Below are 113,279 nucleotides of genomic sequence, written 5' to 3'. Positions count from 1 at the left end.
GCCTGGCTGCGGCCCCCGATGATCTTCGGCTACGTGGTGCTCGCCTTCTGGATCGTCGCCGCCATCGGTGTGCAGTGGATCGCGCCGTACGACCCGATCAAGCAGGTGGGCGAACGGCTGCTCACGCCCAGTGGGGCGCACTGGTTTGGCACGGATGCGCTCGGTCGTGACGTGTTCAGCCGCACCCTGTACGGTGCCCGCTATTCGCTTCCGATCGCCGCGGTCGCGATCGTGGTCTCCGTCACGATCGGCAGCGTGCTCGGCGCCGTCGCCGGCTACTTCGGCGGCTGGGTGGATGCGGTGATCATGCGCATCGCGGACATGACGATGGCATTCCCCGCGATCCTGCTCGCGATGGCGGTCGCCGCTTCGCTCGGCCCCGGCCTGAACAACGCGTTGATCGCGATCGTTATCGTCTGGTGGCCGATCTATGCACGGCTGATGCGCGGGCAGGTGCTGTCGATCAAGCAGCGGGAGCACGTCGAGTCGGCCGTGGCGATCGGTGCGAGCGGTCCGCGCATCCTGTTCCGGCACATCGTGCCGCAGTCGCTGACCCCGATCCTGGTGAACGCGACCATGGACCTCGGACAGGTCATCCTGCTGGTCGCGTCGCTGAGCTTCCTCGGTCTCGGCGCCCTTCCGCCCACTCCGGAGTGGGGTGCGATGATCACCGACGGCGCCAAGAACTTCTACCAGCCCTGGATTGCCGCGGCGCCGGGATTCGCGATGCTCACGATCGTGCTCGCGATCAACTTCATCGGCGACGGCCTGCGGGACGCCCTCGACGTGAAGGCCACCCGCCGCTGAGCGGAAGGGAAAGAAGCGGCGCCCGGACTGTGTCCGGGCGCCGCTTCGTTCGTCCGGCGGGGGTCAGCTCGCGATGCGGGAGCCGGGGATCGCGGCGAGCAGTTCCCGGGTGTACTGCTCCCGGGGCGAGTCGAAGATCTCGTCCGGGGTACCGCTCTCGACGATGACGCCGTTCTGCATGACGTGCACGAAGTCGCTGATCTGCCGCACGACGGCGAGGTCATGGCTGATGAACAGGTAGCTCAGGCCGAATTCGTGCTGAAGCCGCGTGAGCAGGTCGAGAATCTGCGCCTGCACGAGCACATCGAGGGCTGACACCGCTTCGTCGAGCACGATGAGTTCCGGCTGAAGCGCGAGCGCGCGTGCGATGGCGACGCGCTGGCGCTGGCCACCCGAGAGCTCATGCGGGTAGCGCGCCGCGATGTCTGCGGGGAGGGCGACTGCGTCGAGCAGTTCGAGCAGCCGGACTGCCCGGGATTCCTTCGTGCCCCACCCGTGGACGACGAGGGGTTCGACGATCGTCGCGCCGACGGTGAAGAGGGCGTCGAGTGAGGCGAACGGGTTCTGGAACACCGGCTGGACCCGGCGCCGGAAGTCGAAGAGTTCCTTCTTCGTGAATGCGCTCGTCTCGGCGCCTTCGAAGGTGATCGACCCGGAGGTGGGTGCGTCGAGCCCGAGCACGAGTCTCGTGGTCGTCGACTTGCCCGAGCCGGACTCGCCGACGATCGCGACGGTGCTGCCGCGAGGGATGCTGAAGGTCGACCCGGCGAGGGCGACGAACCGCTGCGGGCGCGACAGGAACCCGCTGCGCACGACGAACTCCTTGCGCACCGCGGAAAGCTCGATGATGTTGTCGACATGGCCCGTTCCCGCGGCCTGGTGCGTCGCGTACGGCGTCGCGTTCCGGGTCTCCCCGCGGCGCACGGCGAGGCTCGGAGCGGCGAGGAGCAGGCGCTTCGTGTACTCGTGCTGGGGATCCTCGAGGATCTGGCGTGCCGGGCCGTGCTCGACGATGCTGCCGCGGAACATGACGAGCACCTCGTCGGCACGCTCGGCCGCGAGGGCGAGGTCATGCGTGATCATGAAGAGCGCTGTACCCATCTCCTCGGTCAGCGCGGAGAGCTGGTCGAGGACCTGCCGCTGCACGGTGACGTCGAGCGCGCTTGTCGGTTCGTCCGCGATGAGCAGCTGCGGGCGGCAGGCCAGCCCGATCGCGATCAGCACCCGCTGCCTCATCCCGCCGCTGAATTCGTGCGGGAACTGCCGGAAACGGCGTTCGGGCTCGGGGATGCCGACCATGCTGAGCAGCTCGATCGCCCGGAGGCGCGCGGCGGAGGGCGTCGCACCGTGCGCCTCGAGGGCCTCGGTGATCTGGTGGCCGATCCGGTAGACCGGGTCGAGGTTCGACATCGGGTCCTGCGGCACGAGGCCGATGCCGGCCCCGCGTACCCCGGTCATCTGCGCCTCGGAGGCCTGGGCGAGGTCGATCCCGTTGAAGAGGATCTTCCCGGAGGTGATGGTCGCGTTCGGGGCGAGCAGGCGGTTGATCGCCGCTGACATCGTCGACTTACCGGAGCCCGATTCACCGACGACGGCGAGAGTGGACCGCGCGGACAGTTCGAGATTCGCGTCGGTGACGGCGGTGAACACCCCCTGGGCGGTTCGGAAGGAAATGGACAGGTTCTGGATCGAGAGCAGCGGCCGCCCGGTGGCGGTTTCCGGGGCTGCAGTCGCCGTGGCAGTTTTATCGGACATGCGTCCAACATAAACGCACCGCATTTCGGGGAGTCAATGGAGTGTTTCGTTCAGGTTTAATCTGGAAGAGAGGCCGGCGCGGGGTTCAGTGACTGAAACCGTCATTCACCGGAAACATCCTCGCCACGCGACCTCCCTAGATTTAGGCGCATCCGAATCCGCACCTAGTCGCGGAGCAGCATGCCGTAGCAAAGGGGTATTCATGAGTGGAAACAGCGCCCGCCGTCAGGCGATCAGGGACGTAAGGGCCTATGTTCCTCCGGCCCCGAGCTACACAGCGGCCGAGACGCCGGGAGAGATCTTCGGCGAAAACGTCTTCAGCAAGGTCGTCATGCAGAAGCGGCTGCCGAAATCTGTCTACAAATCCGTGATGGCTACGATCGAGCACGGTGCCAGGCTCGATCCCCTCGTCGCGGATGCCGTCGCATCCGCCATGAAGGACTGGGCGCTTGAAAAGGGTGCGACCCACTACGCCCACGTCTTCTACCCGCTCACCGGGTTGACCGCGGAAAAGCACGACAGCTTCTTCGAGCCCGTCGGCGACGGGACGGCGCTCGCCGAGTTCGCGGGCAAGACCCTCGTGCAGGGCGAGCCCGACGCATCGAGCTTCCCCAACGGCGGCCTGCGCAACACCTTCGAGGCCCGCGGATACACCGGTTGGGACGTGACGAGCCCGGCATACGTGCTCGAGAACCCGAACGGAAACACTCTCTGCATCCCGACGGTCTTCGTTTCGATGACCGGTGAAGCGCTCGACCACAAGACCCCGCTGCTGCGCTCGCAGCAGGCGATGGGCGAACACGCCGAACGCATCCTGCGCCTCTTCGGGCACGTCGATCCCGCCCGCGTCGTCTCGTTCTGCGGCCCGGAGCAGGAGTACTTCCTCGTCGACCGGCACTTCTTCCTCGCCCGCCCCGACCTGCTCAACTCCGGCCGTACCCTGTTCGGCGCCAAGCCGCCCAAGGGCCAGGAGTTCGACGACCACTACTTCGGCGCCATCCCCGAGCGGGTACTCGGCTTCATGATGGACACCGAGCGGGAGCTCTTCAAGCTCGGGATCCCCGCGAAAACCCGGCACAACGAGGTCGCCCCCGGCCAGTTCGAGATCGCGCCGATGTTCGAGCGCGGCAACATCGCCGCAGACCACCAGCAGCTGCTGATGACGACCTTCAAGTCCGTCGCCAAGAAGCACGGCATGGCCTGCCTGTTTCACGAGAAGCCCTTCCAGGGTGTCAACGGCTCGGGGAAGCACGTCAACTTCTCGCTCGGCAACAACGAGCTCGGCAGCCTGCTCGTCCCGGGGGACAACCCGCACGACAACGCCCAGTTCCTGGTGTTCTGTGCCGCCGTCATCCGCGCGGTGCACAAGTACGCCGGGCTTCTCCGTGCCTCCGTCGCCTCGGCGACCAACGACCACCGCCTCGGCGCCAACGAGGCCCCGCCGGCGATCATCTCGATCTTCCTCGGCGACCAGCTCGCCGACGTCTTCGAGCAGATCGCCCAGGGCCCGGCCACCTCGTCCAAGGACAAGGGTTCCATGGTGATCGGCGTCGACACGCTTCCCGTGCTGCCGACCGACCCGGGCGACCGCAACCGCACGAGCCCCTTCGCGTTCACCGGAAACCGGTTCGAGTTCCGCGCCCCCGGCTCGATGCAGACCGTCGCCGGTCCGATGGTCACGATCAACACGATCATGGCCGAGTCCCTCGACTACGCGGCGACCGAGCTCGAGGCCGCCGTCGCCAGCGGCGCCGACTTCGACACGGCCGTGCAGAGCCTGCTCACCCAGATCATCACCGACCACGGCGCCGTCGTGTTCAACGGCGACGGCTACTCGGACGCCTGGCCAATCGAGGCCGAGAAGCGCGGGCTCGCGAACCTGCGCACGACCCTCGACGCGCTCCCGGAACTCATCACGGAGTCGGCCATGGACCTGTTCGACAAGTACAAGGTCTTCAACCACCGCGAGATGCACAGCCGCTATGAGATCGGCCTCGAACAGTATGCGCTCACGATCGGCGTCGAGGCCCGCCTCACGCTCGAGATGGGGGCGACGGTCATCCTCCCCGCGGCCGTGCGCCACCAGACCGAGCTCGCGCTCAACATCGGCGCCCTCACGGCCGTCGGGGTCGAGCCCGATCACGCCGCACTCAGCGAGGTTTCCGCACCGATCGCCGCGCTCCGCTCCGCGCTCGCCGTGCTGCGCAATGCGCTGGCTGGTGAATCGGAAGAGACCGCACTCAGTGAGGCCGAGCACGCCCGCGACGCGCTGCTTCCGGCGATGTCAGCGGTGCGCGCGGCCGCGGACACCCTCGAAGAAATCGTCGCAGATGACCTGTGGCCGCTCCCGACCTACCAGGAGATGCTCTTCATCCTGTAGCGCGTCGTTCCGAATTCAGGGGTCGGGCCCGCACTTGCCCCAGCCGGGGCGGATGCGCGGCACTGGTCCGCGGGCCGGCCGTGGCTCGTGGGGCTTGACTCCTGAATTCGGAACACCCGATCAGATGAACAGTGTGGTGGTGGACTCGGCCGCCTCCCCGAGGAAGGTCGCGACACCGCCGAGCTCGACGCCGTCCATCAGGTCGGTCGGCGCGATTCCGAGCAGGTCCATAGTCATCGTGCACGCGATCAGGCGTGCTCCTCCGGCCTGCGCCGACTGGATGAGGTCGGGCAACGACGAGACCGAATTGTCCCGCATCACCTTCTTGATCAGCGCAGCTCCGGCGCCGAGCATGTTCATCTGTGACAGCGGCATACTGCCCGCACTCGAGGGCATCATGGTGGCGAACATCTTGTCCATCAGCTTGCGTTCCCGCTTGGGCGGGTCCGTGCGGCGCAGGGAGTTGAGCCCCCAGAAGGTGAAGAACATCGAGACCTCTTCGCCCATCGCGATCGCCCCGTTGGCGATGATGAAGGCGGCGAGCACCTTGTCGAGGTCGCCGGAGAACACCACGAACGAGGTCTTGTTCGTGGTGTTCCGGGGTGCCTGCTGTCCGGCGACGAGATCGGATGCCACCGGCCGGCTGGCCAGCGCGGCCCCGCCCTTCCGCATGGTCGCGACGTAGCCCGGGCCCTCCGGCGAGATGGCGATGAGCTCGTGCCCGTTCCGCCTGGCCCAGGCGGGAGCGTCACTGGCGAACCCGGGGTCGGACACGTGCACGACCACCTCGTCGCCGGCATCCAGCGTCTTCATCTTCTCGGAGAGCTTCATGATCGGACCGGGGCAGGCGAGACCGGAGCAGTCGAGATCGACCTGCACGCCGGTGCCGTTGGCGAGCACGGCGGCCTGGGCGGCGGCCTTGGTCGCTGCGGCCGTGAACTCGGCGGCTTCGGCGTATGCGGTCATCGGCAGCGGGGGCTCGTCGCTTTCGGGCTCGACCTCGTGCCACGACCGGAAGATGTCCGAACCGCCGGAGAGGGTGGCGACATCCGTGAAGCCGCGTTGCACGAGCGCCCGGTAGGCGAGGTAGCTGCGGAACCCGACCGCGCAGTACAGCCGCAGCGGACCGGTGCGGTCCCAGAGTTCGCATTCGAGGCGGATGCTGCCGAGCGGCACGTTCTCGGCGCCCGGCAGGTGCCAGATCGAGAATTCCTCCGGGGTGCGCACATCGATGAGCCGCGCCCCGGCGGTCGCTGCCGGGTAGTCCTGGGCGTACCAGAGGGTGAGGTCGCCGCGGAGCACGTTGCTCGCGACGAAGCCGGCCATGTTCACCGGGTCCTTCGCAGATCCGAACGGGGGGGCATAGGCGAGCTCGAACTCCTCGAGGTCGTAGACGGTCTGGCCGGCGCGGAGAGCGGTCGCGAGCACATCGAGGCGCTTGTCGACACCGTCGAAACCGGCGGCCTGCGCGCCGAGGATGCGCCCGGTGTCGGGGGCGAAGAGCACCTTGAGCTGCATCATCGCGGTGCCGGGGTAGTAGCCGGCGTGGCCGGAGGGGTGCACATGCACGGCCCGGTAGGGCACCTCGGCGGCGAGGAGCTGCCGCTCGGTCGCGCCCGTTCCGCCGGCGACCATGTCGAAGATCTTCACGATCGAGGTGCCCTGGGTCGAGCGGTATTCGGTGCTGCGGCCGCAGATGTTCTCGGCGGCGACGCGGGCTTCCCGGTTCGCCGGTCCGGCGAGCGGGGCGAGCCAGCGGCCCGGCAGCACGGTGTGCGGAGTTTCGACGGAGTCACCGGCCGCCCAGATGTGCGGGTCTGAGGTGCGCATGTGGGTATCGACCGTGATGCCGCCGCGGGCGCCGAGCTCGAGCCCGGCCTCCTTCGCGAGCGTGGTGTTCGGGCGTACCCCGGCGGAGAGGATCACCAAGTCGGCGGCCAGCACCGTCGAGTCGGTGAGTTCCACGTTCAGGCCGCCGTCGGGCCGGGCGGCGAAGGCGGCGGCCGCGGTCGACAGGTGCAGGGTGATACCGCGGCTGCGGAGGTGGTGCTCGACAGGCACGGACATCTCGTGGTCGAGGGGCGGCAGGATCTGGTCGCTCATCTCGACGACGTCGACGAGGGCGCCGCGGTGCTTGAGGTTTTCGGCCATCTCGAGGCCGATGTAGCCCGCGCCGATCACGACGGTGCGCACCGGGCCGCGGGCGCCCGTCGCGGCCAGGGCGATCGCGGCATCCAGTTGGGCCTTGATGGCGTCCATGTCGCCGATCCGGCGCAACACGTGCACGCCGGGCAGGTCGATCCCCGGCAGGGGAGGACGGAGCGGTTCGGCGCCGGTGCAGAGCGCCAGTTCGTCATAAGGTTCCTCGTAGCTGTGTCCACCGTCGACCTCGCGGACGGTCACCGTCTTCGCGGCGCGGTCGATCCGCAGCACCTCGTGTCCGACCCGGACATCGATGTCGAGGGACTCGCGCAGGCTCTCCGGTGTCTGCAGCAGCAGGCGGCTGCGATCCGCTATCACTTCGCCGACGTGGTACGGCAGTCCGCAATTCGCGAAGGAGACATGATGGCCTCGCTCCAGCACGACGATCTCTGCGAACTCGTCCAAACGGCGGGCGCGGGCGGCGACGGATGCGCCGGCTGCGACCCCGCCTACGACAACGATCTTCATGGGGAACCTTTCGTCGGCCAGGACGGCGATTCGGCCAACCCGGCATATACCCCCATGGGTAATTGGGGGGCTGAATCCGACACTACACCCGCGGGATACCGGGGATCGTGCAGACCTCGATACCCTAGGGGGTATAGTGGGTGCTTCAACCCACGAAGGAGCTGCCGATGTGCCACGCGAAGACCTGCAAGACCTGCGGAAAGACCACCTGGGCCGGCTGTGGCCAGCATGTCGACCAGGTCATGCGCGGCGTGCCGAAGTCACAGCGCTGCCCCGGGCACGAAAGCGAACAGCCGTCCGGCGGCTTCCTGTCCCGGCTCTTCGCGGGCCGCTAGCCTGCTCCGAATTCAGGAGTCGACCCTGCGCGTGCCAGGGCGCCGGCGTTTGCGCGGCACTGGTCCGCGGGTCGACGCCGGCTCCCGAAGCTCGACTCCTGAATTCGGCACACGCAGGACGGCATCGTGGCAGAGTCAGGAGGGTGAAGAACGAGTTGGTGGCCCAGTTGCGGGATCTACCGGATGACAGGCTTGATGCCGCAGGCTCCGGACCCGGCCTCGCGGCCTTCGAGCGGATGCGCGCGGTCGCCGACCCGGACATCCGCTGGATCGTCCGGAGGAACCTGACCAAGGCGCGCCTGCGCCGTCTGCTCGTGGAGTGAGAGGCGCCTGCGCCTCTCACGGCCTGCCGTCCCCGGCCATCCGATTGCCACGGAATAGAGGCTGGTTCTCGGCCCTGACCTGCCTATCCGTTGCCGCGCTTCGGCCACTAGGATCGAAAATAGGACTTCGGAGCGCGTCAGTCGTGCTGGGTTGTGAAGCGGGGGCGCTGCGGCGCCGAAATCGTGGGGAGATCGACATGCGAGCTCGTGCACGTTCGGCCGCGTGTGTTGTGGCTTTGACAGGGCTGGTTCTGCTCGCCGGCTGCGCGGGCCCAGCGCCGGCCGCGCCCGCCTCCGTCCCGGCGACGAACCTGACGACCGAGACTTCGACGCCCGCGACCGCGTCGCCCGGGCAGACCCGTCCGGCCGCTGTCTTCGGCGGCGATTGCGCCAAAGTTTTCACTGTGGACGAGGTGCGTGCGGCCGTTGGTGCGGACGTGACCAGTCGGGCGACGGCCAGAGCGAGCTCACTATCGGGAGACCCCTCGTTTGCCGCGGTACCCGCGCGTGGTGGTATCGATTGCCAGTGGTCTGAAAACGAGACCCTCACGGGCGCTTACGTCAGTGCCGTTGTGGTGGCTGCTGCGTCGGTGACAAACGTCCACGCGGATGAGGTCTATTGCTACGGAATGGACGTGGTTGACCCCGCGCAGTCCGGGTCCTGCCGCGTCAGCGCGACCGTTGGGGGCTACTGGCTCAGCGCCGTCGTCTACACGGCACTCGGAACCACCAACGAGGATACCCGTAAGGCCGTGGCAACGCTCCTCGGCACGTTCTCGGGTCGCGCGCTGGCCGCGGGCACCCCGGATGCGGCGGTAACTCCGAGTGGCGCCTGGAAGCGCGAGGATTGTGCCGCACTGTCGGACATCGCACACGTCACGGACGCTATTTCTAGTCCCGGACTCACGGTCTTGTCGGCCGACACATCGGGCGGCGAGGCCGCAGAGGGGCGTTACGCGGCCATATCGACCGCAGGCGTATTCGCGTGCGGCTGGTCTCAGTCGCCGACTCCGGCTGGCCAGATTGAATCTTTCAGCATCATTTTGCTTCCGGGCGGATCCTGGGCGCAGGAGGATGTCGCACGGAAGACCGGGGCCGAGATCGTGTCAATCCCCGGGGTTGAGCTTGTTATTCGGATTCCGAATGAGGGTGGCGGCTATACCTTCGACGTTTTCGACGGAGTCAACTGGCTGCAGCTGTCAACGAATACCTCGGTTGAGGCGGATCTCGACCAATTGATTCCCGGGATCCCAGCGCTCGTCAATGCCCTCAACGCCGCCTGAGTGGCGGCGTACTCGAGCGCACAAAGGGAGAGGAACGGCGAGTCAGGGAGTGCGGCGGAGAGACGAATCGCGTGGTTCAGCGCCCGTTCAGTCACGGTTGGGTGGTCCGGTGAGGACCTGATGGGCGCGGTGCCGGTTCGGTGGCCGCCAGAGTCGTTGCGGGTCGATCAGCCCCGGGGCCCGCACCTGGGGTGAGCCTTTCACCATGCGGATCTCCCACCCCGAGGTGTCGATGGTGTGGTGATGGAACCAGCACAGGAGGACCCCGTTGTCGACATTCGTCGGTCCGTCTTTCGCCCAGGGCTTCACGTGGTGCACTTCGGCCCAGTGCGCCGGGGCTTTGCAGCCGGGGATGATGCACCCGCCGTCGCGGGCGGTGATCGCCCGCCGCTGCGCCCGGTTGAAGTAGCGCCGTTCGGGGCCAAGCGTGAGGACCTGGTTGTTCTCGCCGAATAACACCCCCTGGAAGCCGCCGTCGCAGATGCGCTGGTGCACCGTCTTCAGCGACACCGGGGCCTCGACGCCGTCGATCCACCCGACCCCGACGCCGCTGGCGAGGTCGGCGGCGTTCACGTGTACCATCACCGTGGGAGCGGACCCGCCCATGCTGGGCGTGTTGTTGTCGCGGGCGGCGTGTTCGATCAACGCCCGGAGGATGTCGGCGCGTTTCTCCCCGCTGGTGCGGGTGTCCTGGCGGCGTTCCCGGAGCTCGGCTTCGATCACGTCCAGCTCCGGGCCGGTGTCGGCTCCGGTGCCTTCGGTTTCGGCGCCGGGGATCATCTGCCCGGAATCCATCAGGGCCTGTTGCTCCTCGGTGGGGAACGCGGGCCGCGCGTGGAAGCTGAGGAACGCGTCGAAGAGGGTGTTCATCATCCCGAACAGTTCCGGCGTCACCCCACCCTTCACCGGGTAGAGCCCGTTCTTGAGCTGTCCGAAGCCGATGTTCGACTTCGCCTCGAACACGTCCTCCTGCGGCAGCATGCCGTCGGGGTCCAGGGCCGCCTGCCATTGCAGCACCATGCCCCGGATCAGGTCCGTGGCCGCCGGGACCCCCGCGCCGGCGAGGATCTCGGTTTCCGGGGTGATCCATCCGGCCGCGGTGGCGACCAGGGCACGTTCGGCAACCTCTACCTCCGCCGGGACCGCCCGGTGGCTGACCAGCCCGAGCCCCGTCGTGATCAACTCCGCCGCCTCCACCCCGATATCCCCCGCGGTCAGGGCCGCCCCGACCACGGGGAACAGTGGCGGCAACACCGTCAGGCCCGCCCGGTGGGGAAGCACCGCATCGCCGAGCTTGGTGCGGCGCTTCACTTCCCGGGCCGAGACCCGGGTCACCCGGGTGAGTACGTCCCACGGGCCCCGGCAGCCCATCTTCCACGCCAGACCATCCCGGCCGAGCACCCGCGCCCGCCGATCTACGTCCGTGGCGGTGTTCACCCGGGCCGCATCCACCGTCCGCCCAATCGACTCCACTTCCTTCAACGCCGTGACCGCTTCCGCATCACTGAGCAACCCGACGGGGATCGCCGCCAGGGCCTCTGCGAGAGCCGCCTTGATCTCAGCGAGCCGGGCGACAGCATCCGCATGCACCGACGGAACCGACCCGGCCAGCCCTTCCGCGCCCTCGAAACCCTCGGCAACCGCAACGGGATGCGCCGTTTCGACACCAACGGTGGGCTGGTCTTCCGCGGCCCTGGAATCGGGTGTCCGCGGGGTGTGTGACTGGGGATCCGTAGCTCCTGCCATACCCCGATTCTACCCCGAATCGAACAAAAAAACGAGACTTGCTCACTTAATTTACAGCTCTGACTTTGTAAAATTCAGACCTAAATTCACTTGGAGCGGTCCGCCGGTGGCTAACTCAGGAAACTCGCCCGGAATCTCCAGATCGACCCGCGAACCAGTGCGGCCGATCCATCCCCGCTGGGCAATTCTCCTGAGTCGACCACCGCACCCGGCTTCGGTGAGAGTCCTAGAGATTCGGCAGCACGTGGAGAGTTAGAACAAAGACGATGAGTGCGAAGATTGCCGCGAGGGAAGTTAGTACGATCTGCGCGATCCACAGGCCGCGCGAGCGCGAGGGGAGCACGAGCAGGTAGGCGAGAAGCGTGATGAAGAATCCGACGGCAGTGAGAAGCACGAGCCACACCAGCCACGCGACGAAACCCGCGAGCGGAGCGGCCGGGCGGCTTCCCGCGTTGCCGTTTGCCACGTTGAAAGCCTCGGCACCGGCGAAGATTGAGATTGCCAACACCGCGACGACGATAACGGCCGGCACCGCGTGCACCCAATATCGGGATCGACGGGAGGGATATGCGACTGCCGGAGGCGGGTGGGTCATGAACCCTCAGGCTAGTGGACCAGCCAGCGATCCCCAAGCCATTACTTGACGCTTCAAGTAATCTGCTAGGGTATTGGTTGTCGGTTCAACTAAGCGGGTTGAACATGACGAGTGAGCCCGACGCGACTGCAGGAGACGAACATGACATTGACCACTGACCTGACCGGATCCCGGGCGGCCGCCGGCGACCTCCTCGCGGCGACGACGGGCATGGATGCCGTCACGCTGCGCGTCGGCGACCTCGCGTTGATGTCCTCCTACTACCGGGAGGCGCTGGCGCTCGACCCGATCAGTGCGCACGGGACGTCGGTCGTGCTCGGCCGCGGCACCACCCCGCTCGTGGTGCTCGAGCACACCCCCGGACTGCCGGTTCCGGCCCGCAACCAGGCCGGACTCTTCCACACCGCCATCCTGTTCGACACGAGCGCCGGCCTCGCCGCGACCGTGCTTCAGGCCGCCCGTGACCAGCGCTCGAGCTTCGTCGGGAGCGCCGACCACATCGTCAGCAACGCCTTCTACTTCACCGACCCCGAGGGCAATGGGATCGAGCTCTACGTCGACAGGGACCGGTCGGAGTGGGTCTACAAGAACGGGCAGGTCCAGATGGACACGCTTGCCCTCGATCCGAATGCTTTCCTGCAGCAGAACCTGCCCGCCGACGGGGGAGAGGCCGCCGTCGGTCCGGCCACGGTCGGCCATGTCCACCTCCAGGTCGGCGACCTCGAGATGGCCCGGCGCTTCTACGTCGACGCCCTCGGCTTCGAGACGACCCTCGACCTCCCCGGGGCGCTGTTCGTGAGCGCAGGCGGCTACCACCACCACATGGCGATGAACGTCTGGAACAGCGGCGGCGCAGGTCCGCGTGCCGCGACCCTCGGCCTCGCCGACGTGGCGATCACCGTGCCCGGCCGCGCCGATCTCGATGCCGTGGCGGAACGCCTCCGTCACCGTGCGATTTCCCTCGAAGACACAGGCAGCAGCATCCGCGTCGACGACCCCTGGAAGACCCGCGTCACCCTGACCGTAGGCGAGGCCTCGGTATGAGCCCCGCCATCGAAATCACGGCTCGCCGCGACGGTATCGACCCCGCGCTCCCGTCGACCCGCCCGCTCCTGCTGCTCCTGCACGGGTACGGTTCGCACGAGGGCGACCTGCCGAGCCTCGCCGCCTACCTGCCCGACGGCTTCGACTGGGTATCGCTGCGCGCGCCGCTCGGCCTCCCGACCGGCGGTTTCGCCTGGTTCCCGATCACCGTTCCCGGTCGGCCGAGCGCAGAGCCCGTCATCGAGGCAGCGGATGCCATACTCGCGTGGCTGGACGCCAACGTGCACCCGGGCACACCGGTCGTTCCCCTCGGTTTCTCCCAGGGTGGCCTCATGGCCACCCAGCTTCTCCGGCAGGCGCCTGGCCGGTTTCCCGCCGGCGTCGTGCTCTCCGGATTCACCCTCGATGCAACGCTCCCGGGTGACAAGGCGCTTGCGGCCGTCCGCACGCCCGTGTTCTTCGGCCACGGGGATGCCGACCGGGTCATCTCAGCGGAGACGACCGCACGGGCCAGCGCCTGGCTCCCCGGTCACACCGCCCTGACCGAAAAGGTCTACGCCGGGCTGCCGCACTCGATCTCGGCCGAAGAACTCGCGGACGTGTCGCGGTTCCTGACGGAGACCCTCGTCTGACGGCCTTCCCCGATGCACCGCTAAACTGCTCCTGACCGGCGGGGGAATCAGAGGGACATGCCACAGGGACCGACAGCTCAACGCATCCAGCGTCCACCACGGCGGCCGGCACCCGGCTGGCCGTTCTGGCTCGCGTTCGGTGTGCTCCTACCCCTCGCCCTGATCGGGCTGGTCATCTGGACGAGCATCGCCTCGGCGGGTGCGCACGTCGTCGACGACCAGCACAGGCTCCTTGGGCGCTCGGCGCTCGTGACCGGAACATTCCTGGAAGCCGAGAACGTCAGCGCACTGCCCGAGATGAACGGCTTCTACACGGCCGTCCTCCCCGACGATGCTCCTGGTGCACTCGCTGGGTCCGTGCAGAGGCTGGGAGGGCCGATGAACATCGGCTTCCCGCCCTCCAAGGAATTCCCGCAGTCGCAGGATTTCCTCGTCACCTACGACGGCGACCAGGTGGTCGTCGAACGGTTCGGAAACCCCGGCCGCGTCGGTGCGGTCACCGAATCATCAGTCCGGTCCGCGGAGAGCACTGCGGCCGTGTACACGGGGTTCCTCATCTTCGGCTGGATCTGGCTGGTCCTGGTGGTGACCGTGCTGCCGACCCTTGCCATCACCTTCAGCGTGCGCAGGCATCGGGCGCGAACTCCGGGGACCCGGCTTAGCTGACCAAGTCCGGGGTCGATGGCCTAACCGGAGACTCGCAGTCGTCCGGGAGAACTCACATGGGGCCGGCGACGCCGACGAGGTTTCCTGCGGGGTCCCGGAAATGCCCGACAGTGATTCCGCCGCCCTCGTTGCGCTGCGGTCCGAGAACGACGGTTCCGCCCAGCTCCTGGGCTGCCTGAAGCGCATCGCTCACGCTCTCGACGCCGACGTAGAAGATCGCGTGCGGGGTGAATCCTGTGCCCCCGCCGATTCCGCCGGCCGCCGGTCCCCAGCCGGGTTCCGGAGTGATGAAGGAATAGTCAGCGGATGCGGAAATCGCGGGAGCGACCGGGGCTCCTGCGGGTGCATCCCACCCGAAGAGCGCCGAATAGAATTTGCGCAACCGTGCCGGATCGGGGCCGATGAGCTCGAAATGCACCACGGGATTTCCCATGCCGCCATTCTGCACCCGAAGGTGTACAGCCGGTCTCGTTCTGTTCTAGTCGAGCCCTTGACCGGCCAGGCCGTTGAATGTATCGTCATTTTTGATACAAGTTTGTCTGGTGGGCGACGGCAGGGGTGGGCGTCAGATGGTTCTTCGCATGTGGTTCTTCTACACCCTTCTGCCGCTGGTGACGGCGACCATCGTGCCGCTCGGCATCCTGCTGCACGGCATCCGGGCGGATGTCCGTGACCAGAGCCCCCACGCGTTGGAGACTGCTGGACAGTCCGACTGGGAGCCTGCGGCTGCAACGCACGTCCGCCGCGCGAGGCTCGTGGCGGGGACAGTCGCCGGATTCTTCCTCGTCGATCTTCTGTGGGTCGGCCCATTCAGTGGATGGTTCGGGGGTGCACCGGACTATTCACCGAATTGGCTGCCTCGGATTCTTCCCGTGTCCATCGCCGCAGCGGCGATCCTCGTCCTCGTCCTGCTTCCCTCTCGCTCCGTTGGCGCGGGCCGGGTGCTTACCGCCGAGATGGACCTGCAACCACGCAATCTCGGATCCTTCGGCTCACCCTGGTGGCTCGTGGCCTGGCTGGTGTTCGCGGTCGCTCTCGTTCTGACGGTGGTCCTCGCCGGGCTCGTCTCCAGTCCCGATGACGAGGGCCGCTATTCCATCCTGATCATCAACCTCGGGTCGGCGAGTGCCCGAGGCGATTTCCTGGGATGGTTCTACGGGGTGCCGCTGCTCTGCGCACTCGGGGTACTGATGGTCCTCACCCTCCTGGCCCTGTGGTCGATTGTCCGCCCGACGGTGGCGAAGCGGGCTGCACGCGCCGTGGACATCCAGCTTCGACGGCTGCAGACCCGAACCGTGCTGAGCCTGAGCTCCGGTGCACTCCTCGTCACCCTCGGGCTCGCGTGGACATCCATTGGTTTCGCGGGACGGATGTATATCGGGACGACCTTCCCCGGTGTCGGCGATGTGAGAGTCGGGTCGCCCCTTGAGGCGATCGCGATGCCGCTCTGGGCGGCCGGCTTCGTCGTCGAGGGGCTCGGCCTCGCCCTGATCATGCTCCCCGTATTCACCCGGCGTATCCGGGTCTCCTCAGCCGTCGAAACGCCCAGCACCGCTCCCGCGAATGCGAATGCGATTGCGGGTGCGGGTGCAGGCACTGAGCGGTCCGAGCAGTGGCATTCCTGAGCTTTGAAGGTCCCGGGCTGCCCTCAGAGCAGATTCACCGACAAATGCGCAGCCGAATTCTTGCGGGTACCCTCGCAGGCGGGGAGCGGCTGCCTTCCGTTCGGCAGCTCGCCAGGGACCTGGGCGTCGCATCGGGAACGGTCGCCAAGGCCTACAAATTCCTCGAAGAGGACGGTCTCGTGGTCTCGCGCGCGGGTGCGGGCACGCGGGTCAGCGGTTCCGTTGCCACCCCGCCCGCGTCCGTCATGAAAGCTGCGAGGGAACTGGCGCGCGCGGCAGTCGCCAACGGCGTTCAACTCGACGAGGTGATCCTCACGCTTCGCGCGACCTGGCCGCAGGACTAGCGGACACGAGCGACGAGGCTCGCAGTCGAAAGGTGCTCTCAGCTGGCTGAACCACCGGCAACGGCGTAGGACCACAGCTCGCTGCTCACGCCGACCGGGCGTGCAGCGGGCTTCCCGTCCTGCGGGGCCTCGCTGCGGTGGCCGTGCGCGAAGGCGGGAGACGTGGACCAGGCCTGGAAGGACTCCTCATCGGCCCAGCGAGTGATGACCAGCCAGGTGTTGCGGTCGTCGGTGGGCTGCAGCAGCTCGAAGCCCTCGAAGCCCGGGGCGTCGTCGACGGCCCCTGCTCGGGCGGCGAACCGGCGAGCCAGCTCGTCGCCGTTGTCGGCGGGGACAGTAATCGCGTTGATCTTGATGATCGTCATCGGGCTTCCTTCTGTCGTGAACGCGGTGGTGACCGCGTCGTTGGCCCCATGCTGCCACCGCTGGCTGCATGAACCCTCGGTGGCTCGCGCGGGGCCTCACGAGGCGCGGGGTCCTAGATGATTGCGGCGCGCAGTTCCTCGGCCGCTGCCGCAGGGTCTGCGGCGCCGTAGATGGCGCCACCGGCAACCGCCACGGTCGCACCCGCGCGCTGCACACCCTTGATCGAAGTGAGATTGACCCCACCGGCGACCGAGAAGGGAACCTTTGAGGCCTCGCCGTCGTCCAGAAGGGTCTGGAAAGTGAAGCCGGGCTCGGCCTGCTCGTCCAGGCCAGCGTGCATCTCGACGAACACGGCGCCCATCGCGGTCACTTCACGGGCCCGGGTCACCTTGTCGGAGACGCCGATCAGGTCGACGACGATTCCCTTGCCGTGAGCGGTGGCGGCCTTGACGGCTCCGATGATCGTGCTGTCTCCGGCCGTCCCCAGAACGGTAACGTAGTCGGCCCCGGCGGTGAACGCGATGTCGGCCTCGAGCTCGCCGGCGTCCATCGTCTTCAGGTCGGCGAACACGAGCTTATCCGGGTGTGCCTTCTTGATCGCGGTGACGGCACGCAGGCCTTCGGCCTTGATGAGCGGCGTGCCGAGTTCGATGATGTCGACGTGCGGCGCGACCTGTGCGGCAAGAGTGAGGGCGGCGTCCAGTGTGATGACGTCCATGGCGACCTGCAGTTTCATTGCTGATTCCTTACTTCGGTTGTGCTGGTTTCACCCTGCTGGCCGCGGTCGCGGGCAGGGAAGCATGAGGGGGCCTATTCGAGGTTCGCGTGCCGGGGCCACAGCTCTTCCGCCGTGGCACCGGAGTCTTTCCAGAGGGCGTCGAAGAGGGCCTCGCCGACGAGAACCAGCGACTGCTCGAAGAGTCCGCCGGAGTACTGCGCCGAGATCAGCCCGGCATGGTCCTGCTTGGTCGCGGCCGGGATCACGATGACCACATCGGCGAGCTCGCCGAGAGGAGAGGTGCGGTCGGTGGTGATCGCGACGACGCCCGCTCCGACCCCTGCCGCGGTGGACGCGGCGCGGACGATGCCAGTCGTTGTGCCCGAACCGCTGGCGACCACGAGGACGTCCTTTTCGGTGATCGCCGGGGTGGTCGCGTCACCCACGACGTGCACGGCAAGGCCTAGGTGCATCAGGCGCATCGCCGTCATCCGCAGGGCCAGGCCCGATCGGCCCGCGCCGAGGACGAAGACGCGTTCCGCGGCGCGAACCCGGTCGGCCGCACGGTCCAGATCGTCCACCGATTCGCGTGCCAGCCGGTCCACGACGCCCTGGACTTCGCCCGAAATGCTGCGGAGGGAGTCTGCCGTGCGAGGGGATGTCGTGGAATAGGTCATTGCCCCATCGTGCGCGCCAGCCGCCGCAGACGAGGCCATCCGAACGAGCGGATGCGCCTACCCGTTCGGGTAGTGCCCTGCACTCTGAGTAGGGTGTGGGTATGGTAGAAGCGAGTATTTCCCCCTCGGTCGAGTTGCTCCTCGAACTCCAGCAGGTGCTCGAGAACCCACTGCTCGGCATTGCGGGAGCCTTTTCCGACCTGCTGCAGGGGCGCATCCCGCACGGCGCCCTGGTGATCTTCACCGAGGACTGCACGGGGCGCCCCCAGAAGAAGGTGGGCCAGGCGGAGGTCATCGACCACGTCACGATCGCGGAGCTCGATGTCCTCCGCGATGCCGTTGCCCTGCGGGGCGGATCGGTGTGGAACGAATCGGCGATGCTGGCCCGATCCGACCGGACCATGTCGGCCTGGATCGCATCGACGGGCGCCCTTCTGGTCCTGACCGACCCCGACCTGACCGGGGTGACCCCGACCGGTGTTCGGGAAACGCGGGACCTCGTCGCTGCACTCTGGGACCTGGTCGCGTCAGGCATCCGCACCCAGGTCGTCGCGGCCGCGCCGGACTACCTGCGCGATTCGCGGATGGCATCGCGAGACCGAGCCACGCTCATTGCGGAACTGACCGATGCCCACTCCACGACGCTTGAACTGCTCCTCGCGGTCCTGCGTTCACGGCAGACCGGTGACGCGGCCGCACGCCAGACGGCGATCGACCTGGCTGTTGCCGCCATGGTGCAGCTGCGCGCGGTGAGCGACCGCGACCGCTTGCTGTCCGAGGAACCGGTCGCCCGCGCGTTCGAACGGCTCAGAAACGACCTGAGGCCCCTGGCCCGCTTCGGGGACCTCGACGTGCAGTTCATCGAGCCGCCCGTGAACGGCCGCGCGTTACCGGGTGAGGTCGCCCATGCCGGACGCGCGATCGTGCGCGGCGCGGTGCTCGCCCTGGTCGATCAGCCCGGGGTCGCCCGGGTGCGGGTGCAGTGGGACTGCGACGGCCACAACCTGCTGATCAACATCCGTGACGACGGCCCGGGCGACCTCTCCGCTGAGACGCCGAGCGTGCGCCAGCTGGTCGCCCGGGTGGCGGCCCTGGACGGCGACTTCCATGTGGATGCGACGCCCGGCTGGGGCTCGGACATCTCCGTCTCCCTGCCCCTCGACCCGCCCTCGTCAGCCATCGCGCCCGCATCCGGATGGGGGCTGACGACACGCGAGCAGGGCGTGCTCGACCTCGTCGCCACGGGGGCGCGCAACCGCGCGATCGCGGATGCCCTGTCGATCAGCGAGAACACGGTGAAGTTCCATGTCGCGAACGTGCTCCGCAAGCTGGGAGCCGTGAACCGCGCCGAGCTGGCCTCACTCGTCCGCCAGACCGAGACCCCTTCGGCACTTGCCTAGCCCGCGCATCCTCACGTTCAGAATTTAACGGTTTTGACCGGCTTTTTGTGTGATGCTGTACAGACAGTGGTTTGGGAATCGGGGAAGGATTCGTCATGACTGCAGGTGGCTTGATGATTGTGCTCATAGCGGGTGGGGGACTGGGCCTGGCGGTTGTGATCCTCGCCGCCTTCTATCTCTTGTCGTCGCGAACGCGCTTGAACGCGGCGGCCCGCGATCTGAACGGGTCGAACCCGGAGCTCGCCCGAGCGTTCACTCAGTTTCAAGCGGACGTCGAAAAAGGGCAGCGCGGACTGTGAGCGAACCGACGCTGGTCCGCGCGCTGACTCCCGTCCGAGGATTCTGGATCGGCGTGGTTCTCACCGTTCTCGGGCTCGTCACGGTGAGGCTGCTGTACTCGACGCTCTACGGACCCCTGAACCTGGGCTGGCTATCGAGTGACCTGGTGCAGTTCGCGGGAGTGCTCTTCCAGGGCGTCGTGCTGCCGTTGGGAATGGCCCTGATGGTCGCGTCCCTGGCCGTGCGTGCTTTGGCGGACACATCAGTGGTCACCAGGAGCGATCGACACGAGGACCCGGAAGACACGCCGACCTGGCCGCTGCGGCTCACGGCTCGGACCGCCCTCGTGCTCGGGCTCGTGTTCGCGGCAATCGGTGTCATCTTCCAGATGAATGTCTCCACCTGGACCCAGACGATCCAGGGTGATTCGACCTTTCTGAGAGACTTCGTCGTCTACTTCGGTGGGCCGTTGAGCGACCTCGTGCTTCCGCTGGGCGTACTCCTGATCGCCGGCGCCTGGATTCTCCGGACGATCGAGGAACGCCAGGAGGCCGGCGCCCCGGCACGCGGCGGGGACCAGGCCCGGTGAGTCACGGCGCCCAATGCGCTGACCGGATCACGTCGTCGATGACCGGAACGGTCGAAAGAAGGTCCGCAATTCTTCCGCGTACTGCTCGGGTTGCTCGAACGGCGCGAAGTGACCGCCGCGGACGGGTTCGCTGAGGTACACGACATTGGCCATGCGGTCCATCCACTCGCGTGGCGGCCGCACGATGTCGCCGCCGAAGATGGAGAACCCGGAGGGCACCTCGACCCGGCGGGTCACCCGTGAGCGGGGGATGCCGGCGTTCGCGTGATACATCCGCATGGAGGAACCGATGGTGCCCGTCAGCCAGAAGATCATGACGTTGGTCAGGATCTCGTCCTTCGTGAAGGCCTCGCCATCGGCGGAGTCACTCCACGAGCGCATCTTCTCCACAATCCACGCGGCGAGGCCGACCGGTGAATCCGTCAGGCCGAAGGCCGCCGTTTGCGGTTTCGATCTGTGGATCGCCCCATACGCGCCCTCGTCCACGCCCCAGGCGGCAACGCTGTCGAACCAGGTGCGTTCCGCGGGGGAGAGGGTCGCGGGATCTCCGTCGAAAACAGGAAGCCCGGCATCCATTCGGTGCACGGCGACGACGTTGTCCGGGTGGTCGAGCGCGAGATAGCGGCTGACGTGACTGCCGATGTCCCCGCCGGCGGTTCCGAACCGACCGTAGCCGAGGGTCCGCATGAGTTCGGCCCAGAGCCCGGCCACCGCGGGGGAGTCGAGAGGCAGGCCTGCGGGCCGGTCCGAGAAGCCGAACCCGGGCATGTCGGGAACGACGACATCGAAGGCATCGGCCGGATCGGCCCCGTGTTCGCCCGGGTCAGTGAGCAGCGGGATCACCTGGGAATAGCGCCAGAACGAGTCGGGCCAGCCGTGGTTGAGGATCAGCGGCAGCACGTTCTGAGATTCACCGGCCGCACGGGCATGCACGAAGTGGATGCCGAGCCCGCCGATCGAGGCCGTGAACCGGGGGAGCCGCGCGAGCTGTGCCTCCTGCGCCCGCCAGTCGAACTCGTCGAGCCAGTAGGTGACAAGTTCCTGGAGCGATTCCAGATTCGCGCCGAGGGACCACCCGGCACCCTCCGGCTCATCGGGCCAGCGCGTGGCGCGCAAACGCACGCGGAGATCCTCGAGTTCTTCATCCGAGGCGCGGTAGGTGAAGGGTTGCGGCTGAGTCGACTCTTCCGTCATCTCGTCGACGATACCGGGATCCCGTCAGGTCATGTCGCCCGTCTCCGGGGTGGAGCCTTTCGGGCCGTACCGCAGCAGAATCGTGCCCGCCGGGGACGGAGTCCCCGCGGCGATCAGCTCGAGGGACGCGGGCGGCCCGTCCGGCGGGAAGAGGCGCTTGCCCGCACCGAGCACGATCGGGTACACCCAGAGGTTCAGCTGGTCGAACAGGCCGCCGGCGACAAGAGTGCGGGCGAAGTCGATGCTGCCGATCACGTGGATGTCCTCGTGCCGCTCGCGCAACACGGCCAGCTCCACCGCGAGGTCGCGACCGAGCAGATGCGAGTCGCGCCAAGAGAGCTCCGGCGTCCCCCGGGATGCGACGTACTTGGGGATCGCGTCGAATTTGCGCGCGATTTCGGACTCAGGCCCGTCGAGCTGGTGCGGCCAATACCCGGCGAAAATGTCATACGTGCGCCGCCCCAGAAGCAGGGCATCCATGGCCTGGATTCCCGCGATTATCTGGGCGCCATCGGCTTCGTCGATCAGGGGCGCCTGCCAGCCGCCGAACCTGAACCCGCCGTCGGTGTCCTCGTCGGGGCCCCCGGGGGCCTGGGAGACCCCGTCGAGCGTGGTGAACAAGTCAATATGGACTCGGCCGGTCATCCGGATCTCCCATCGTCGCGGCGTGCTGTCGCTTCAGAGAGCAATATGCTGGCCGATCGCCACCGTGTCAAGAACCCGCGGAGGGCTTGCCGCCACACGGTCAGCTCGGGCCTCTCGGTGCACGTTCCGGTGAGTTCCGTAACTCGGCGTTGCGTAACTCTGTCACTCCTGTTACGTTACTAAGCGGAACGTAATCGAGAGGCGGTTCTGATGTCGGATTTACTGGTGGCGCCGCGCCGACCAGGCGGTCGCGGCAGCGACGTGGGTCGCCCGCGCGATCCGGGCATGGATCGGTCGATTCTGGCCGCCACGATCGAATTACTCGCCGAGGTCGGCTACGCCCGCCTGACAGTTGCAGACGTCGCCCGGAGGGCCGGCGTGAGCAAGCCCGCCCTCTATCGGCGGTGGGCGCAGAAGTCCCAGCTCGTCGTCGAGGCGATGGTGACCCAGATGCGTCCGGCACGGAACAGCGAGACCGGCAGTGCGGCCGGCGACCTGCTGTTCCTGACCGAACAGCTGATCGATATCCTGACCCGGACGCCGCTGGGCCGGGTGCTGCCCGGCCTGGTGGCCGAGATGGCCACCGATCCCGAGCTTGCGACCAGCTATCGCGAGTTGATCATCAGGCCCAACCAGCTCGAGTGGCGTGCGGCCGTCCGACGCGGAATCACGTCGGGCGAGTTGTCCGCCGGCACCGACATTGACTTCGTTCTGAACGCGCTCGCCGGGCCCGTGTACTTCAGCCTCCTGATCACCGGCGCACCGATCGAAGCCGGCTACGCGCGGTCGGCTGTCGATCTGGTCCTGGCCCGCTTCGGAACGGCAGCCCGCGCATGACCAGGACCCTTGTTCGGTTGTTCGTCGTGTTCATCCTGATCGCACACGGATTGATCCACCTGCTCGGCGCTGCCAAGGGTCTGGACTGGGCCCCGGTCGCGACGCTGACCGAGCCGATCGAACCGGAACTCGGTGTGGTCTGGCTGGCCGCCGCGATTGCGCTCGTCACGACCGGAGCGCTGTTCGCGGCCCGCGCACGGATGTGGTGGGTCGCCGGAATCGCCGGCCTCCTGATCTCCCAGACCGTGATCCTGACGTCGTGGAGCGATGCCCGGGCGGGAACGCTGGCCAACCTCGCGCTCCTCGTGGCGCTGGGATACGAGCTCGCCGCACAGGGCCCGGAAAGCTACCGTGCCGAGTACCGGCGTCGGGTCGCGACCGCGCTGCGTGCATCCGTGCCCGGCGCAGGCTCGGTGGTGTCGGAGGCCGATCTGGCGCGACTCCCGGCGCCGGTCGCCGAGTACGTCCGCCGCTCCGGCGCTGTCGGCCAGCCCCGGGTCTCATTCCTGCGGGCAACCATCCACGGCCGGATTCGCGCCAGTGCGACGTCACGCTGGATGACGTACACCGGCGAGCAGGTCAACACCTACGGCCGCACGCCCAGTCGGTTGTTCTGGATGGACGCCACAATGTTCGGCCTGCCGGTCGACGTGCTGCACGTCTTCGTCGGCCGGTCCGCCACGATGCGCGTCAGGCTGTGCTCCCTACTGCGGATGGTGAACGCCGCGGGGCCCGAGATGGACCGCGCCGAGACCGTGACCTTGTTCAACGACCTGTGCATCCTGGCCCCTGCGGCACTCGTCGACGCCCCGATCGCCTGGCAGGAGGTCGACGACACCCATGTCCGGGGCGTGTTCACGAACGGTGCGCAGACGGTGAGTGCCGACCTGACCTTCCGCGACGGAGACCTCGTCGACTTCCGCTCGGACGACCGGATGAGCACTTCACCCGACGGCTCGACCTTCACGCCCCAACCGTGGTCGACGCCGGTGGGTGACTATCGCGTGTTCGGCACCCGCCGGCTCGCTGCCCACGGGGAAGGCCGCTGGCATGCCGCCGCTCCCCAGGGCGAGTTCGCCTACCTCGAATACAACCTCGACGCCATCACCTACAACGCCGGTGCGGCATCGACCGACTGACGGAACAGGGTCAGGCGGTCAACAGGAGTGGGCCATCCTCGGTGATGGCGATGGTGTGCTCGGTGTGTGCGGCTCGGCTGCCGTCGGCGGATCGGACGGTCCAGCCGTCGGGGTCCATGCGGATGCGCGACGTCGTCTTCGCCCACCAGGGTTCGAGTGCGAAGACGAGCCCGGGGCGGATGGTGAAACCGCGGCCGGGGCGGCCGTCGTTGCAGATGAAGAGGTCCCCGTGCATGGTCCGTCCGACGCCATGCCCGCCGAATTCGTGGTTGACGGGGTAGCCGTACTTGGCCGCGACGGCACCGATCGCCGCGGAAACGTCCCCCATGCGGTTGCCGGGGTGGGCCGCGGCGATCCCGGCGGCGAGGGCCTCCTGGGTCGAGCGAATCAGGGTCACGTCGTCGGGGTCGGGTCGCCCGACGATGACGGTGACGGCGGCATCCGCCACCCAGCCGTCCACCGAGACGGCGAAGTCGAGGCTCAGGACATCGCCATCGCGCAGCCGGTAGTCGTGGGGGAGCCCGTGTTGTGCGGCGTCGTTCACGGAGAGGCAGATGACGTTTCGAAACGGGCCGTTGCCGAAGGACGGCGCATAGTCCCAATAACACGAGACCGCTCCGCGTTCAGCGACGGCCTTCCGCGCGGCGAGTTCGAGGTCGAGCAGGTTCACCCCGACCGCCGCTTGAGCCGACAGCGCGGATAGAGTGTCTCGAACGAAGGCGCCCGCTGCGCGCATCTGCTCGATTTCGGAGGGGGTGTGTAGTTCGATCATGTCGGTATAATAATACCGCATTGCTCGTTGCTGGAGGAAGTTGATGATGATGATGGTTCGCCTGCCGCTCACCCCCGAGCAGATCGAGGCGGGTCGGCGCCTGGGCGCGACCCTGCGCAGCGCCCGCAGTACGCGCTCACTGAACGAGGTCGCCGCGCGGGCCGGCATCTCCCCTGAAACTCTGCGGAAGATCGAGACCGGCCGGTTGCCGAGCCCCGCATTCGGAGTAGTGGCGGCCCTGGCCGGTGCCCTCGACCTCTCCCTGGACGATCTCGCAGCGCAGTGGGCCGGCGTCGCGGTCCGGGCCGCTCGGAGCGCCTAGGTCAGTTCGACCGCACAGCAGGGGACCGCCGTCGACCCTGCCCTTGCCCTCCGGTCCTGCCCGGGGTCAAATCGACTACAACGGTGCGGGAAGGCCGCGACAACGACGTCAGGAGCTGCTTATGTCCGGAAAAGGCACACACGGCTCGTCCATCGGGACGACAACGCCGGCGGAGCATCCGGAGAAGATCCGCAACGTCGCCCTGGTCGGCCGCTCGGGGGCCGGTAAGACGATGCTCACTGAAGCGCTGCTCGCCGCCACGGGAGCCATCAACCGAATGGGATCGATCCTCGACGGCACCACGGTGAGCGATTCCGATCCATCGGAGATCCACCAGCAACGCTCCGTGACGCTCTCGGTCCTGCCCATCGTCGTCGACGACGTGAAGGTGAACCTGCTCGACACCCCCGGCTACGCCGATTTCGTCGGCGAACTGCGGGCCGGCCTCCGGGCAGCGGATGCCGCGCTGTTCGTCGTCTCCGCCGTCGACGGTGTCGATGTTGCCACCACCGCACTGTGGGCGGAATGCGAGCGGATCGGGATGCCGCGCGCCGTCGCGATCAGCCGGATCGATCATCCCCGGGCCCGCTACGAGGCGGTCCTGGCGGAGTGCCAGGACGCCTTCGGTTCCTCGGTCCTGCCGCTCTACCTGCCGATTCGTCGGGCCGGGACGATCACCGGATTGCTGGGGCTGCTCTCCGGCACGGTATCGGACTACACCGCGGGCGCCCCTCGCCCCGTCCGCCGGCCGGCGACCGAGGCCGAGCTCAGCGGCGCCGAGTCGGCGCGCGCCGTCCTGATCGAGGGCATCATCGCCGAAAGCGAAGACGAGACGCTGATGGACCGCTATCTCGGCGGCGACGAGATCGGCCTCGATACGCTCATCGCCGACCTCGAGATCGCCGTCGCCCGCGGGTCCTTCTTGCCGGTGCTCGCGACATCCGCTGAAACCGGCGTGGGCGTGACGGAGCTGCTCGAAGTCGTGACCGGCGCATTCCCGTCGCCGGTGGAACGCGGCCTGCCGTCGGTGACGGCACGGGACGGGCAGCCGGTCGGGCCGCTGGCGTGCGATCCCGCCGGGCCGCTCGTCGGCGAAGTGGTGCGCACGACCATTGACTCCTTCCTCGGCCGGGTGTGCCTGGTGCGGGTCTTCTCCGGCACGATCCGGGAGGACTCGACCGTGCACATCGGCGGGCACGCGAGCGCCGAGCGGGGCCGCACGGACCACGACAGTGAGGAGCGCGTGACGCACCTGCAGTTCCCGCTGGGGTCCGCCCTCCACCCGGCGCCGTATTGTGTTGCGGGCGACATCTGCGCGCTCACGCGGATGTCCAGCGCCGAGACCGGCGACACCGTGTCGTCGCGGGAGACGCCGATGCGGGTCACTCCCTGGGAGATGCCGGAGCCGCTGATGCCCGTCGCCGTGCAGGCGGCAACGCACGGTGATGAAGACGCACTGGCCAGGAACCTCGCGAAGGTGGCCGCCGTCGACCCGACCCTGCGAGTGGAGTGGAACGCCGAAACCCATCAACTGATCCTCTGGTGCATGGGGGAGGCGCACGCCGAGGTTGTGCTGGACCGGCTGCGCGGCCAGGGCGTGAAGGTGCAGACCGTCGGTGTCATCACGCCGCTGCGGGAGACGTTCGCCCGGGCCGTCTCCGCGCGCGGACGGTACGTCAAGCAGTCCGGCGGTCACGGCCAATATGCCATCTGCGACATCGAGGTCGAACCACTCGAACGCGGAGCGGGGTTCGAGTTCGTCGACAAGGTCGTCGGCGGAGTGGTCCCCGGCCAGTACATCGGGTCGGTCGAAAAGGGCGTCCGGGCGCAAATGCAGAAGGGCGTTTCCGCGGGGTTCCCGGTCGTCGACATCCGGGTGACAGTGGTCGGCGGCAAGGCGCACAGCGTCGACTCCTCGGATGCCGCGTTTCAGGCCGCCGGTGCGCTCGCGTTGCGCGAGGCGGCCGCCGCGAGCCGGATTCAGCTGCTGGAACCCGTCTCCGTGGTGACGATCACCGTGCCGGACGGCTCCGTGGGCACGGTGATGAACGACCTGTCCACCCGGCGGGGGCACCTGACCGGTGTCACGTCAGTCGGTGACGCACGGAGTGAGGTCACCGTCGAGATTCCGGACGCGGAGCTGCTGCGGTACGCGATCGAACTGCGCGCCCTCACCGCCGGGAGTGGCCGGTTCCGCCGCGCCTACCTGCGGCACGAACCGGCGCCGTCGAATGTGGTGACCGATTCCGTGACCCTGTGAGTCGGTCCGTTCTCGTTTAGTTCTGCTTCAGCTCTTCGGCGAGCATCACGATAATGCCGCTGGGACCACGGACATAGGTGAGCTTGTAGACATCCTGATAGGTCGCGACCCCGCGAAGCGGAAAGCATCCGTGTTTCGCGGCGATCGCGAGGGCGTCGTCGAGGTTGTCGACCGAGAAGGCGACGCGATGCATGCCGATCTCGTTGGGACGAGTCGGCTCCGACTCGATCGCTTCGGGGTGGATGTACTCGAAGAGCTCGAGGCGTCCGTGGCCGTCTGGCGTCTGGAGCATCGCGATCCTGGAATGGTTGCCATCCAGACCGACGGCCGTGTCGGTCCACTCGCCACTGACCTCGTCACGGCCGATAACCGTGAGGCCGAGGTCCGTGAAGAAGGAGATCGCCGCCTCGAGGTCGCGAACGGCGATGCCGACATTCTCAAGCTTGATGGACATGCGCTTCATGCTAGCCATGTACTGACGGATTCTTCCGCATCTGCTGGGCCGAGCGGTTTACAGAAGTGACCCGTAGACCAGGCGGATGTCGATGGCTCCGCCCAGGTCATCCTCTTCGAATTCGAGGCCGATCTTTTCCGCGACGCGTCTCGAGGCCCGGTTGTCGGGGTGGATGATCGCGACGAGGTGTGCTGCCTGCACGATGTCCCTGGCGAAGTCGAGGCACGCTGAGGCTGCCTCGGTTGCGTAACCACGGCCCTGAAGCTCCGCCCGCACGTGGTAGCCGACCTCGAGTTCGGGTCGCCCGTTGACGGCCTGCCAGGTGAGGCCACAGTCACCGACGAACTCACCCGCCGTCGTCTCGATGATCCACAGACCATAGCCATGCTCGAGATAGTTGCGCTTGTTCCAGTCGATCCACCCCTGGGCCTCCTCGCGGTTCTTGGGCCGCGGGTAGTACTCCATCACGTCCGCGTCAGCCAGCATCCCGGCCATGTCGTCGAGGTCAGCATCGGTCATGTTCCGAAAGACCAACCGGTCCGAGTGGGGGAATGACATGCTCCGACCTTACGAGGCAGCCGCCCCGGGGAGAAGGAATGCGTCTTGCAGAGATGCCGGGGCCCGACCTCCGCGCGAGCCCGCTCGTCTCACCGAGATACGCAAGGCCGCTGAGTCGAAACAAATACTTCCGTGCGGCGTCTAGTCCGCGGTGCCGAAGGCCGGCCGCACCACGGAGATCGCGAGCGCTTGGATCATCCCGGTCGCGGCCTGCACGAATTCGTAACGAAGATCCACGGGGCTACCGGGGAAGTTCCCGTCCAGTCGGAGGATGGCCACGGCAACCTCGTCGGCCTGGCTGGCCGAGAGCCAGGTCGAAGTGGTCGTGAATGCTGAGGCTGGACCGTTCAGCCAGGCGAGTATCTCGTTCCTCCCGCTGTAGCTGATGCCGTTGTCGAGCACGACGGCATCTGGATCGAAAACGTCAATGACGAGTGTCTTGTCCATGCCGTCCATGCGGTCGAAATACCGCGTCGCCGCGGGGAAAAGGTCTCTGGCTTTGTTCGATGTGTTGTCCATGTCTTGACTCTCGGCCTTCCCGTAAGGGGAGAGTCAAGTTCAGGAGAACAGCGGGTCAGCGGGCCGAGCGGATGACCGGCCAACCTATTTCTGTGACCGTCTCGTCCTGGGCGCTTGTGGATCGAACAAGGTAGGTCTCCCTGATCGGACCGGATGCACTGATTCCGTGCTCGGCGACGTAACGACCGAGTGCTCCGTAGACTTCGGCGATCGTGTCGTCGGTGCCGCGGTGCGCGGCCACGACGAGGTCGGCTGACGCCACGAACTCGGCCCGGGCCCGCCCCGGCACGTCGGGTTCGAGCGAGCGGGTCGGAACATACAGTGCGGCGCCGCCACGCTCGTTCAGGAACAAGTCGGTGTCCCACATTCCGCCCCGAGGACCGACCGGATCGATGCCGGTGTCGATCAGGCGATCCAGGTCGCGCATGGCGTCCCCGTACCAGGCGCTCAGGTCTGAGAGCTCTATCTCTTCGCGGATGACCACTGCCGGGAACGGCGGAAGGCTCCGATGCTCGACGACGAACGGATCCCGCGACGCCTGAAGCAGGCTGCGGAGGGAGGACACCGCTGACCTGGTTGTCTCCAACTGGTCTTCCATGTGTGTCAGGTGCCCGCCGATCAGGCGATCGCGATCGGCGACATCCGGCGCTGCAAGCACCTTCCGGATCAGGTCGACCGACATATCGAGGGAACGATAGGTGCGGATGACTTGCGCATCGGAAATCTGGCCGACACCGTACAGCCGGTAACCGTTCGCCGGATCAACTCGCGCCGGCGACAGGAGTCCCACCTGGTGATAGAAGCGCAGGGTTTTTGCACTCAACCGTGTCGCCCGGGAGAAATCTCCGATTGTCATCATTTCGCCCACACGACAATCTTCGACCTTCCCCCAGGGGAAAGGTCAAGCGCGATCCCGGCCTCGCTGCATCAGTCGCCCGGATCAGGCTCGATTCACCTGTTTGTGCATACGCTGTCGATACATCGGCCGAACTATGGTGGGGAAATGCGCGTACTGATCGTCGAGGACGAATTGTTTCTGGCCGAGGCCCTCCGCGATGGCCTGCGGCTGGAGGCGATCGCGGCGGATATCGCTGTGGATGGCGACCTCGCTCTCGAGCTGCTCTCGATAAATGACTACGACGTCGTGATCCTGGACCGCGATATACCGGGACCAGACGGGGATCACATTGCCCGTGTGCTCTCGAGCGCTCCCGGCGGTCCGCGCATTTTGATGTTGACGGCAGCTGGTCGGATCGACGACAAAGCCGCCGGTTTCGAGAGTGGCGCGGACGACTACCTCACGAAGCCGTTCGCGCTGCGCGAAGTGGTACTGCGACTGCGCGCCCTCGAGCGAAGGTCGTTACGCGCCACCCCACCTCTGCTTGAACTCGGCGGCCTCAGGATAGATCCGTTCCGCCGTGAGGTGTATCGCGACAACCGTTACGTGGCACTCACCCGCAAGCAATTCGCTGTACTGCAGGTGCTCGCCGAAGCCAAGGGAGGCGTGGTGAGTGCCGAACAACTGCTCGAGCGGGCATGGGACGAGAATGCGGACCCGTTCACAAACGCCGTCCGGATCACCATCTCCGGGCTGCGCAAACGTCTCGGTGCGCCGGCGCTGATCGAGACCGTGAACGGCGTCGGCTATCGCGTAGTCGAGGACAACGCGGGTGGCTGAACGTCGCGAGGTCCGGCCCAGACCCGCGGGACTTTCGGTGAGGATGCAGCTCACGCTCAGCTACGCCGCGCTTCTTCTTCTCGTCGGCCTGGCTCTGTTCGTTGTCGCGTTCCTGATTCTTCGCTTCATTCCGGAAGGCAATCTCATCGTCGTCGGCGGCGCCTTCGCCCCCGGTCGCGACGACCTCATTGAGGTGTTCGTGCGCTACTCGCTCCTGGCCCTTCTCGCGCTCGCGGCCGTCGGGCTGGGCGGAGGCTGGGTACTTGCCGGTCGGCTGTTGAGGCCGCTGATCCGGATCACTGACGCGGCACGCCGTGCCCGCGATGGCTCTCTGACTCACCGGATCGGGATGCCCGGACGTCACAACGAGCTTGCCGAGCTTGCGGACACTTTCGATGACATGCTGGAGCAGGTCCAGCGATCAGTCGAGGAGCAGCGCCGATTTGCCGCCAATGCATCCCACGAATTGCGTACCCCGCACGCGATCGTGAGGACGATGCTCGAAGTTGCGCGCGCCGACCCGCAGGGGCGGGACATCGAGGAACTCCTTCGGCGAATCGATGCGACCAACGAGCGGTCCATCGTCTTGATCGAGGCGATGCTCGACCTCGCAGAAGTGGATCACCGCGAGAGGCCGTCGACAGTGATCGATATCGACCGCCTGGTGGTCCACGCCGTCGCCGAGGCCGGACAGGTAGCCCGAGACGCGCAGGTCGCGATAGAAACCAACCTCGGTGCCGGCGCGATCGCGGGTGATTCCACGCTGCTTCGACAGCTGATCGGGAATCTCCTGCAGAACGCGCTCGCCTACAACCACCCACAGGGGAAGGTGTGGATCTCCACGACACACGGGTCTGGCGGGGTTCTGCTCACGGTTGCCAACACGGGCGAGGTACTCGCCCAAACCATCGTCGACACGCTCGTGGAGCCGTTCGTACGGGGCCACGGGCGCACACGACGGCCGGGGGGCGGTCAGGGCGGTTCAGGCCTGGGGCTTGCACTTGTCTCCTCGATCGCACGCGCCCACAGCGCCTCCGTGACGCTCACCGCCCGAAGTGAAGGCGGGCTGACGGTGCAGGTGCTGTTGCCAGGCCCAACGACTCAGCAACGGGCGTCCGACCTATCGCCCGCCTATCCATTTCTCCCTACGGAGCTGTAATAGGTCCTGGACTTTGCCTGAGCCATGACGTCGCAGTCGACGCGGTCGAGGAGACGCTCACGGAATGCTCGTCGGACTCGACTCCCTCGCTACGGTGGCGGTCGCCAACGTCAGCGGCTGGCCGGGAGTGATCCCCGAGTATTGGGAGCGTATGTCTTTTTCCAGACGTTGTGGCAACTTGGTCCTTGCTGAACTGGTGTCTCCACGTCTGAAGGAGACGCATCTATGAAGAGAGCCCTCGTTACCGTTGGCCTGCTGGTACTTAGCACGGTGACGGCCGGTGCCGTCATCGTCTCCGGCCTCCCGTTGGACAGTGCTGAGGCCAAGAACGGGCCACGGTCTACTGGGAGTCAATCGACCATGGGCGCGGGCGACGGCGTCATCGAGCACGCCGGATCGATCTCACCGTTCGCTGATGATCTGCCGGCGATCGCCAACCTCGAGCCCAAGCTGCGCTCGGCGATGCAAGACGCCGCCCGCGACGCCATCGCCGACGGCGTGGACTTCGTGCTCACCAACGGATGGCGTAGTGCTGCGTATCAGCAGCAGCTGTTCGACGAGGCCGTTCAGGAATACGGGAGTGCCGAGGCGGCCGGCGAGTTCGTGCTGACCCCGGATAAGTCCAAGCATGTCACGGGCGAAGCGGTCGATGTGGGGTACACGGATGCGGACAGCTGGCTCAGCCAGCATGGGGACAACTATGGGCTGTGTCAGATCTACATGAACGAGATGTGGCACTTCGAGCTGGCCACGAGTCCCGGGGGTCAGTGCCCGGCCCAGTTGCCCAACGCTCACGGTTAAGCTCCTCTACGGATGCGTCGTCGACGTGAAGAGGCTGTGCGGCCTTGGGGACGATGCCAGCAGTGATCGAGCCCAGGACGATAACGACTCCGGCAATCTGCAGCGGGAGGAGGGCCTCCCCGGCGATCACCCAACCGAGGAGGATTGCCATGACTGGGCTGAGCAGGCCGAGGAAAGCCGTGGTGCTCGTGGGAAGCCGTGCGATGCCGCGAAACCACAGGACGTAGGCGAGCGCGGTGCCGACCCCGGACAGATAGCCGTATCCCAGGATGTTCTGTGCTGTCAGCGGGGCAGTAGGGAGACCCTCGAACGCGAGCAGGATAACCAGCAGGGTGAGCCCACCCGTGATGAGCTGCCAGGCGGTTGTGGTCAGTGGGGGTGCCGGCTGCCCCCACTTCTTGGACAGCACGATGCCGGATGCCATGGACAGCGTGCCCGCGACGGCCGCCAGGATGCCGATCGCGTCGAGGCGCGCCTGGGCCTGAAGCACGATGAGGCACACGCCGAACACCCCAGTCGAGCCGGCCGCGACAACGCGTGCGGTCAGCCTTTCGTGGAGAACCCGTGTCGCGAGGAGGGCGACGATAAGAGGCTGAAGCCCGCCAATGACGGCCGCCACACCGCCGGGGAGCCGATAGGCGGCAATGAAGAGCAACGCAAAGAACGCGCCGATGTTGAGAATGCCGAGCACCCACGACTTCCACCACCAGTGGCCGCGCGGCAGCCGGCGGCACAGCAGCAGGAGCAGAACTCCGGCAGGAAGTGCGCGTGCGGTTGCCGCGAGCAATGGCCGGTCGACCGGCAGATACAGGGTGGTCGTCAGGTACGTGGTGCCCCACAACGCTGGAGCGACGGCCGTGGTCGCCAGCAGGAGGATTCGATTGCTAAGCACTTAGTCATAATACCTAAGTACTTAGCAATTGCTAGTGTGGACGCATGGCAGACCATGTGGATCGAATCCTCACGCAGTGGCACTCCGAGAAGCCCGATCTCGATGTCTCACCGATGGCGGTCATCGGCCGATTGAATCGCGCTGCAATCGCCGTCGAATCGCGTCTCGCCGACACCTTCGCTCGGCACGCCCTGGACTCTGCGTCATTCGATGTGCTTGCCACGTTGCTGCGAAGCGGCGCCCCCTATCGAATCACCCCGGTGGAACTCGCGCGTGACGCCATGATTTCGACGAGCGCGGTGGCCCAGCGGCTGAATAAGCTCGAAACGCGCGGCTTGGTCAGGCGCGCGGCCAATCCGAACGACGGCCGCGGCACACTCGTCACGCTCACCGATTCCGGACTAGAACTCATCGAGGCGGCATTGCCCGACCACCTTGAAACCGAGCACGCGATCATCGCGGCGCTCAGCGTCGATGAGCAGTCGAACCTCGCTGCACTCCTTCAGCGGATTCACGACGCAGCCAGTTCGAGCTAGGCGCCCCCACACTCTCACGGTCGCACCAGTTCGCCGTCTTCGCCGCGGGTCAGGGGTGCCTCACCGATAGTTGCAGCGCCCAATCGATGATGAGACGGATGCCGTCAGCAAAGCTCGGGTCGTGTGGACGGTTGAGGAAAGCATGGAAAGCCCCGGGAAGCACGTGGTAGTCCAGGGCGATCCCGGCGGCGACAAGTTCACGGGCGAACTGACCGCCGGACGCCCGCATTGAATCGCGATCTGCGTCGACCATGAGCGTCGGCGGAAAGAGGTGCAGGGGATGGCCACCGGGAAATGCGTCGGCTTCAGCGAGCGCGGTTCGATTGCCCGCGTAGTGGAGGTTGGTCAGGTTGAGAAGTGTCGGCGTATGGGCGAATCGGCGTTTGCCCTGAAGGCGGCTGCGTAATTGGGCCGATCGTTTCGGTAGCGCGGCGTGGAACAGTCCGTACGCGAAGAAGACCCCCGCGAGAGCGTCTGCTCCGTCGTCCGCCAGTCGAAGTACGGCGCCGGCGGATAGGCACGCGCCAGCGCTTGCGCCACCCAGAATCACCCCGGTGGGCGCGCTGCGCTGCACTTCCCGCACCACGGCAACGACGTCGTCAACCGGTACCGGATAGTGGACGGCCGGGCTCCGCCGAAACCCACTCGATGACAGACGAAGCCTCGAGACAGTCGCGAGACGATAGGCAACGGTGACGACCTGGAATCCCGCCGCGGCCAACATCAGGGCGACGTCATGCGACTCCGGCAGGTCGAGGCCACCTCTGAAGAATCCGCCCCCGTGAACCCATACGATCGGTGTGGATCGGACGGGAGCAGCGCCGACGGGCGGTGAATACCAGCGCACGGGAATGGGACCGTGAGGACCCTGGATCGTGGTTTCGATCGAATTGACCGCCGTCGAGATCCGGTCGGCGCGCTTCACGACCGCATCGATCGCCGATTCGCCACCATTCGAATGCTGACGGCGACAAGTGCCAGCAACGCGACCCCGCTGGTGGCGTAGAGGAGACCACTCAACGGTGTGTGGCTACCACCGCTGACACCGAAGGTGTCGGCAACGTCCATGCCGAGCGAGAACGAACCCCAGAAGTAGGCAGGTGCGCCGGCGGCGATCAACGCGAGCTGCCCCAGGATGACCGCACCCAGTCCGGCGTGCCCGGTGAATCCAAGGATGCTCAGCACCAGCGCCAGCCCGACGCCAAGATAGGCCCACACGATCAACCCGATCACTTCTGCAGCCACGATTATGCCGGCCTCGTTGAGCCCCGCAATGATTTCCGGGTATGTCAGCCACGGGACGGCGGCTGTCGGGTCCCATATCGTGATCGTCAGCACCATCACCGTCGCGTACAGCAGCACGATAACCGGTCCCACCAGCAACGAAAGTCGATTCCCCATTCGTGCACGATAGCGCGTGGCGGGACCTATCCGCCGAAAGAGTCGGGCCGGATTGTTTCGCTAGCGCTCTTTCAGCTCGTACATCACGGTGGCTCAGGCTCGAGGTGACCGGATCGCACCCGAGTCTGGCCGCTTCATTACTCGAAAGGTGACCCGGTCCGTCGACAGAAGCCACGTTGCGATGGCAAACACGGCCACCAGCAGGGCGACACCGACAACAATCGCAATCGTCGTGAACGCGACGTCAAGGCCAGTCGGGACAAGTGGGTTCATGCCTACGAAACTAGCAACGACAAGGAACCGTTGTCAGGGTCCCAGTACGGGACCGTCCAAATCGCCGGATTGCCGCCGCATGGCTTCGGCACACGTCAGCGAGCTGCGTCAAGAGCTAATCGTGGGCGGTGAGATAGGCCAGCACCGCGCGTACCCGGCGGTTGTCCTCACCGGCTGGCAGCCCCAGTTTCATGAACACATTGGTGACGTGCTTGGACACGGCGCTGGCGGAGAGGTAGAGCCGCTCGGCGATCTGCTGGTTCGATGATCCCTGGCTCATCAACTCCAGCACTTCGAGCTCGCGGACACTCAGCAGGTCCAGGGCTGTACGGCGGCCATGGATCAGACGAGCGGCGACTTCAGGATCAACAACAACGCCGCCTGCCGCGATGATCGACAGCGACCTCATGAAGTCCGCGACACGTGAAATACGGTCCTTCAGAAGGTAGCCGAGGCCTCCGGCATCGTGTGGTGACACCATGGACAATCCATCACCCCACCCGCTGAAGAGGTCCGTCGCGTGGGCGGTGGCCACGTATTGGGACAGCACCAGGATTCCCATGCCGGGATGGTCCCGGCGGATCGCGATCGCTGCGGCCAGGCCGTCATCACCCATACCGGGCGGCATTCTGACGTCAGTGATGACAACATCTGGGCACCTGCCTTCGCGCACGGCCGTTGCGATTGCGCTCATCAGCTCAGGCGCGCTGGCGGCCTGCACAATGACCTCGTGGCCCTGGCGCTCGAGCAAGGAGACCAATCCTTCACGCAGGAGTGCGGAGTCATCGGCAACGATCAGTTTCATGGGTTCGTTTCGTTGGTTGGAGTGAGAAGTAGCGGAATTCGGGCTGACAGGACGGTGGGCCCACCGTCGGGCGAGACGAGTTCCAGGGAACCGCCAAAGGCCGCCAGTCGTTCTCGCATGCCGACGAGTCCGCCTTCGTTGCGCAACCGGACGGCACCTGGCCCGTTGTCTACGACGGAAATGTGCAGGTCTGCATCGGCGGCCAGCAGGAGTGTTGCTGTCGCTCCCGGTGCGTGCTTGGCGACGTTCGTGAGCGCCTCGGAGCAGAAGAACCAGGCGGTCGCTGCCACCTCCTCGGGCATGTTCGGTAGTGGGTGCGGGCAGTGCACCGCCACGTCGACACTGCTGCGTTCGACCATGTCGGAGATCGCGGCCAGCAACCCGAGATCAGCGAGCACCTGCGGGTGGATACCCGAGACGGTAGAGCGCAGGGCGCGCATGGCCTCTTCCGCGTCGCGGTGCGCCCCCTCCAGTAGTGACGTCACTAGCGCTGTGTCGCTACCGGGAGTACTGGTGCCGTCAATCATCAGGGATGAGGCCTCGCCGAGTTTCATGCTGGCCGAAACCAAATACTGTTGGGCGCCGTCGTGCAGGTCGCGCTCGATGCGGCGCCGTTCGATCTCGAATGCCCCAACGATGACCCGACGGGAATCACGTACTTCCCGAAGCTCCCGTGCCCAATCAACAGGCTGCGCTGTGACGGCTACGAATTTCTTCCGCTCGAATGTCAGCAACGCCCACCACGTGATGGCCACCACCGCCGTTATTGCGAAGGCGGCAAACATGGTGAGCCCGGCTACGTGCGCCGTCACCGCGATGACCAACATGGATCCGATGATCAGAGCACCCGCTGCGCCCACTGCTGTTTGGCCAACGAACAGAAGATGACGGCGTCGCGTGAGGTCTTGCATAGGGACAACACTAGAAGGGGTGCACGCGATCGGCCCCGCCAGAGGGCCTCCCGCGCCAAAGGGTGGAGCTAGCTCCACCTTGTCCGGGAGGCTGGCGTCATGGCATCCGCCTTCCAACAATGGTCGACTAGGGACATGATCATCCCCGAGCCACCTCGCAACACGCTCTCCGCCCACAACATTTCGAAGTCCTATGGCGCCGTACGCGCATTGGCCGATGTGACCCTCGAAATTCCGCCGGGGCAGGCCGTTGCCATCATGGGGCCATCCGGTTCGGGTAAATCGACACTGTTGCATTGCTTGTCCGGGATCCTTGTTCCCGACGCCGGCGAGGTGTCGCTGGGTGGTGATTCGGTGTCGGCCTTGCGCGACAAGCAACGTTCGCTGTTGAGGCGGCGGCGGTTTGGCTTTGTCTTCCAGGACGGCCAACTGTTACCGGAACTTCCCGCCCGTGAGAACGTCGCTCTTCCTCTCCTGCTCACGGGTATTCCCCGGACCCAGGCCTTGCAGGCAGCGGATGTTTGGCTGGGCAAACTCGGACTAGCCGGCATGGAGAATCGTCGGCCGGGCGAGCTCTCCGGGGGTCAGGCCCAGCGGGTCGCGATCGCTCGGGCACTCATCCACAAACCCGAGGTGGTCTTTGCCGACGAACCGACCGGCGCACTGGACCAGGCCACCGGGCATGAAGTGATGCAACTTCTCACCGCGACCACTGCCCGTTCTGGCGCATCCCTGGTGGTCGTCACCCACGATGACGAGGTCGCCAGGTGGTGCGAGCGTCTCATCGAGATCCGCGACGCGATGGTTCACGACGACCAGCAGATCAGCAGGACCATCCGATGAGCGTTGCTGTGTCCCTCGCACCCCGTCTAGCCATCGAACGTATCCGCGCGACCAAGGGCGCTGGTGTTTTGGATGCGATGGCAGTCCTTGCCTTCACGGTTTCCTCGTGGCTGGCGCTGACCGTCGCCGGAGGCACCTGGATGTTCTTTCAACGCTGGCAGGCCGAGGGTGCGCTCCCCGACTCTCAGCAGACCGGGCTCGCTATTACGTACGTCGCCCTCGCTTGCTTCGCCTGCGCCCTGCTCGTCATCCCGATTCTCGGGCTGGGTGGCGGTGCCGCCCGTCTCGGGGCCCGAGGGCGTGTCCGCCGCCTCGCCTCGCTGCGCCTCATCGGGATGACGAGCGGTGAAGTGGTCCGCATGTCGGTCATTGAGACGCTCGTACAAGCGGTCGCCGGCGCGGTGCTGGGTTCAGCCGTATTCGTCGTTTCGTTGCCCCTCTGGCAGCTGCTGAGTTTTCAGATGCTGCCCATCGGTTTCGGAGAGCTGCTGCTGCCGTGGTGGCTCTGGCTTGCGGTCATCGGCGCGTTGCTCCTCCTGGCCGTGGCTTCCACAGTGCTGGGCCTGCGGCGCGTCACCATCTCCCCCCTCGGTATCGCACGCGACCACACACCTCGCCGCCTCAAAACGTGGCGACTCGTCGTGGTTGTGGCGCTGGTCGTCGCATTCCTTGTGTACGCACAGTTCACGAACATCGCCAGCTTTATCGGGCTGGTCACCACAGTAGTGTTCCTGGCCCTGGTCATCGGCTCGATCAACCTCGTCGGACCGTGGCTTATGCAACTGGTCGCCCGACCGGGCGCGCGAACCAGCAACGTCGCGCGGCTCCTGGCCGCCCGACGCATCCTCGACGATCCCCGTGGTGCCTGGCGCAACGTGGCATCGCTGGCGTTTCTCGGATTCATTGCCGGTTTCGTCGTCACCATGCCGGCCACAGGTGAAGGCGGCACCGACACTTTCTTCGTCCACGACATCCAGACAGGAGTCGCAATCACGCTGGCCGTCGGGCTGATCTTGGCGGCAACCGCCACCCTGATGACCCAGGCGTCCCAGGTATTCGACCGCGCCGCGGAATCCATCGCCCTCGACCGGATAGGTGTGCCCGCGACCGTTCATCTCTCAGTGCGTCGCCGTCTGGTTGTGGTCCCGCTCGCGGTGGCACTGGGTACATCGGTGCCCCTGGGGTTACTTCTCTCAACGGTCGCGGCCGTACAGCTCGACAGCTTCCCCGTCGTCGGTGTTTCCCTACTCGCCGGAACGGTGATCCTCGGGTTCCTCCTCTCCCTGGGAGCCGCCGAAGCATGCCGCCCGCTACAAGCCGGAATACTCGCGGAGCAACGCCGGCGCAACGACTGACAGCCACCACGCTGAGAGCGGCCAGGGCGGCATCCTACGCGGCGGATCCGGTCCGGGCTGGCTCGACGAAAGTCAGGATGACGCGGTCGGCGCCGGTCACGCGCGCGAGCTGGCCCGAATACCAGCGAGCTGGAGGACGGTGTAGTAGCTGGATGCCAAGATGAAACGAGCGTGCGTTGGGATGTCCTTCAAGGTGCCTGACGAAGGCCCTCGCGATTTTCCGAAAACTAAAGAAAAGAATCGGCTCGCGGCATCGCTTTGGCCTGGTGCGGACATGAACTGGATGAAGGCAGTTTCAGGTACCGGAGGCGCACATGACTCAAGACAACGACAACGACAACGACAACGAGGTCGAGACAGACGACGAACTGGTCGCACTGCTATCTCGTGCCGCCCGGCCGACGACGGAGACGACGACAGAGATCCGACATCAGCTTGCGGCGATGGCCCAAACGATCGTTGACTCCCGTGGGGTGCGCCCTCGCCGAAAGCTCGGCCTAGTTTCGATGATCGTTGCCCCCTTCTTGTTGCTCGGCGCGGCGGGTGCGGCGTATGCCGCGACAAACATCGATTGGTCGCAGATGTGGCACAACGCGCCTCAGTGGGCAGATTGGGCACAGGCCCCAGACGCGACAGTGACCTACAGTCTGCCCGGCGGGGGCACGTGCGAGATGCGCTTTGGCGTCGTTCCTGACAGCCCGTACCCGGGCGGGCCGGCGGGGGTTCCCGCTGATCCGAGGGCTGAGCAGACGGCTCGAGAGTTCCTGCAAACACCGAATTTGCTGACGCTCGTGGACGTCGCAGGCACTATCACCTCCATGCGGGTCAAGGACAAGAATTGGGCTCAAGCGGGCGACGGAACAGAGGTGCCATTCGGATACGGCACAGACAACTACAGCGCCGACGTCGAGTACAACATGGCCGTCAAGCAGGCCATTCAGGTCGGCATGGAGGAGCACTTCGAGTCTTTGGGCATCCCAGAGTCTGGGTTCGGCTATCAAAGTCAAGAGCAGTGCACCGGGGCCACACAGTGAGACGTCGGGGGCAGGACGACTATGAACAACAATTCCTCTCAGTCGCCGGCGAAATCGGGCCTGAGCTGTTGCGATACTTTCAACGGCGAGTCGGCGCCGATGCAGCTGATCTGGTCGCCGAGGTCATGGTGACCGTCTGGCGCAAACGGGCGCAACTCCCGGCCGATCACGAACAAGCGAGAATGTGGTGCTTCGGGATAACCCGCAATCTCCTTCGAAATTACGCCAGAGGCGAGCGACGACGCGGAGAGCTCGGAAGTGCGCTCCGAGCCACACTCGTCGGGACGGAAGTTGAACTCGATGCCGAGGAAGTCGTGGCGATTCGGGAACTCATCGATCAGCTCGAGCCTGATCTCGCGGAAGTTGTCACTCTCCTACATTGGGAAGGCTTCAACCTGGCCGAAATCGGACGGTTGCAGGGCGTTCCGGCCGCAACAGTGCGGGCAAGATACCGTCGGGCGCGACTCGCCCTGCTCGCTGCCTTGACGACTGATGCTGCGCCGAGTCTTGATCTTCGAACCTAGACGAGGCGCTCTCAGACTGATGCTTGAGCCGAAAGGGTCGACAGGTGCCCTTGGACGGTTGCGCTAGCTGTTGCGGAGTTCGTCGAGGAGGCGGAGTTCGTCTTCTCGGGTGAGACCTGCGCGTCGTTCTCGGTTGAGGCCGCGAATCCGTTCGTCCGCAAGTACATCGCTCAAGGTCTCGTGAAGGCTTCGTTCCGTACCCCCGGATTCGAGGAATCGTTCGCGACCGCGTTGGAAGAACGCATTCGCGCTGCGGGGGAGCCAGAGTGGCAACGAACGAGGCCCAGCCCAATAATTGACGTCGTGTGCGATCAGCCAGGCGTCGTCCGCCGAGATCAGTGCGCCGTCGTGGCCTGCGACCTGTTGTGCAGCAGCGAGAACGACTGCGAGCTCTCGTTTCGTGCCGACAGCGTTGTACGTGCCCGTGAGACCGCGGTGACCGGCAGCGATAATCCAGGCAGCGAGATCCCTGACGTCGATGAACTGCACGGCGCGGCCCTGTGTATCGGGTCCGAGAACAGGCTCGTGCCAGGCCAGGGCCAGGCGAGCCACCCAGTAGCTGAACCTGTCACTGGTGTCGCCCGGCCCCGCAATGAGACCGGGTCTGGCGATGAGAAGACGGTCGCCGACGGCCTGGGCCGTGGCCCGTTCGGCGGCGACCTTGGCATGGGCGTACGCGGCCATGTCGGTTGGCTCGACGAGAGCGGCGTCTTCATCGGCATCCGCTTCGCTATTGCTTGCGTACACGGAGACGGAAGACACCAATGTCCAATGCGGGGTGGTGTCGGCTAGAGCCGCCAGAGCCCCGCTGACGAGGTCGGCTTCAGAGCTGAGCTCGATGATGTCGTCCCAATTGCGATTCGTGACTGCAGCGTAAGCGTCTGACGCTCGCCGGTCAGAGCGAACAAGGGTTGCGCCCGCGGCCACCGACCCCGACTCGCCGCGCGCCAGACAGGTCACGTCGTCGCCCGCCTCAAGCAACTGCCGGGCGATCTCGCGGCCGAGCCAGGCCGTCCCACCGAGTATGAGTGTCTGCGTCACGCTCAACAGCTAAGTGCATCAGAGCGGCGAGGAACGGTCGGTTCGCCCTCAGCGCACGGCGTGCTGAAACCGAAGGTGGCCGTAGATCAACCTTTCGATGGCAAACGGAGCTCGGTTGAGCTTCCTTCGGGGAACGCCGAACTTCATTCAGGCAGAAGAGGATGCGTCGAGTCAGAATTCGGCACTCGCCCGAAGTCGGAATGTTCAGCCTCAGGAAAGCACAGCAGGTTTGTGGCCTTTGTTGCCGCCATTGCGACCGAGAAGACCGACGGCACGCCCGCGTTCGATCGAGAAGGCGGCATCGCGCGCTGCGGCGTGTTCCCCGTAGCGCGCGGTCAAATCGTGGATTGAGGTGACGGCTCAACCCTCACGATTCGCTCTCATCCCGAGGGCAATGAGTCCGCCCGCTGCAGCGATCGCCACGACGCCGAGAATCGCGAGCACGACCAGCAGGCTGTCTCGAGCGAGGAGTCCGGCGTAGAGGCTGGCGAAAGAGACCAGAGCGGTGAAGATTGCTAAGACGAAGTAGATGACTTTCTTGGACATGTCCCCACCTGCGAACTTGAGAGTGCTGGGATGAGGGCGGGAAATCTGCCCTCAGCCAGGATATTAGGTCGCGCATTCCGACGTCTCTCGGACTGTTTCGCTAGTGCTCTATCACCTCGTGCATTGCGGCGGCTCAGGCCCGAGGTGACCGGATCGCGCCCGTGTGTGGCCGCTTCGAGGCTCGAAAGGTGACCCGGTCCGTCGACAGGAGCCACGTTGCGATGGCAAACACGGCCACCAGTAGGGCGACACCGACAATGATCGCAATCGTGGTGAACGCGACGTCAAGGCCAGTCGGGACGAGTGGGTTCATGCCTACGAAACTAGCAACGCCAAGGACCAGTTGTCACAGGCGCTTTCGCATCTGCTGCGTCGAGACGACGTAATCAGCGGAAGAGTAGAGATTGACCGCGGCACGATTGCCTCCGAAGACGTTCGCCGGATGGCGCAGAATGTGCGCTGGAGAGAGCGGACAACCGCCTGAATACCATTGTGACTGTGCTCGATCAGCTCGTGGCTCAGAAAAGTGTTGCCACTGGCGGTTTCGGGCTGAAGTTTCCTGAAAAAGAACTGACTTCTGATCAGGAATTTATTGGTGTGCCCCCAGGCAGATTCGAACTGCCGCCCCTGCCTCCGGAGGGCAGTGCTCTATCCCCTGAGCTATGGGGGCCCGGGAAAACACTAGGCTACCAGCATCCGGGAGGGCGGTGTTCCACTGGGAGTGCCGCGGCCATCCAGCGCGGGTGTTCCGCCGGCTCGCCGGTGCCGTGCGGCGTCGAGATTGCCCATTCAGGCTGAGATAGTGCGGCGCATCGGGACATGTCGGCGGAAACGGGCTAACTCGGCACATGGAGCGTGCTGGTTGCGGTGGGTCGGGGGGCGCGTACCGGGCCGACGGCCGAGCAACGGATGCCTGGACCCGGCCCGCCGGGCCGCGCCTGGCATCCGCCGGCCGGCCTGACGAATTCGACGGAGATTCTGGCTGAAACGGCCCGAAAACAGCCGCTAACGTATTTAAATCCCAAAAACTCCGTCGAATTCGTCAGGGGCGGGGCGAGCTACTTCAGGTGACCGAGGGCGGCCGAGACGAGGGCCTCGGCGTCGCCGGGCTCTGCGAAGTCGGACGAGCTGAAGGTGAGCCAGTACTTGTCCGTGAAGACCTGCGCCTCACCGATACCGGCGTTCGCGCTGAAGAAACCCTGCACCGCCGGGGGAGTGCCGTAGGTCGGCACGATCTTCGAAGATGCGACGGCCTTGTCCTGTTGCTGCGTCATGAGCACGGTGTTGGGTTGGGTGAGCGTGAACTCGATCTTGTCGCCGCTCGACTGGTTCAACAGGCCGCAGGTGAGCCCCTGGAAGGACGCGGCCGTCTTCGCCGAGGAGGAGGTCGGCTTATAGGAGGGATCCGTGCCGAAGTTCGGGTTGAACGCGTAGACGTCATCCAGAGTGAGCAGGTCCGTGCAGGCCAGAGCGACGGCGGTGCCCGCCGGAGTCGGCGTGGGCGTCGGCGTTGCCGTCGCGGAAGCCGCTTCGCTCGCTGACGAGGATGAACCGCCGGGCGCGGACGACGTCGCCGAACCGGAGGCGGAGGGCGCTGCATCCGCAGCACAGCCGGACAGGCCGATGAGGCTCAGCGCGCCAACGCAGAGGAAAGCTCCGGCGCGCAGGCGCCGGGCGGACGGGGAGGCAGGCGAACCGAAGAGAGTCACGGGTCGACCCTACCAAGCAAGGTCCGGGAAACCGGGCCGGTAAGCTTGGTTTCCGTGACCCCCGCCGAGCTTTCCGAATCCCTGTTCGCCCTGATCCAGCAGTTGGGTGAGCGCCGACGCGCGGAAGGCATCGACACCAGCGGCCTGGACGTCGTCCTCGCCAACGCCGGCGACGTCACCCTCGAACGCCCCCGCAACCGCGACCACGGCGACTGGGCCTCGAGCATCGCGATGAAGATCGCCAAGCCGCTCGGGTACAAGCCGCGCGAGGTCGCCACAGAGCTCGCGACCGGGCTCGAGGCGCTCCCCGACGTCGCCTCCGTCGAAATCGCCGGCCCCGGCTTCATCAACATCCGCCTCGAAGCGGCATCCGCCGGTGCGCTCGCGAAGACCATCGTCGAGGCCGGCCCGGCATACGGCACCGGCCACCTCTACGACGGCATCAAGATCAACCTCGAGTTCGTCTCCGCCAACCCCACCGGCCCCATCCACATGGGCGGCGTGCGCTGGGCCGCCGTGGGCGACAGCCTCGCCCGTGTGCTGCAGGCCGAGGGCGCGGATATCACGCGCGAGTACTACTTCAACGACCACGGCTCGCAGATCGACCGTTTCGCCCGCAGCGTCCTGGCCGCCTACCTCGGCGAGCACACGCCGGAGGACGGCTACGGCGGAGCGTACATCGCCGATATCGCCGACCAGGTCGTCGCGAAGTACGACGACGCCGTGCCCATCACGGACCTGCCCCGCGAGGAGCAGCAGGAAGTCTTCCGCTCGATCGGCGTCGACCTGATGTTCACCGAGATCAAGGACAAGCTGCACGGCTTCGGCGTCGACTTCGACGTCTACTTCCACGAGGATTCCCTGCACGAGTCCGGCGCGGTCAACCGGGCCATCGAGCGCCTGCGCGGCCTCGGCCACATCTTCGAAGCGGATGGCGCCATCTGGCTCCGGACAACGACCTTCGGTGACGACCGTGACCGGGTCATCATCCGCTCGAACGGTGAACCGGCCTACATCTCCGGCGACCTCGGCTACTACCTCGACAAGCGCGAGCGCGGCTTCGACCAGAACCTGATCATGCTCGGCGCAGACCACCACGGCTATGTCGGCCGGATGATGGCCATGGTCGAGGCCTTCGGTGACGTTCCCGGCGTCAACCTGCAGATCCTGATCGGCCAGATGGTCAACCTGCTCAAGGACGGCGAGCCGCTGCGGATGTCCAAGCGCGCCGGCACGATCGTGACCCTCGACGACCTCGTCGACGCCGTTGGCGTCGACGCCGGCCGCTACTCCCTGGTGCGTTCCTCGAGCGACACCTCACTCGACATCGATCTCGACCTGCTCGGCAAGCACAGCAACGAGAACCCGGTCTTCTACGTGCAGTACGCCCACGCGCGCACCTGCTCCGTCGCCCGCAACGCGGCGGCGGCCGGTGTCGAGCGCACCGACTTCGCGCCGGAGCTGCTCGTGCACGACAGCGAGTCCGCCCTGCTCGGAGTGCTGCAGGAATACCCGCGCATGGTCTCCCTCGCCGCCGAACTGCGGGAGCCGCACCGCATCGCCCGGTACATCGAAGAGGTCGCCGGCTACTACCACCGCTGGTACGACAACTGCCGCGTGATCCCGCTCGGCGACGAACCGGTCACGGAACTGCACCGCACGCGCCTCTGGCTCAACGACGCGACCGGCCAGGTCATCCGCAACGGCCTCGGCCTCCTCGGCGTGTCTGCTCCCGAACGGATGTGACCGTGGATCGGGACGGGGCACTGGATCGGGACACCGCAACGGGCAGGGGAGCCGCAACGCGTCGGCGCCGCGGCCTGAGCGGGTTCATCGTCGCGACGATCGTGGTGCTCGCCCTCGTCGCCGCCTTCTTCATCGCCGACGCCGGCGTGCGCAACTACGCCGAGAACCGGGCGAAGGCCGAGATCGCCGCGCACCTGCCCGATTCGGTCACGGGAGACGTGTCCGTCTCGATCGGCGGCCTGTCCGTGATCGCGCAGTACCTGATGGGACGCTTCGACCGGGTCACCCTGGTCGCTCCCGCCCTCACGGCCAACGGCGTGCCGGCATCCGTGCACCTCGTCGCGACCGACGTGCCCGTCGACCAGACCAAACAGGTCGGCGACGTGCGCGGAACGGTCGACCTCGACCAGGCCGCGCTCAACACCCTGCTCGCCGCAGCGCTGCCGACGGGGGCGCCCGCCGCCGACCTCGTGCTCGGTGACGGAACCGTTCAGTACGCGGGCAGCGTGAGCGTCTTCGGCCTGAACATCGGCTACCAGGCCACCGCCACCCCGACCGCGGCGGCCGATTCGCTACTCTTCACCCCGAGCAGCGCACAGATCACCACCGGGGCCGGCAGCATCGACGCGACCGCGATCCTCCCGCTCGTGCTCGGCCAGCAGCCGGTCCGGGTGTGCGTGGCCGGGTACCTCCCCGAGGGCGTCAACCTCGCCGGCGTCGAGGTCACTCCGGGGCGGGCGCGCATTACGCTGGAGTCGAGCACCCTGATGCTCACCGCGCAGTCGCTGACCACCCTCGGCACCTGCTCCGCCGGCTGATTCGGCGCGCGCACCCCTTGCTCGCTAGAATCGGTGCAGGTTCGCTGTCATACCGGCGGAATCTTCACTGGCTTCAGGGACCAATCCGGGTTCGCTCGCCACTCAGTGAGACACCCACTCGACTTTCCCGTGAGGTTTTCACCCGTGGCCACCAACCCGCTCGCCCCCGACTGGCTCATCCTGCCCGGAGACGCCAACGCGCTCTCCGCCGGCCTCTGGCCAGCGACCATGCACCGCGCTCCCGCCGGCGACCTCGTCATCGGCGGCGTCTCCGCCCCTGACCTCGCCGCCCGGTTCGGCACCCCGCTCTACGTCATCGACGAAGCGGATGCCCGTGCCCGCGCGTCCGCCCTCCGGTCCGCCTTCGAGGCGGAATTCTCCCGCATCGGCACCACGGTCAAGGTCTATTACGCGGGCAAGGCCTTCCTGTCGAGCGAGGTCGCCCGCTGGATGCTCGCCGAGGGCCTCAACATCGACGTCTGCAGCGGCGGGGAACTCGCCGTCGCCCTCGCGGCCGGCGCGCCCGGCGCCCGCCTCGGCTTCCACGGCAACAACAAGTCGCTCGCCGAGATCGACGAGGCCTGCGCCGTCGGCGTCGGCACCATCGTGATCGACTCGACCATCGAGATCTCCCGCGTCGCGGCGGCAGCGGCCCGGCACGGCATCGTGCAGAACGTGCGGCTCCGGGTGAACAGCGGCGTGCACGCGCACACCCACGAGTTCCTGGCCACCGCGCACGAGGACCAGAAATTCGGCATCACCCTCGAGGACGCCCCGCGCCTCGTCGCCCTGATCCGGGCGGAGCCGACCCTGCGCTTCATCGGCCTGCACTGCCACATCGGCTCGCAGATCTTCGGGGCGGACGGTTTCGCCGAATCCGCGTCCCGGCTGCTCGCCGTGCACGCCGCGCTCCTCGCCGGCGGACCGGTTCCCGAGCTCAACCTCGGCGGCGGCTTCGGCATCGCATACACCGACGCGGACACCCCCACCCCGATCCACGAACTCGCCGCCCGCCTGGCCGACATCGTCGCGGCAGAGTGCGCCGCGCGCGGCATCCCGGTGCCCATCGTCGCCTTCGAGCCCGGCCGCTCGATCATCGGCCCGGCGGGCACCACCCTGTATGAGGTGGGCACCACCAAGGCGGTCGACCTGTCCGGCGCGACCCGGCTCTACGTGAGCGTCGACGGCGGCATGAGCGACAACGCCCGGCCCGCCCTCTACGGAGCGGACTACTCGGTGCGGCTCGCGGGCCGCTCGAGCGCGGCGGACCCCGTGCTCGTGCGCGTCGCGGGCAAGCACTGCGAGAGCGGCGACATCGTCGTCGACGCCGACTACCTGCCCGGCGACGTGGGCCCCGGCGACCTCGTCGCGGTCGCCGCGACCGGCGCATACTGCTTCTCGCTCGCGAGCAACTACAACTACCTCGGCCGCCCTCCCGTCGTCGCCGTGCGGGACGGCGCCGCCCGGCTGCTCGTCCGCGGCGAGACCATCGCAGACCTGCTCTCCCGCGACACCGGGATCACTGCGGCCGTCGCGGCCCCCACCGGCACCGATCAACCGAAGGAAGCCATCCGATGATCGAATACCGCAACCTGCGCGTCGCCCTGCTGGGCGGCGGCAACGTCGGCGCCCAGGTCGCCCGGCTACTGCTCGAGCAGAGCGAGGAATTCGCCAACCGGGTCGGCGCCGGCCTCGAACTCGTCGGCATCCTCGTGCGCGACGTCAACGCCGAACGCACCGTCGACCTGCCGCACGAACTCTTCACGACCGACGCCGAATCCCTCATCCTCGGCGCGGACGTCGTCATCGAACTGCTCGGCGGCATCGAACCGGCCCGCAGCTACATCCTGATGGCGATGAACTCCGGGGCGGATGTCGTCACCGCGAACAAGGCGCTCCTCGCGACCCACGGGCCCGAACTCTTCGCCGTCGCAGACCAGGTCGGCGCCCAGCTCAACTACGAGGCCGCCGTCGCCGGCGCGATCCCGATCCTCCGCCCGCTGCGCGACAGCCTCGGCGGCGACCAGATCAACCGCATCCTCGGCATCGTCAACGGCACCACGAACTTCATCCTCGACCGGATGGACACCGCGGGCGACACCCTCGAGGAAGCCCTCGCCACCGCGACCGACCTCGGCTACGCCGAAGCAGACCCGACCGCGGACATCGGCGGCTACGACGCGGCACAGAAGGCGGCCATTCTCGCGAGCCTCGCCTTCCACACCCACGTGCCGCTCGCATCCGTCTACCGCGAAGGCATCACCGAGGTCACGCCCGCGCAGATCGAGTCGGCCCGCAAGGCCGGCTACGTCGTGAAGCTCCTCGCCATCTGCGAACGCATCACGGATGCCGCGACCGGCCAGGCGGGCGTCTCCGCCCGGGTCTACCCCGCGATGGTGCCGCGCGACCACCCGCTCGCGGCCGTGCACGGCGCGAACAACGCCGTCTTCGTCGAGGCGGAATCCGCCGGCAGCCTGATGTTCTACGGGGCGGGCGCCGGGGGAGTCGAAACGGCGTCCGCCGTGCTCGGCGACCTGGTCTCCCTCGCCCGCCGCCACATCGCCGGCGGCCCGGGAGTTGCGGCCTCGATCCACGCCGACCTGCCCGTCTTCGACATCGGCAGCATCACGACCCGCTACGCGGTCACCCTCGAGGTCACCGACGAGCCGGGTGTGCTCGCGACCCTCGCCGGGGTTTTCAGCGATCACGGCGTCTCCCTGGCCCTCGTCGAGCAGTCGATGACCCCCGCGCGGCCACTCACGTCCAGTCACGCCGCCGTCCCGTCCACGGCTACCCTTGTGATCGGAACCCACGAGGCAACGGAAGCGGCACTCGCCGCCACCGTGACGGACCTCGCCGCCAATAGATTTGTCACCACCGTCGCATCCGTTTTGAGAGTTGAAGGAGCCTGATGTCCAGCGAACGAGAGTCCACGCAGGCCGTGAAGACCCAGTCCCGTCAGTGGCGGGGTGTGCTGCGTGAATACGCCGACCGCCTGAACATCACCGACGCCACGCCGATCATCACGCTCGGCGAGGGCGGTACGCCGCTGATTCCCGCCCCCGCGCTGTCGAAGCGCACCGGCGCGAAGGTCTGGATCAAGTACGAGGGCATGAACCCGACCGGCTCCTTCAAGGACCGCGGCATGACCATGGCGATCTCGAAGGCCGTCGAAGACGGCGCCAAGGCCGTCATCTGCGCCTCGACCGGCAACACCTCGGCCTCGGCCGCCGCATACGCGACCCACGCCGGTATCCTCGCGGTCGTGCTCGTGCCGGAAGGCAAGATCGCGCTCGGCAAGCTCAGCCAGGCGATCGCGCACAACGCGCAGCTCCTGCAGGTGCAGGGCAACTTCGACGACTGCCTCGACATCGCCCGCGACCTCTCGGCGAACTACCCGGTGCACCTCGTCAACTCGGTCAACCCCGACCGCATCGAGGGCCAGAAGACGGCGGCCTTCGAGGTCGTCGAGGTGCTCGAAGACGCGCCGGACATCCACATCGTCCCCGTCGGCAACGCCGGAAACTACACCGCGTACACCCGCGGCTACACCGAAGAACTCGAACGCGGCGCGACCACGAAGCTGCCGCGCATGTTCGGCTTCCAGGCCGCAGGCAGCGCCCCGATCGTGCTCGGCCACCGCGTCGACCACCCCGAGACCATCGCGAGCGCCATCCGCATCGGCAACCCGGCATCCTGGGACCTCGCCCTCGCCGCGCAGAAGCTCACGAACGGCTACTTCGGCGCGATCAGCGACGCCAAGATCCTCGAGGCCTACCGCATCCTCTCCGCAGAGGTCGGCATCTTCGTCGAGCCCGCCTCCGCGATCAGCGTCGCCGGCCTGCTCGAGCGTGCAGAGGCCGGACTCATCCCGGCCGGCGCGACGGTCGTGCTCACGGTCACCGGCCACGGCCTGAAGGACCCGCAGTGGGCGCTCCGCACCGCGGACGGCGCCGAGATCACGCCGACGGTCGTGCCCGTGGACACCGCCGAAATCGCGAGCGTCCTCGGTCTGGTCAAGAAGTGACCCTGGCCGAAGCCGTGTCAGGTCCCTCCGTTCTCGCCGGTCGGTCGGTGACCGTCCAGGTTCCCGCCACGACGGCGAACCTCGGCCCCGGCTTCGACACCCTCGGCCTCGCCCTCGCCTACTACGACCGCCTCGACGTGAGCGTGCGCGAGGAACCCGGCGTGTTCGTCGACGTCCAGGGCGTCGGTGCCGGCGTGGTGCCGACAGACGAGACCAACCTCGTCGTGCAGGCCATCGCGCACACCTTCGCCGCCTACGGGCAGCGGATGCCGGGCCTCGCGCTCGTCGCCCACAACAAGATCCCGCACGGCCGCGGCATGGGATCCTCGGGGGCGGCGATCGTCTCCGGGATCATGGCAGCCAAGGGCCTGCTAGAGGGCATCGTCGACATCGACTCCGAAGCCCTGCTCACTCTCGCCACCGAGATGGAAGGGCACCCGGACAACGTCGCGCCCGCCCTCTTCGGCGGCCTCACGATCGCGTGGACCACACCGGAGGGCCCCCGGCACAAGAAGCTGATGGTGCACCGCGGCGTCAAGCCGCTCGTGTTCGTACCCGAACAGGCCATGTCCACGGCCCTCGCCCGCAGCCTGCAGCCCGAAACCGTGCCGCACTCGGACGCCGTCTTCAACCTGTCCCGCTCTGCGCTGCTCATCGCCGCGCTCATCCAGAGCCCGGAGCTGCTGCTCGCCGCGACAGAGGACAAGCTGCACCAGAGCTATCGCGCCGCCGCGATGCCGGAGACCAACCGGCTGATCACCCTACTCAGGGAACACGGCTTCGCCGCCGTCGTCTCCGGCGCCGGCCCGTCGATCCTCGTGCTCGCGAGCGACCCCGGCCAGCGCCTCGTCGCCGCGGAGCTCGTCGCCGCGAACTCGGCCACCCCCTGGCAGGCGCTCATGCTCGCCGTGGACTTCCAGGGCGCGACCGTCACCCGCACGGACACGGCAGCGACCGCCTGATCTCAGGACCGCGAACGGGGGTGCCGCGGCTGGGAGGGCGCGGCATCCGTTCTCGGAATGCTCTGCTAGAGTCGACTGCGTACCCGAAGGAACCGCCTAACGACCGGTTCCTTTCGATGGTGCATTTCCCGTAACTCACTGCTATCGCGACATCTGGCGTGGCTGTGTGTGTTCACTTCAATCCACTTTCTGTGGGATTGAACCACCCGCAGCGCCTCCGACGTTGCCACAGCTTCCCCGGTTTTCGTAAACGTTCGTTCCGGGGGAAAGGACAAATTTTCGTGACTGACGTCAACCTCCGCACAAATGCTGCGGATTCATCCCGCCTGGGAACCCTCCGTGTCGCCGAGCTTCAGGCTCTCGCGCTCGAACTGGGCATCCCCGGCTCCTCCAAGCTCCGCAAGGGCGAGCTCGTCGCCGCCATCACCGCCATCCAGGCCGGTGGCGACACCGTGAGCCCCGAGCTCGAGATCCCCGCCTTCGCCGCGACCGAGCCGGTCGCCTCCGAGACTGTCGTCTCCGAGCCGGTCGCCGTCGAGGCCGCCCCGGCCGCGGCAGCAGCCGTGACCGCGACCCTCGTCGAAGCGCCGCCGCGCAAGCGCGCGCCGCGCCGCGCCACCACCGCGACTGCTGCTCCCGCCGCCGCACACGTCAACGCTGACGGTGACCTCGGAATCGGCCTGATCCTCCCGGACGCCGCCGCGACGACCCGTCGCACCACGGCCCCTACCACCTACGCCGGTGGCACCGGAACCACGGAGGCCCCCGTGGCCGCCGAGAAGCCGGTCCGCCAGGCTCGCAAGCGCGCCACCTCCGTGTCGGTCAAGGCCGCCGCGGAAGCAGCATCGACCGAGGCTCCCACGACCGAGGCTCCCTCCGTCGACCTTCCCGTCGTCGAGACTCCGGTCGTCGAGCGTCCCGTTGTCGAGGCGCCCGCCGCCGACACGACGACGGATGCCGCAGCGACCGCCACGGAGACCGCAGAGGTCACCGAGGCTCCCGTCACCACCGGCCGCTCGCGCCGCAGCAGCGCCCGCGGCAACGGTCGCAACGGGTCCGCACGCAACAGCATCGACGCGCGCAGCCGCATCGACGCCCTGAACGACGAGCTCGCACAGGGCACGGCGGGCATCCCCGTCGCGACCGACGAGGCAGCCGCGACCGACGAGGCGCCCGTCGACCACTTCGCTGGCAGCCGCACCGCGGCGACGGTCGCCGCCGACACGGATGCCGACACGGACACCGACACCGACACGGACGACTCGACCGAACAGGCCGAACAGCCGCGTCAGGGACGCAACCGCAACCGCAACCGCGGCGGCAACCAGAACCAGACGGGCGGAGAGCAGGACGACAACTCCCGCCAGCAGAACGGCCGCCAGTCGAACCGCAACCAGAACCAGCAGAACCAGAACGCCGAGCGCGGCCAGGACAACCAGTCCCAGCAGGACCGGAACAACCAGTCCCAGCAGGAGCGCAACCAGGACCGCCAGGCGCAGCAGGACCGCAACCAGCAGGACCGCCAGGCCCAGCAGGAGCGCAACCAGGAGCGCAATCAGGACCGGAACCAGGAACGGAACCAGGACCGTCAGGCCCAGCAGCAGGAGCGCGGCCAGCAGGACCGCAACCAGCAGGACCGTGGCCAGGACGACGACCTGAACAGCCGCAGCAACCGCAACCGGTTCCGTGACCGCAAGCGTCGCGGCGTCACCGCCGGTGACGACTTCGAGCCGGAGCTGAACGACGACGACGTGCTGATCCCCGTCGCCGGTATCCTCGACGTCCTCGACAACTACGCGTTCGTGCGCACCTCCGGCTACCTGCCCGGTGCGAGCGACGTGTACGTCTCCCTCGGCCAGGTCAAGAAGTACAACCTGCGGAAGGGTGACGCCGTCGTCGGCTCCATCCGCCAGCCGCACGAGGGCGACCAGAACGGCCGCCAGAAGTACAACGCGATCGTCAAGGTCGACTCCATCAACGGCCTGTCCGTCGAGGAAGCCGCCAACCGCGTCGAGTTCCAGAAGCTCACCCCGCTGTACCCGCAGGAGCGCCTCCGCCTCGAGACCGAGCCCGGCAAGCTCACCCAGCGCATCATCGACCTCGTCGCCCCGATCGGGAAGGGCCAGCGCGGCCTCATCGTCGCGCCGCCCAAGGCCGGCAAGACCATCGTCATGCAGCAGATCGCGAACGCCATCGCCACCAACAACCCCGAGGTCCACCTCATGGTCGTTCTGGTCGACGAGCGGCCGGAAGAGGTCACCGACATGCAGCGCACGGTCAAGGGCGAGGTCATCGCCTCGACCTTCGACCGTCCCGCCGAGGACCACACCACGGTCGCCGAGCTCGCCATCGAGCGCGCCAAGCGTCTCGTGGAACTCGGACACGACGTCGTCGTGCTCCTCGACTCGATCACGCGCCTCGGCCGGGCCTACAACCTGACCGCGCCGCCGTCGGGCCGGATCCTCTCCGGTGGCGTCGACGCATCCGCCCTGTACCCGCCCAAGCGCTTCTTCGGCGCCGCGCGCAACATCGAGAACGGTGGCTCGCTCACCATCCTCGCGTCCGCGCTCGTCGAGACCGGTTCCAAGATGGACGAGGTCATTTTCGAAGAGTTCAAGGGCACCGGCAACATGGAGCTGCGCCTCTCGCGCCAGCTCGCCGACAAGCGGATCTTCCCGGCTGTCGATGTCAACGCATCGGGAACCCGTCGCGAAGAAATGCTGATGAGCTCGGACGAGGTCAAGGTCACCTGGAAGCTCCGTCGTGCGCTTGCCGGACTCGACCAGCAGCAGGCGCTCGAGGTCGTCCTCGGCCGTCTCAAGGAGACGTCCTCCAACGTGGAGTTCCTCATGCAGGTCCAGAAGTCGATGCCGTCCCTGAACGGGTCAGACAAGGACAAGTAATGTTCGAGTCTGTTCTGACTCTGCAGGCCGAATTCGACGAGCTGCAGTCCGAACTGGCCGACCCGGAGTTGCACTCCAACCCGGCCCGTTCGAAGAAGGTCAACCGGCGCTACGCCGAACTGAGCCGCATCATCGCGGCCTGGAACGAGTGGAAAGAGATCGGCGAGAACCTCGACGCCGCCCGGGAGCTCGCGGAGGAGGACTCGTCCTTCGCCGAGGAGATCCCGGGGCTCGAGGTGCAGCTGGAGGACACCTCCGCGAAGCTGCGCCGCCTGCTCATCCCGCGCGATGAGCTCGATGCCCGTGACGTGATCATGGAGATCAAGATGGGGGAGGGCGGTGCGGAGTCCGCACTGTTCGCCGCCGACCTGCTCCGGATGTACCTGCACTACGCAGAGTCGAAAAAGTGGAAAACCGAGATCATCGAGCAGACCACAAGCGACCTCGGCGGCATCAAGGATATCCAGCTCGCCATCAAGAGCAACACGAACGACCCCGCAGAGGGCGTCTGGGCGCACCTCAAGTACGAGGGCGGCGTGCACCGCGTGCAGCGCGTGCCGGCGACCGAGTCGCAGGGACGCATCCACACGTCTGCGGCGGGCGTGCTCGTCTTTCCCGAGGTCGATGAGCCGGAAGAGGTCGAGATCAACCACAACGACCTCAAGATCGACGTCTACCGCTCGAGCGGCCCCGGCGGCCAGTCGGTCAACACGACCGACTCCGCCGTGCGCATCACCCACCTTCCCACCGGGATCGTGGTCGCGATGCAGAACGAGAAGAGCCAGCTGCAGAACAAGGAAGCCGGGATGCGCGTGCTGCGCGCCCGGGTCCTCGCCCGACAGCAGGAAGAGATCGACGCGGCCGCGTCCCTGGTCCGCAAGGGGCAGATCCGCACGATGGACCGGTCAGAGCGCATCCGCACGTACAACTTCCCGGAGAACCGCATCGCCGACCACCGCACCGGCTACAAGGCGTACAACCTCGACTCCGTGATGAACGGCGCGCTCGACGCCGTCATCGAGTCGTGCATCCTCGCGGACGAGGCCACCCGCCTCGCCGAAATCGGGGACCACGACTAGCGCGTTTCGCGCCCGAGTATTGCAGAAAATGCCCAGAATCGCCGGTCGAACGGCGATTCTGGGCATTTTTGGTGACTCTGGGAGGTACCGGGTGCGGCTGCGGCGGATGCCGCGGGCCGGCTAGTCCTCGTCGGAGACCGGGAGGCCGCGCGCGCCCTCGATCGTCTGGGTGCGCACCGGCTGGATCGTCGCCGGGATGCCGAGCAGCAGCGACTTCGGCGGGGCGTCCCTCGTGACGACGGCGTTCGCGCCGATCGTGCTCCAGGCGCCGATCGTGATCGGGCCGAGCACCTTCGCGCCGGCGCCGATCGTGACGCCGTCGCCGAGGGTGGGATGCCGTTTCTCACCGCGGACGACGCCGTGCCGGGTCTTCCCGCCGAGGGTGACGCCGTGATAAAGCATCACGTCGTCTCCCACATCGGCGGTTTCCCCGATCACGACGCCCATGCCGTGGTCGATGAACAACCGGCGCCCGATCCGGGCGCCGGGGTGGATTTCGATCCCGGTGAGGAACCGGGTGAACTGGGAGACTAGCCGGGCGGGCAGGTACAACCCGGCCACCCACATCCGGTGGGCGATCCGGTACGACCACACGGCGTGCAGCCCGCTGTACGCGAGGAAGACCTCGACGTTGCTGCGGGCTGCCGGGTCGTGGGCGCGCGCCATCGCCAGGTCCTCACGGATGCGTGAAATGACTCCCATGTCGGTTTTCAGTTGTTCCCGTTCTTGATAGTCGAGCAGTTCTTAGTCGAGCAGGTCCTCGTACAGCACGGTCGAGATGTAACGCTCTCCGAAGCTCGGGAGGATGGCGACGATGGTCTTGCCGGCGTTCTCCGGCTTCTTCGCCTGCTCGATGGCCGCCCAGACGGCGGAGCCGCCCGAGATGCCGGAGAGGATTCCCTCGTCGGTCGCGAGTGCGCGAGCGGTGGTGAGGGAATCGGCGAGGGTGACATCGGTGACCTCATCGTAGAGGTCGGTGTCGAGAACAGACGGGACGAAGTTTGCGCCGATGCCCTGGATCTTGTGCGGACCCGGCTTGCCGCCGGTGAGGATCGGGGAATCGATCGGCTCGACGCCGACGATGTGGACGGAGGGCTTGCGCTCCTTGAGCAGCCGTCCGGCTCCCGTGATGGTTCCGCCGGTGCCGATGCCCGCGACGAAGATGTCGACGGCGCCTTCGGTGTCGTCCCAGATCTCGACGCCGGTCGTCGCGAAGTGGATGGCGGGGTTCGCGGGGTTGTCGAACTGGCGGGCGAGAATCGCGCCGGGGGTGTTCGCGACGATCTCTTCGGCCTTCTCGACGGCGCCGCGCATGCCGGCGGCCCCCGGGGTCAGCACGATCTCGGCGCCGTAGGCACGGAGCAGGACGCGGCGTTCCTTGCTCATGGTCTCGGGCATCGCGAGGATGACCTTGTAGCCGCGGGCCGCTCCGACGAGCGCGAGCGCGATGCCGGTGTTGCCGCTCGTGCCCTCGACGATGGTGCCGCCGGGGAGGAGTTCGCCGGAGGCCTCTGCGGCGTCGACGATCGCGATGCCGATCCGGTCCTTGACGCTCGCGGAGGGGTTGTAGAACTCGAGCTTGACCAGCACGGTCGCGTCGAGGCCTGCGGTCAGGCGGTTGAGCTTGACCAGCGGCGTCCCTCCAACTGCCTTGGTGATGTCGGAGTAGATGCGTGCGGTCATCGCAGTGCCTTTCAGTCGGGTCATCGGGTCAATCGGGTCAGGAACCTCGCCCAGCCTACGGCTCCGGCATTGGGCGCGCGCGCTTGATTGCGTTACATTCCAAAGTGTGACAACTGAAGACGACGACCATTCCATTCCCGCCACTTTCCCGGGTTCTGCTCCCGGCGCCGTTCCGGGCACAGTGGACACCATCCGGGACCGCACCATCGGCATCCTCGCCGACGCCGGCATCCAGGACCCCGGCGTCGACGCCGATCTCCTGATCGGCCACGTGCTGGGCCGGAGCCGCGGCGAGGTGCAGGCCGCGGCCATCCTCCGCACCGGTGTCACTCTGGCGGATGCCGCCGCGATTGACCTTCTCGTTTCTCGCCGAGCCCGGCGCGAACCCCTGCAACACATCACCGGGCGCGCCCCGTTCCGCTCGATCGAACTCCTCGTGGGGCCCGGCGTCTTCGTGCCCCGCCCCGAGACGGAGCAGGTCGCCCAGTTCGCGATCGACGCCCTCCTTTCGATGCCGGACCCGGACCCGATCGGCGTCGACCTCGGCACCGGCAGCGGCGCGATCGCGCTCTCCCTCGCCGTCGAGGTGCCGAACGCGCGGATCTGGGCCGTCGAGAACTCCCCGGAGGCCTTCGCCTGGACGACACGCAACTTCGCGGCGGTCAACGCGGCCAACGCGACGCTCGTCTTCGGCGACCTCGCGGACACCGGCATCCTCTCCGAACTCGACGGCACCGTCGCCGTCCTGATCTCGAACCCTCCCTATATACCCATGGATGCGGTGCCGCGCGACCCCGAGGTCCGACTCTTCGATCCGGCTCACGCCCTCTTCGGCGGTGTGGACGGCCTCGATGTCGTCCGGCACGTGTCGCAGACGGCGCTGCGCCTGCTGCGCCCCGGCGGAGTGCTCGTGATCGAGCACGGCGAGCTGCAGGGCGGCGACATCCGCGCCCTGCTCACCGGCGACGGCTGGCGCGCGACCGCCACCCACCGCGACTACACCACCCGCGACCGGGCGACCACCGCCATCCGCCCCACCCCCTGAACCCTGCGCTGAGGTGTCGCACATCGACGTTCCCACGCCTTGCGAACCTCGATCTGCGACACCTCAGCCAGGGCGGGACACGCTCCCAGCCTCGGGAAACACCCCTGCACTAGAATTGGGCGCAATGACACGCATCTACGACTGCACGGTTGTCTCGGACTACGCAACCGGCATGAGACTGGCACGCTCGGCGATCGCTCGCGGCGCGCTCGTCGTCATCCCCACCGACACCGTCTACGGCCTTGCCGCCGACGCGTTCAGCCCGGAGGCCGTGCAACGACTGCTCGACGCGAAGGGCCGCGGCCGACAGTCGCCGCCGCCCGTGCTGATCCCGGGCATCGGCACACTCGACGCGCTCGCGGTCGGTATCCCGGAGCCCGTGCGCGCCCTCGTTGCGGAATTCTGGCCAGGCGGGCTCACCGTCGTGCTCAACGCGCAGCCCTCCCTGGTCTGGGATCTCGGCGACACCCGCGGAACCGTCGCGCTCCGCATGCCGAGCAACCCGATCGCGCTCGACCTCCTCGCCGACACCGGCCCCCTCGCCGTCTCGAGTGCGAACACGAGCGGCCGGCCTTCCGCGGTCGACGCGGCGACCGCAGAAGGGATGCTCGGCGAGAGCGTCGAGGTCTACCTCGACGGGGGAGCGGTCGGCACCGGCTACGAACCGATCGGCGACCGGGCGGGCGACACCTCGTCGACGATCATCGACGCGACCGGTTTCGACACCAACGGCGGCAAGCTCGTGATCGTGCGGAACGGCGTGATCTCCCGGGAGGCCCTCGCGGCCGTCGTCGGCGACGCGCTCGCACCGGTAGGCTTCGTCGCTCCCGTTGCCGCGACCCCCGAAGCGGATGTCGCGGGCTAGCCATGACCGTATTCATCCTGCTGGCCATCGTCTCGGCCGTTGTCACGGCCATCTTCTCCTGGGTCGTGCTCAAAGTCAGCCACCGGTACAAGATCTATCCGAAGATCCGCCTGCGGGACGTGCACACCCGGCCCACCCCCCGCCTCGGTGGGGTCGCCATCTTCTTCGGCGTGATCGCGGCCTTCGGGGTCGCGTACCTCATCTCGGCGCAGTTCGCGCCGCTCCGGCTGGTCTTCTCCGATCCGGAACAGATCGTCGCCATCGTCGGCGCCGCTCTGATGATCGTGCTGCTCGGCGTCGCAGACGACCTCTGGGACCTCGACTGGATGACCAAGCTCGCCGGCCAGTTCATTGCGGCCGGCCTCGTCGCCTGGCAGGGCGTCCAGGTGCTGTCCCTCCCGATCGGCGGGCTCACCGTCGGCTCCTCGTGGATGTCGATCCTGATCACCGTCTTCGTGATCGTGCTCCTGATGAACATGATCAACTTCATCGACGGCCTCGACGGCCTCGTCGCCGGGGTCGCCCTCATCGCCAATGGCGTCTTCTTCATCTACAGCTACCTGCTCGTGCGGGACACCTCGCCGAGCAACTACTTCAACCTCGCCTCCGTGATCGCCGCGATCCTGGTCGGCGCCTGCATCGGCTTCCTGCCGCTCAACTGGCGTCCCGCCAAGATCTTCATGGGAGACTCCGGCTCCATGCTCGTCGGCCTCCTGATGGCGACCTCCGCGATCGCGATCACCGGGCAGATCGACCCGACCGCGGTGAACCGGTCTCAGCTCTTCCCCGCGTTCATCCCGATCCTGATGCCGTTCGCGATCCTGATCATCCCGCTGCTCGACTTCGCACTCGCCGTGTTCCGTCGGGTGCGCGCGGGCAAGTCCCCGTTCAGCGCAGACCGGAAGCACCTGCACCACCGGCTGCTCGACATGGGACACTCGCACCTGCACGCCGTGCTGATCTTCTACGGGTGGACGGCGGCGGCATCCGTGGGGTGCCTGCTCTATTTCGTGTTGCCCGTCTACTTCGGCGTGCAGACCTGGTGGGCGACGCTGTTCCTGGTCTTCGCCCTGCTCGTCTGCACGATCGTGACCCTTGCGCCGCTCAGCCGGTCCAAGAAGGTCGAAGCGGCCACCCAGCTTGCCCACCCAGCCACCCTTCCCCACGACATCGTGAAGCTCGATCGCCTCGACGAGGCATCGACGCAAGCCGAGGAGCACGTATGAGCGCCGTCCAGCAGCCCGAATCCCTGCAGCCGCAGTCCAATCGGGTGTTCCGCAGCATCCTCGTCTACGGCGGCTACCTCGCCGGCGGCATCGCCGTGGTCGGGATGATCGCCGGCGGGCTCGCCGCCGGCGGCATCGGGGTGCTGAGCGCCCTGATCGGCACCGGGATGTCCGTCGTGTTCATGGGGATCACGGCGGGCAGCATCCTGATCGCGAACCGCTTCGCCGGGACGGCCGCAGCGATCGGCGCGTTCTTCGGAATCGTGCTGGGCGGCTGGCTGCTCAAGTTCGTGGTGTTCCTCGTGCTCGTCGTGCTGCTCAAGGGCCAGCCCTGGGTGCAACCGGTCGTGTTGTTCCTGAGCATCATCGCCGGTGTCGTCGGTTCCCTGATCGTCGACGTCGCGGTCATCCGCACAAGCCGCGTTCCCTACGTGAGCGATCTTTCCCGGAACCCAGACCCGAAAAAGCGATGAATTTTCACCCTCAGGATTCGGCCCGGAGTGCGTTTCTTGGTAGGGTAATGACCGGTTCGCCCCGCAGCGCTGCTTTTGTCGTGCTCGACGTTCCGACCCAATTTTCGTCCTCGCGAGAGCAGAGCTCCCCGCCCCGAACCAGGAGAAAGCGCTGCTAGAAACCGCCGTAAACCTGATGCTCCCGTTGGCTACTGACGACGGTAGCTTCCATGGCCCATCCATCAATGAGTTCTTCCCCGAGGGCATCTTCTTCGTGGGGACGCCGTTCGAGATCAACCGGATCATGCTGATCCGTTTCATTGCGATGGCCGCCCTGATGCTGCTCTTCTGGCTCGGAACGCGCCGAATGAAGATCGTCCCCACCCGGCTGCAGAGCCTCGTGGAGATGGGCCTCGACTTCGCCAGGGTCAGCATCGCGGAAAGCATCCTCGGCAAGAAGGAGGGCAAGCGTTTCCTGCCCCTTCTCACGACGATCTTCTTCCTCGTGCTGTTCATGAACCTGACCGGACCGATCCCGCTCCTCAACATCGCGGGCACCTCGGTGATCGGCGTTCCGCTGCTCCTCGCCGTCATCTCGTACTGCACCTTCATCTACGCCGGCCTCAAGAAGAACCCGGGCAACTTCGTCCGCAACTCGCTCTTCCCGCCCGGGGTGCCGAAGGCGCTCTACATCATCGTGACGCCGATCGAGTTCATCTCGACCTTCCTCGTCCGCCCGGTCACTCTGACCCTGCGACTGCTGATGAACATGATCGTCGGCCACCTGCTGCTGGTGCTCTTCTTCACGGCGACCCAGTTCTTCTTCTTCACGGCCGACGGAGCCTTCAAGCTCTTCGGTGCAGGCACCCTCGTCTTCGGGCTCGCGTTCACCCTCTTCGAGGTCCTGATCGCCGTGCTCCAGGCGTACATCTTTGCCCTGCTCACCGCCGTTTACATCCAGCTCGCGGTGGCTGAAGAACACTAACCTCGAATCCGGCACTCGCTGTATTCGTCACAACGGAAGGAAACAAACGTGGACGCAACTACCGTTCTCGCGGCAATCTCAGGAAACATCGCCACTGTCGGTTACGGCCTCGCCGCAATCGGCCCGGCAATCGGCGTGGGTATCGTCGTCGGCAAGACCATCGAGGGCGTTGCTCGTCAGCCCGAACTGGCCGGCCAGCTCCAGGTCCTGATGTACATCGGCATCGCATTCACCGAGGCGCTCGCGTTCATCGGTATCGCAACGTACTTCATCTTCACCACCGGCCAGTAATCCTCTTTTCTCTCTAGTTAGGAGGCATGATGCTTCACGCAGTAATTGCAGCTGCCGCGGAAGAGACGAAGAACCCGCTCATCCCCGAGTTGCCGGACATCATCTGGTCCGCGGTGTGCTTCGTCGTGATTCTCTTCTTCTTCTGGAAGCTCATCCTTCCGAGAATGCAGAAGATGCTCGACGACCGCGCTGAGGCCATCGAGGGCAACATCGCCAAGGCGGACGACGCCCAGCGCAAGGCAGAGGCCGCACTCGAGCGGTACACGGCCCAGCTGGCCGACGCCCGCGCAGAAGCCGGCAAGATCCGCGAGGTCGCCCGCGCGGACGGCCAGAAGATCATCTCCGAACTCAAGGAGCAGGCCGGCGCTGAGGCGGCCCGCATCACCGCGAGTGCCAAGGCCCAGATCGAAGCGGAACGTCAGGCGGCAGTCCTGTCCCTCCGTGCCGAAGTCGGCACCCTGGCCATCGACCTCGCGTCCGGAGTCATCGGCGAAAGCCTGACGGACGACGCGAAGGCGAGTGCCATCGTCGACCGTTTCCTGGCCGACCTTGAGGCCTCGGAGAAAGCAGCTAAGTAATGGGAAGCGCCACCAGGGAAGCTTTGGCCTCGTCGAGGGCGGTACTCACTGCCCATGGCCGCACGCCCGATCTCGCAACAGGCGAAGGCCTGCTCGACTCCGGCCGTGTCATCGGTGATTCGGCGCAGCTCCTGTCTGCCCTGGTCGACCCCGCAGCGGATGCCGCGGCCAAGACGACACTCGTCGCCGCGGTCTTCTCGGCGAAACTGACCCCGACCGCACTGGACCTGCTCCAGACGGTCGCCGCCGCACGCTGGTCGAGTCACTCCGACCTGCTCGCCGGCATCGAAGAACTCGGGCTGCGGGCCGTCGCTTCGTCGGCCCCGGTGGCCGGTGCCGTGGAAGCGGAGTTGTTCGAATTCGGGACGGCCGTCGCGTCCAACGGTGAACTCGAACTGGCACTGGCGTCGAAGCTCGGCGCAGTCAGCGCCAAGGTGGGACTCATCGATTCCCTGCTCACCGGCAAGGTCTCGGACCAGACGCTCGTCATCGTGCGTCACCTCGTGCAGCAGCCTCGCGGCCGTCGCATCGGGGCTCTCCTGCGATTCGCGGCGACAATCGTCGCAGACGAGGGCGGCACGGCGATTGCGACCGTCTCAACGGCCGAGCTGCTGAGCGCCGCACAGCTGGCGCGCCTGCGCACCAGCCTCACGGCACGTTACGGACGCACGCTCACGATCAACCAGGTCGTGGACGCAGCGATCGTCGGCGGTGTCCGTGTGCAGATCGGTGACGACGTCATCGACGGAACCATCGCCACCCGCCTCAAGGATTTGCGACTTCAGCTTGCCGGTTGACCACAGGTCAGCCGGAACAGAAAAACCACGAGCGGCAACGCTTCGTTCGAGACAGAACCTGTACACCCGTACGGGAAAGGGAAGATGATGGCAGAACTAACGATCAGCCCCGATGAGATCCGCGATGCTCTCCAGGACTTCGTCAAGTCCTACGAGCCGAGCAAGACCGCGACCGCTGAGGTGGGCTACGTCACGACAGCCGGCGACGGTATCGCACACGTCGAGGGCCTGCCCAGCGTGATGGCCAATGAGCTCATCAAGTTCGCCGACGGCACCCTGGGCCTCGCCCAGAACCTCGACGAAGACGAGATCGGTGTTGTCGTGCTCGGTGAGTTCGCCGGCATCGTCGAGGGCATGGAGGTGCACCGCACCGGAGAGGTGCTCTCCGTTCCCGTCGGCGACGGCTACCTCGGTCGCGTCGTCGACCCGCTCGGCGCCCCGATCGACGGTCTCGGCCCGATCGTGAGCGAAGGGCGTCGTGCCCTCGAACTGCAGGCGCCCGGCGTCATGGACCGCAAGTCCGTGCACGAGCCGATGCAGACCGGTATCAAGGCGATCGACGCGATGATCCCGATCGGCCGCGGCCAGCGCCAGCTCATCATCGGTGACCGCCAGACCGGCAAGACCGCGATCGCGATCGACACCATCATCAACCAGAAGGCCAACTGGGCTTCGGGAGACGTGAACAAGCAGGTTCGCTGCATCTACGTCGCCATCGGCCAGAAGGGCTCCACGATCGCCGCCGTCAAGGGCGCGCTCGAGGACGCCGGCGTGATGGAATACACCACCATCGTCGCCTCCCCGGCCTCCGACCCGGCCGGCTTCAAGTACCTCGCCCCCTACACCGGCTCGGCCATCGGCCAGCACTGGATGTACGCGGGCAAGCATGTCCTGATCATCTTCGACGACCTGTCCAAGCAGGCAGAGGCCTACCGCGCCGTTTCCCTGTTGCTGCGTCGTCCGCCGGGACGCGAAGCGTACCCCGGCGACGTGTTCTACCTGCACTCCCGCCTGCTGGAACGTTGTGCCAAGCTGTCCGACGCCCTCGGTGCCGGATCGATGACCGGCCTGCCGATCATCGAGACCAAGGCGAACGACGTCTCCGCGTACATTCCGACCAACGTGATCTCGATCACCGACGGCCAGATCTTCCTGCAGTCCGACCTCTTCAACGCCAACCAGCGTCCCGCGGTCGACGTGGGTATCTCGGTCTCCCGTGTCGGTGGCGACGCCCAGGTCAAGTCCATCAAGAAGGTCTCCGGAACGCTGAAGCTCGAACTGGCGCAGTACCGCTCCCTCGAGGCCTTCGCGATGTTCGCATCCGACCTCGATGCCGCCAGCCGTCGCCAGCTCGCCAGAGGCGCCCGCCTGACCGAGCTGCTCAAGCAGCCGCAGTACTCGCCGTACCCCGTCGAGGACCAGGTCGTCTCGATCTGGGCCGGCACCAACGGCAAGTTCGACGAGGTCCCCGTCGAGGACGTGCTGCGCTTCGAGCGTGGACTTCTCGATCACCTCGGTCGCACCACCGAGGTCCTCAAGACGCTGCGCGAGACGAACGTGCTGAGCGACGAGACCGTCGAAATCCTCGAGCGTGAGGTCGACGTCTTCAAGCGCGAATTTCACACCGGTGAGGGCAAGCCGCTTGCCTCCGTTGGCAAGGAACAGTTCGAAGCGATCACCGCCGACGACGTGAACCAGGAAAAGATTGTCAAGCACCGCCGCTGACCAGCGGGCCTCGACAACCACGATTCACTGAGAAGGAAGCACAGGAGCCACATGGGAGCGCAACTTCGGGTCTACCGGCAGAAGATCAAGTCTGCCCAGACGATGAAGAAGATCACTCGGGCCATGGAGTTGATTTCGGCCTCGCGCATTCAGAAGGCGAGGGCGAGGGTTTCGGCCTCGACTCCGTACTCGCAGTCGATCACCCGGGCGGTCTCGGCCGTCGCGACGTATTCCAACGTCGCGCACGTTCTGACGACCGAGCCGGAGAAGGTCGAGCGCGCCGCGGTCGTCATCTTCACCTCGGACCGAGGCCTCGCAGGGGCGTTCAGCTCTCAGGTGCTGAGAGAAGCCGAGTCGCTCAGCGAACTGCTGCGCGGTCAGGGCAAGGATGTCGTCTACTTCCTCGTCGGACGCAAGGCCGTCGCCTACTTCGGCTTCCGCAGGCGCGCCTCCGAGCGGGTCTGGACCGGCGGAACCGACCAGCCCCAGTTGGAGATCGCCCAGGAGATCAGCGAGTCATTGCTGGAAACCTTCCTGCGTGACGCAGAAGACGGTGGCGTCGATGAGATTCACGTGGTGTTCAACCGCTTCGTGAGCATGGTCACCCAGGTGCCCCAGGTCGTCCGCCTGCTGCCGCTCGAGGTCGTCGAGGGAGTGGACGAGCCCGGAGACGGTCAGGTCCTGCCCCTCTACGAGTTCGAACCGGACGTCGAGACGGTTCTCGACGCCCTGCTGCCGGTCTACATCGAGAGTCGCGTGTTCAACGCGATGCTCCAGTCGGCCGCCGCAGAGCACGCCGCACGCCAGAAGGCGATGCAGTCGGCCGCCGACAACGCCGACAAGCTGATCACGACCTTCACCCGGCTGTCCAACAACGCCAGGCAGACCGAGATCACCTCGCAGATTTCCGAGATCGTGGGTGGGGCCGATGCGCTCTCATCCGCCAAGAACTAAACCAGAGAAGAGAGAGCAATGACTGACATCGCAACCGCGCCAGTCCACGCGCCGGTCGATACCGTTGCCGTCGGCCGGATCGCCCGCGTCACGGGCCCGGTCGTCGACATCGAGTTCGCGCACGACTCGATCCCGGGCATGTACAACGCGCTGAAGACGACCATCGTCATCGGTGACGTCTCTACTGAGATCACCCTCGAGGTCGCGCTTCACCTCGGAGACGACCTGATCCGCGCGATCGCGCTCAACCCGACCGACGGCCTCGTCCGCGGCCAGGAGGTCCGGGACACCGGAGCCCCCATCATGGTTCCGGTCGGCGAGGTCACCAAGGGCCGCGTCTTCAACGCCATCGGTGAGGTGCTCAACGCCGAGCCCGGCGAGAAGATCGAGATCACGGAGCGCTGGCCCATCCACCGCAAGCCGCCGCCCTTCGACCAGCTCGAGGCCAAGACCCAGCTGTTCGAGACCGGCATCAAGGTCATCGACCTGCTCACGCCGTACGTCCTCGGCGGCAAGATCGGCCTCTTCGGTGGAGCCGGCGTCGGCAAGACCGTCCTGATCCAGGAAATGATCCAGCGCGTCGCGCAGGACCACGGTGGAGTCTCGGTGTTCGCCGGAGTCGGCGAGCGCACCCGTGAGGGCAACGACCTCATCAAGGAAATGGAAGAGGCCGGCGTCTTCGACAAGACCGCCCTCGTGTTCGGCCAGATGGACGAGCCGCCGGGAACGCGTCTTCGCGTCGCCCTCTCCGCGCTCACCATGGCCGAGTACTTCCGCGACGTCGCCAAGCAGGACGTGTTGCTCTTCATCGACAACATCTTCCGCTTCACCCAGGCCGGTTCCGAGGTGTCGACCCTTCTGGGCCGCATGCCGAGCGCCGTGGGCTACCAGCCGACCCTCGCGGACGAGATGGGCATCCTCCAGGAGCGCATCACCTCGACCCGTGGCCACTCGATCACGTCTCTGCAGGCCATCTACGTGCCCGCCGACGACTACACCGACCCGGCACCGGCGACGACCTTCGCCCACCTCGACGCCACGACCGAGCTGTCCCGCGAGATCGCGTCGAAGGGCCTCTACCCGGCCGTCGACCCGCTCACCTCGACCAGCCGTATCCTCGACCCCCGCTACCTGGGCGCCGACCACTACAACACGGCCGTCCGCGTCAAGGCGATCCTGCAGAAGAACAAGGAACTCCAGGAGATCATCGCGATCCTCGGTGTTGACGAACTCTCCGAGGAAGACAAGGTCACAGTTTCACGGGCCCGTCGCATCCAGCAGTTCCTCTCGCAGAACACCTACATGGCGAAGAAGTTCACCGGTGTCGAGGGTTCCACGGTGTCGCTCAAGGACACCATCGAGTCCTTCACGGCTATCGCCAACGGTGACTTCGACCACGTAGCCGAGCAGGCATTCTTCAACGTCGGCGGCATCTCCGACGTCGAAGAGAAGTGGGCGAAAATCCAGAAGGAGAACGACTAGCCATGGCAGGGGCTCCGCTCACCGTCAGCGTCGTCTCGGCGGACCAGGAAGTCTGGTCCGGCGAGGCAACCATGGTCGTCGCGCGCACCGTCGAAGGCCAGATCGGCATCCTGCCGGGCCACGAGCCCTTGCTCGCCATCCTGGCGAGCGGCGAGGTACGCCTGACCCTGCCCGGCGGCGAGAAGATCGTCGCCCAGGCGGAAGACGGCTTCCTGTCGGTCGCCAACAACCAGGTCACGATCGTCGCGCGCAAAGCGGGGCTCGTCTAGCCTTGTCGATCTAGCCCGTGCTGCTCCTGCTGCCGCCCTCCGAGACGAAACGCACAGGCGGTACCGGCGAACCGCTCGATCTGAACCACCTCAGGTACCCGTCGCTGAACTCTCAGCGGCGGGTACTCGTGCGTGAGCTGCGCTCACTCGCCCGGAACCCCGAGGCCATGATGGCCGCCCTCAAACTCGGTCGCACCCAGGCCGGAGAGGTCGCCCACAACCGTGCGCTGACGACCGCACCGACGATGGCCGCGCTCGACCGGTACACGGGTGTGCTCTACGACGCCCTGGACGCGCAGACACTGACGCTCGCCGACCGGGACTGGGCCGCAGGGAACGTGCTCGTCCACTCGGCACTGTTCGGTCCGATCGGCGCACTCGATCCGATTCCGGCCTACCGGCTGTCCACGACGAGCCGGCTGCCCGGCCTCGCGCTCAAGCAGCACTGGGGGCCGAGAATCGCGGCTGTGCTCGCCGGGGAAACCGGCCTCGTGCTCGATCTCCGTTCGGCGGGTTACGTCGGCCTCGGCGCCGCACCCGCCCGGACCGGCTCCGTGCTGCTCCGCGTCGTCACGGAAACCCCCGACGGGCACGTGCGCGCCCTCAACCACTTCAACAAGACCGCGAAGGGCCGGTTCACCCGCGCTCTCATCCGGAGCGCCCCCGACCTCGGGTCCGTCGACGACCTGCTCGGCTGGGCTTCCGGCGCCGGCTTCACCGTGCGCACGGCGGGGCCCGCCGCGCTCGAGCTCCTGGACGACGCGCCGCTCGCCGCGGCACTGTCCTGACGAACCCCGGCGCCCGGCCGTATGCTGGCAGCGTGTCCACTCCAACGATGAATGTCACCGTAACCGGCGCCGGCGGTCAGATCGGCTACGCCCTGCTCTTCCGCATCGCGTCCGGCCAGATGTTCGGCCCGACGACCCCGGTGAACCTCCGGCTCCTCGAGATCCCCGCCGGGCTCGCCGCAGCGGCGGGCACCGCCCTCGAACTCGAGGACTGCGCCTTCCCCCTGCTGCGGGACGTGATGGTGACGGATGACCCCACGCGCGCCTTCGACGGAGTGAACGTCGCCCTTCTCGTCGGCTCCCGGCCGCGCGGCATCGGCGAGGAGCGCGTGGCGCTTCTCGAGGGCAACGGCCGCATCTTCGGGCCGCACGGCACCGCCATCAACGCCGGCGCGGCATCCGACGTGCGCGTGCTCGTGGTGGGGAACCCGGCCAACACGAACGCGCTAGTCGCGGCCGCGTTCGCCCCGGACATCCCCGCGGAGCGTTTCACCGCGCTGACGAGGCTCGACCACAACCGCGCCGTCGCCCAGCTCGCCGTGCGCCTCGGGGTGCACGTCTCCGAGATCGACGGCCTCGCCATCTGGGGAAACCACTCGGCGACCCAGTACCCCGACGTCTTCCATGCGACGGCCGCCGGGCGCCCGGTTCGCGAGCTCGTCGACGAGGACTGGCTCGCCGGGACCTTCATTCCCCGAGTCGAGAAACGCGGCTACGAGATCATCACCGCGCGCGGGGCCTCCTCGGCCGGGTCGGCCGCCGAGGCGACGATCGACCACGTCTACGACTGGGTGCACGGCACCGGCTCGAGCTGGACCTCCGCCGCCATCGTCTCCGACGGCTCATACGGAGTTCCGGAGGGCCTCGTCTGCTCCTTCCCGGTGCGGTCGGTGGACGGTCAGTGGCAGATCGTGCAGGGACTCGAACTGAACGCCTTCTCCCGGACCCGGATCGACGCATCCGTCGCCGAACTCATCGAGGAACGCGACCACGTGCGCGCCCTCGGCCTGCTCCCCGCCGCCCGCTGACCCGGACCTGACCTCTCCACTCTCACCCACAGTTACCTTTCCGGTCGAAAGTTCCACCTGCGCCGGTCACTCTCGACCGGAAAGGTAACTCTCGCTGGGTCAGGAGGCGCGGTGGCAGCCGGCGAAGTGGTCGTCGACGAGGCCGGCGGACTGCATCAGTGCGTACATCGTCGTCGGGCCGACGAAACGGTAGCCGCGGGAACGGAGTTCCTTACTGAGCGCCGTCGACTCCGGGGTGATCGCGGGGACGTCGCCGAGTTCGCGCGGCCGGGTCGCGCGGGCGGGTGGGGCGAAACTCCAGATCAGCTCGCCGAGCCCCTCGCCGAGGTTCTGGGTGACCCTGGCGTTGCCGATCGCGGCCTCGATCTTGCCCCGGTGGCGGATGATGGCGGCATCGCCGAGGAGACGCTCGACGTCTGCGGCGGTCATGGCCGCGACCCGGTCGACGTCGAAGCCGTTGAACGCCGCCCGGAAGGCCGGCCGACGACGAAGGATGGTGATCCAGGAGAGGCCGGCCTGGAAGCCCTCGAGGCAGAGCTTCTCGAAGAGCCGCTCGTCGTCGCGGAGGGGGCGACCCCACTCCTCGTCGTGGTAGCGGCGGTACTCGGGGTCGCCGTTCGCCCACGCGCACCGGACCACACCGTCCTCGCCGGTGCGGAGGGCGCTCGGGGCTGTCGCAGGGGCTGCGGCAGCGCCATGTGCGGGCGCCGGGTCGGTCACGAACGGTACTCGATGCCCTCGTGGCCGAGCAGCCACTCCTTGGTGGGGATGCCGCTGCCGCCGCTGTAGCCCGTGATGCGGCCGTTGCTCGCGAGCACGCGGTGACAGCCGATCAGGATCGGCAGCGGGTTCGCGCCGACGGCCCCGCCGATCGCGCGCCCGGAGCCCGGCCGGTCGATGGAGAGGCCGAGTTCGCCGTAGCTCGTGACGGTGCCGTAGTCGAGCTCGTCGAGGCGGGCCCAGACCGCGCGCTGGAAGGCGGTGCCGCCCGCGAGGTGCAGCGGAACGTCGAATCGGGTGCGGGTGCCGGCGAAGTATTCGGTGAGCTGTTTCGCGGCCTCCTCGAGAACGGGGGAGGGGTGCTCCGGCTGGTCTTCGTGCGGCAGATGTCCCTCGCGCTCGATCGAGAGCGTGAGGACGCCGACGTCGTCGCCGGTGAGTTCCAGCCGGCCGATGGGGCTGGAGAGACGGATCAAGGCGGTCGGGGTGCTGTCCATGGTTCGACTGTAGTCGGGGGCCGCCCGCGCCTCTGGCGGGTTTCGGACCTGGGGAAAACCCGGCGTGAGCTGCGTCTGGTGGGGAGGCGCGACATCCGTGCCCGGCCCGTCGGGCCTCACGAAACGCAGGAGAATCGGGCCGTTGAGGCTGTGGTGGCCTCAACGGCCCGGATATCCTGCGTTTCGATGTGGGAACAGAACGGGCGGGAGGGGGAGAGGGTGCGAGCGGATGCCGCGGCTCAGGGGATCAGGATCACCTTGCCGAGAGCGGTGCGCGACTCGGCGAGCCGCATCGCGGCGGCGGCCTCGACGAGCGGGAACCGCGCGGCGATCTGCGGGGTGACGATCCCGCGCTCGACTAGGGAGAGGAGCGCGGTGAGGTCCTCCCGGTGATGCCTGCGGAAGGCGGCCGGCGTGATCCGGTGCCCGGCCCAGAAATCGAAGAACAGGGCGCGCTGGCCGTTCGGCAGGGCGTTCCAGAGGGTGAGCCGGGCCAGGAGCCCGATGAAGAGCGGCAGGAGCGACCCGGTGTCCGTGAGGGCCGAGGCGATGCCGTACGAGACCAGTGTGCCGCCGCGGGCGAGCAGGCTCTTCGAGATCCGGGCGCTCGCGAGGCCGAGGTGGTCGAAGGCGGCGTCGACGCCGCCGGGGGCGAGTTCACGGACGCGGGCGGCGAGGTCCGGGTCGGCGTAGTCGACCGGCTCGACCCCGAGGCCGCGGAGGGCCGCGTGGTGCCGGGGAGCGGCGGTGCCGATCACCCGGATTCCCGCGTGGACGGCGAGTTGCACGAGGATCGTGCCGACCCCGCCGCTCGCGCCGTGCACGAGGATGGTCTGGCCGCTCGTCACGCGCGCCTTCCGGTGCAGCATCTGCCACGCGGTGATCCCGTTGACGATGACCGACTCGACGACGGCGGCATCGATCGGTGCGGGCACCGGAACGAGGTCCGCGGCGGGCACGAGCGCCTCGCTCGCCCAGCCGCCGGTCTTGGTCGCGGCGGCGACCCGACGCCCCACGAGACCGGGATCGCCCCCCGGGCCGACCGCCGCGACGACGCCGACGAGGTCGTAGCCGGGCACGAAGGGGAACTTCGGCTGGCCGGGGTAGCGTCCGCGGCGCATCGACTGCTCGGCGAACGAGATGCCGCTCGCCTCGACGCGCACCCGGGCCTGGCCGCGGGACGGGGCGGGCAGCATCCGTCGCCGGATCTGGAAGCCGTCGGGTTCGACAATGCCGGGCATCACGATCTCGGTGGTCAGGGTGGGGGACGAGCCGGTCCGTGGAGCGGGTGTCGTTGCGGGGCCGTTGTTCGTTGTCATGGTGTTCTCCTGGTGTCGGTGTCGGTGTCGGTGTCGGTATCGGTGATGGTGATGGTGATGGTGATGAGGGAAGGGGAGAGGTGGGTGACTGATCACTCACTCAATGCGAGACGATGAAGCGGGCGGCGCCGGGCCGGTTGGCTGGTGCGGGGAGCGGGTCAGGGGTGGCGGATGCCGGCCGTGAGCAGTCGGGCCCACTCGGCCGGTACGTCGTCGAGTCCGGTGGTGACGATGAGGTGGCAGAGCTGGCCGTAGGCGACAAAGCGCTGCACGGCTTCGTCCGTGGCGCCCGAGCGCGAGCGGACCATGGTCGTGATCGACTCGATGCCCCGCCGGAGCGCGGCACCGATCTCGGGAATGGTTGCGGCGGACTGGGCGTGCACCTGGAGCATCAGGAGCGACCGGTCGGCGATGAGGTCGGCGTATGCTCCGCCCATCGCGTTGAGGATGCCGTCGGGGCTCCGGTCTGCGCTGGTCTCCGCCCCGCGGGAGAGGGCTGCCCCTGCGCGTTCGAAGCATTCATCGAGTGCGGCGACGAAGAGTGCCTCCTTGTTCGGGAACAGCTTGGAGACGTAGGCGGGGGAGATGCGGGCGTGTTCGGCGATATTCGCGATCGGCGTGCCGAGGTAGCCCGTCCGCGCGAACACCTCGATCGCGCTGTCGATCACGAGGGAGCGGCGCGCTTCGGCGGTGGACAGGCGAACGGCGGGGGCTGGCATGTGAGTGACTGTACACTCACTCATTCCGGGAGCGCAAGCGAATCGCGAAAGCCGATGGCTGTTCACGAGAAATTCGCCGGGTATCGGCTTGTGAGTGAGCGCTCACTCATCTAAACTGGCGGGATGACAGCCAAGCCGCCCCGTGCCAAGCCGCTGCCGGTCGAGGACCGGAGGGCGATGCTCATCGACGCGACCCTGCCGTTGCTGCTCGAGCATGGGAACGCCGTGACCACGCGGCAGATCGCCGACCGGGCTGGCATCGCCGAGGGCACCATCTTCCGGGCCTTCGACAGCAAGGACGACCTGATCGATGCCGTCGTCGCCCGGCAGGTCGATCCAGAACCGTTCCGGCGCCGGCTGCGCGGCATCGACACCACCCTGCCCCTCGAGGAACGCATCACCGCGATCGTCGCCCTGATGCGGAACCGGTTCACGACCGTATTCAGCCTGATGTCCGTGATCGGGCACCGTGGCCCGCACCCCAGTGACGACTCCCGGCGGGAATTCGCCGAGATCATCGCGCGGATCCTTGCTCCGGACCTCGACCGGCTCACCGTGTCCGCCGAGCGCGCGGCCCAGGTCATCCGGATGCTGACCCTCGCAGCGTCTGTCCCGCACGTCCGCAACGGACCGGAGTTCGACGACGCCGAGATCGCCGCGCTGATCCTGCACGGGATCGACGGAATCCCGGCGCCCGGCCCGATGACGACCGGCCCGACACGTGCCGAAACCTCCCTCCCGGCGTCCGCGCCGGCCACAGACTCCACCCTTATCCCCGCCTTGCCCTAGGAGAACCGATGCTCTGGAAATTACTCGTGAAGTACTTACGGCCATACTGGCGGCTGTTGGCGGCGGTGGTGGTGTTCCAGCTCGCGCAGTCGATCGCCTCGCTGTACCTGCCGACGCTCAACGCCGACATCATCGACCAGGGCGTCGCGACCGGTGACACCGGCTACATCCTCCGCACCGGCGGGCTGATGCTCCTGATCACCCTGGCGCAGATCGTCTGCTCGATCATCGCCGTCTATTACGGGGCCAAGTCGGCCATGGCCCTGGGCCGCGACCTGCGCGGCGCGGTCTTCACCCGGGTCGGTGAGTTCTCCGAGCAGGAGGTCACCCGCTTCGGCGCCGCGTCCCTGATCACCCGTTCCACGAACGACGTGCAGCAGGTGCAGATGCTCGTGCTGATGACCTCGACCCTGATGGTCTCCGCCCCGATCCTCTCGATCGGCGGCGTGATCATGGCCATCCGCCAGGACGTGCAGCTGTCCTGGCTGATCGCCGTGAGCGTTCCGGTGCTCCTCATCGCCGTCGGGCTCATCATCGTGCGGATGATTCCCCTGTTCCGCACCATGCAGGTCAAGATCGACACCGTGAACCGGGTCCTCCGGGAACAGCTCACCGGCATCCGCGTGATTCGCGCCTTCGTGCGCGAGGACCGCGAGACCGCACGGTTCGCGGTCGCCAACGAGGACGTCACCGATGTGGCACTCCGCGCCGGCCGGCTGATGGCCCTGATGTTCCCGATTGTGATGCTCGTGCTGAACGTGTCGAGCGTCGCCGTGATCTGGTTCGGCGCCTTCCGGATCCAGGACGGGTCGATGCAGGTAGGCACCCTGATCGCGTTCCTCAGCTACCTGATGCAGATCCTGATGGCCGTGATGATGGCGACTTTCATGGCAGTGATGATTCCGCGCGCAACCGTCTCCGCCGACCGCATCGGCGAAGTGCTCGCCACCCCGTCGAGCGTCGTTCCGCCGGCAAACCCGGTCAACGCCACGATCGGCCACGGCGAGCTTGAACTGCTCGACGTGGGCTTCGCCTACCCCGGCGCCGCGCAGCCCGTGCTCAGCAACGTGAGCTTCCTCGCCCGCTCCGGCGAGACGACCGCCATCATCGGCAGCACCGGCTCCGGCAAGACCACCCTGATCAACCTGATCCCGCGGCTCTTCGACGCGACGAGCGGCACCGTGCTCGTCGACGGCGTCGGCGTGCGCGAGCTCAACCCCGACCTCCTCTGGGGCCACATCGGCCTCGTCCCGCAGAAGCCCTACCTGTTCTCCGGCACCGTGCGCAGCAACCTGCTCTACGGCAAGCCCGACGCGACCGAAGCCGAACTGTGGGAGGCGCTCACGATCGCCCAGGCGAAGGACTTCGTCGAGGAGATGCCGGAAGGCCTCGATGCGCCCATCTCCCAGGGCGGCACCAACGTGTCCGGCGGGCAGCGGCAACGGCTCGCGATCGCGCGGGCGCTGGTCAAACGGCCCGAGATCTACATCTTCGACGATTCGTTCTCCGCGCTCGACCTCGCAACGGATGCCCGGCTCCGGGCAGCCCTCAAGGTCGGCACCGACGGGGCCACGATGATCATCGTCGCCCAGCGGGTATCGACGATCATCGACGCCGACCAGATCCTCGTACTCGAGGACGGCCGGATCGTCGGACGGGGCACCCACGAGGAGCTCCTCGACACCAACACGACCTACCAGGAAATCGTGTCTTCACAGCTCACAGCGGAGGAAGCAGCATGAGCGAGTCAACCGAACGCCCCGCGGCGGCAGCACCGGCCCGCGGACCAGGCGGCGGACGCGGCCCGGGCGGCGGCCACGGCCCCATGGGCGGAATGAGCCTGCCCGCTGAGAAGGCGATGAACTTCGGCCCCTCGGCGAAGCGCCTGATGGGCAAGCTCCGGCCGGAACGGCTCTGGCTCCTGCTCGTCGTGGTGCTCGCCGTGATCAGCGTCACCTTCTCCGTGATCGGCCCGCGCCTCCTCGGCCAGGGTACGAACCTGATCTTCGCCGGCATCGTCTCGAAGGCGCTGCCGGCCGGGGTGACCCAGGACCAGGTCATCGCGGGTCTCCGCGCCTCCGGCGACACCGGCAAGGCCGATCTGCTGAGCGGCATGACCCTGACCCCCGGTCTCGGCATCGACTTCGCCGCGCTGTCGACCGTGCTGCTCTGGGCGATGATCCTCTATGTGCTGTCCTCGGCGTTCAGCTGGATCCAGGCCTTCGTCCTCAACGGGGTCGTGCAGCGCACGGTGTTCCGTCTCCGTGCCGAGATCGAAGCGAAGATCAACCGGCTCCCGCTCAAGTACTTCGATACCGTGCAACGCGGTGAGCTGCTCAGCCGGGTGACCAACGACGTCGACAACGTCTCGCAGAGCCTGCAGCAGTCATTGAGCCAGATCGTCACGTCCCTGCTGACGGTCGTCGGCGTGATCGTGATGATGTTCATCCTGTCGCCGCTCCTGGCCCTGGTCGCCCTCGTCACCATCCCGCTCACGCTCGTGACGACGATGCTGATCGCGAAGCGCTCGCAGAAGCTCTTCGTCGGCCAGTGGACCAACACCGGAGAGCTCAACGGCCAGATCGAGGAGACCTTCACCGGTCACGCCCTCGTCAAGGTCTTCGGACGCCAGAAGGAGGTCGAGGAACGCTTCGCGGCCAAGAACGAGGAGCTCTACGTCGCGAGCTTCGGCGCCCAGTTCATCAGCGGCCTGATCATGCCCGCGATGACCTTCATCGGCAACCTCGTCTACGTCGGCATCGCCGTCATCGGCGGGCTGCAGGTCGCCTCCGGCGCCATGCAGCTCGGAGACGTGCAGGCGTTCATCCAGTACTCGCGCCAGTTCACCCAGCCGCTCGCCCAGCTGGGATCGATGGCCAACCTGCTGCAGTCCGGCGTCGCATCCGCCGAGCGGGTCTTCAGCCTGCTCGACGCCGAGGAGCAGACCGCGGACCCCGAGCCCGCTGAGAGCCCGGTGGACAACCACGGCAGGCTCACCTTCGAGGATGTGTCGTTCAGCTACTCTGCCGACCAGCCGCTCATCGAGCATGTCAACCTCGTCGCCGAACCGGGCCAGACGGTCGCGATCGTCGGGCCGACCGGCGCGGGCAAGACCACCCTCGTCAACCTGATGATGCGCTTCTACGAGCTCGACTCCGGCCGGATCACCCTCGACGGCACCGACATCGCGACGATGACCAGGGACGACCTGCGCGGCAGGATGGGGATGGTCCTGCAGGACACCTGGCTGTTCGGCGGCACGATCCGGGAGAACATCGCCTACGGCCGTCCGGACGCCTCCGAGGAGGACATCCAGGCCGCCGCGCGCGCCACCTACGTCGACCGGTTCGTGCACTCGCTGCCGGACGGCTACGACACCGTGCTCGACGACGAGGGCGGCAACGTCAGCGCCGGTGAGAAGCAGCTGCTGACGATCGCGCGGGCGTTCCTCGCGAAGCCGAGCGTGCTGATCCTCGACGAGGCCACGAGCTCCGTCGACACCCGCACCGAGGTGCTCGTGCAGAAGGCGATGAGCGCGCTCCGCGCCGACCGCACGAGCTTCGTGATCGCGCACCGGCTCTCCACGATCCGGGACGCCGACCTCATCCTCGTGATGGAGGCCGGCCGGATCGTCGAACTCGGCACGCACGAAGAACTGCTGCTCGCCGGGGGCGCTTACTTCGCCCTGTACAACTCCCAGTTCGCCGCTCCCGTCACCGACGAGGTCTAGGCGGATGCCCGACCGCGTTCCCGAAGGACGGTTTCCCCGGTCGGTCTACGGACGCGGCCGGGAACCGGACCCCCGGTTCAGCCTCGCCAACGAGCGCACCTTCCTCGCCTGGATCCGCACCTCGCTCGGCCTCCTCGCCGTCGGCGTCGCGCTCGGGGTGCTCGAACTCCCGCTCCGGGGCGAGTTCCGGGTCGCTTCGTCCGCCGTGTTCCTGGCGCTCGGGGTGCTGGCGCCCGTGCACGCCTGGCTGAACTGGAGCAGGGTCGAACGTTCGCTCCGGGAAGACCGGCCGCTCCCCGCGCCCGCGCTGTCCGGCGTTCTCGCCGTCGGCATCGTCGTCGGCGGCCTGCTGATCGTCGCCGGCACATTCCTGTGAGCGTGCGCGGCCGTGCCGGGGTGCGCGGCCGGCACCCCGACTGCGCCGCCGGCGGATGCCGGTGGGCGGCGTCGTGACGGAGACGCCGGACGCCGCGGAGCGTCCGTTCGACCCCGGCCTGCAGCCCGAACGGACCCTGCTCGCCTGGCAGCGCACGGTGCTCGCCCTCGCCGTCGCCGTTGCGGCGGGCGTGCGGTTCGCGGCACCCCTGGTCGGCGCGGCGGCCGTGATCCTCGGGGCGGTGGGGTTTTCGCTCACGCTCGCCGCGTACATCGGGGTCCGGTATCGCTACCGGCGCATGCACGCCGAACTGCGGGACTCCGAGGCGCTCGCGTCCCGGGGCGCCTGGCCGTTCGCGGCACTCGCAGCGGCAACGGGCGCGCTCGGCGTGCTCGCCGTGCTCTGCGTCGTCGGGCTCGGAGTCACGACCTGACGTTCATGAGGTGAAGCCGACCGCGCCACGACCGCGTTACGGCCGCGCGCCGGCCTCGACCTCGCGGGCGCAGTCGATGCAGAGCTCCGCGGCCGGACGGGCCTCGAGCCGTTCCCGGCTGATCAGCTCGCCGCGCCGCACGCAGAGGCCGTAGGTGCCCTCGTGGATCCGCGAGAGCGCGCGGTCGATCGCCGCGGACTTCGCGGCGAGCTCGTTGTGCACACCCGACATCCGGGACCACTCCATCGTGAGCGTCGGGCCGTCGGGGTCGTGCTCGTCGTCGTCGGTTCCGCTGTTGCGGGCGTCGAGCACCCCGGAGAGGGTCTCGTCCATGCGGCCCATGGCCAGGAAGGCATCGTGGCGTTCTTCGAGGAGGAGACGCTCGAAACGCCGGAGCTCTGCGGCGGTGAAGTTGGCGTGGGTGCGCATGGTTGGTCCTTTCGCGCTGAGGCGGTCCCTGGAGCGGGCAGCCAGAATGTTCTGACGAGAATACGCCCGGCATTCCGGACTGTCTCGGGGCTTGCGCAGCGGTGCACAAGGTGCATCGACCGGCGCCGGTGGAGGACGAACCGGGGGAGCCGGGGCTATGCGACCGTGACGGTGACCTCGTCGAGACCCGTCGCACCATCGGGGATGACGTCCTGCCTGGCTTCCGTCTGGACGAGCCCGGCGGCATCCGTCGCCCGTACCCGGAGGGTATGCGTGCCGGCCGTCGCCGGCCAGGACCACGTCCACTGGCGCCAGGTGTCTGCCGAGATCGCCGCCGCGAGGGTCGCCTCTTCCCAGGCTCCGCCGTCGACCTGCACCTGCACCGCGCGGATGCCGGTGTGCTGGGCCCACGCGACGCCCGCGACGGTCACGGTGCCCGCTCCGGTCCGTGCACCCGACCGTGGCACGTCGATCCGGGAGGACACCTTGACCGGGCCCCGCTCCGACCAGCCGCGGTCGGTCCAGTACGCGGTGTGCTGGTCGAACCGGGTGACGGTGAGTTCGACGACCCACTTCGTCGCCGAGACGTAGCCGTAGAGGCCGGGCACGACCATCCGCACCGGGTAGCCGTGCTCGAGGGGGAGCGGGACACCGTTCATGCCGACGGCGAGGATCGCGTTGCGGTTCTCGTCGGTGAGGACCTCGAGCGGGGTGCTCGCGGTCCAGCCGTCCTGGCTGCGGGAGAGCACCATGTCGGCACCCGCGGTCGGCACGGCCCGGGCGAGCAGGTTCCGGATCGGGTAGCCGAGCCAGGTGGCGTTGCCGATCAGGTCGCCGCCGACCGGGTTCGAGACGCACATCAGGGTTGTCGTGCTCTCCTCGAGGGGGAGGGCGAGCAGGTCGGCGAAGCTCAGTTCGACCTCGTTCTCGACCATTCCGGTGATCTTGAGCGTCCAGGTGCTCGGGTCGATCCGGGGGACCTGGAGGGCGGTGTCGATCCGGTAGAAGTCCGCATTGGCGGTGATGAGCGGTGAGATGCCGTCCACGGCGACGGATGCCGCCTGCGGGATCTCAGGCGCCGTGACGGCAGGCGCGGGCAGGGTGAAGCGCGCGCGTGCGGCATCCGCTGCCCGGGTGCCGGCGGACACGACCTGCCCGATCACGAGGGCCACCGCGCCGACGGCGGCGCTCGCACCGGTGTACGCGAGGAAGCGGCGACGGTCGACGTCGGTGCCGCCCGGTGCGGTGCCCGGTGCGGTGTGCGCGGGTGCCGGCGCCGTCCCGGCGCGGAGCCGGGTGATCAGCACGGTCAGGAGCACCGCCGCGACGACCATCGCGACGACGGCGGGGAGCGCGTCGAGAGTCGACGCGCTCGACCTGCTGAGCACCGCGAACACGGCGAGGCCGCCCGCCGCGACCGTGAGCACGCGCCCGAGCGGCGGGCGCACGAGTTCGAGCACCCCGGCGGCCGCGGCGAGCACGGCGGCGCCGAGGGCGATGACCACGATCAGGACCGTCTTGTCGTTCGTGCCGAAGAGGGCGATGACGAGTTCCTTGACCCAGCCGGGCACGAGATCGATCACGAGGGCACCGACGGCGAGGACCGGGCTGCCGGCCGGTGCGAACAGGGCGGCAGCGAGTTCGGCGGCGCCGAGCCCGGCGAGGGCGGCCGCGATCCCGGCGAGTCCGGCGAGCCTCCGGGGAGGCCGTGGGCGCGCGCGAGAGCCAGCGGAGGGCGTGCGCGGATCGGGGCCGGTCATCCGTTCAGCCTAGGGCGGCCCCGGCGGGACGCGCCCGCGCATTCCTTACGATTCGCTGGTGTTTTCGCCAGAGTCTCGCCCACCACGGCGACGCTCGACGGGGTGCCCCGCAGGCAACGGCCAGCGCGATAGGGCAGGATCGAAGGATCATGGCAACTCTGAGCGCCCTCCCGTCCGTCACCGATCCCGATGCGCTCTTCGCGGCATTCGAGGGGTGGGCGACCGACCAGGGCCTCTCGCTCTACCCCGCCCAGGAGGAGGCGCTGATCGAGATCGTCTCGGGGGCGAACCTGATCCTGAGCACCCCGACCGGAACCGGGAAGTCCCTCGTCGCGGTCGGCGCGCACTTCGCCGCCCTCTCCGCGGGCAAGCGCAGCTTCTACACCGCGCCGATCAAGGCGCTCGTGAGCGAGAAGTTCTTCTCCCTCGTCGAGATCTTCGGTGCGGAGAACGTCGGAATGATGACCGGGGACTCGTCGGTCAACTCGGACGCCCCGATCATCTGCTGCACGGCCGAGATCCTCGCGAACCTCGCGCTCCGCAGCGGCGAGGACACCCAGGTCGACCAGGTCGTGATGGACGAGTTCCACTTCTACGGCGACCCCGACCGCGGCTGGGCGTGGCAGGTGCCGCTCCTGCTGCTGCCCCGGGTGCAGTTCATCCTGATGAGCGCGACCCTCGGCGACGTGACCGAGATCGCCGACGACCTCGCCCGCCGCACCGGCCGCACGGTCGCCGTCGTCACCGGGGTCGAGCGGCCGGTGCCGCTCAACTACTACTACGAGACCACGCCCGTGCACGAGACCGTCGAGGACCTGCTCAAGACCGGGCAGGCTCCCGTCTACATCGTGCACTTCTCCCAGGCCGCAGCCCTCGAGCGCGCGCAGGCGCTCTCGAGCGTCAAGGTCGCCACCAAGGAGCAGAAGGAGGCGATCGCCGAGCTGATCGGCGAGTTCCGCTTCACGACGAGCTTCGGCAAGACCCTGTCCCGGCTGATCCGGATGGGCATCGGCGTGCACCACGCGGGCATGTTGCCGAAGTACCGGCGCCTCGTCGAGCAGCTCGCCCAGCGCGGCCTGCTCCGGGTGATCTGCGGCACCGACACGCTCGGCGTCGGGATCAACGTGCCGATCCGCACGGTGCTCTTCACCGCGCTGACCAAGTACGACGGCGTCAAGATGCGTCAGCTCAACGCCCGCGAGTTCCACCAGATCGCCGGGCGGGCCGGCCGGGCCGGCTACGACACCGCCGGAACCGTCGTCATCCAGGCCCCCGACCACGAGACCGAGAACCTCAAGGCGATCGAGAAGGCCGGGGACGACCCCAAGAAGAAGCGCAAGATCATCCGCAAGAAGGCGCCGGAGGGCTTCGTCTCCTGGGGCGAGCCCTCGTTCCAGCGCCTCGTCAACGCGGAGCCGGAGACGCTGCACTCGAGCATGCAGATGACCGCGGCGATGCTGATCAACGTGATCGGCCGGGGCGGCGACGCCTTCGCGCACGTCTACGAGCTCGTTTTCGACAACCACGAGCCGTGGAAGCGCCAGCTCGCGCACGCCCGCCGTGCCCTCGGGATCTACAAGACGCTGCGCGCGGCCGGGATCGTCGAGCAGAGCGCGAGCGGGGACATCCGCCTGACCGTCGACCTGCAGCCGAACTTCGCACTCAACCAGCCGCTCTCGCCGTTCGCGCTCGCCGCGTTCGAGCTGCTCGACCCGGAGGCGCCCACCTACGCCCTCGACATGATGTCGATCGTCGAGGCAACCCTCGACGACCCGCGCCCGGTGCTGATGGGGCAGCAGTTCGCCGCCCGCGGCGAGGCCGTCAACGCGATGAAGCGCGAGGGCATCGAGTACGACGAGCGGATGGCGCTGCTCGAGGAGATCACCTGGCCGAAGCCCCTCGAGGAGCTGCTGACCTACACCTTCACGACCTACAAGGAGTCGCAGCCCTGGATCGCGGACTTCGAGCTCAGCCCGAAGACCGTCGTGCGCGACATGTACGAACGGGCGATGTCCTTCGGCGAGTTCATCGCGTTCTACAAGCTCGCCCGCTCCGAGGGCGTCGTGCTGCGCTACCTGTCCGACGCCTACCGGGCGGCCCGGCAGACCATCCCGGACGAGGCGAAGACCGAGGACCTGCTCGACCTGATCGAATGGCTCGGCGAGCTCGTGCGCCAGGTCGACTCGAGCCTGCTCGACGAATGGGAGGAGCTCATCCACCCCGACCTCGAAGCGCACGAACAGGGCGCCGTCTCCGTGCTCCCGCCGCCCCCGCGCCGGCTCACCACGAACGTGCGGGCCTTCCGGATCCTCGTGCGCAACGAGTTGTTCCGGCGCGTGCAGCTCGCGGCGCTCGAGAACTACGACGCGCTCGGCGAGCTCGACCGCGAGCACGGCTTCACAGCGGATGCCTGGGGCGACGCCATGGACGGGTACTTCGCCGAGCACGACGAGGTCCTCACCGGCGCCAACGCCCGCGGCTCCGGCATGCTGATCCTCGACGAGGGCGCGACAGTCTGGACCGTGCGGCAGATCCTCGATGACCCGGAGGGCGACCACGACTGGGGGATCAGCGCGACGATCGACCTCGCCGAATCCGACGATCTCGGCGCAGCATCCGTGCGGGTCACCGCGGTCGACCGGCTCTGAGGCTCGGGTCGCCGGGAGGCGCGTCGCGGCCGGCGGCGCCGTCTGCGGTGCCGTCTGAGGTGCGGTCTGAGGTGCGGTCTGCGGTGCGAGCGGCGGCGGCGGGTGGCGTCTGCCCCGCGGAGTAGCGTGGAAGCATGAGCGCAGCAGACAGCATCATCCGCCCGATCCGATCCGCCGTGATCGGCTACGGCCTCTCCGGGAGGGTGTTCCACAGCCCCTTCCTCGCCGCGAACCCCGAATTCTCCCTCGATGTGATCGTCACGAGCGACCCGATGCGGCGCCAGCAGGCGGCAGAGACCTATCCGGGCGTGCGACTGATGCACACCGTGGACGAGCTCATCGCCGCCTCAGACGACCTCGACCTCGTCGTGATCGGATCCCCGCCGGGCACCCACGTCGAACTCGCCCATGCCGCGCTCGACGCCGGCCTCGCCGTCGTCATCGACAAGCCCTTCGCCCCCACGAGCATCGCAGGCCAGGGCCTCATCGAGAAGGCCAAGCGGCTTGGCCTGCTGCTCACCGTCTTCCAAAACCGGCGATGGGACGGCGACTTCCTGACCCTCAAGGCCCTCATCGCCGAGGGCGCCCTCGGCGAGGTGCGGCACTTCGAGTCGCGGTTCGAATTCTGGCGCCCGACGCCGTCGGCTAAGGCCTGGAAGGCGAGCGCCGGCATCCGCGAGGGCGGCGGGATCCTCTTCGACCTCGGCGCGCACCTGATCGACCAGGCGCTGCAGCTCTTCGGGCCGGTCGACGGCATCTACGCCGAGCTCGCGACCCGCGTGCCCGGCGGGAACGCGGACGACGACACCTTCGTGTCGCTGCACCACGGTTCGGGGGTGCGCTCGCACCTCTGGATGAACGGGACGGCCGCCCAGGTCGGGCCGCGTTTCCACGTGCTCGGCTCCGAGTCCGGGTACACGAAGTGGGGCCTCGACGGCCAGGAGGCCACGCTGGCCGCCGGTGCGCTCCCCACGGATGCCGGTTTCGGCATCGAGCACGAGTCGGCCTGGGGCATGCTCGGCCTCGACGGCGCCCAGCACGCGGTGCCGACGGAACCCGGCGACTACGCGGCCTTCTACCGGGGACTCGCCGACGCGCTGCTGCGCGGCGCACCCGCTCCCGTGGACCCGGAGGATTCGCTGCGCGTGGTCGGGATCATCGAGCGCATCTTCCGCCAGACCCGCTAGGCAGCATCCGCTCGCCCGCAGCCCCGCGAGATGGACCGTTCACGCCGAGAAGTGCCGTTGCGCCGGCGATTCTCGGCGGAAGAGGTACAGGTGGCCGTCGGCGTGCCTTAAAGCAAGCGACCGGCCCCGGCCGGACCAGGGAACCGTGTGCTCGCCCGCGCATCACGTTCCTCTGGCCCGACCGATGCCGGTCGGCTTCAGCGCCCCAACACGTTGGGACTGGTTCCACTCTCGTTCACCGACGTGAACGAGTGGTGTGCTTTGACTGAACGAGAGGTGCGGTTTCGCAGGCCCCCGGCGACCGGGAATCGGTGCAGGACTCACCCTGCCGGACGAAGCTGCCCGGTCCGTGCACGCGGACTGTGGGGATCGTGTCGATGTGCGGGGAATCCGATGCGCGAATGCCGGGAATGCGGTGTGACTAGCGCTTCGTGGTCCAGTCGAGGTTGATCACGTCATTGATGTAGATGTCCTCGCCGAGGCCGGGAACCGACGGATTCATGTGGAGGAGCTGCTGCACAGGAATGTCGAAGCGCTGCGCGATCGCGAAGAAGTCGTCGCCCTCGACGACCTTGTAGGTCAGGAGTGCGCCGGCACCGTTCGAGACGGCAGACCCCTGTGCGCCCGCGGTCGCGCCCAGGTCGGTCGCCGGTCCCTCGGGAATCGGTGCGACCGGGGTTGCGGCGGCGTTCGGGGTCGTGGCGGGTGCCGCTCCCTTGGGCGGGTTGGGGATGAGCGGCACGTCGACGGGCGTCGGGGTCGGAGTCGGAGTCGGGGTCGGAGTCGGGGTGACGATCACGGTGGCCGTGACGACCACGGGCGCCGGGGCCGCCGCGCACCCGGCCAGGCCGAGAACGAGGATCCCGGAGACCACGATCGCGGACAACGGGCCCGCCGGCCTGAACGAGTGCTTGGACGACCGAATACGCATGAGACCCCCGGAGTGCAGTGAACGCGATGAATGCGTTGCGACCGTGAATGGCAGGGCTGCGCCCAGCCTCCGAATCGCGTGTGCCAGCCCAGTTTAGGCTGGTCGGGTCAACATTCGATCACATTGACGGCGAGACCGCCCTCGCTCGTTTCCTTGTACTTCGTCATCATGTCGAGGCCGGTCTGGCGCATCGTCTCAATGACGGTGTCGAGGGAGACGAGGTGGGTGCCGTCGCCGTGCAGGGCGAGGCGGGCTGCAGAGACCGCCGTCGACGACGCGATCGCGTTGCGCTCGATGCACGGTACCTGCACGAGACCGCCGACGGGGTCGCAGGTGAGGCCGAGGTGATGCTCCATCGCGATCTCCGCGGCGTTCTCGACCTGGCGGGGGGTGCCGCCGAGCACGGCGCACAGGGCGCCGGAGGCCATCGCGCACGCGGAACCGACCTCGGCCTGGCAACCGCCCTCCGCGCCGGAGATCGACGCGTTGGCCTTCACGAGCGACCCGATCGCCACCGCGGTGAGCAGGTACCGGCGGATGCCCGCAGCGTTCGCGCCGGGGACGAAGCGCAGGTAGTAGTGCCCGACGGCGGGGATGATGCCGGCGGCGCCGTTGGTCGGTGCCGTGACGACGCGGCCGCCCGAGGCGTTCTCCTCGTTGACCGCGAGGGCGAAAGCGTGCAGCCACTCGGTCGAGGTGTCCCGTTCGCGCAGGGGGAGCAGCTCATATTCCTCGAGCTGCATGCGGATGGAGGCCGCACGGCGCTTGACCTTGAGGCCGCCGGGGAGGGTGCCGGTCGTGGCCAGGCCGGCCTCGACGCAGACGTGCATGGCGTCCCAGATCGCGTCGAGCCCGGCGTCGAGGGCGTCGGCCCCGTGGATGGCCTCTTCGTTCTCGCGGGCGATCGTGGCGATGTCGACCCCGCGGGCGTCGCAGAGTGCGAGCAGCTCGGCGCTCGAGTCATAGTCCATCGGCCGCGGTGAGGTCGCCGGCGGGATCATCGGGTCGCCCTCGCGGCGGATGAAGCCGCCCCCGATCGAGTACCAGGTCTCCTCGAGCAGGGGGAGGGCATCCGTCGCCGACCACGCCTGCAGGGTGAGCGCGTTCGGGTGCCCGGGCAGCCGGGTGCGGGGCTCGAAGCGGATGTCGCCGTGTTCCACGGTGATCTCGTGACGGCCGTCGAGGAGCAATGGTGCGCTCTCGCCCAGGCCGGCCCACGTTCCGCGCACGCCGGCCGGGTCGCAGGTCTCCGGGTGCAGGCCGGCGAGGCCGGCGAGCACGGCGTCGGGGGTGCCATGGCCGAGCCCGGTCGAGCCGAGCGACCCGTAGAGCGAGCAGCTCACCCGGGTGACCTCGCCGAGTCGGCCGGTTTGGGTGAGGTGCTCGGCGAAGGCGCGGGCGGCGCGCATCGGGCCGACCGTGTGGGAACTGGAGGGGCCGATGCCGATGGAGAACAGATCGAGGGCCGAGACATAGGCGGACATCCGTCCATCGTATGCGTGTCGGCCGTCGGCGTCCGGGGGCGCGCGGTCGCCCTGTCCCCGGCCCCGCCCCGCGGGACTGCGCCGAGGTGTCGCGGATCGACGTTCCCGGGCGCTTGGGTTCGGGGGGTTGTTGCAACACCCGGAACATCGATCTGCGACACCTCAGCCGTCTGTGACGCCGGACGACACCTCGGGACGGCGACGGGCGCTGCGGCTGGCAGGATGGGCGAATGAGCCTCGGATCAGTTGTGCACACCACCCCCGTCGAGCGCGTCGACACCGTCGTCATCGGCGGCGGCGCGATGGGCTCAGCAACGGCGTGGCAGCTCGCCCGGCGCGGCCACCCCGTGCTCCTCCTCGAGCGTTTCGAGCCGGGACACACGAACGGCGCCTCGCACGGCGCCTCCCGCAACTTCAACACCGCGTACGCCGACCCGACCTACGTCGGCATGCTCGCCGAGGCCGTCCCGCTCTGGCGCGAGCTCGAGGCAGAGTCGGGGACCGGCGTCTTCGACCAGGTCGGCGTGGTCAACCACGGGCCGAACCAGGCGTTCGACGACGTCGCGCAGGCACTCCGCTCGGCGGGGCTCGGGGCCGAGTTCCTCACTCCGGAGGCGGCGGGGGAGCGCTGGCCGGGCATCCGCTTCGACGGGCGGGTGCTGCACAATCCCGACGCGGGGCGCATCAACGCGGATGCCGCGGTGTCGGCCCTGCAGGCGGCCGCGGCCGCGGCGGGGGCCGAGATCCGGCACGGTACCCGGGTGCTGCGGGTCGAAGTGCTCGGCGATGACCGGGTGCGCGTGACGACCGAGGCCGGCACGATCGAGGCCCGGCGGGTCGTCGTCACGGTCGGCGCGTGGACCTCCGGACTGCTGAGCGGGGTGCTCGCGGTGCCGCGGCTACGGGTGACCCAGGAACAGCCGGCCCACTTCGCCCTCCGCGGCGCAGCGCCCCAGGAGTGGCCCGGCTTCAACCACGCCCGCGATACCGCCGATCCGCGCTACGGCTACTGGTATTCGCCGGTGTACGGCATGTACACGCCGGGACAGGGCATCAAGGCCGGCTGGCATGGCGTCGGACCGGTCACCGATCCGGACCGGCGCAGTTTCCTGCCGGAGCCGGTTCAGCTCGCGGCGCTGCAGCGGTACGTGCGGGAGTGGCTGCCCGGCGCGGACGCGGATGCGATCGAACCGGTCAGCTGCACCTACACGACAACGGTCGACGAGGACTTCGTGCTCGACCGTGTCGGCCCGGTCAGCGTCGGCGCGGGCTTCAGCGGGCACGGGTTCAAGTTCACACCGACGGTCGGGCGGATCCTCGCGGACCTGTCCACGGATGCCGCGGCCGCGCCACCCCGCTTCGCCCTGTCCCGCACGCCCAACGCCGCTCCCGGCGGCTGGCTCGCCCGCGGCTGATCCAACTGCGAAGGGACCAGCCCGCGCGCCACGTGCGCCGCTTCGCGCCAGGCACGCGTGGCGCGGAACGGCGGAATTGGCGCGCCACGGGTGCTGAGGTAGTGCGGAACGGCGGAATTGGCACGCCGCGGGTGCTGCGGTAGTCCGAAACGGCAGAGTCGGCACGCCGAGTGTGTGCGGTAGTGGGAAGGCGCGAACCGGAGTGGGCGTAGCTGGTGAGTGACTCGTCAGGCGAGCAGGACGGCGCCGTAGGCGAGGGCCGCGATGAGCGCCCAGGACCCGAGGCCGACCGTGAGCGCACGTCCGCCGGTGCGCACGAGCACTCGAAGCTGGACCGCTGCGCCCAGTCCGAAGAGCGCGGTCGCGAGGAAATAGGTCTGCAGCGTGTCCGCGACGACGAGCACGCCGTCGGGCAACGGCACGAGGGTGCGGAGCATCACGGCAGCCAGAAAGCCCACGACGAAAAGGGGAACGATCGGGGGATGCCGCGTCGAGGCATCCGTGGGCACCGCAGCGAGGGTGCCGGTGCGCAGGGGCATCGCAGTCGAGGTCGAGGCTGTCTCGCGGGCGTCTCGGCGGCGCTCCTGCAGGGACACCCCCGCGACGATCGGCGCGAGCATGAGCACCCGGGTGAGCTTGACGACGATCGCCACGGCGAGGGCTGCCGGACCGGCGACCTGCGCGGTGGCCACGACCTGCCCGACATCGTGCACGCTCGCGCCGACCCACTGTCCGTACTGCAGTGCGTCCAGGCCGAGCGGATGCCACAGGGCGGGCAGGACCGCGATCGCGAGGGTTCCGCACAGGGTGACGAGGGCGATCGGTGTGGCGGTGTCCTCATCGTCCGCGCGCACGACGGCACTCATGGCGCCGATCGCGGACGCGCCGCAGACCGAGAATCCGGTGGCGATCAGCAGGGGCTGGTGCCCGGGCAGGCCGATCCTGCGACCGAACCACAGCGTGCCGAAGAACGTGAGAACGACGATCGCTACGGTCGTCCCGATGGTCACCCAGCCGAGGCCGAGGATGTCGACGAGGCTGAGCTTGAGGCCGAGCAGCACGATTCCGAGGCGCATGATGCGCTTGGAGGCGACGGAGAGGCCCGGTGCGAGCACCCCGGTGAGGGTCCGGCGCGCCACCGGCAGCTGGCCGGCGACGATCCCGAACACGACGGCGGCCGTGAGCAGCGGGACCCCCGGCACGAGCGCGTGCACGAGCCCGGCAAGGAGTGCGGCGGCGACCGCGACGAGCACGCCCGGCAGCCACATGAATCCGAGCCTACTCCCGCGTCAGCGCCGCACGCCCCGCAACCTGCACGCGCGCCAACTGCGCCGGTTCGCTCCACGCACGCCTGGCGCGCAGCGGCGCAGTTGGCGCGCGGGGCCGCGCAATTGGCGCAGAACGGCGCAAGGGGTGCGTGGACGGGCAGCGGTTAACGACGGAACCGCCACGCTCCGGCCGGGCACGGGGCCCGGCGGAGCGTGACGGTTCGGCGGCAGGTGACGGCGTGGGCCGCAGCTGCTGTGGTTCAGCGGTGGTGGAAGCGCGCGACCATCGGGCAGTCGAAGGGATCCCGGGCGGCGAGGCCGACCGTGTTCAGGTACTCGATGACGATCCCGTAGGACTGGAACAGGCCCGTCTCCGTGTACAGGATGTTGTGCGACTGGCAGTATTCCTTGGTGATCTCCTGCGCCTTACGCAGGTGCGGGCGGGCCATGTTCGGGAACAGGTGGTGCTCGACCTGGTAGTTGAGCCCGCCCATGAAGGTGTCCATGAAGGTGCCGCCGCGGATGTTGCGCGAGGTCAGGACCTGACGGCGCAGGAAGTCGACCTTGCTGTCGTGGGGGAGCTGCGGCATCCCCTTGTGGTTCGGGGCGAAGGATGCGCCCATGTAGACCCCGAAGACGGCGAGCTGCACACCGATGAAGGCGAAGGCCATGCCGAGCGGCAGGAAGTAGAAGATCACGGCGACGTAGAGCACGATGCGGGTCGTGAGCATGCTGATCTCGAGCCAGCGCTTGTCGACCTTGCCGCGGCCGAAGACCGTGCGGAAGCCCTGGACGTGCAGGTTGAAGCCCTCGGCCATCAGGAGAGGGAAGAACAGGTAGCCCTGCTTGCGTGTGACGAACGAGCCGAGCCAGGACACCTTCGCGGCGTCCTCCTCGCGGAAGACGATGAAGTCGGGGTCGATGTCGGGGTCTTTGCCGATGACGTTCGGGTTGGCGTGGTGCCGGCTGTGCTTGTTCATCCACCAGGCGTAGCTGATGCCGACGAACAGGTTCGCGAGGATGCGGCCGGCCTTGTCGTTGGCGGGGCCCGACTCGAACACCTGGCGGTGCGAGGCCTCGTGGGCGAGGAACGCGAACTGGGTGAGGACGATGCCGAGCACGCCGGCGATGATCAGCTGGTACCAGCTGTCGCCGAGGAGCACGAAACCGGTGCCGAGAATCGCGGTCGCGAGGATGAGCATGCCGAAGACGAACCAGTAGAACCCGGTTGCGCGCTTCAGGAGGCCCAGGTTGCGCACGGTGTGCAGCAGCGAGGAGTACTCGGTGGTGGGATTCTTCGAGTCGCCACCCCGACGGGTCTTGACGATGCGCACCGTGGGTGCGACGGATGCTTCCGACATGAGGCCTTTGGTTTGGATCTGGACTTCTCAGTCGGTTCTGGAGCAATCACTCGTGGTGCAGATAGAAGTATCCTACGGGCGCACCCCCGGTCCGTGGGTCGGATTCACAACCGTTTCCCAGTCGCTATATGGCCCAAACGGCATATGAGGCGTCCTCAAATCGCCGGAACGGCACGAAACCGCGGGGTCTCCGTCGCCCGGAATTCCGCGGGACTGGGCGCCGCTAGCGCCAGCTCGGCAACCAAATATGCATCTGCCAGAACGAGAACGAGACCTGCATTCCCGTCCAGAGTGGGTAGAAGAAGGCGCTGACCAGCACCGCAGCCACGAGGTAGCCGATCAGCACGCGGATGCCGGCGGTCCGGTCCGGTTCGCGCGTCACGGCATCCGCGCGCAGTTCGGTGCTCGTCAGCCCGGAGGCCGCCGGGACTCCACCCGTGCCCGGCGCGAGCCCGAGCACGAGGCCGATCACGAACGTGAGCGCGAGGATCAGGTAGGGCTCGAAGGCGATCGAGTAGAACTGGAAGACCGTGCGGCCGGTGTACATCAGCCACGGCAGGTACCCGGCGACCATGCCCATCAGGATGAGGCCGACTCGCCACTCCCGGTACCGGGCGAGGCGATAGACGAGGTAGAGCACGGCGGCGGTTCCTGCCCACCAGATCAGCGGGTTGGCGATCTCCGTGATCGCCTCCGAGCAGGTCGAGAAGCCGCAGGTGCCCTCACCGGCCGCCGACGACTGGTAGTACATGCTCGTCGGGCGCACCATGAACAGCCAGGTCAGCGGGTTCGACTGGTACGGATGCGGCGTGACGAGTCCGACGTGATAGGTGTACGCGGCGACCTGGTAGTGCCAGAAGCTCTGGACGACATGCGGCACCCAGGCGAAGGCCCCGGTCCAGGCGGTCTCGGGGGAGTCGGCCCAGGTGCGGTAGAAGCCGCCCTTCGTGACGAACCAGCCCGTCCACGAGCTGAGGAAGGTCGCGATCGCGATCGGCACCATCAGCAGGAAGCTGATCGGCCCCTGCTTGAGGATGGCCGCGCTCGCCCAGAACGGGATGCCGGCCCGCCTTCGGGCGAGGGCATCCACGACGACGACGTAGACGCCGAACGCGGCGAGGAAGTAGAGGCCGGACCACTTGACGCTCATGGTCAGCCCGAAGGCGAGGCCGGCGGCGAGCAGCCACGGGCGCCACCAGAGTGCGGGACCCCAGCCGGGCCACTCGCCGGTCTCCGCCCGCTTCGCCATCCAGGCGGCGAGGCGGGTCGCGTGCCACTCCCGGTCGAGCAGGATCGCGCCGAAGCCGAGCAGGGCGAAGAACATCACGTAGTTGTCGAGCAGCGCCACCCGGCTCATCACGATCGCGTTGCCGTCGATCGCGAAGAGGAAGCCGCCGATGACCGCGAGCAGCGTCGAGCCGAACAGCTTCTTGATGATCAGCATCAGCAGCACGACGGCGAGAATGCCGATCAGGGCGGTCACGATGCGCCAGCCCCAGCTGTTCTCCGGTCCGAATGCTGCCATCCCGAGCGAGATCAGCCATTTCCCGAGCGGCGGATGCACGACGAACGATCCGACGTCCGTGAAGATGTTCGCGTTGCCGTTTGCGAAAATCTGGTCGGCCTTGTCCGGCCAGGTGGACTCGTAGCCGTTGTTGAAGAGGCTCCAGGCGTCCTTGACGTAGAAGGTCTCGTCGAAGACGAGCGCATGCGGGGCGCCGAGGTTCCAGAGCCGGAGCACGGCGGCCACGACGACCACGAACAGGGGGCCGGCCCAGGGGAACCAGCGGCGTATGAGGAGCACGCTGACCATCGTAGTGAGCCGTGGTTATGCGGAGACTGCGAGACTGGGGGAATGATCATCCTCGCTGCCACCCCGATTGGAAACCTCGGCGACGTGTCGCGCCGCCTGGTCGAGGCGCTCACGACCGCCACGGTCATCGCGGCGGAGGACACCCGCGTCACCGTGCACCTGCTCAAGGCCCTCGGGATCGAGAACCGTCCGCAACTGATCAGCCTGCACGACCACAACGAACGGGTGAAGGCGGCGGAACTTGTCGAACTCGCCCGCGACACCGACCTGCTCGTGCTGAGCGACGCCGGCATGCCGACCGTCTCAGACCCCGGCTTCCACCTCGTCGACGCCGCCGTCGCCGCCGGTGTGACGGTGACCGTGCTGCCCGGCCCGTCCGCCGTGCTCACCGCGCTCGCCGTCTCCGGGCTGCCGACCGACCGGTTCACCTTCGAGGGCTTCCTGCCCCGCAAGCACGGCGACCGGATGTCTGCCCTCCGCGAGGTGGCCGACGAACGCCGCACCATGGTCTTCTTCGAGTCGCCGAACCGGCTCGCCGCTTCACTCCTCGACCTCGCCGAGGTCCTCGGTGCCGACCGCCGCGTCGTGGTCTGCCGCGAGCTCACCAAGTTCTTCGAGGAGGTCAAGCGCGGCACCGCCGCCGAACTGGCCGAGTGGGCGGCAGAAGGAGTCAAGGGCGAGATCGCGATCGTCGTCGCCGGGGCCGAGAAGCGCGTGCTCGACCTCGCGACCGGGGTCGCCGAGGTGCTCGCGCAGGTCGCGGCTGGCGCCCGGCTCAAAGAAGCCGCCGCCGACGTGTCCGCCGTGTCCGGTCTCGGCAAGCGCGACCTCTACGAGGCCGCCCTCGCACAGAAGCCGGGGGCGCGTGGGCCGGCCGTGCCGCAGCATCCGCCCCTGCCGTTCTGACCCTGATCGAGGCGGGACGTAACCCGGCCCAGGGCCTCCGCTGCTCCCAATAGACTGGGGGCATGTCCGCCGGAGCATCTTTTTACATCACCACGCCCATTTTCTATGTGAATGATGTGCCCCACATCGGTCACGCGTACACGGAAGTGGCCGCGGACCTCCTCGCGCGCTGGCACCGGCAGGCCGGCGAAGACGCCTGGCTGCTCACCGGCACCGACGAGCACGGCCAGAAGATCCTGCGCACCGCGACCGCGAACGGCGTCACCCCGAAGGAATGGGCCGACCGCCTCGTCGAGACCGCCTGGAAGCCGCTGCTCAAGACCGTCGACATCAAGAACGACGACTTCATCCGCACGACCGACGAACGCCACGAGGTCAACGCGCAGAAATTCCTGCAGCACCTCTATGACGCCGGTCACATCTACACGGGCGAGTACGAGGGCTTCTACTGCGTCGGCTGCGAGGAGTACAAGCAGCCGAGCGACCTGATCGAGGGCACCGGCGAGTTCATCGGCCAGCAGGTCTGCGCCATCCACTCCCTCCCGGTCGAGCTGCTGCACGAGAAGAACTACTTCTTCCGGATGAGCACCTTCGCCGAGCGCCTGCTCGCGCTCTACGAGGACGACCCCGACTTCGTGCAGCCCGCCGCCGCCCGCAACGAGGTCATCTCCTTCGTCAAGCAGGGCCTGTCCGACCTGTCGATCTCCCGCTCGAGCTTCGACTGGGGCATCAAGGTGCCCTGGGACGACAGCCACGTCGTGTATGTCTGGTTCGACGCGCTGCTCAACTACATCACCGCCGCCGGCTACGGCCAGGACGACGAGAAGTTCAGCCGCCTCTGGCCGGCCACGCACATCGTTGGCAAGGACATCCTCCGCTTCCACGCCGTGATCTGGCCCGCCATGCTGATGGCCGCCGGGCTCCCGGTGCCGCGCCGGGTCTTCGGCCACGGCTGGCTGCTCGTCGGCGGCGAGAAGATGAGCAAGTCCAAGCTCACCGGCATCGCCCCGAGCCAGATCACCGACACCTTCGGCTCCGACGCGTTCCGGTACTACTTCATGCGCGCCATCAGCTTCGGCCAGGACGGCTCGTTCTCCTGGGAGGACCTCTCGGCCCGGTACCAGTCCGAGCTCGCGAACGGCTTCGGCAACCTCGCCTCCCGCGTCATCGCCATGGTCGTGCGCTACTGCGACGGCGAGATCCCGGTCACGACCGCGTTCACCGATGCGGACGCGGCCATCCGGGCCACCGAGATCCGGGTGACGGATGCCGCGGGCGAGGCCATCTCCCGCCTCGCGATCCACGAGGCGATCGCCTCCGTCTGGGAACTCGTCGACGAGCTGAACGGCTACATCACGATCCAGGAGCCGTGGGGCCTCGCCAAGGACCCCGCAGACCGTGACCGGCTCGACGCCGTGCTGTTCACCGCCGTGCGCGGCCTCGGCACTCTTGCCGTGCTGCTGTCCCCGGTCGTGCCCGAGGCATGCGCGAAGCTCTGGTCCGCCCTCGGTGGCGAAGGCCTCGTCACCGACCAGCGCATCGACCGCGCCTGGGAGTGGACCGGAGGCACCCACGTCTCCCCGCTCGAGGCGCTGTTCCCGCGCATCGAGGCGACGGTTGGCTAACGAACCCGTCCGCCAGCGTGAGCAGACCGCCGGCCGCGACCTGAGCTACCCGGCCCCGCCGGAGCCGCTCCCCGTGCCGGTGTACGACAACCACACCCACCTCGAGATCAGCGACGGCGAGCATCCGCTCAGCCTCGCCGACCAGCTCGACCGGGCCGTGAGCGTGGGCGTGCAGGGCGTGATCCAGGTCGGCGGCGACCGGGAGACCTCCCGCTGGTCTGCCGAGGCCGCCGCGACCGAACCGAGAATGCTCGCGGCCGTCGCGATCCACCCGAACGAGGCCCCGGAGTACGAGCAGGCCGGCACGCTCGACGACGCCCTCGCGGAGATCAGCGAGCTCGCCGGTCGCCCGCGCGTCGTCGCGGTCGGCGAGACCGGACTCGACTTCTTCCGCACCGGGCCGGAGGGCCTCGCCGCCCAGTACCGCAGCTTCGAAGCGCACATCGAGATCGCGAAGCAGAACGGCCTCGCCCTGCAGATCCACGACCGCAACGCGCACGCCGAGGTCATCGCGACCCTGCTGCGGGTCGGCGCACCCGAGCGCACGGTGTTCCACTGCTTCTCCGGCGACGCCGAGATGGCCGCGATCTGCGCCGAACACGGCTGGTACCTTTCCTTCGCCGGCAACGTCACGTTCAAGAACGCCGGCATGCTGCGTGCGGCCCTCGCCGCTGCTCCCCGCGAGCTGCTGCTTGTCGAGACGGATGCCCCCTTCCTCACTCCCGCGCCCTTCCGCGGCCGCCCCAACGCGCCCTACCTGCTGCCGCACACCCTGCGCGCGATGGCCAACCACCTCGAAACGGATGTCGCCATGCTGGCCACCCAGATCTCCACCACCACCGAACGCGTCTACGGTCGCTGGGACGCCGAACCGGTCGTGATCGCGCCGGCCGCTCCGACCGCGGGAACACGCCTCGGAGGCCTCCGGTGAGCGACGCCGAGAACCTCCCCGTGACGCCGCCCACGGATGCAGCTCTGCCCGCCGAGCCCGAGGCATCCGCTGTGTCCACACCACGCTCCCTGCTCGGGCCTGCCGAAATCCGCGACCTCGCCGAGATGCTCGGCGTCAACCCGACCAAGAAGCTCGGCCAGAACTTCGTGATCGACGGCAACACCGTGCGGCGCATCGTCAAGGTCGCGGCGATCACCCCCGCCGACACCGTCGTCGAGGTCGGACCCGGCCTCGGCTCGCTCACCCTCGGGCTGCTCGAGACCGGCGCACGCGTCGTCGCCGTCGAGATCGACGACCGGCTCGCCGAGCAGCTCCCGCTGACCGTCGAACTGATGCACCCGGACGCGCCGCTCGTCGTGCTCCGCGCCGACGCCCTCAAGATCACGGACCTGCCGGGGGAGCCGACCCGGCTCGTCGCCAACCTGCCGTACAACGTCTCGGTGCCGGTTCTGCTGCACATGCTTGAGCACTTCCCGTCGATCCGCGCCGGCGTCGTCATGGTGCAGGCCGAGGTCGGCGAACGGCTCGCCGCGCCCCCCGGTTCGAAGGTCTACGGCAGCCCGAGCGTCAAGGCCGCCTGGTACGGGGCTTTCCGCACCGCGGGCAAGGTCAGCCGCCAGGTCTTCTGGCCGGTGCCGAACGTCGACTCGATCCTGATCGCCTTCCAGCGCCGGGAGAGCCCGCTCGAGAGCGAGGAACTGCGCCTCGCGACGTTCGCCCTCGTCGACGGCGCGTTTCAGCAGCGTCGCAAGATGCTCCGCCAGTCGCTCTCGACCGTGCTCGGTGACTCGGCCACGGCGACCGCGATCCTCGAGGCCGCGGGGATCGACCCGACCGAGCGCGGCGAGCAGCTCACCGTCGACGCCTTCCTCGCCATCGCGCGCGCCTGGACCGCCGCCGACCCCGACTGACCCCTGCCAGTCCTGACCCCGCCAGCCCCGGGTCCCCGCCGCCGCAACTCTCCCGCCATCCGTGCAGCCGGGGTGTTCCGAATTCAGGAGTTGAGCCGAGACGCGCCCGGGTCGCCACGCATGCGCGGCACTGGTCTGCGGTTCGACGGCGGCGGCGCGCGCTCGACTCCTGAATTCGGGACACCCACTCGCGGCGAGGGACGCCTGCCCCCGCGCACGAGGGGGCTGTGCGGCTGAGCTAGGTTAGAACTATGACCAACGCGGCCACATCTCAAGTTGTGCACGCGCGGGCGCCGGGCAAGATCAACGTCTTCCTGAAGGTCGGTGCCGTGCTCGAGGACGGCTACCACGAAGTCGCCACCGCCTACCAGGCCGTGTCGCTCAGCGAAGACGTGCGCGCCTATCCCGCCGACGACTTCTCCTGCGAATTCACCGGTTCGATCGACACCTCCGCGCTCGCGACCGACGGCAGCAACCTCGCCATCCGGGCCGCGCGTGCGCTCGCTCGCAGGTCCGGCTACCGCGGCGGCGTGCATCTCAAAGTTGAGAAGAACGTGCCGATCGCCGGGGGGATGGGCGGCGGATCGGCCGATGCCGCCGCGACCCTGCTCGCGTGCGACGCCCTCTGGGGTACCGAGGCGACCCGCGAGGAACTGCTCGCCATCGCGGCGACGCTCGGCGCCGACGTCCCGTTCGCGTTCACCGGCGGCACCGCCGTCGGCACCGGCCGCGGCGACCAGCTGAGCCCCGCACTCGCCAAGGGCCAGTTCCACTGGGTGCTCGCCCTCGCCGACTTCGGCATGTCCACCCCCGGCGTGTACCAGGAACTCGACCGCCACCGTGAGCGCCACGCCCAGGACATCTTCCCGGCGCAGGCGCAGCCGACCGTCGACGCCAACGTGCTCCAGGCCCTGCGCGCCGGCGATGCCCGGATGCTCGCCGAATCCCTGCACAACGACCTGCAGGCCCCGGCGCTGCACCTCGCCCCCGGCCTCGGCAAGGTCATCGAGCTCGGCGAAGAGAACGGCGCCCTCGCCGGCATCGTGTCCGGGTCCGGCCCGACGGTCGCGTTCCTCGTGGCGGATGCCGACAGTGCGCTCGAGCTCCAGGTCGCGTTGAGCGCCTCCCGCCTGCACGTCGTGCGGGCGACGGGTCCGGTCCACGGCGCTCGTCTCGTCCACGACTGAGCCGCGGCATCCGCTTGCCCTGACCTGCGCGCCGGGTTCCCAGCCGCGCACGGTAAAGTTGTAAGCTATGGCACATTTGCTCGGGGCCGAGTCCCTGCACCTTGAATACCCCACCCGCGTCATCTTCGACTCCGTCACCGTCGGACTCAACGAGGGCGACCGCATCGGAGTCGTGGGGCGCAACGGTGACGGCAAGTCCACCCTGTTGAGCCTCCTCGCCGGACGCATCGAACCCGACTCCGGCCGAGTCACCCGCCGCCGCGGCGTCACGATCGGCGTGCTCGACCAGTCCGACGCGCTCGCCTCCGGGCAGACCGTCGGCCACACCGTCGTCGGCACCATGGACGAGCACCTCTGGGCCGGGGACGCCAAGGTCCGCGACGTCATCGGCGGACTGGTGCGCGACATCCCCTGGGACGCCCTCGTCGACGACCTCTCCGGTGGCCAGCGCCGCCGCGTCGCTCTCGCCGCCGTGCTGATCGGCGACCACGACGTGATCTTCCTCGACGAGCCCACCAACCACCTCGACGTCGAGGGCATCACCTGGCTCGCCGGGCACCTCCGCAACCGCTGGGCGACCAACTCCGGCGGCCTCGTGGTAGTGACCCACGACCGGTGGTTCCTCGACGAGGTCTGCAACCAGACCTGGGAAGTGCACGACCGCCTGATCGAACCCTTCGAGGGCGGTTACGCGGCCTACATCCTGCAGCGCGTCGAACGCGACCGGATGAGTGCGGCGACCGAGTCGAAGCGCCAGAACCTGATGAAGAAGGAGCTCGCCTGGCTCCGTCGCGGCGCCCCCGCCCGCACCGCCAAGCCCAAGTTCCGCATCGACGCGGCCAACGAACTCATCGAGAACGAGCCGCCGCCCCGCGACACCGTCACGATGCAGTCGATGGCGATGCAGCGCCTCGGCAAGGACGTCGTCGACCTCATCGACGTCTCGGTCGACTTCGAGGACAAGCACGTGCTGAAGGACATCACCTGGCGGATCGCGCCGGGGGAGCGCACCGGCATCATGGGCGTCAACGGCGCGGGCAAGTCCACGCTGCTGAACCTCGTCGCCGGCACCCTCCAGCCGACGAGCGGCCACGTCAAGCGCGGCAAGACCATCAAGGTCGCCGTGCTCACCCAGCAGCTCTTCGAGCTCGAGGGCATCCAGAACGACCGGGTCAGCGAGGTCATCGGCCGCCAGAAGACGAGCTACATCGCCGGAGGCAAGGAGATCACCCCCGGCCAGATGCTCGAGCGGATGGGCTTCATGAGCGCCCAGCTCGTGACCCAGGTCAAGGACCTCTCCGGTGGCCAGAAGCGCCGCCTCCAGCTGCTGCTGATCGTACTCGACGAGCCGAACGTGCTCATCCTCGACGAGCCCACCAACGACCTGGACACCGACATGCTCGCCGCGATGGAGGACCTGCTCGACTCCTTCCCCGGCACCCTGCTCGTCGTCTCGCATGACCGGTACCTGATCGAACGCGTCACCGACAACCAGTACGCGGTCACCGAGGGCGGCTTCCGCCACCTGCCCGGCGGCGTCGACCAGTACCTCGAGATGCGCAAGCAGCAGATCAACGACTCCGACAAGCCGGCAGAGGCGAACGCCTCGAACACCTCAGGCGGCAAGCCGGCCAGGAACCTCGCCATCGGCGGCGCCGAGCTCCGCAACGCGCAGAAGGAGCTCGCCTCCATCGAGCGCAAGGTCGCCAAGCAGAAGTCCCGGATCGTGGTGCTGAACCAGAGCATGGTCAGCCACGACCAGAACGACTACGCGGGCCTCGGCGCGCTCGGCACCGAACTGCAGGGTCTCGAATCCTCCATCTCGAGCTTCGAAACTCGCTGGCTCGAACTTTCGACGCTGATCGAGGGTTAAAACCGCGGATGCTGTGACCGCGTGTTACGCAGCGGCGTGCGCGGCGCAGCATCCTTTGTTAACCTGAAGGTGTGCCTCGCGATGCAGCGGCACAGACTCCCACCCCTTTTAGCCGTGGCTTTGCTGTGCCCTTGATTGCCGAGGCCCGTCCACGAGACAGCACTCGTGGCTCTCACTCGCAGCACACCCAAGGGGATTCACCACGTGAAAAAGTCAACTCTGTCCAAGCGCCTGCTCGCGGCTCTCGCGACCGTCCCGCTCCTCGCCCTGCTCGCCGGGTGCGCCGGCGGCACGGCGGATGCCGGCAGCGACAAGACCGTCAAGATCGGCGTCGTGGGTGCGAGCGACCCGTACTGGGCCGTCTACACGAAGGCCGCCGCCGATGCCGGAATCACGGTCGAGATCGTCGACTTCTCCGCATACGACCAGCCGAACCCCGCGCTGACCGCCGGTGAGGTCGACCTCAACCAGTTCCAGCACCTCGTCTACCTCGCGCAGTACAACACGGCGAGCAACGCGGATCTCACCCCGATCGGCTCGACGGCGATCTACCCGCTCGGCCTGTACTCGACGAAGTACAAGAAGGTCAGCGAGATCCAGAAGGGCGACACCATCGCGGTGCCGAACGACGCGAGCAACCTGTCCCGCGCCCTTCTCGTGCTGCAGTCCGCCAAACTCATCACGCTGAAGGACGGCGGCTCGATCTTCTCGACCCTCGACGACATCGACACGTCGGCCTCGAAGGTCACCGTCACCGCGCTCGAGGCCTCGCTGACCGCGACCTCGCTGCCCGACGTCGCCGGAGCGATCATCAACAACGACTTCGTCGAGAAGGCCGGACTGAAGTTCACCGACGCCCTCGCCAAGGATGACCCGGCCGACCCGACCGCGATTCCCTACGTCAACGTGTTCGTCGCCCGCGCCGCGGACAAGGACAACGCGACCTACCAGAAGCTCGTCCAGATCTACCAGGACACCCAGGCCGTTCAGGACGGCGTGCTCGCCGTCTCCGGCGGCTCCGGCGTTCTCGTGAAGACCCCGGTCGCCGACCTGGTCTCCTCGCTCGCCACGGTCGTCGCGGACACCAAGGCCCACAAGAAGTAGCACCGACAGTAACCTTTCCGGTCGAGAGTGACCCGCACACCGGGCACTCTCGACCGGAATGGTGCGTGACGGGGGTGTTCGACATCCTCCTGTTTTCGAAAAGCGTGAGCCTGAGCGTCAGCGCCAGTGCCACAGTGAGGAAGTTCGTTTATGGCCATCGTCGAATTGCGCGGTGTCAGCAAGGTCTACCCGCCCCACGAAAAGGGCGGCAGTGACGTCGTGGCGATCGACGATGTCAGCCTCTCCGTCGAGGCCGGCGACGTGTACGGGATCATCGGCTACTCCGGCGCGGGCAAGAGCACCCTCGTCCGGCTCGTGAACGCGCTCGAGCGCTCCACCTCCGGTGAGATTCTGATCAACGGACGGGACATCGCCGGTCTTCCCGAGCGGGAACTCCGCACGGTCCGCCTCGGCATCGGCATGATCTTCCAGCAGTTCAACCTGCTCGGCTCGCGCAGCGTCGCGGCCAACGTCTCCTATCCCCTCGAGGTTGCGCGCCGGCCCAAGGCCGAGCGCACGAAGCGCGTTGCGGAGATGCTCGACTTCGTCGGCCTCGCCGACAAGGCCCGCGCCTACCCCGACCAGCTCTCCGGCGGCCAGAAGCAGCGCGTCGGCATCGCCCGCGCCCTCGCGAGCCAGCCCGCCATCCTCCTCGCCGATGAGGCCACGAGCGCGCTCGACCCCGAGACCACCCACGAGGTGCTCGACCTGCTCACCCGGGTCAACCGCGAATTCGGCGTGACGATCATCGTGATCACCCACGAGATGGACGTGATCCAGACCATCGCGAGCAAGGTCGCGGTGATGGACCAGGGCCGGGTCATCGAACGCGGCGACGTGTTCGACGTGTTCTCGAATCCCCAGCAGCCGGCATCCGCCCGGTTCGTTTCGACCGTCGTGAAGGGCATCCCGAGCGCCGACGAGCTCGCCGTGCTGCGCGGCAGGCACCCCGGCCGCATCGTCACCCTCGCTTTCCGCGACAACGCGGTCGACCAGGCCCGCGTCTTCGGCGAATTCGCCCGCGCGGGCATCACTTTCGAGGTCGTCTTCGGCGGCATCAACGAGGTGCAGGGCCGCTCGTTCGGGCACCTCACCCTCGCGCTCAGCGACGCGGCGGCGACGGATGCCCCCACGACGGCAGGCCCCGGCGGCACCGACCGCATCGACGCGGTCCTCGACCGGGTCAGAACACTCACGACCGTCACGGAGGTGCGCTGATGGAATCCCTGATCGAACTGCTGCCCCAGCTCTGGAAGGCCGCGGGGGAGACGCTGTACATCGTCGGCCTCACCCTGTTCTTCGGCGGTCTCGGCGGCCTGATCGTCGGCCTCGGCCTGTACCTGACCCGCGGCGGCAGCCTGCTCGCCAACAAGCCGGTGTTCGTGGTCCTGAACCTGCTGGTGAATTTCGTGCGGCCCATCCCGTTCATCATCTTCCTCGCGGCAGCCCAGCCGCTCGCCCGCCTCGTGGTGGGAACCGGCATCGGCAACAACGCGATCATCTTCACGATCTCGCTCGCGGCATCCTTCGCGATGGGCCGCATCGTCGAGCAGAACCTGCTCACCGTCACGCCCGGCGTGATCGAGGCAGCCCGCAGCGTGGGCGCCGGTACGGGCAGAATCATCTTCACAGTGCTGTTGCCCGAGGCGCTCGGTCCGCTGATCCTCGGCTACACGTTCATCTTCGTCGCGCTCGTCGACATGTCCGCGGTCGCCGGCTACGTCGGCGGCGGCGGCCTCGGAAACTTCGCGCTGCTCTACGGGTACCGCCAGTTCAATCCGATCGTGACGTGGGCGGCCGTGCTGCTCATCATCGTGCTCGTGCAGCTCGTCCAGTACCTCGGCAACACGCTGGCGCGAAAGGCGCTCCGCCGCTAGGCCTTCTCGAAACTGTTGCCGGACCGGACAGCTTCCGTTCACCCCCCGGTAAGGTCACACTCTCGGGCCGGACACCTGCGGCCAGCACAGTAATGCCGGGGCCGGCCCACCCGAGCCGGCACACAGTCTCGACTGCACCCGTCGCTGTTTGGTTCACGCCGTTGGAGTCGCTGTGTCGCCCCGCCCCAGTGTGGTCTTCTCGGCCTTCCGCTCCAACTCCGACCCGCGCCTGCAGGGGTGGGTCGCCTTCCGGCAGAGCGTTCAGGCGGGCTCCCGCACCGGAGAGCTCCTCCGTGCCGGAGCGCCTGCCCGTGCCGGAGAGCTCGCCCGCGACACGGGGTTCGCCCGTGCGGGAGAGCTCGCCCGCACCGGAGACGCCGAGCTGGTGCCGGAGGGACGGGACCGCCCACGCGGCGTCGCCACCGTCGCCACCGTCGCCGACTCCGGACACTCCGGTCACTCCGGCATCTGGCGGTTGCTCGCCTCGAACAGCCGCGAACTCGGCCGCAGTTCCTCCGTCTACGCCACGTTCGCCGGCGCCAGAGCCCACGTGCTCGAACTCAGGGACCAGTGCGACGCCATGGTCGCGACCGTCGTCACCGGCCCGTCGGCCGGAACCCACGGCTGGGTGGTTACGGTCGGCGAACGCATCGTGATGACCGCAGGGCGCTGGTACGGCGCCGCCTCCGCAAGCCGCGAAGCCGCCGCCGGAACGATCGAAGCCTTCCGGATCGCGCTCGTCGCCGAGGACGCCCGCCACGCGACCGAGGCCGGTCGCCGGGGAACCCGGGTGCTCAGCGAGGAAGAACGGGCCCAGGCGTGGTGACCGGCGCGCGGTTGCGCGGCTGGTTCGGTGCCGCGGCGACCGCCGGGCTGCTCGGCTGGGTCGTCTTCGGCTGGCTCGTGCCCGGCTTCACCGCCCCGGAGGGCATCCGGGCGAGCGTCGTGGCGGTTGCCGCAAATGCGGTCGCCGCGGTTCCCGCCGCAGCGGATGCCGCCGTGACCGTGACGCCCGCGACCCCCGGTCCGGAGGCGGCCGATTCCGTCGTCGCCGCCACCGGCTCGTCCGTCGCCTCGACCAGGGAGACCTCGCTGCCCACCGGCAACGCTGCGCTCGTGGACGCGGACTGGGCTGCCCGTGTGGCCGCGGCCACCGGCATCCCGGTTCGGGCCATGCTCGGCTACGCGGGCGCTTCACTCGCCCTCGCCGACGAGCAGCCCGGTTGCCGTCTCGGCTGGAGCACCCTCGCGGGCCTCGGCAACATCGAGTCCGGGCACGGCACCCACGCCGGCTCCGCGCTCGGCACCGACGGCACCGCCCGGCCCGGCATCTTCGGTCCGGCCCTCGACGGCTCGGACTTCGCCGCGATGAACGACACCGACGGCGGCGCCTGGGACGGCAGCGCGCAATGGGACCGTGCGGTCGGCCCGCTGCAGTTCATCCCGGCGACCTGGCAGCGCTGGGGCGCCGACGGCAACCGGGACGGTGTGAACGACCCGCAGCAGATCGACGACGCCGCCCTCGCCGCCGGGCGCTACCTGTGCAACTACGGCGACCTCGCGCTGCCCGAGCGCTGGCGCGCGGCCATCTTCGCCTACAACCACGTCGACTCCTACGTGACGGCCGTCGCCGGGTATGCGAACACCTACGCCGCGCGGGCGAAGTAGCCCCCTGTGGTCGACGCGATCGATCCCGCCGACCCCGCGGATGCCGTCGCTGCGCCGGCAGGCCGGCGCATGTCCGGTGCCGGCGAGAGCCTGATCTCGGGCCGCTACCGGCTCGGCGAACTCCTCGGGACGGGCGGGTCGGCATCCGTCTTCGCCGCCGTGGACACGCAGGCGGGGGATGGCGCCACGGCGATCGCCCTCAAGATCCTGCACCCGCACCTGTCCCGCTCCGACCGGGCCAGGGAGGCCTTCTTCGCGGAGGCCAGGGCCGCGACCGCGCTGCGGCACGCGAACATCGTCGCGGTGCTCGGCGTCGGCGTGCATCACACCGGCGGCGACGGAACGGGTACCGGCACCGGCGCCAACGCTGAGGAACCCCAGGCCTGGATCGCCCTCGACCGCGCGCCGGGGATCAGCCTCGCCGAGTTCGTCGAGCACACCGGGGCGCTCCCCGCCGGGCAGGCGCTGACCGTCGCCTCCGCGGTACTGCGCGCCCTCGCTGCCGCGCACGCGATCGGACTGGTGCACCGGGACGTCTCCCCGGCCAACATCCTGGTCGACCCGGACGAGGCCGGCCGCGTCGGCCCCGGCGACGTGCGCCTGCTCGACTTCGGCCTCGCGGATGCCGCCGGTCGCCCCGCCCTCGGCACCGACGTGCTGCGCAGCGCGCCCGATGCGACCACCCAGGAGAGTCCCGCCGTGCAAAGCGTGCTCGGGAGCGTGAACTACATGTCGCCGGAGCAGGCGCGGGGCGAGGCCGTCGACGAACGCGGCGACCTGTACCAGCTCGGCGGGGTGCTGTACTTCGCGCTCACCGGGCGGCCGCCGTTCCTCCGGGATTCCGTCGGCGCGGTGATGCGCGCCCACGTGCAGTCGCCGCCGCCGGTGCCGTCGGTGCAGCACTCGGGCATTCCGCGGAGTGTCGACCGGCTCGTCGTCAAGGCGCTCCTCAAAGACCCGGATGCCCGGTTCCCCTCCGCCGCGGCGATGGGCGCCGCCGTCGACGCGGCCCTGGACCGCATCGGGGCCGGGGGAGCCCCGGGTCGGAGCGCGGTTCCGATCGAGGGGGCGGCACTCGGCGGCGGCCGCGTCCTGGCCGCGGACGACACCACCGGGCTCTTCCGGCCCGGCGACCTCGCGGAGCTCGCCGAGCGCACGATGGTGCTCGGTGCGGTTCCGGTTCCGGTTCCCGTTCCCGCGGCGGCACCGGCCGCTGTCCCCGCCCCCGTCACGATCGTGCACGCGACCGGGAATGCCCGCGCGGGAACGGCATCCGCCGCCGTCGTCGCCCCGCCGGACAACCCGGCCTGGGTGCGCAGCGGCCGCAGCCGTCGCCGCGGCGGTGGGCTCTGGGCCGTCTCGATGATCCTCGTGATCGGGGGAGCATTCGCCTGGGTCCTCGCGGCCGGCGGCGCGGCCCCGTCGTCCGTGGCCGTCACGAGCAGCACGCCCGCGCCCGCGAGCGCCACCCCCGAGCCGATGATCACCGCCCACGCCACGGCGGCGGCGAAGACCATCCGGGTGCCGGAGGTCTCGGTGATGACCCTCGACGGGGCGAGGGCCGCGCTCGCGGCCCTCGGGCTCCGCCTCGGCGCCCTCACCCTCCAGGACTCCGGGCGCCCCCTCGACACGGTGCTCGGCGTCAGCCCGGCGGCCGGCACCTTCCTGGACCCGGGAGACCCGGTCGACCTCACCGTGGCCTCCGGCTCGAACACGGTGCCGGACACCGTCGGTCTCAGCAAGGCGGAGGCGACGGCCGCGCTCGAGAACGCCGGATTCCTGGTCCTCACCGACTCGAGGCCGGATGCCGCCGCGACGCCGGGAACCGTGATCGCGGTCGCCCCATCCGGTCAGAATTCCCTCCGCCTCGGCACCTCGATCACCCTCACACTCTCGACAGCGCCAGGGCCGTCTGCGCTCCCCACACCCTTCCCGACGTCCTCGTCGATCCCGATTCCGACCCCCTCTCCGACCGCAACGCCCGCAGGCTGACGACACCCGATTCGACCGCCACAACTCTCCACGCGGCGTCCACATCTCGGTTGAGAAATCGACGCCAATCGTTCACCAACCGCCCCGAGCATATGTTTCGGACGCGTTACCCCCACCCGTGCGTCCACCCCCTCCCGAGTCTTTCCAAGGACAACCATGCCGATTTCGAGCCTCGTCTCGCCGCCTCTGGGCGACTCGCCCCTGGGCGACGCCTTCGGGACAGAACCGGTCGGCTTCGACCCGTCGAGCCCCGACTCCCGGCCGAGGCGCTCCCTGGTCTCCCGCCCGTCGATCTCGGACTCGGTGTTCCGCTCGGTCGCCTTCAGCGCCGGCACGATCACCGTGCTGATCATGCTTGCGGTCGGCGTCTTCCTCTCGCTGCGCGCCGGCGACGCCCTCGGCGTCGCGGGGTTCAACTTCCTCTTCGAGCAGGACTGGTCGCCGGAGACGAAGAAGTTCGGCATCGCATCCGTTCTCTTCGGCACCATCACGATCGCCGTCATCGCGATGTGCGTCGCGGTGCCGCTCGCCCTCGGCACGGCACTCCTCATCTCCGAGGTCGCCCAGGGTCGGCTGAAGGCCACCCTCGTCACCCTCGTCGACCTGATGGCCGCCGTTCCCAGCGTGGTGTTCGGCCTCTGGGGCGTGTTCTTCCTGCAGGCGAACGTCATCCCGGTCGCCACCTGGATCTCCACCTACTTCGGCTGGATCCCGTTCTTCAGCGTGACGGATGCGACGGGTCAGGCCCTCACCGAGGCGAGCGCCTTCACCTCCTCGGCCTTCATCGCCGGAATCGTGGTGGGCCTCATGGTTGTGCCCACCCAAACCTCGGTGATGCGGGAAGCCTTCTCCCAGGCGCCGATCGGCGAGCGCGAGGCCGCCTTCGCCCTCGGTTCCACCCGCTGGGGCATGATCCGCTCCGTTGTGCTTCCCTTCGGCCGCGGTGGCATCATCGGCGGTGCCATGCTCGGTCTCGGCCGCGCCCTCGGCGAGACCATCGCCGTCTACATGATCATCTCCCCGATCTTCACGATCAACTGGGAGGTGCTCAAGACCGGCACGAACTCGGTGTCAGCGCTCATCGCGCTGCGGTACGGCGAGTCGAGCCCCTTCGGCCTGTCGGCGCTGATGGCCGCCGGCCTCGTGCTGTTCCTGATCACCCTCGTGATCAACTTCACGGCCTCGTCGATCGTGGCGCGGTCCCGCTCCGGGGCGGAGAGCGACTGATGACCCTCCTGGAACACACCACAACCATCCCCTCCACCGACGGTATCGAGATCGGCCCGCGCCGGCGGATGCGTGCCGCCCGGGTCGACGACCAGTTCAACATTCTCGGCGCGGCAGCGGCCGGCCTGGCCATCGCCGTGCTGCTGTTCGGCTGGTTCGGCCCGCTCACCGGCTATGTCGGTTTCGTGATCGTAGCCTTCATCGCGTTCATCGGCTTCTACGCCCTCCTCGTCAGCCTGAAGAGCGACTGGCAGGAGGTCAAAGACAGGATGGTTTCCGTTCTCCTGGCGAGCGCCGGGTTGGTGCTCTTCGGTGCGCTGGTCTTCGTTGTGGCGTTCACACTGGTGCGTGGACAGGAAGCGCTGCCGCACCTCAACTTCTTCACCCAGAGCATGGAGTTGGCAGGACCACTTGACGGTCTCGATGTCGGAGGGATCGCGCAGGCCATTCTCGGAACCTTGATGCAGATCGGGATCGCCCTCGCGATCACGGTTCCACTCGGCATTCTGACCGCGCTCTTCCTGAACGAGGTCGGCGGAAAGTTCGCCCGCTTCGTGCGCACCATCTCCGACGCCATGACCGCACTGCCCTCCATCGTCGCCGGCCTCTTCGTCTACTCGGCAATCATCGTGCTGATCACCCACCAGCGAAGCGGGTTCGCCGCCTCGATGGCGATCACGGTGATGATGCTCCCGATCGTGATCCGCGCCTCCGACATCGTGCTCCGCCTTGTCGCCGGCAACCTGCGCGAGGCTGCGTACGCCCTCGGCTCGACTCGATGGCGCACGGTCTGGCACGTGGTCCTTCCGACCGCCCGCCCCGGGCTCGCGACCGCCGTCATCCTCGGCACCGCCCGGGGAATCGGTGAGACCAGCCCGGTGCTCCTCACCTCCGGAGTCACCTCGGTCGTGAACCTGAACCCTTTCGAGGGGCCGATGATCTCCCTTCCGTTGCAGGTCTTCGACTTCGTCAAGTCGCCCGAGCCCAACATGATCGCGCGTGGTTTTGGCGCCGCAGCCGTGCTGATCCTGCTCGTGCTCGCCCTGTTCGCGATCGCGCGCCTCATCGGCGGCAAGGGCTCCGGTCAGCTCAGCCGACGCCAAGAGCAGTCCGTCATCGCGGCATCCGTTCGCGACCTGAAGCGGATCACCATACAGGGCGACCGTCGCGCTCGACCCACCGACGCTGCCGCAGACACGAGCGGCTCGCGACTTCCCTCCGTTTCAGACTCCGACTCACTCCCACAGACAAAGGAAACGCCCTCGTGACCCCGCAGCCCCGGTGGATCCGCGCAATCCGCACCTTTCTTGCCCTGACCGTCGTTCTCGTCAGCGTGCTCAGCACCGTTCCCGCCCAGGCGGTGACCTATGTTCCGATCACGGGGAGCGGCTCGACCTGGTCGAAGAATGCTCTCGACCAGTGGCGCAGGAATGTGGCCTCGAATTACGGAATGACCGTCAACTACACCGGTGGTGGCTCGTCAACAGGGCGCACCGACTTTGCCGCCGGAACTGTCGACTTCGCCGTGAGTGAAATCCCGTTCCAGACCCACCCCGAAGACAATTCTGCTCCCGAGGACACGAAGCGTGGCTACGCGTACATGCCCATCGTCGCCGGCGGTTCCTCGTTCATGTACAACCTGAAGATCGGCGGGGTTCGCGTCTCAAACCTGCGGCTCAGCGGCGAGGTGGTCACTAAAATCTTCACGGGTGTCATCACCAAGTGGAACGACCCGGCCATCCAGACCGACAATCCTGGCCTGGCGATGCCCGACAAGGGCATCGTGCCCGTCGTCCGCTCCGATGGCTCAGGTTCGACGGCGCAATTCACTCTGTGGATGTCCAAACAACACCCGGATCTGTGGAATGCATTTTGCGCAAAGGTCAATCGCCCGACCCCGTGTGGGCTTACGTCGTTTTACCCCACCTATGGCAACGCGAAGGCCCAGAGCAGCTCGTCAGACGTCGCCGGGTACGTGAGCCAGGACTATGGCGAAGGTGCGATCACGTACGTCGAATACTCCTACGCGCTCAAGGCGGGGTTCCCGGTCGTCAAGGTACTCAACGCAGCGGGCTACTACGTGGAACCGACGGCCAATTCGGTCGCGGTTGCGCTGCTCAAGGCCGAAATCAACACCACGCCCGGCCCGGACTACCTCACTCAGATCCTCGACGGCGTGTACAACAACACTGATCCGCGGACCTACCCCCTGTCGAGTTACTCCTACATGATCGTGCCGACAGAAATTGGCGGTGTCTTCAACAAGGACAAGGGGACCACGCTTCGCGCCTTCGCAAAGTACATGCTCTGCGAAGGACAGCAACAGGCAGCTGCTTTGGGATACTCTCCGCTGCCGATGAATCTCGTCATGGCGGGGTCGGACCAGATCAAGAAGATCCCCGGGGAAGGCGCAGACGGAGTCGACTTCAACGACTGCAACAACCCAACGTTCAAGCCCGGCGACTCGCCGTCGAGCAATCAGCTCGCCATCTCCGCGCAGCAGCCCGCCGAGTGCGACAAGGTCGGCACGAGCCAGTGCGTCACCGGCACGGCGGGCGCGCCGGACGACACACCGACCAGCGGCACGGGAACCCCTGGTACGGCCTCCAACGCCGACACTGCTGCAGTCGCGGCGGCAGCAGCAGGGCTTGGAACCGCTGCGGTCGGTGCTGCGGGCTCCGTCTATGACGAGAACGGCGCACTCATCTCGGGAGGCGGTGCGGGATCAACCGGGGTGGTCGGCACCGCCGTGGCCTCACCCTTCTCCCTCGCGGACAACGGCTGGGGTGTCCAACAGTCGATCATGCTCTTTGCCGGTGTGCTCCTGGTCGGTTCCGCAGTGCTGCCCCCGGTGCTCTGGCGTCGGCTCAAGCCGCGCGGCGCGAAAGCAGGCTCACGGTGAAGCGACTGGCCCTGTCCACGGACTCGTCGTGGACCCGCATGGGCGCTAGCGGTATCGTCGTGGGCCTCATTGTGGGAATCGGGGTGTCAATGCTTGCCTCGATCGCCCCTTCCGCGGCCTCCGCCGACGCATCGAGCGCTGTGACCGTCGCGGCCAAGGGGTACGACCTCGATATTGCTTCGGCGCCGTTTCCGGATCTGAAGGTCACCGTTTCGCAGACCACTGACCTGGTCTCGCAGGGCCTGGTTGTGAGTTGGACTGGTGCGGGCAAGAATTCGGTCAGGCCCGACAATGGTTCCGGTGGTCAGGATTTCCTGCAAATCGCTCAGTGTTGGGGAGAAGATCCGGACAACCTCGGTCATCCCGATCGCACAACCTGCCAATACGGCGGGTTCCCGGGCAAGCCGGCATCAACCCGGGACGTGGCCGTCACCGATGAATTCGTCAACGCGAGAGACGCCCAGTACACGTCTCCGTCGAACGGATTCACGATTCCGGCTGTGACGGCAATCCCATACCGAGCTCCCAACGGCCGTTCGGTCGCTTCGGTCTTCAAGAACGCGCAAGGGGTGCTCACTCACTACGTACTCGATCCTTTGACCGGCAAGGTGCAATCGGCCAGCGGCACCGCGGTGAAGGACGGAGTGGTCCTGCCCGATAAGATTTCGAGCGTCGATCTGGCCACGAACGAGTTCTACACCCAATACACGACTAACGAAGTTCCCTGGGTGGGGTCGAGCAATACGGGCACCGGCTCGGTCAAGTTCGAGGCGCAAACGGTTATGCAGTCGCCTGGACTTGGCTGTGGCGCGCCCGTAACCGCAACTGACGGCTCCGTCATGGGTCAGTCCTGTTGGCTCGTGGTGATCCCTCGCGGTACTCAGGATGTGGGCGAGTCGTACATCACCAAGTCCGGCCTGCTCTGGGACGCCTGGAAGCACAGCGTTGCGATCAAACTCGACTTCAAACCGATCGGCGTGCGTTGCTCGATCGGTTCTACCGAGAAACAGCTGTCCGGCAGTGAGCTCGTCGCCGCGGCGATTGCATCATGGCAGCCCAACCTCTGCTCCGGTCCGACGGGATCATCTTTTGTTCTCAGCACCGGCAATGAAGCGGACGCACTGAACACAGCGAGCGAAAAGACTCCGAGCCCACTTGCGCTGACATCGCGGCCGCTGCAGACATCCAAAGTAGACCCGGTACAGTACGCCCCGGTGGCCCTTTCCGGTCTGGCGGTTTCGTTCTCAATAGACCGGCGAGTGAAGCCGGTGGGTGATGTGCCGCAGAAGTACAAGGACAGGGACACCGAGGCCTTCACCTCGCTGAATCTCACGCCTCGACTCATCGCAAAGTTGCTCACCAACTCGTACCTGGATTCGCTGCCGACGAGAGCACCTGCAACGTCCGCGTCGCTCACATACTTCGGCTACGTCGATTCTTCGAATCCGGGCCACAACGCTCGGAACATCACCGTCGATCCGGATTTTCTGGCCGTCAATGACGAGGAATGGAAATACCAGGATCTGACCGGACCGTCCCTGGGTGACCTGCTTCTTCCTTCCGGGCGTTCCGATGAAGCGCTGCAGCTCTGGCGATATGTGCTTTCCGACCCAGAGGCCGTTGACTTCCTCAACGGCGTACCCGACCCGTGGAAGATGGTCGTCAATCCCTGGTACACCTCAGACGCATCCATCAATAAATCAGGGACCGCGATGACCGTTCCTCGTGTCGACTTTCCGAAGTCCGACCCGATCGAGCGCGCGGCCACGAAAGATGGGCAGACTCCCGTCAATCTCGTCGCATGGCGTCCATACACTGCGGACTTCGAGAACGGTGCCTATCTCACGTTGCGTGGCGATGGCCAAGAACTGGGGGACTGGAACCCGAACTCTTCTCCCGCAAAATGGGGCAAGAGCGTGCGCAACCTCGTGGGCACTCAACGAGTCATCGGACTTACGACGACGGCCGCCGCGGCCCGGTACCAGACCGTCACGGCCGCATTGCGCAACGCATCAGGATCGTTCGTCACTG

106 protein-coding genes, 1 tRNA gene and 1 pseudogene (2 of these 108 cut by a window edge) are annotated in these 113,279 nt (G+C 67.6%); 71 read left to right on the top strand and 37 right to left on the bottom strand.

Annotation, left to right across the window (positions count from 1 at the left end; genetic code table 11):
* Positions 1-807, top strand: partial view of an ABC transporter permease gene (locus MQH31_RS17115; RefSeq protein WP_134535987.1) — the 3' portion only. The gene continues 69 nt to the left of window position 1, outside the view; 807 of the gene's 876 nt are visible here — the last part of the coding sequence; its start codon lies off the left edge, out of view; its stop codon occupies positions 805-807.
* A gap of 63 nt (positions 808-870) precedes the next feature.
* Here the strand turns inward: MQH31_RS17115 and MQH31_RS17110 are convergent, their stop codons facing one another.
* Positions 871-2,562, bottom strand: a complete 1,692-nt coding sequence (locus tag MQH31_RS17110) for a dipeptide ABC transporter ATP-binding protein (RefSeq protein ID WP_243013008.1) — start codon at positions 2,560-2,562, stop codon at positions 871-873.
* Between the two features lie 202 nt (positions 2,563-2,764).
* Here MQH31_RS17110 and MQH31_RS17105 point away from each other — a divergent pair, with 202 nt between their 5' ends.
* Positions 2,765-4,942 carry a glutamine synthetase III family protein gene (locus tag MQH31_RS17105; RefSeq protein WP_134535984.1) on the top strand — a complete coding sequence of 726 codons (2,178 nt, stop codon included), beginning with the start codon at positions 2,765-2,767 and terminating at the stop codon, positions 4,940-4,942.
* A 120-nt stretch (positions 4,943-5,062) separates the two neighbouring features.
* Here MQH31_RS17105 and MQH31_RS17100 read toward each other — a convergent pair whose 3' ends face one another.
* Entirely contained in the window at positions 5,063-7,612 is a 2,550-nt protein-coding gene (locus MQH31_RS17100) for an FAD-dependent oxidoreductase (RefSeq protein WP_243013007.1), read from the bottom strand.
* A gap of 167 nt (positions 7,613-7,779) precedes the next feature.
* Here MQH31_RS17100 and MQH31_RS17095 point away from each other — a divergent pair, with 167 nt between their 5' ends.
* The 3 genes from MQH31_RS17095 (at position 7,780) to MQH31_RS17085 (ending at position 9,553) form a co-directional block, all read left to right on the top strand.
* Positions 7,780-7,947 (top strand): DUF8730 family Cys-rich protein, encoded by a 168-nt coding sequence (locus MQH31_RS17095; protein WP_243013006.1) that lies wholly within the window; start codon positions 7,780-7,782, stop codon positions 7,945-7,947.
* 143 nt (positions 7,948-8,090) lie between these two features.
* Complete coding sequence (locus MQH31_RS17090; protein ID WP_243013005.1) at positions 8,091-8,270, top strand: hypothetical protein; 180 nt, start codon at positions 8,091-8,093, stop codon at positions 8,268-8,270.
* Between the two features lie 404 nt (positions 8,271-8,674).
* Complete coding sequence (locus tag MQH31_RS17085) at positions 8,675-9,553, top strand: hypothetical protein (protein ID WP_243013004.1); 879 nt, start codon at positions 8,675-8,677, stop codon at positions 9,551-9,553.
* An 87-nt stretch (positions 9,554-9,640) separates the two neighbouring features.
* Here MQH31_RS17085 and MQH31_RS17080 read toward each other — a convergent pair whose 3' ends face one another.
* Both MQH31_RS17080 and MQH31_RS17075 read right to left on the bottom strand, forming a co-directional pair.
* A complete protein-coding gene (locus MQH31_RS17080; RefSeq protein WP_243013003.1) occupies positions 9,641-11,299 on the bottom strand; it encodes an HNH endonuclease signature motif containing protein in 1,659 nt (552 codons plus the stop codon).
* A 226-nt stretch (positions 11,300-11,525) separates the two neighbouring features.
* Complete coding sequence (locus tag MQH31_RS17075) at positions 11,526-11,807, bottom strand: hypothetical protein (protein WP_243013002.1); 282 nt, start codon at positions 11,805-11,807, stop codon at positions 11,526-11,528.
* 228 nt (positions 11,808-12,035) lie between these two features.
* Between MQH31_RS17075 and MQH31_RS17070 the strand changes: the two genes are divergently transcribed.
* Genes MQH31_RS17070 through MQH31_RS17060 form a run of 3 tightly spaced genes read left to right on the top strand, consistent with a single transcriptional unit; the run spans position 12,036 to position 14,236 of the window.
* Positions 12,036-12,938: a VOC family protein gene (locus MQH31_RS17070; protein ID WP_243013001.1), complete on the top strand. Its 903-nt coding sequence runs from the start codon at positions 12,036-12,038 to the stop codon at positions 12,936-12,938.
* Entirely contained in the window at positions 12,935-13,570 is a 636-nt protein-coding gene (locus MQH31_RS17065; protein WP_243013000.1) for an alpha/beta hydrolase, read from the top strand. The genes MQH31_RS17070 and MQH31_RS17065 overlap by 4 nt, the downstream gene beginning before the upstream one ends.
* A gap of 57 nt (positions 13,571-13,627) precedes the next feature.
* The gene (locus MQH31_RS17060) at positions 13,628-14,236 is read left to right on the top strand and encodes a hypothetical protein (RefSeq protein WP_243012999.1); all 609 of its coding nucleotides are present in this window, start codon (positions 13,628-13,630) and stop codon (positions 14,234-14,236) included.
* 52 nt (positions 14,237-14,288) lie between these two features.
* Here MQH31_RS17060 and MQH31_RS17055 read toward each other — a convergent pair whose 3' ends face one another.
* On the bottom strand, positions 14,289-14,669 hold the full coding sequence (locus MQH31_RS17055) for a VOC family protein (protein WP_243012998.1): 381 nt from the start codon (positions 14,667-14,669) through the stop codon (positions 14,289-14,291).
* Positions 14,670-14,805: 136 nt separating this feature from the next.
* On the opposite strand from MQH31_RS17055, the gene MQH31_RS17050 reads away from it, so the two are divergent.
* Together MQH31_RS17050 and MQH31_RS17045 are read left to right on the top strand one after the other, a co-directional pair.
* Positions 14,806-15,861: a hypothetical protein gene (locus tag MQH31_RS17050; RefSeq protein ID WP_243012997.1), complete on the top strand. Its 1,056-nt coding sequence runs from the start codon at positions 14,806-14,808 to the stop codon at positions 15,859-15,861.
* Positions 15,849-16,205: a GntR family transcriptional regulator gene (locus MQH31_RS17045; protein WP_308196483.1), complete on the top strand. Its 357-nt coding sequence runs from the start codon at positions 15,849-15,851 to the stop codon at positions 16,203-16,205. Before MQH31_RS17050 ends, MQH31_RS17045 begins: the two co-directional genes overlap by 13 nt.
* A gap of 38 nt (positions 16,206-16,243) precedes the next feature.
* On the opposite strand, the gene MQH31_RS17040 is transcribed toward MQH31_RS17045, so the two are convergent.
* From MQH31_RS17040 to hxlB, 3 genes are all read right to left on the bottom strand, one after another.
* A complete protein-coding gene (locus MQH31_RS17040; protein ID WP_243012995.1) occupies positions 16,244-16,570 on the bottom strand; it encodes an antibiotic biosynthesis monooxygenase family protein in 327 nt (108 codons plus the stop codon).
* Positions 16,571-16,683: 113 nt separating this feature from the next.
* Entirely contained in the window at positions 16,684-17,307 is a 624-nt protein-coding gene (gene hxlA, locus MQH31_RS17035) for a 3-hexulose-6-phosphate synthase (RefSeq protein WP_243012994.1), read from the bottom strand.
* A gap of 74 nt (positions 17,308-17,381) precedes the next feature.
* Positions 17,382-17,966 carry a 6-phospho-3-hexuloisomerase gene (gene hxlB, locus MQH31_RS17030; protein ID WP_243012993.1) on the bottom strand — a complete coding sequence of 195 codons (585 nt, stop codon included), beginning with the start codon at positions 17,964-17,966 and terminating at the stop codon, positions 17,382-17,384.
* Between the two features lie 101 nt (positions 17,967-18,067).
* On the opposite strand from hxlB, the gene MQH31_RS17025 reads away from it, so the two are divergent.
* The 3 genes from MQH31_RS17025 (at position 18,068) to MQH31_RS17015 (ending at position 20,234) form a co-directional block, all read left to right on the top strand.
* Positions 18,068-19,366: a LuxR C-terminal-related transcriptional regulator gene (locus MQH31_RS17025; protein ID WP_243012992.1), complete on the top strand. Its 1,299-nt coding sequence runs from the start codon at positions 18,068-18,070 to the stop codon at positions 19,364-19,366.
* Between the two features lie 95 nt (positions 19,367-19,461).
* Positions 19,462-19,665 (top strand): hypothetical protein, encoded by a 204-nt coding sequence (locus MQH31_RS17020; protein ID WP_134535956.1) that lies wholly within the window; start codon positions 19,462-19,464, stop codon positions 19,663-19,665.
* Positions 19,662-20,234, top strand: coding sequence for a hypothetical protein (locus tag MQH31_RS17015; RefSeq protein ID WP_243012991.1), 573 nt, complete (start codon positions 19,662-19,664; stop codon positions 20,232-20,234). Before MQH31_RS17020 ends, MQH31_RS17015 begins: the two co-directional genes overlap by 4 nt.
* Positions 20,235-20,261: 27 nt before the next feature.
* Here the strand turns inward: MQH31_RS17015 and MQH31_RS17010 are convergent, their stop codons facing one another.
* Both MQH31_RS17010 and MQH31_RS17005 read right to left on the bottom strand, forming a co-directional pair.
* Complete coding sequence (locus tag MQH31_RS17010) at positions 20,262-21,428, bottom strand: epoxide hydrolase family protein (protein WP_243012990.1); 1,167 nt, start codon at positions 21,426-21,428, stop codon at positions 20,262-20,264.
* A 24-nt stretch (positions 21,429-21,452) separates the two neighbouring features.
* Positions 21,453-22,073: a dihydrofolate reductase family protein gene (locus MQH31_RS17005; protein WP_243012989.1), complete on the bottom strand. Its 621-nt coding sequence runs from the start codon at positions 22,071-22,073 to the stop codon at positions 21,453-21,455.
* A 210-nt stretch (positions 22,074-22,283) separates the two neighbouring features.
* On the opposite strand from MQH31_RS17005, the gene MQH31_RS17000 reads away from it, so the two are divergent.
* Both MQH31_RS17000 and MQH31_RS16995 read left to right on the top strand, forming a co-directional pair.
* Entirely contained in the window at positions 22,284-22,910 is a 627-nt protein-coding gene (locus tag MQH31_RS17000; protein ID WP_243012988.1) for a TetR/AcrR family transcriptional regulator, read from the top strand.
* On the top strand, positions 22,907-24,049 hold the full coding sequence (locus tag MQH31_RS16995) for a DUF6544 family protein (protein WP_243012987.1): 1,143 nt from the start codon (positions 22,907-22,909) through the stop codon (positions 24,047-24,049). Before MQH31_RS17000 ends, MQH31_RS16995 begins: the two co-directional genes overlap by 4 nt.
* Before the next feature lie 10 nt (positions 24,050-24,059).
* Here the strand turns inward: MQH31_RS16995 and map are convergent, their stop codons facing one another.
* A complete protein-coding gene (map, locus tag MQH31_RS16990) occupies positions 24,060-24,821 on the bottom strand; it encodes a type I methionyl aminopeptidase (protein ID WP_243012986.1) in 762 nt (253 codons plus the stop codon).
* Positions 24,822-24,873: 52 nt separating this feature from the next.
* Between map and MQH31_RS16985 the strand changes: the two genes are divergently transcribed.
* Positions 24,874-25,143, top strand: a complete 270-nt coding sequence (locus MQH31_RS16985; RefSeq protein WP_243013027.1) for a helix-turn-helix domain-containing protein — start codon at positions 24,874-24,876, stop codon at positions 25,141-25,143.
* A 121-nt stretch (positions 25,144-25,264) separates the two neighbouring features.
* The gene (locus MQH31_RS16980) at positions 25,265-27,403 is read left to right on the top strand and encodes an elongation factor G-like protein EF-G2 (protein WP_243012985.1); all 2,139 of its coding nucleotides are present in this window, start codon (positions 25,265-25,267) and stop codon (positions 27,401-27,403) included.
* Positions 27,404-27,419: 16 nt separating this feature from the next.
* Here the strand turns inward: MQH31_RS16980 and MQH31_RS16975 are convergent, their stop codons facing one another.
* The 4 genes from MQH31_RS16975 to MQH31_RS16960 form a co-directional block, all read right to left on the bottom strand.
* Positions 27,420-27,857: a VOC family protein gene (locus MQH31_RS16975; protein ID WP_134535941.1), complete on the bottom strand. Its 438-nt coding sequence runs from the start codon at positions 27,855-27,857 to the stop codon at positions 27,420-27,422.
* A gap of 57 nt (positions 27,858-27,914) precedes the next feature.
* A complete protein-coding gene (locus tag MQH31_RS16970) occupies positions 27,915-28,415 on the bottom strand; it encodes a GNAT family N-acetyltransferase (RefSeq protein WP_279239092.1) in 501 nt (166 codons plus the stop codon).
* Between the two features lie 141 nt (positions 28,416-28,556).
* Positions 28,557-28,934 (bottom strand): nuclear transport factor 2 family protein, encoded by a 378-nt coding sequence (locus MQH31_RS16965; protein WP_243012983.1) that lies wholly within the window; start codon positions 28,932-28,934, stop codon positions 28,557-28,559.
* A 55-nt stretch (positions 28,935-28,989) separates the two neighbouring features.
* Positions 28,990-29,793, bottom strand: coding sequence for a MerR family transcriptional regulator (locus tag MQH31_RS16960; protein WP_243012982.1), 804 nt, complete (start codon positions 29,791-29,793; stop codon positions 28,990-28,992).
* A 144-nt stretch (positions 29,794-29,937) separates the two neighbouring features.
* Between MQH31_RS16960 and MQH31_RS16955 the strand changes: the two genes are divergently transcribed.
* The 3 genes and pseudogenes from MQH31_RS16955 to MQH31_RS20915 all read left to right on the top strand — a co-directional run.
* A complete protein-coding gene (locus MQH31_RS16955; protein ID WP_243012981.1) occupies positions 29,938-30,612 on the top strand; it encodes a response regulator transcription factor in 675 nt (224 codons plus the stop codon).
* 43 nt (positions 30,613-30,655) lie between these two features.
* Complete coding sequence (locus MQH31_RS16950) at positions 30,656-31,771, top strand: sensor histidine kinase (protein WP_243012980.1); 1,116 nt, start codon at positions 30,656-30,658, stop codon at positions 31,769-31,771.
* A gap of 225 nt (positions 31,772-31,996) precedes the next feature.
* Positions 31,997-32,443, top strand: a pseudogene (locus tag MQH31_RS20915) (D-alanyl-D-alanine carboxypeptidase family protein); the annotation flags it as partial.
* Positions 32,444-32,450: 7 nt separating this feature from the next.
* Here MQH31_RS20915 and MQH31_RS16940 read toward each other — a convergent pair.
* Positions 32,451-33,464, bottom strand: a complete 1,014-nt coding sequence (locus tag MQH31_RS16940) for a DMT family transporter (RefSeq protein WP_243012979.1) — start codon at positions 33,462-33,464, stop codon at positions 32,451-32,453.
* 44 nt (positions 33,465-33,508) lie between these two features.
* Between MQH31_RS16940 and MQH31_RS16935 the strand changes: the two genes are divergently transcribed.
* Positions 33,509-34,000: a MarR family winged helix-turn-helix transcriptional regulator gene (locus MQH31_RS16935; protein ID WP_243012978.1), complete on the top strand. Its 492-nt coding sequence runs from the start codon at positions 33,509-33,511 to the stop codon at positions 33,998-34,000.
* A gap of 49 nt (positions 34,001-34,049) precedes the next feature.
* On the opposite strand, the gene MQH31_RS16930 is transcribed toward MQH31_RS16935, so the two are convergent.
* From MQH31_RS16930 to MQH31_RS16915, 4 genes are all read right to left on the bottom strand, one after another.
* On the bottom strand, positions 34,050-34,925 hold the full coding sequence (locus MQH31_RS16930) for an alpha/beta hydrolase (RefSeq protein ID WP_243012977.1): 876 nt from the start codon (positions 34,923-34,925) through the stop codon (positions 34,050-34,052).
* Positions 34,922-35,401 carry a hypothetical protein gene (locus MQH31_RS16925; protein ID WP_243012976.1) on the bottom strand — a complete coding sequence of 160 codons (480 nt, stop codon included), beginning with the start codon at positions 35,399-35,401 and terminating at the stop codon, positions 34,922-34,924. The genes MQH31_RS16930 and MQH31_RS16925 overlap by 4 nt, the downstream gene beginning before the upstream one ends.
* A gap of 388 nt (positions 35,402-35,789) precedes the next feature.
* Positions 35,790-36,479 (bottom strand): response regulator transcription factor, encoded by a 690-nt coding sequence (locus MQH31_RS16920; protein WP_243012975.1) that lies wholly within the window; start codon positions 36,477-36,479, stop codon positions 35,790-35,792.
* Positions 36,476-37,306: a sensor histidine kinase gene (locus tag MQH31_RS16915; protein WP_243012974.1), complete on the bottom strand. Its 831-nt coding sequence runs from the start codon at positions 37,304-37,306 to the stop codon at positions 36,476-36,478. Before MQH31_RS16915 ends, MQH31_RS16920 begins: the two co-directional genes overlap by 4 nt.
* A 219-nt stretch (positions 37,307-37,525) precedes the next feature.
* Between MQH31_RS16915 and MQH31_RS16910 the strand changes: the two genes are divergently transcribed.
* From MQH31_RS16910 to MQH31_RS21005, 4 genes are all read left to right on the top strand, one after another.
* Positions 37,526-38,233 carry an ABC transporter ATP-binding protein gene (locus MQH31_RS16910; RefSeq protein ID WP_134535925.1) on the top strand — a complete coding sequence of 236 codons (708 nt, stop codon included), beginning with the start codon at positions 37,526-37,528 and terminating at the stop codon, positions 38,231-38,233.
* Positions 38,230-39,588, top strand: a complete 1,359-nt coding sequence (locus MQH31_RS16905; RefSeq protein WP_243012973.1) for an FtsX-like permease family protein — start codon at positions 38,230-38,232, stop codon at positions 39,586-39,588. The genes MQH31_RS16910 and MQH31_RS16905 overlap by 4 nt, the downstream gene beginning before the upstream one ends.
* Before the next feature lie 314 nt (positions 39,589-39,902).
* The gene (locus MQH31_RS16900; RefSeq protein WP_243012972.1) at positions 39,903-40,622 is read left to right on the top strand and encodes a hypothetical protein; all 720 of its coding nucleotides are present in this window, start codon (positions 39,903-39,905) and stop codon (positions 40,620-40,622) included.
* Entirely contained in the window at positions 40,601-41,146 is a 546-nt protein-coding gene (locus MQH31_RS21005; RefSeq protein WP_372488180.1) for an RNA polymerase sigma factor, read from the top strand. The genes MQH31_RS16900 and MQH31_RS21005 overlap by 22 nt, the downstream gene beginning before the upstream one ends.
* 63 nt (positions 41,147-41,209) lie before the next feature.
* On the opposite strand, the gene MQH31_RS16895 is transcribed toward MQH31_RS21005, so the two are convergent.
* The 4 genes from MQH31_RS16895 to MQH31_RS16880 form a co-directional block, all read right to left on the bottom strand.
* Positions 41,210-42,187, bottom strand: coding sequence for an NAD-dependent epimerase/dehydratase family protein (locus tag MQH31_RS16895; RefSeq protein ID WP_243012971.1), 978 nt, complete (start codon positions 42,185-42,187; stop codon positions 41,210-41,212).
* A 360-nt stretch (positions 42,188-42,547) separates the two neighbouring features.
* Positions 42,548-42,733 carry a hypothetical protein gene (locus MQH31_RS16890; protein WP_243012970.1) on the bottom strand — a complete coding sequence of 62 codons (186 nt, stop codon included), beginning with the start codon at positions 42,731-42,733 and terminating at the stop codon, positions 42,548-42,550.
* A 598-nt stretch (positions 42,734-43,331) separates the two neighbouring features.
* Positions 43,332-43,403, bottom strand: a tRNA-Arg gene (locus tag MQH31_RS16885).
* A 388-nt stretch (positions 43,404-43,791) separates the two neighbouring features.
* Positions 43,792-44,442 (bottom strand): hypothetical protein, encoded by a 651-nt coding sequence (locus tag MQH31_RS16880; protein WP_243012969.1) that lies wholly within the window; start codon positions 44,440-44,442, stop codon positions 43,792-43,794.
* Positions 44,443-44,496: 54 nt separating this feature from the next.
* On the opposite strand from MQH31_RS16880, the gene argS reads away from it, so the two are divergent.
* From argS to prfA, 8 genes are all read left to right on the top strand, one after another.
* Positions 44,497-46,188: an arginine--tRNA ligase gene (gene argS / locus MQH31_RS16875; RefSeq protein WP_243012968.1), complete on the top strand. Its 1,692-nt coding sequence runs from the start codon at positions 44,497-44,499 to the stop codon at positions 46,186-46,188.
* Between the two features lie 2 nt (positions 46,189-46,190).
* Positions 46,191-47,006, top strand: coding sequence for an LmeA family phospholipid-binding protein (locus MQH31_RS16870; RefSeq protein WP_243012967.1), 816 nt, complete (start codon positions 46,191-46,193; stop codon positions 47,004-47,006).
* Positions 47,007-47,150: 144 nt separating this feature from the next.
* Complete coding sequence (gene lysA / locus MQH31_RS16865) at positions 47,151-48,584, top strand: diaminopimelate decarboxylase (protein ID WP_243012966.1); 1,434 nt, start codon at positions 47,151-47,153, stop codon at positions 48,582-48,584.
* Positions 48,581-49,918: a homoserine dehydrogenase gene (locus tag MQH31_RS16860; protein WP_243012965.1), complete on the top strand. Its 1,338-nt coding sequence runs from the start codon at positions 48,581-48,583 to the stop codon at positions 49,916-49,918. The genes lysA and MQH31_RS16860 overlap by 4 nt, the downstream gene beginning before the upstream one ends.
* On the top strand, positions 49,918-51,033 hold the full coding sequence (thrC, locus tag MQH31_RS16855; RefSeq protein WP_134535886.1) for a threonine synthase: 1,116 nt from the start codon (positions 49,918-49,920) through the stop codon (positions 51,031-51,033). Before MQH31_RS16860 ends, thrC begins: the two co-directional genes overlap by 1 nt.
* On the top strand, positions 51,030-51,995 hold the full coding sequence (gene thrB, locus MQH31_RS16850) for a homoserine kinase (RefSeq protein ID WP_372488179.1): 966 nt from the start codon (positions 51,030-51,032) through the stop codon (positions 51,993-51,995). Before thrC ends, thrB begins: the two co-directional genes overlap by 4 nt.
* 281 nt (positions 51,996-52,276) lie before the next feature.
* Entirely contained in the window at positions 52,277-54,898 is a 2,622-nt protein-coding gene (gene rho / locus MQH31_RS16845; RefSeq protein WP_243012964.1) for a transcription termination factor Rho, read from the top strand.
* The gene (prfA, locus tag MQH31_RS16840; protein ID WP_134535883.1) at positions 54,898-55,977 is read left to right on the top strand and encodes a peptide chain release factor 1; all 1,080 of its coding nucleotides are present in this window, start codon (positions 54,898-54,900) and stop codon (positions 55,975-55,977) included. Before rho ends, prfA begins: the two co-directional genes overlap by 1 nt.
* Positions 55,978-56,097: 120 nt before the next feature.
* Here prfA and epsC read toward each other — a convergent pair whose 3' ends face one another.
* Positions 56,098-56,679 carry a serine O-acetyltransferase EpsC gene (gene epsC, locus MQH31_RS16835; RefSeq protein WP_243012963.1) on the bottom strand — a complete coding sequence of 194 codons (582 nt, stop codon included), beginning with the start codon at positions 56,677-56,679 and terminating at the stop codon, positions 56,098-56,100.
* Between the two features lie 42 nt (positions 56,680-56,721).
* A complete protein-coding gene (gene cysK / locus MQH31_RS16830; protein ID WP_134535881.1) occupies positions 56,722-57,660 on the bottom strand; it encodes a cysteine synthase A in 939 nt (312 codons plus the stop codon).
* 181 nt (positions 57,661-57,841) lie between these two features.
* Here cysK and prmC point away from each other — a divergent pair, with 181 nt between their 5' ends.
* The 14 genes from prmC (at position 57,842) to MQH31_RS16760 (ending at position 70,145) form a co-directional block, all read left to right on the top strand.
* Positions 57,842-58,705, top strand: coding sequence for a peptide chain release factor N(5)-glutamine methyltransferase (prmC, locus tag MQH31_RS16825; RefSeq protein ID WP_243013025.1), 864 nt, complete (start codon positions 57,842-57,844; stop codon positions 58,703-58,705).
* A 124-nt stretch (positions 58,706-58,829) separates the two neighbouring features.
* Positions 58,830-59,570 carry an L-threonylcarbamoyladenylate synthase gene (locus MQH31_RS16820; protein WP_243012962.1) on the top strand — a complete coding sequence of 247 codons (741 nt, stop codon included), beginning with the start codon at positions 58,830-58,832 and terminating at the stop codon, positions 59,568-59,570.
* Between the two features lie 2 nt (positions 59,571-59,572).
* Positions 59,573-60,796, top strand: a complete 1,224-nt coding sequence (locus MQH31_RS16815; RefSeq protein WP_134535878.1) for an MraY family glycosyltransferase — start codon at positions 59,573-59,575, stop codon at positions 60,794-60,796.
* Positions 60,793-61,269, top strand: a complete 477-nt coding sequence (locus tag MQH31_RS16810; RefSeq protein ID WP_134535877.1) for a Cg1360 family ATP-synthase-associated protein — start codon at positions 60,793-60,795, stop codon at positions 61,267-61,269. Before MQH31_RS16815 ends, MQH31_RS16810 begins: the two co-directional genes overlap by 4 nt.
* A 175-nt stretch (positions 61,270-61,444) precedes the next feature.
* Positions 61,445-62,233 carry a F0F1 ATP synthase subunit A gene (gene atpB, locus MQH31_RS16805; protein ID WP_134535876.1) on the top strand — a complete coding sequence of 263 codons (789 nt, stop codon included), beginning with the start codon at positions 61,445-61,447 and terminating at the stop codon, positions 62,231-62,233.
* Between the two features lie 48 nt (positions 62,234-62,281).
* Positions 62,282-62,524, top strand: coding sequence for an ATP synthase F0 subunit C (gene atpE, locus MQH31_RS16800; RefSeq protein WP_134535875.1), 243 nt, complete (start codon positions 62,282-62,284; stop codon positions 62,522-62,524).
* Between the two features lie 29 nt (positions 62,525-62,553).
* On the top strand, positions 62,554-63,102 hold the full coding sequence (locus MQH31_RS16795; RefSeq protein ID WP_134536026.1) for a F0F1 ATP synthase subunit B: 549 nt from the start codon (positions 62,554-62,556) through the stop codon (positions 63,100-63,102).
* Positions 63,102-63,899, top strand: a complete 798-nt coding sequence (locus tag MQH31_RS16790; RefSeq protein ID WP_243012961.1) for a F0F1 ATP synthase subunit delta — start codon at positions 63,102-63,104, stop codon at positions 63,897-63,899. The genes MQH31_RS16795 and MQH31_RS16790 overlap by 1 nt, the downstream gene beginning before the upstream one ends.
* Positions 63,900-63,986: 87 nt before the next feature.
* Entirely contained in the window at positions 63,987-65,624 is a 1,638-nt protein-coding gene (gene atpA / locus MQH31_RS16785) for a F0F1 ATP synthase subunit alpha (RefSeq protein WP_134536024.1), read from the top strand.
* A gap of 51 nt (positions 65,625-65,675) precedes the next feature.
* Positions 65,676-66,578, top strand: a complete 903-nt coding sequence (locus MQH31_RS16780) for a F0F1 ATP synthase subunit gamma (RefSeq protein WP_134535873.1) — start codon at positions 65,676-65,678, stop codon at positions 66,576-66,578.
* Between the two features lie 18 nt (positions 66,579-66,596).
* Positions 66,597-68,060: a F0F1 ATP synthase subunit beta gene (atpD, locus tag MQH31_RS16775; protein ID WP_134535872.1), complete on the top strand. Its 1,464-nt coding sequence runs from the start codon at positions 66,597-66,599 to the stop codon at positions 68,058-68,060.
* Positions 68,061-68,062: 2 nt separating this feature from the next.
* On the top strand, positions 68,063-68,329 hold the full coding sequence (locus tag MQH31_RS16770) for a F0F1 ATP synthase subunit epsilon (RefSeq protein ID WP_134448166.1): 267 nt from the start codon (positions 68,063-68,065) through the stop codon (positions 68,327-68,329).
* 17 nt (positions 68,330-68,346) lie between these two features.
* On the top strand, positions 68,347-69,117 hold the full coding sequence (locus MQH31_RS16765; RefSeq protein WP_243012960.1) for a YaaA family protein: 771 nt from the start codon (positions 68,347-68,349) through the stop codon (positions 69,115-69,117).
* Positions 69,118-69,164: 47 nt separating this feature from the next.
* Positions 69,165-70,145, top strand: coding sequence for a malate dehydrogenase (locus MQH31_RS16760; protein ID WP_243012959.1), 981 nt, complete (start codon positions 69,165-69,167; stop codon positions 70,143-70,145).
* A 99-nt stretch (positions 70,146-70,244) separates the two neighbouring features.
* Here the strand turns inward: MQH31_RS16760 and MQH31_RS16755 are convergent, their stop codons facing one another.
* From MQH31_RS16755 to MQH31_RS16740, 4 genes are all read right to left on the bottom strand, one after another.
* Complete coding sequence (locus MQH31_RS16755; protein ID WP_308196480.1) at positions 70,245-70,865, bottom strand: DNA-3-methyladenine glycosylase I; 621 nt, start codon at positions 70,863-70,865, stop codon at positions 70,245-70,247.
* On the bottom strand, positions 70,862-71,362 hold the full coding sequence (locus MQH31_RS16750; protein ID WP_243012958.1) for a methylated-DNA--[protein]-cysteine S-methyltransferase: 501 nt from the start codon (positions 71,360-71,362) through the stop codon (positions 70,862-70,864). Before MQH31_RS16750 ends, MQH31_RS16755 begins: the two co-directional genes overlap by 4 nt.
* A 239-nt stretch (positions 71,363-71,601) precedes the next feature.
* A complete protein-coding gene (locus MQH31_RS16745) occupies positions 71,602-72,681 on the bottom strand; it encodes a medium chain dehydrogenase/reductase family protein (RefSeq protein WP_243012957.1) in 1,080 nt (359 codons plus the stop codon).
* 158 nt (positions 72,682-72,839) lie between these two features.
* Positions 72,840-73,400 (bottom strand): TetR/AcrR family transcriptional regulator, encoded by a 561-nt coding sequence (locus MQH31_RS16740; RefSeq protein WP_134535866.1) that lies wholly within the window; start codon positions 73,398-73,400, stop codon positions 72,840-72,842.
* A 123-nt stretch (positions 73,401-73,523) separates the two neighbouring features.
* Here MQH31_RS16740 and MQH31_RS16735 point away from each other — a divergent pair, with 123 nt between their 5' ends.
* The 5 genes from MQH31_RS16735 (at position 73,524) to MQH31_RS16715 (ending at position 78,728) form a co-directional block, all read left to right on the top strand.
* Positions 73,524-74,189, top strand: a complete 666-nt coding sequence (locus MQH31_RS16735) for a TetR/AcrR family transcriptional regulator (protein ID WP_243012956.1) — start codon at positions 73,524-73,526, stop codon at positions 74,187-74,189.
* 8 nt (positions 74,190-74,197) lie between these two features.
* Complete coding sequence (locus MQH31_RS16730; RefSeq protein ID WP_243012955.1) at positions 74,198-75,931, top strand: ABC transporter ATP-binding protein; 1,734 nt, start codon at positions 74,198-74,200, stop codon at positions 75,929-75,931.
* Positions 75,928-77,919 (top strand): ABC transporter ATP-binding protein, encoded by a 1,992-nt coding sequence (locus MQH31_RS16725; protein ID WP_372488178.1) that lies wholly within the window; start codon positions 75,928-75,930, stop codon positions 77,917-77,919. The genes MQH31_RS16730 and MQH31_RS16725 overlap by 4 nt, the downstream gene beginning before the upstream one ends.
* A gap of 4 nt (positions 77,920-77,923) precedes the next feature.
* Positions 77,924-78,295 (top strand): YidH family protein, encoded by a 372-nt coding sequence (locus MQH31_RS16720; protein ID WP_134535862.1) that lies wholly within the window; start codon positions 77,924-77,926, stop codon positions 78,293-78,295.
* A 73-nt stretch (positions 78,296-78,368) separates the two neighbouring features.
* Positions 78,369-78,728 (top strand): DUF202 domain-containing protein, encoded by a 360-nt coding sequence (locus MQH31_RS16715; RefSeq protein ID WP_243012954.1) that lies wholly within the window; start codon positions 78,369-78,371, stop codon positions 78,726-78,728.
* Positions 78,729-78,764: 36 nt separating this feature from the next.
* On the opposite strand, the gene MQH31_RS16710 is transcribed toward MQH31_RS16715, so the two are convergent.
* Both MQH31_RS16710 and MQH31_RS16705 read right to left on the bottom strand, forming a co-directional pair.
* The gene (locus MQH31_RS16710; RefSeq protein ID WP_134535860.1) at positions 78,765-79,157 is read right to left on the bottom strand and encodes a TraR/DksA family transcriptional regulator; all 393 of its coding nucleotides are present in this window, start codon (positions 79,155-79,157) and stop codon (positions 78,765-78,767) included.
* Positions 79,158-79,312: 155 nt separating this feature from the next.
* Positions 79,313-80,917 (bottom strand): molybdopterin-dependent oxidoreductase, encoded by a 1,605-nt coding sequence (locus MQH31_RS16705; protein ID WP_243012953.1) that lies wholly within the window; start codon positions 80,915-80,917, stop codon positions 79,313-79,315.
* Between the two features lie 149 nt (positions 80,918-81,066).
* Between MQH31_RS16705 and MQH31_RS16700 the strand changes: the two genes are divergently transcribed.
* The gene (locus tag MQH31_RS16700) at positions 81,067-83,565 is read left to right on the top strand and encodes a DEAD/DEAH box helicase (protein ID WP_134535858.1); all 2,499 of its coding nucleotides are present in this window, start codon (positions 81,067-81,069) and stop codon (positions 83,563-83,565) included.
* Between the two features lie 134 nt (positions 83,566-83,699).
* Positions 83,700-84,752 (top strand): Gfo/Idh/MocA family protein, encoded by a 1,053-nt coding sequence (locus tag MQH31_RS16695; RefSeq protein WP_243012952.1) that lies wholly within the window; start codon positions 83,700-83,702, stop codon positions 84,750-84,752.
* 421 nt (positions 84,753-85,173) lie between these two features.
* Here MQH31_RS16695 and MQH31_RS16690 read toward each other — a convergent pair whose 3' ends face one another.
* Both MQH31_RS16690 and MQH31_RS16685 read right to left on the bottom strand, forming a co-directional pair.
* Positions 85,174-85,683, bottom strand: a complete 510-nt coding sequence (locus MQH31_RS16690; protein ID WP_243012951.1) for a LysM peptidoglycan-binding domain-containing protein — start codon at positions 85,681-85,683, stop codon at positions 85,174-85,176.
* Positions 85,684-85,790: 107 nt separating this feature from the next.
* Entirely contained in the window at positions 85,791-87,167 is a 1,377-nt protein-coding gene (locus MQH31_RS16685; protein WP_243012950.1) for an L-serine ammonia-lyase, read from the bottom strand.
* A gap of 230 nt (positions 87,168-87,397) precedes the next feature.
* On the opposite strand from MQH31_RS16685, the gene MQH31_RS16680 reads away from it, so the two are divergent.
* Positions 87,398-88,582 carry an FAD-dependent oxidoreductase gene (locus MQH31_RS16680; protein WP_243012949.1) on the top strand — a complete coding sequence of 395 codons (1,185 nt, stop codon included), beginning with the start codon at positions 87,398-87,400 and terminating at the stop codon, positions 88,580-88,582.
* Between the two features lie 227 nt (positions 88,583-88,809).
* Here the strand turns inward: MQH31_RS16680 and MQH31_RS16675 are convergent, their stop codons facing one another.
* The 3 genes from MQH31_RS16675 to MQH31_RS16665 form a co-directional block, all read right to left on the bottom strand.
* Entirely contained in the window at positions 88,810-89,850 is a 1,041-nt protein-coding gene (locus MQH31_RS16675; RefSeq protein ID WP_243012948.1) for a YeiH family protein, read from the bottom strand.
* A 260-nt stretch (positions 89,851-90,110) separates the two neighbouring features.
* Complete coding sequence (locus tag MQH31_RS16670; RefSeq protein ID WP_134535852.1) at positions 90,111-91,211, bottom strand: fatty acid desaturase family protein; 1,101 nt, start codon at positions 91,209-91,211, stop codon at positions 90,111-90,113.
* Between the two features lie 223 nt (positions 91,212-91,434).
* A complete protein-coding gene (locus MQH31_RS16665) occupies positions 91,435-93,015 on the bottom strand; it encodes a dolichyl-phosphate-mannose--protein mannosyltransferase (protein ID WP_243012947.1) in 1,581 nt (526 codons plus the stop codon).
* Positions 93,016-93,066: 51 nt separating this feature from the next.
* Between MQH31_RS16665 and rsmI the strand changes: the two genes are divergently transcribed.
* The 16 genes from rsmI to MQH31_RS16585 all read left to right on the top strand — a co-directional run.
* On the top strand, positions 93,067-93,930 hold the full coding sequence (gene rsmI / locus MQH31_RS16660) for a 16S rRNA (cytidine(1402)-2'-O)-methyltransferase (protein ID WP_134535850.1): 864 nt from the start codon (positions 93,067-93,069) through the stop codon (positions 93,928-93,930).
* A gap of 62 nt (positions 93,931-93,992) precedes the next feature.
* Positions 93,993-95,555: a methionine--tRNA ligase gene (gene metG, locus MQH31_RS16655; RefSeq protein ID WP_134535849.1), complete on the top strand. Its 1,563-nt coding sequence runs from the start codon at positions 93,993-93,995 to the stop codon at positions 95,553-95,555.
* Positions 95,548-96,486: a TatD family hydrolase gene (locus MQH31_RS16650; protein WP_243012946.1), complete on the top strand. Its 939-nt coding sequence runs from the start codon at positions 95,548-95,550 to the stop codon at positions 96,484-96,486. The genes metG and MQH31_RS16650 overlap by 8 nt, the downstream gene beginning before the upstream one ends.
* Positions 96,487-96,611: 125 nt before the next feature.
* Positions 96,612-97,418, top strand: coding sequence for a 16S rRNA (adenine(1518)-N(6)/adenine(1519)-N(6))-dimethyltransferase RsmA (rsmA, locus tag MQH31_RS16645; protein WP_134536022.1), 807 nt, complete (start codon positions 96,612-96,614; stop codon positions 97,416-97,418).
* 251 nt (positions 97,419-97,669) lie between these two features.
* Entirely contained in the window at positions 97,670-98,605 is a 936-nt protein-coding gene (locus MQH31_RS16640) for a 4-(cytidine 5'-diphospho)-2-C-methyl-D-erythritol kinase (RefSeq protein ID WP_134535847.1), read from the top strand.
* Between the two features lie 67 nt (positions 98,606-98,672).
* Positions 98,673-100,478 carry an ABC-F family ATP-binding cassette domain-containing protein gene (locus MQH31_RS16635; protein ID WP_134535846.1) on the top strand — a complete coding sequence of 602 codons (1,806 nt, stop codon included), beginning with the start codon at positions 98,673-98,675 and terminating at the stop codon, positions 100,476-100,478.
* Between the two features lie 219 nt (positions 100,479-100,697).
* Positions 100,698-101,582, top strand: a complete 885-nt coding sequence (locus tag MQH31_RS16630; RefSeq protein WP_243013023.1) for a MetQ/NlpA family ABC transporter substrate-binding protein — start codon at positions 100,698-100,700, stop codon at positions 101,580-101,582.
* 150 nt (positions 101,583-101,732) lie between these two features.
* Positions 101,733-102,800: a methionine ABC transporter ATP-binding protein gene (locus tag MQH31_RS16625; RefSeq protein ID WP_134535845.1), complete on the top strand. Its 1,068-nt coding sequence runs from the start codon at positions 101,733-101,735 to the stop codon at positions 102,798-102,800.
* Positions 102,800-103,459 carry a methionine ABC transporter permease gene (locus MQH31_RS16620; RefSeq protein WP_243012945.1) on the top strand — a complete coding sequence of 220 codons (660 nt, stop codon included), beginning with the start codon at positions 102,800-102,802 and terminating at the stop codon, positions 103,457-103,459. The genes MQH31_RS16625 and MQH31_RS16620 overlap by 1 nt, the downstream gene beginning before the upstream one ends.
* 172 nt (positions 103,460-103,631) lie before the next feature.
* Positions 103,632-104,285, top strand: a complete 654-nt coding sequence (locus MQH31_RS16615) for a hypothetical protein (protein WP_243012944.1) — start codon at positions 103,632-103,634, stop codon at positions 104,283-104,285.
* Positions 104,279-105,127: a lytic transglycosylase domain-containing protein gene (locus tag MQH31_RS16610; protein ID WP_243012943.1), complete on the top strand. Its 849-nt coding sequence runs from the start codon at positions 104,279-104,281 to the stop codon at positions 105,125-105,127. The genes MQH31_RS16615 and MQH31_RS16610 overlap by 7 nt, the downstream gene beginning before the upstream one ends.
* A 6-nt stretch (positions 105,128-105,133) precedes the next feature.
* On the top strand, positions 105,134-107,119 hold the full coding sequence (locus MQH31_RS16605; RefSeq protein ID WP_243012942.1) for a protein kinase domain-containing protein: 1,986 nt from the start codon (positions 105,134-105,136) through the stop codon (positions 107,117-107,119).
* A 156-nt stretch (positions 107,120-107,275) separates the two neighbouring features.
* A complete protein-coding gene (gene pstC / locus MQH31_RS16600) occupies positions 107,276-108,346 on the top strand; it encodes a phosphate ABC transporter permease subunit PstC (protein ID WP_243012941.1) in 1,071 nt (356 codons plus the stop codon).
* Complete coding sequence (pstA, locus tag MQH31_RS16595; protein WP_243012940.1) at positions 108,346-109,614, top strand: phosphate ABC transporter permease PstA; 1,269 nt, start codon at positions 108,346-108,348, stop codon at positions 109,612-109,614. Before pstC ends, pstA begins: the two co-directional genes overlap by 1 nt.
* Positions 109,611-111,248: a phosphate ABC transporter substrate-binding protein PstS gene (gene pstS, locus MQH31_RS16590; RefSeq protein WP_243012939.1), complete on the top strand. Its 1,638-nt coding sequence runs from the start codon at positions 109,611-109,613 to the stop codon at positions 111,246-111,248. The genes pstA and pstS overlap by 4 nt, the downstream gene beginning before the upstream one ends.
* A gap of 89 nt (positions 111,249-111,337) precedes the next feature.
* On the top strand, positions 111,338-113,279 hold the 5' portion of the coding sequence (locus MQH31_RS16585) for a hypothetical protein (protein WP_243012938.1). 620 nt of this gene lie beyond the right edge of the window; the window shows 1,942 of its 2,562 coding nt (coding positions 1-1,942); its start codon is at positions 111,338-111,340; its stop codon lies beyond the right edge, outside the window.

It is taken from the genome of Cryobacterium zhongshanensis, assembly GCF_022760445.1.
GTDB classification, from domain to species: Bacteria; Actinomycetota; Actinomycetes; order Actinomycetales; family Microbacteriaceae; genus Cryobacterium; species Cryobacterium algoricola.
This window is presented reverse-complemented; position numbering and strand designations above follow the sequence as displayed.

Excerpts from the sequence above, each read along its gene's own strand:
- MQH31_RS17110 (WP_243013008.1), bottom strand. The coding sequence starts at position 2,562 with ATGTCCGATAAAACTGCCACGGCGACTGCAGCCCCGGAAACCGCCACC.
- MQH31_RS17105 (WP_134535984.1), top strand. The coding sequence starts at position 2,765 with ATGAGTGGAAACAGCGCCCGCCGTCAGGCGATCAGGGACGTAAGGGCC.
- MQH31_RS17100 (WP_243013007.1), bottom strand. The coding sequence starts at position 7,612 with ATGAAGATCGTTGTCGTAGGCGGGGTCGCAGCCGGCGCATCCGTCGCC.
- MQH31_RS17095 (WP_243013006.1), top strand. The coding sequence starts at position 7,780 with ATGTGCCACGCGAAGACCTGCAAGACCTGCGGAAAGACCACCTGGGCC.
- MQH31_RS17080 (WP_243013003.1), bottom strand. The coding sequence starts at position 11,299 with ATGGCAGGAGCTACGGATCCCCAGTCACACACCCCGCGGACACCCGAT.
- MQH31_RS17070 (WP_243013001.1), top strand. The coding sequence starts at position 12,036 with ATGACATTGACCACTGACCTGACCGGATCCCGGGCGGCCGCCGGCGAC.
- MQH31_RS17065 (WP_243013000.1), top strand. The coding sequence starts at position 12,935 with ATGAGCCCCGCCATCGAAATCACGGCTCGCCGCGACGGTATCGACCCC.
- MQH31_RS17060 (WP_243012999.1), top strand. The coding sequence starts at position 13,628 with ATGCCACAGGGACCGACAGCTCAACGCATCCAGCGTCCACCACGGCGG.
- MQH31_RS17055 (WP_243012998.1), bottom strand. The coding sequence starts at position 14,669 with ATGGGAAATCCCGTGGTGCATTTCGAGCTCATCGGCCCCGATCCGGCA.
- MQH31_RS17050 (WP_243012997.1), top strand. The coding sequence starts at position 14,806 with ATGGTTCTTCGCATGTGGTTCTTCTACACCCTTCTGCCGCTGGTGACG.
- MQH31_RS17040 (WP_243012995.1), bottom strand. The coding sequence starts at position 16,570 with ATGACGATCATCAAGATCAACGCGATTACTGTCCCCGCCGACAACGGC.
- hxlA (WP_243012994.1), bottom strand. The coding sequence starts at position 17,307 with ATGAAACTGCAGGTCGCCATGGACGTCATCACACTGGACGCCGCCCTC.
- hxlB (WP_243012993.1), bottom strand. The coding sequence starts at position 17,966 with ATGACCTATTCCACGACATCCCCTCGCACGGCAGACTCCCTCCGCAGC.
- MQH31_RS17025 (WP_243012992.1), top strand. The coding sequence starts at position 18,068 with ATGGTAGAAGCGAGTATTTCCCCCTCGGTCGAGTTGCTCCTCGAACTC.
- MQH31_RS17020 (WP_134535956.1), top strand. The coding sequence starts at position 19,462 with ATGACTGCAGGTGGCTTGATGATTGTGCTCATAGCGGGTGGGGGACTG.
- MQH31_RS17010 (WP_243012990.1), bottom strand. The coding sequence starts at position 21,428 with ATGACGGAAGAGTCGACTCAGCCGCAACCCTTCACCTACCGCGCCTCG.
- MQH31_RS17005 (WP_243012989.1), bottom strand. The coding sequence starts at position 22,073 with ATGACCGGCCGAGTCCATATTGACTTGTTCACCACGCTCGACGGGGTC.
- MQH31_RS17000 (WP_243012988.1), top strand. The coding sequence starts at position 22,284 with ATGTCGGATTTACTGGTGGCGCCGCGCCGACCAGGCGGTCGCGGCAGC.
- MQH31_RS16995 (WP_243012987.1), top strand. The coding sequence starts at position 22,907 with ATGACCAGGACCCTTGTTCGGTTGTTCGTCGTGTTCATCCTGATCGCA.
- map (WP_243012986.1), bottom strand. The coding sequence starts at position 24,821 with ATGATCGAACTACACACCCCCTCCGAAATCGAGCAGATGCGCGCAGCG.
- MQH31_RS16985 (WP_243013027.1), top strand. The coding sequence starts at position 24,874 with ATGGTTCGCCTGCCGCTCACCCCCGAGCAGATCGAGGCGGGTCGGCGC.
- MQH31_RS16980 (WP_243012985.1), top strand. The coding sequence starts at position 25,265 with ATGTCCGGAAAAGGCACACACGGCTCGTCCATCGGGACGACAACGCCG.
- MQH31_RS16975 (WP_134535941.1), bottom strand. The coding sequence starts at position 27,857 with ATGTCCATCAAGCTTGAGAATGTCGGCATCGCCGTTCGCGACCTCGAG.
- MQH31_RS16970 (WP_279239092.1), bottom strand. The coding sequence starts at position 28,415 with ATGTCATTCCCCCACTCGGACCGGTTGGTCTTTCGGAACATGACCGAT.
- MQH31_RS16965 (WP_243012983.1), bottom strand. The coding sequence starts at position 28,934 with ATGGACAACACATCGAACAAAGCCAGAGACCTTTTCCCCGCGGCGACG.
- MQH31_RS16960 (WP_243012982.1), bottom strand. The coding sequence starts at position 29,793 with ATGATGACAATCGGAGATTTCTCCCGGGCGACACGGTTGAGTGCAAAA.
- MQH31_RS16955 (WP_243012981.1), top strand. The coding sequence starts at position 29,938 with ATGCGCGTACTGATCGTCGAGGACGAATTGTTTCTGGCCGAGGCCCTC.
- MQH31_RS16950 (WP_243012980.1), top strand. The coding sequence starts at position 30,656 with ATGCAGCTCACGCTCAGCTACGCCGCGCTTCTTCTTCTCGTCGGCCTG.
- MQH31_RS16935 (WP_243012978.1), top strand. The coding sequence starts at position 33,509 with ATGGCAGACCATGTGGATCGAATCCTCACGCAGTGGCACTCCGAGAAG.
- MQH31_RS16925 (WP_243012976.1), bottom strand. The coding sequence starts at position 35,401 with ATGGGGAATCGACTTTCGTTGCTGGTGGGACCGGTTATCGTGCTGCTG.
- MQH31_RS16920 (WP_243012975.1), bottom strand. The coding sequence starts at position 36,479 with ATGAAACTGATCGTTGCCGATGACTCCGCACTCCTGCGTGAAGGATTG.
- MQH31_RS16915 (WP_243012974.1), bottom strand. The coding sequence starts at position 37,306 with ATGTTGGTCATCGCGGTGACGGCGCACGTAGCCGGGCTCACCATGTTT.
- MQH31_RS16910 (WP_134535925.1), top strand. The coding sequence starts at position 37,526 with ATGATCATCCCCGAGCCACCTCGCAACACGCTCTCCGCCCACAACATT.
- MQH31_RS16905 (WP_243012973.1), top strand. The coding sequence starts at position 38,230 with ATGAGCGTTGCTGTGTCCCTCGCACCCCGTCTAGCCATCGAACGTATC.
- MQH31_RS16900 (WP_243012972.1), top strand. The coding sequence starts at position 39,903 with ATGACTCAAGACAACGACAACGACAACGACAACGAGGTCGAGACAGAC.
- MQH31_RS16890 (WP_243012970.1), bottom strand. The coding sequence starts at position 42,733 with ATGTCCAAGAAAGTCATCTACTTCGTCTTAGCAATCTTCACCGCTCTG.
- MQH31_RS16860 (WP_243012965.1), top strand. The coding sequence starts at position 48,581 with ATGATCGAATACCGCAACCTGCGCGTCGCCCTGCTGGGCGGCGGCAAC.
- thrC (WP_134535886.1), top strand. The coding sequence starts at position 49,918 with ATGTCCAGCGAACGAGAGTCCACGCAGGCCGTGAAGACCCAGTCCCGT.
- prfA (WP_134535883.1), top strand. The coding sequence starts at position 54,898 with ATGTTCGAGTCTGTTCTGACTCTGCAGGCCGAATTCGACGAGCTGCAG.
- epsC (WP_243012963.1), bottom strand. The coding sequence starts at position 56,679 with ATGGGAGTCATTTCACGCATCCGTGAGGACCTGGCGATGGCGCGCGCC.
- cysK (WP_134535881.1), bottom strand. The coding sequence starts at position 57,660 with ATGACCGCACGCATCTACTCCGACATCACCAAGGCAGTTGGAGGGACG.
- MQH31_RS16820 (WP_243012962.1), top strand. The coding sequence starts at position 58,830 with ATGACACGCATCTACGACTGCACGGTTGTCTCGGACTACGCAACCGGC.
- MQH31_RS16815 (WP_134535878.1), top strand. The coding sequence starts at position 59,573 with ATGACCGTATTCATCCTGCTGGCCATCGTCTCGGCCGTTGTCACGGCC.
- MQH31_RS16810 (WP_134535877.1), top strand. The coding sequence starts at position 60,793 with ATGAGCGCCGTCCAGCAGCCCGAATCCCTGCAGCCGCAGTCCAATCGG.
- atpB (WP_134535876.1), top strand. The coding sequence starts at position 61,445 with ATGCTCCCGTTGGCTACTGACGACGGTAGCTTCCATGGCCCATCCATC.
- MQH31_RS16795 (WP_134536026.1), top strand. The coding sequence starts at position 62,554 with ATGCTTCACGCAGTAATTGCAGCTGCCGCGGAAGAGACGAAGAACCCG.
- MQH31_RS16790 (WP_243012961.1), top strand. The coding sequence starts at position 63,102 with ATGGGAAGCGCCACCAGGGAAGCTTTGGCCTCGTCGAGGGCGGTACTC.
- atpA (WP_134536024.1), top strand. The coding sequence starts at position 63,987 with ATGGCAGAACTAACGATCAGCCCCGATGAGATCCGCGATGCTCTCCAG.
- MQH31_RS16780 (WP_134535873.1), top strand. The coding sequence starts at position 65,676 with ATGGGAGCGCAACTTCGGGTCTACCGGCAGAAGATCAAGTCTGCCCAG.
- atpD (WP_134535872.1), top strand. The coding sequence starts at position 66,597 with ATGACTGACATCGCAACCGCGCCAGTCCACGCGCCGGTCGATACCGTT.
- MQH31_RS16770 (WP_134448166.1), top strand. The coding sequence starts at position 68,063 with ATGGCAGGGGCTCCGCTCACCGTCAGCGTCGTCTCGGCGGACCAGGAA.
- MQH31_RS16760 (WP_243012959.1), top strand. The coding sequence starts at position 69,165 with ATGAATGTCACCGTAACCGGCGCCGGCGGTCAGATCGGCTACGCCCTG.
- MQH31_RS16750 (WP_243012958.1), bottom strand. The coding sequence starts at position 71,362 with ATGGACAGCACCCCGACCGCCTTGATCCGTCTCTCCAGCCCCATCGGC.
- MQH31_RS16745 (WP_243012957.1), bottom strand. The coding sequence starts at position 72,681 with ATGACAACGAACAACGGCCCCGCAACGACACCCGCTCCACGGACCGGC.
- MQH31_RS16740 (WP_134535866.1), bottom strand. The coding sequence starts at position 73,400 with ATGCCAGCCCCCGCCGTTCGCCTGTCCACCGCCGAAGCGCGCCGCTCC.
- MQH31_RS16735 (WP_243012956.1), top strand. The coding sequence starts at position 73,524 with ATGACAGCCAAGCCGCCCCGTGCCAAGCCGCTGCCGGTCGAGGACCGG.
- MQH31_RS16730 (WP_243012955.1), top strand. The coding sequence starts at position 74,198 with ATGCTCTGGAAATTACTCGTGAAGTACTTACGGCCATACTGGCGGCTG.
- MQH31_RS16725 (WP_372488178.1), top strand. The coding sequence starts at position 75,928 with ATGAGCGAGTCAACCGAACGCCCCGCGGCGGCAGCACCGGCCCGCGGA.
- MQH31_RS16720 (WP_134535862.1), top strand. The coding sequence starts at position 77,924 with ATGCCCGACCGCGTTCCCGAAGGACGGTTTCCCCGGTCGGTCTACGGA.
- MQH31_RS16710 (WP_134535860.1), bottom strand. The coding sequence starts at position 79,157 with ATGCGCACCCACGCCAACTTCACCGCCGCAGAGCTCCGGCGTTTCGAG.
- MQH31_RS16705 (WP_243012953.1), bottom strand. The coding sequence starts at position 80,917 with ATGACCGGCCCCGATCCGCGCACGCCCTCCGCTGGCTCTCGCGCGCGC.
- MQH31_RS16700 (WP_134535858.1), top strand. The coding sequence starts at position 81,067 with ATGGCAACTCTGAGCGCCCTCCCGTCCGTCACCGATCCCGATGCGCTC.
- MQH31_RS16695 (WP_243012952.1), top strand. The coding sequence starts at position 83,700 with ATGAGCGCAGCAGACAGCATCATCCGCCCGATCCGATCCGCCGTGATC.
- MQH31_RS16690 (WP_243012951.1), bottom strand. The coding sequence starts at position 85,683 with ATGCGTATTCGGTCGTCCAAGCACTCGTTCAGGCCGGCGGGCCCGTTG.
- MQH31_RS16685 (WP_243012950.1), bottom strand. The coding sequence starts at position 87,167 with ATGTCCGCCTATGTCTCGGCCCTCGATCTGTTCTCCATCGGCATCGGC.
- MQH31_RS16680 (WP_243012949.1), top strand. The coding sequence starts at position 87,398 with ATGAGCCTCGGATCAGTTGTGCACACCACCCCCGTCGAGCGCGTCGAC.
- MQH31_RS16675 (WP_243012948.1), bottom strand. The coding sequence starts at position 89,850 with ATGTGGCTGCCGGGCGTGCTCGTCGCGGTCGCCGCCGCACTCCTTGCC.
- MQH31_RS16670 (WP_134535852.1), bottom strand. The coding sequence starts at position 91,211 with ATGTCGGAAGCATCCGTCGCACCCACGGTGCGCATCGTCAAGACCCGT.
- rsmI (WP_134535850.1), top strand. The coding sequence starts at position 93,067 with ATGATCATCCTCGCTGCCACCCCGATTGGAAACCTCGGCGACGTGTCG.
- metG (WP_134535849.1), top strand. The coding sequence starts at position 93,993 with ATGTCCGCCGGAGCATCTTTTTACATCACCACGCCCATTTTCTATGTG.
- rsmA (WP_134536022.1), top strand. The coding sequence starts at position 96,612 with ATGCTCGGCGTCAACCCGACCAAGAAGCTCGGCCAGAACTTCGTGATC.
- MQH31_RS16640 (WP_134535847.1), top strand. The coding sequence starts at position 97,670 with ATGACCAACGCGGCCACATCTCAAGTTGTGCACGCGCGGGCGCCGGGC.
- MQH31_RS16635 (WP_134535846.1), top strand. The coding sequence starts at position 98,673 with ATGGCACATTTGCTCGGGGCCGAGTCCCTGCACCTTGAATACCCCACC.
- MQH31_RS16625 (WP_134535845.1), top strand. The coding sequence starts at position 101,733 with ATGGCCATCGTCGAATTGCGCGGTGTCAGCAAGGTCTACCCGCCCCAC.
- MQH31_RS16620 (WP_243012945.1), top strand. The coding sequence starts at position 102,800 with ATGGAATCCCTGATCGAACTGCTGCCCCAGCTCTGGAAGGCCGCGGGG.
- pstC (WP_243012941.1), top strand. The coding sequence starts at position 107,276 with ATGCCGATTTCGAGCCTCGTCTCGCCGCCTCTGGGCGACTCGCCCCTG.
- pstA (WP_243012940.1), top strand. The coding sequence starts at position 108,346 with ATGACCCTCCTGGAACACACCACAACCATCCCCTCCACCGACGGTATC.